97 protein-coding genes and 1 riboswitch (1 of these 98 cut by a window edge) are annotated in these 114,661 nt (G+C 71.0%); of the genes, 33 read left to right on the forward strand and 64 right to left on the reverse strand.

The features are described from left to right. Nucleotides 1-1,247, reverse strand: a 1,247-nt coding sequence (locus KVT44_RS42335) for a DUF6350 family protein (RefSeq protein ID WP_254650659.1), incomplete at its 3' end; no start/stop codon positions are given. 108 nt (nucleotides 1,248-1,355) lie between these two features. Here KVT44_RS42335 and KVT44_RS42340 point away from each other — a divergent pair. Further along, nucleotides 1,356-2,588 carry a helix-turn-helix domain-containing protein gene (locus KVT44_RS42340; RefSeq protein ID WP_217573245.1) on the forward strand — a complete coding sequence of 411 codons (1,233 nt, stop codon included), beginning with the start codon at nucleotides 1,356-1,358 and terminating at the stop codon, nucleotides 2,586-2,588. Between the two features lie 78 nt (nucleotides 2,589-2,666). Here KVT44_RS42340 and sucD read toward each other — a convergent pair whose 3' ends face one another. From sucD to KVT44_RS42370, 6 genes are all read right to left on the reverse strand, one after another. Beyond that, complete coding sequence (gene sucD, locus KVT44_RS42345; RefSeq protein ID WP_075028438.1) at nucleotides 2,667-3,551, reverse strand: succinate--CoA ligase subunit alpha; 885 nt, start codon at nucleotides 3,549-3,551, stop codon at nucleotides 2,667-2,669. 21 nt (nucleotides 3,552-3,572) lie between these two features. Further along, nucleotides 3,573-4,751 (reverse strand): ADP-forming succinate--CoA ligase subunit beta, encoded by a 1,179-nt coding sequence (sucC, locus tag KVT44_RS42350; RefSeq protein WP_099921057.1) that lies wholly within the window; start codon nucleotides 4,749-4,751, stop codon nucleotides 3,573-3,575. Nucleotides 4,752-5,409: 658 nt separating this feature from the next. Beyond that, entirely contained in the window at nucleotides 5,410-6,345 is a 936-nt protein-coding gene (locus KVT44_RS42355; RefSeq protein WP_217573247.1) for a hypothetical protein, read from the reverse strand. Between the two features lie 162 nt (nucleotides 6,346-6,507). Continuing rightward, a complete protein-coding gene (locus tag KVT44_RS42360; protein WP_217573249.1) occupies nucleotides 6,508-7,707 on the reverse strand; it encodes a VWA domain-containing protein in 1,200 nt (399 codons plus the stop codon). Then, on the reverse strand, nucleotides 7,704-10,085 hold the full coding sequence (locus KVT44_RS42365; protein WP_217573250.1) for a DUF5682 family protein: 2,382 nt from the start codon (nucleotides 10,083-10,085) through the stop codon (nucleotides 7,704-7,706). Before KVT44_RS42365 ends, KVT44_RS42360 begins: the two co-directional genes overlap by 4 nt. Next, nucleotides 10,082-11,248, reverse strand: coding sequence for an AAA family ATPase (locus KVT44_RS42370; RefSeq protein WP_099921060.1), 1,167 nt, complete (start codon nucleotides 11,246-11,248; stop codon nucleotides 10,082-10,084). The genes KVT44_RS42365 and KVT44_RS42370 overlap by 4 nt, the downstream gene beginning before the upstream one ends. A gap of 133 nt (nucleotides 11,249-11,381) precedes the next feature. On the opposite strand from KVT44_RS42370, the gene KVT44_RS42375 reads away from it, so the two are divergent. Continuing rightward, nucleotides 11,382-12,737 carry an SWIM zinc finger family protein gene (locus KVT44_RS42375; protein WP_217573252.1) on the forward strand — a complete coding sequence of 452 codons (1,356 nt, stop codon included), beginning with the start codon at nucleotides 11,382-11,384 and terminating at the stop codon, nucleotides 12,735-12,737. Nucleotides 12,738-12,846: 109 nt separating this feature from the next. Next, nucleotides 12,847-14,478, forward strand: a complete 1,632-nt coding sequence (locus KVT44_RS42380) for a DUF5691 domain-containing protein (protein WP_217573254.1) — start codon at nucleotides 12,847-12,849, stop codon at nucleotides 14,476-14,478. 101 nt (nucleotides 14,479-14,579) lie between these two features. On the opposite strand, the gene KVT44_RS42385 is transcribed toward KVT44_RS42380, so the two are convergent. Next, complete coding sequence (locus tag KVT44_RS42385) at nucleotides 14,580-14,996, reverse strand: cobalamin B12-binding domain-containing protein (RefSeq protein WP_067366859.1); 417 nt, start codon at nucleotides 14,994-14,996, stop codon at nucleotides 14,580-14,582. Between the two features lie 455 nt (nucleotides 14,997-15,451). Between KVT44_RS42385 and KVT44_RS42390 the strand changes: the two genes are divergently transcribed. Both KVT44_RS42390 and KVT44_RS42395 read left to right on the forward strand, forming a co-directional pair. Beyond that, nucleotides 15,452-16,324 (forward strand): triacylglycerol lipase, encoded by an 873-nt coding sequence (locus tag KVT44_RS42390; protein ID WP_217573256.1) that lies wholly within the window; start codon nucleotides 15,452-15,454, stop codon nucleotides 16,322-16,324. A gap of 198 nt (nucleotides 16,325-16,522) precedes the next feature. Continuing rightward, the gene (locus KVT44_RS42395; RefSeq protein WP_308314260.1) at nucleotides 16,523-18,088 is read left to right on the forward strand and encodes a peptidoglycan DD-metalloendopeptidase family protein; all 1,566 of its coding nucleotides are present in this window, start codon (nucleotides 16,523-16,525) and stop codon (nucleotides 18,086-18,088) included. 95 nt (nucleotides 18,089-18,183) lie between these two features. Here the strand turns inward: KVT44_RS42395 and pcrA are convergent, their stop codons facing one another. Then, nucleotides 18,184-20,730, reverse strand: coding sequence for a DNA helicase PcrA (pcrA, locus tag KVT44_RS42400; protein ID WP_217573260.1), 2,547 nt, complete (start codon nucleotides 20,728-20,730; stop codon nucleotides 18,184-18,186). Between the two features lie 315 nt (nucleotides 20,731-21,045). Further along, a riboswitch (cyclic di-AMP (ydaO/yuaA leader) is annotated at nucleotides 21,046-21,218 on the forward strand. Nucleotides 21,219-21,225: 7 nt separating this feature from the next. Between pcrA and KVT44_RS42405 the strand changes: the two genes are divergently transcribed. Together KVT44_RS42405 and KVT44_RS42410 are read left to right on the forward strand one after the other, a co-directional pair. Further along, the gene (locus KVT44_RS42405; protein WP_190170001.1) at nucleotides 21,226-22,395 is read left to right on the forward strand and encodes a C40 family peptidase; all 1,170 of its coding nucleotides are present in this window, start codon (nucleotides 21,226-21,228) and stop codon (nucleotides 22,393-22,395) included. Nucleotides 22,396-22,490: 95 nt separating this feature from the next. Then, complete coding sequence (locus KVT44_RS42410; RefSeq protein ID WP_217573262.1) at nucleotides 22,491-23,465, forward strand: tellurite resistance/C4-dicarboxylate transporter family protein; 975 nt, start codon at nucleotides 22,491-22,493, stop codon at nucleotides 23,463-23,465. 80 nt (nucleotides 23,466-23,545) lie between these two features. On the opposite strand, the gene KVT44_RS42415 is transcribed toward KVT44_RS42410, so the two are convergent. Then, nucleotides 23,546-23,899 (reverse strand): hypothetical protein, encoded by a 354-nt coding sequence (locus tag KVT44_RS42415; RefSeq protein ID WP_060901458.1) that lies wholly within the window; start codon nucleotides 23,897-23,899, stop codon nucleotides 23,546-23,548. A 411-nt stretch (nucleotides 23,900-24,310) separates the two neighbouring features. Here KVT44_RS42415 and KVT44_RS42420 point away from each other — a divergent pair, with 411 nt between their 5' ends. After that, on the forward strand, nucleotides 24,311-25,402 hold the full coding sequence (locus tag KVT44_RS42420) for a C40 family peptidase (protein WP_217573264.1): 1,092 nt from the start codon (nucleotides 24,311-24,313) through the stop codon (nucleotides 25,400-25,402). Nucleotides 25,403-25,539: 137 nt separating this feature from the next. Beyond that, nucleotides 25,540-26,172, forward strand: coding sequence for a hypothetical protein (locus KVT44_RS42425; RefSeq protein WP_217573266.1), 633 nt, complete (start codon nucleotides 25,540-25,542; stop codon nucleotides 26,170-26,172). Nucleotides 26,173-26,194: 22 nt separating this feature from the next. Here KVT44_RS42425 and KVT44_RS42430 read toward each other — a convergent pair whose 3' ends face one another. Together KVT44_RS42430 and KVT44_RS42435 are read right to left on the reverse strand one after the other, a co-directional pair. Then, a complete protein-coding gene (locus KVT44_RS42430) occupies nucleotides 26,195-27,082 on the reverse strand; it encodes a response regulator transcription factor (protein ID WP_302832178.1) in 888 nt (295 codons plus the stop codon). Continuing rightward, complete coding sequence (locus KVT44_RS42435; protein ID WP_075028453.1) at nucleotides 27,079-28,404, reverse strand: ATP-binding protein; 1,326 nt, start codon at nucleotides 28,402-28,404, stop codon at nucleotides 27,079-27,081. Before KVT44_RS42435 ends, KVT44_RS42430 begins: the two co-directional genes overlap by 4 nt. Before the next feature lie 142 nt (nucleotides 28,405-28,546). Between KVT44_RS42435 and KVT44_RS42440 the strand changes: the two genes are divergently transcribed. Then, nucleotides 28,547-30,013, forward strand: a complete 1,467-nt coding sequence (locus KVT44_RS42440) for a PspC domain-containing protein (RefSeq protein ID WP_217573268.1) — start codon at nucleotides 28,547-28,549, stop codon at nucleotides 30,011-30,013. Then, nucleotides 30,000-30,224, forward strand: coding sequence for a hypothetical protein (locus KVT44_RS42445; RefSeq protein ID WP_075028455.1), 225 nt, complete (start codon nucleotides 30,000-30,002; stop codon nucleotides 30,222-30,224). Before KVT44_RS42440 ends, KVT44_RS42445 begins: the two co-directional genes overlap by 14 nt. 152 nt (nucleotides 30,225-30,376) lie before the next feature. Here the strand turns inward: KVT44_RS42445 and KVT44_RS42450 are convergent, their stop codons facing one another. Beyond that, complete coding sequence (locus KVT44_RS42450) at nucleotides 30,377-30,913, reverse strand: DoxX family protein (protein ID WP_217573270.1); 537 nt, start codon at nucleotides 30,911-30,913, stop codon at nucleotides 30,377-30,379. A gap of 235 nt (nucleotides 30,914-31,148) precedes the next feature. After that, complete coding sequence (locus tag KVT44_RS42455; RefSeq protein WP_217573339.1) at nucleotides 31,149-32,447, reverse strand: hypothetical protein; 1,299 nt, start codon at nucleotides 32,445-32,447, stop codon at nucleotides 31,149-31,151. Between the two features lie 171 nt (nucleotides 32,448-32,618). On the opposite strand from KVT44_RS42455, the gene KVT44_RS42460 reads away from it, so the two are divergent. Continuing rightward, the gene (locus KVT44_RS42460) at nucleotides 32,619-33,536 is read left to right on the forward strand and encodes a DUF4429 domain-containing protein (RefSeq protein ID WP_217573273.1); all 918 of its coding nucleotides are present in this window, start codon (nucleotides 32,619-32,621) and stop codon (nucleotides 33,534-33,536) included. Between the two features lie 17 nt (nucleotides 33,537-33,553). Here KVT44_RS42460 and KVT44_RS42465 read toward each other — a convergent pair whose 3' ends face one another. Continuing rightward, complete coding sequence (locus KVT44_RS42465) at nucleotides 33,554-34,348, reverse strand: class II aldolase/adducin family protein (RefSeq protein ID WP_217573275.1); 795 nt, start codon at nucleotides 34,346-34,348, stop codon at nucleotides 33,554-33,556. A 189-nt stretch (nucleotides 34,349-34,537) separates the two neighbouring features. On the opposite strand from KVT44_RS42465, the gene KVT44_RS42470 reads away from it, so the two are divergent. Further along, nucleotides 34,538-35,056, forward strand: coding sequence for a pyridoxamine 5'-phosphate oxidase family protein (locus tag KVT44_RS42470; RefSeq protein WP_217573277.1), 519 nt, complete (start codon nucleotides 34,538-34,540; stop codon nucleotides 35,054-35,056). Between the two features lie 9 nt (nucleotides 35,057-35,065). Here KVT44_RS42470 and guaA read toward each other — a convergent pair whose 3' ends face one another. Further along, complete coding sequence (guaA, locus tag KVT44_RS42475) at nucleotides 35,066-36,646, reverse strand: glutamine-hydrolyzing GMP synthase (RefSeq protein ID WP_099921075.1); 1,581 nt, start codon at nucleotides 36,644-36,646, stop codon at nucleotides 35,066-35,068. Nucleotides 36,647-37,415: 769 nt separating this feature from the next. Here guaA and KVT44_RS42480 point away from each other — a divergent pair. Further along, nucleotides 37,416-37,733: a chorismate mutase gene (locus KVT44_RS42480; RefSeq protein WP_225900882.1), complete on the forward strand. Its 318-nt coding sequence runs from the start codon at nucleotides 37,416-37,418 to the stop codon at nucleotides 37,731-37,733. A gap of 528 nt (nucleotides 37,734-38,261) precedes the next feature. On the opposite strand, the gene KVT44_RS42485 is transcribed toward KVT44_RS42480, so the two are convergent. Continuing rightward, nucleotides 38,262-39,491, reverse strand: a complete 1,230-nt coding sequence (locus KVT44_RS42485) for a hypothetical protein (RefSeq protein ID WP_217573279.1) — start codon at nucleotides 39,489-39,491, stop codon at nucleotides 38,262-38,264. A 223-nt stretch (nucleotides 39,492-39,714) separates the two neighbouring features. On the opposite strand from KVT44_RS42485, the gene KVT44_RS42490 reads away from it, so the two are divergent. Next, nucleotides 39,715-40,695, forward strand: a complete 981-nt coding sequence (locus KVT44_RS42490; protein WP_217573281.1) for an LAETG motif-containing sortase-dependent surface protein — start codon at nucleotides 39,715-39,717, stop codon at nucleotides 40,693-40,695. Nucleotides 40,696-40,803: 108 nt separating this feature from the next. Here KVT44_RS42490 and KVT44_RS42495 read toward each other — a convergent pair whose 3' ends face one another. After that, a complete protein-coding gene (locus KVT44_RS42495; protein ID WP_190169991.1) occupies nucleotides 40,804-42,609 on the reverse strand; it encodes a GMC oxidoreductase in 1,806 nt (601 codons plus the stop codon). Between the two features lie 64 nt (nucleotides 42,610-42,673). After that, nucleotides 42,674-44,311, reverse strand: coding sequence for a succinic semialdehyde dehydrogenase (locus KVT44_RS42500; protein ID WP_097285899.1), 1,638 nt, complete (start codon nucleotides 44,309-44,311; stop codon nucleotides 42,674-42,676). Nucleotides 44,312-44,857: 546 nt separating this feature from the next. On the opposite strand from KVT44_RS42500, the gene KVT44_RS42505 reads away from it, so the two are divergent. Both KVT44_RS42505 and KVT44_RS42510 read left to right on the forward strand, forming a co-directional pair. Continuing rightward, nucleotides 44,858-46,852, forward strand: coding sequence for a glycosyltransferase family 2 protein (locus KVT44_RS42505; protein WP_217573284.1), 1,995 nt, complete (start codon nucleotides 44,858-44,860; stop codon nucleotides 46,850-46,852). A 146-nt stretch (nucleotides 46,853-46,998) separates the two neighbouring features. Continuing rightward, nucleotides 46,999-47,847: a hypothetical protein gene (locus KVT44_RS42510; protein ID WP_217573286.1), complete on the forward strand. Its 849-nt coding sequence runs from the start codon at nucleotides 46,999-47,001 to the stop codon at nucleotides 47,845-47,847. 15 nt (nucleotides 47,848-47,862) lie between these two features. On the opposite strand, the gene KVT44_RS42515 is transcribed toward KVT44_RS42510, so the two are convergent. From KVT44_RS42515 to KVT44_RS42535, 5 genes are all read right to left on the reverse strand, one after another. Next, nucleotides 47,863-49,572 (reverse strand): serine/threonine-protein kinase, encoded by a 1,710-nt coding sequence (locus KVT44_RS42515; protein WP_217573288.1) that lies wholly within the window; start codon nucleotides 49,570-49,572, stop codon nucleotides 47,863-47,865. 103 nt (nucleotides 49,573-49,675) lie between these two features. Further along, a complete protein-coding gene (locus KVT44_RS42520; protein ID WP_217573290.1) occupies nucleotides 49,676-51,364 on the reverse strand; it encodes a serine/threonine-protein kinase in 1,689 nt (562 codons plus the stop codon). Between the two features lie 110 nt (nucleotides 51,365-51,474). Then, complete coding sequence (locus KVT44_RS42525) at nucleotides 51,475-53,217, reverse strand: serine/threonine-protein kinase (protein ID WP_217573342.1); 1,743 nt, start codon at nucleotides 53,215-53,217, stop codon at nucleotides 51,475-51,477. Between the two features lie 164 nt (nucleotides 53,218-53,381). After that, complete coding sequence (locus KVT44_RS42530; protein ID WP_217573292.1) at nucleotides 53,382-56,264, reverse strand: protein kinase; 2,883 nt, start codon at nucleotides 56,262-56,264, stop codon at nucleotides 53,382-53,384. A 225-nt stretch (nucleotides 56,265-56,489) separates the two neighbouring features. Continuing rightward, complete coding sequence (locus KVT44_RS42535) at nucleotides 56,490-58,769, reverse strand: serine/threonine-protein kinase (protein WP_217573344.1); 2,280 nt, start codon at nucleotides 58,767-58,769, stop codon at nucleotides 56,490-56,492. Nucleotides 58,770-58,953: 184 nt separating this feature from the next. On the opposite strand from KVT44_RS42535, the gene KVT44_RS42540 reads away from it, so the two are divergent. Then, complete coding sequence (locus tag KVT44_RS42540) at nucleotides 58,954-60,114, forward strand: serine hydrolase (RefSeq protein ID WP_254650663.1); 1,161 nt, start codon at nucleotides 58,954-58,956, stop codon at nucleotides 60,112-60,114. Nucleotides 60,115-60,233: 119 nt separating this feature from the next. On the opposite strand, the gene KVT44_RS42545 is transcribed toward KVT44_RS42540, so the two are convergent. Then, on the reverse strand, nucleotides 60,234-61,940 hold the full coding sequence (locus tag KVT44_RS42545) for a glycerol-3-phosphate dehydrogenase/oxidase (RefSeq protein ID WP_099921085.1): 1,707 nt from the start codon (nucleotides 61,938-61,940) through the stop codon (nucleotides 60,234-60,236). 261 nt (nucleotides 61,941-62,201) lie between these two features. On the opposite strand from KVT44_RS42545, the gene KVT44_RS42550 reads away from it, so the two are divergent. After that, entirely contained in the window at nucleotides 62,202-63,410 is a 1,209-nt protein-coding gene (locus KVT44_RS42550) for a nucleotide sugar dehydrogenase (RefSeq protein ID WP_099921086.1), read from the forward strand. A 122-nt stretch (nucleotides 63,411-63,532) separates the two neighbouring features. After that, nucleotides 63,533-64,135 (forward strand): hypothetical protein, encoded by a 603-nt coding sequence (locus KVT44_RS42555; protein WP_217573294.1) that lies wholly within the window; start codon nucleotides 63,533-63,535, stop codon nucleotides 64,133-64,135. An 82-nt stretch (nucleotides 64,136-64,217) separates the two neighbouring features. On the opposite strand, the gene KVT44_RS42560 is transcribed toward KVT44_RS42555, so the two are convergent. From KVT44_RS42560 to KVT44_RS42575, 4 genes are all read right to left on the reverse strand, one after another. Beyond that, a complete protein-coding gene (locus tag KVT44_RS42560; RefSeq protein WP_060901469.1) occupies nucleotides 64,218-65,342 on the reverse strand; it encodes a GuaB3 family IMP dehydrogenase-related protein in 1,125 nt (374 codons plus the stop codon). Between the two features lie 127 nt (nucleotides 65,343-65,469). Then, nucleotides 65,470-66,975: an IMP dehydrogenase gene (gene guaB / locus KVT44_RS42565; protein WP_060901470.1), complete on the reverse strand. Its 1,506-nt coding sequence runs from the start codon at nucleotides 66,973-66,975 to the stop codon at nucleotides 65,470-65,472. Between the two features lie 274 nt (nucleotides 66,976-67,249). Continuing rightward, on the reverse strand, nucleotides 67,250-67,825 hold the full coding sequence (locus KVT44_RS42570; RefSeq protein WP_060901477.1) for a sigma-70 family RNA polymerase sigma factor: 576 nt from the start codon (nucleotides 67,823-67,825) through the stop codon (nucleotides 67,250-67,252). A 256-nt stretch (nucleotides 67,826-68,081) separates the two neighbouring features. Then, nucleotides 68,082-68,693, reverse strand: coding sequence for a response regulator transcription factor (locus KVT44_RS42575; protein WP_003948568.1), 612 nt, complete (start codon nucleotides 68,691-68,693; stop codon nucleotides 68,082-68,084). Nucleotides 68,694-69,083: 390 nt separating this feature from the next. On the opposite strand from KVT44_RS42575, the gene KVT44_RS42580 reads away from it, so the two are divergent. After that, the gene (locus KVT44_RS42580) at nucleotides 69,084-69,416 is read left to right on the forward strand and encodes a WhiB family transcriptional regulator (RefSeq protein WP_060901471.1); all 333 of its coding nucleotides are present in this window, start codon (nucleotides 69,084-69,086) and stop codon (nucleotides 69,414-69,416) included. An 86-nt stretch (nucleotides 69,417-69,502) separates the two neighbouring features. On the opposite strand, the gene KVT44_RS42585 is transcribed toward KVT44_RS42580, so the two are convergent. Continuing rightward, the gene (locus tag KVT44_RS42585) at nucleotides 69,503-70,399 is read right to left on the reverse strand and encodes a LysR family transcriptional regulator (protein ID WP_060901472.1); all 897 of its coding nucleotides are present in this window, start codon (nucleotides 70,397-70,399) and stop codon (nucleotides 69,503-69,505) included. Nucleotides 70,400-70,694: 295 nt separating this feature from the next. On the opposite strand from KVT44_RS42585, the gene KVT44_RS42590 reads away from it, so the two are divergent. From KVT44_RS42590 to KVT44_RS42600, 3 genes are all read left to right on the forward strand, one after another. After that, a complete protein-coding gene (locus KVT44_RS42590; protein ID WP_190169981.1) occupies nucleotides 70,695-71,363 on the forward strand; it encodes an MOSC domain-containing protein in 669 nt (222 codons plus the stop codon). Between the two features lie 129 nt (nucleotides 71,364-71,492). Continuing rightward, the gene (locus tag KVT44_RS42595; RefSeq protein ID WP_099921090.1) at nucleotides 71,493-72,266 is read left to right on the forward strand and encodes an SDR family oxidoreductase; all 774 of its coding nucleotides are present in this window, start codon (nucleotides 71,493-71,495) and stop codon (nucleotides 72,264-72,266) included. 84 nt (nucleotides 72,267-72,350) lie between these two features. Further along, nucleotides 72,351-73,058, forward strand: a complete 708-nt coding sequence (locus tag KVT44_RS42600; protein ID WP_217573296.1) for an ester cyclase — start codon at nucleotides 72,351-72,353, stop codon at nucleotides 73,056-73,058. Nucleotides 73,059-73,159: 101 nt separating this feature from the next. On the opposite strand, the gene groL is transcribed toward KVT44_RS42600, so the two are convergent. From groL to KVT44_RS42620, 4 genes are all read right to left on the reverse strand, one after another. Further along, nucleotides 73,160-74,788 carry a chaperonin GroEL gene (gene groL, locus KVT44_RS42605; protein ID WP_217573298.1) on the reverse strand — a complete coding sequence of 543 codons (1,629 nt, stop codon included), beginning with the start codon at nucleotides 74,786-74,788 and terminating at the stop codon, nucleotides 73,160-73,162. A 129-nt stretch (nucleotides 74,789-74,917) separates the two neighbouring features. Beyond that, nucleotides 74,918-75,226, reverse strand: a complete 309-nt coding sequence (groES, locus tag KVT44_RS42610; RefSeq protein ID WP_060901476.1) for a co-chaperone GroES — start codon at nucleotides 75,224-75,226, stop codon at nucleotides 74,918-74,920. A 239-nt stretch (nucleotides 75,227-75,465) separates the two neighbouring features. Next, a complete protein-coding gene (locus tag KVT44_RS42615; RefSeq protein WP_099921091.1) occupies nucleotides 75,466-76,245 on the reverse strand; it encodes a polysaccharide deacetylase family protein in 780 nt (259 codons plus the stop codon). Further along, nucleotides 76,242-77,171, reverse strand: coding sequence for a polysaccharide deacetylase family protein (locus KVT44_RS42620; protein WP_217573300.1), 930 nt, complete (start codon nucleotides 77,169-77,171; stop codon nucleotides 76,242-76,244). The genes KVT44_RS42615 and KVT44_RS42620 overlap by 4 nt, the downstream gene beginning before the upstream one ends. Before the next feature lie 110 nt (nucleotides 77,172-77,281). Here KVT44_RS42620 and KVT44_RS42625 point away from each other — a divergent pair, with 110 nt between their 5' ends. Next, nucleotides 77,282-78,469 carry a methyltransferase domain-containing protein gene (locus tag KVT44_RS42625; RefSeq protein ID WP_217573302.1) on the forward strand — a complete coding sequence of 396 codons (1,188 nt, stop codon included), beginning with the start codon at nucleotides 77,282-77,284 and terminating at the stop codon, nucleotides 78,467-78,469. On the opposite strand, the gene KVT44_RS42630 is transcribed toward KVT44_RS42625, so the two are convergent. Then, complete coding sequence (locus tag KVT44_RS42630) at nucleotides 78,466-79,773, reverse strand: RNA polymerase sigma factor (RefSeq protein ID WP_308314262.1); 1,308 nt, start codon at nucleotides 79,771-79,773, stop codon at nucleotides 78,466-78,468. The genes KVT44_RS42625 and KVT44_RS42630 overlap by 4 nt on opposite strands. Before the next feature lie 44 nt (nucleotides 79,774-79,817). Further along, the gene (locus tag KVT44_RS42635) at nucleotides 79,818-80,174 is read right to left on the reverse strand and encodes a YciI family protein (RefSeq protein ID WP_099921093.1); all 357 of its coding nucleotides are present in this window, start codon (nucleotides 80,172-80,174) and stop codon (nucleotides 79,818-79,820) included. 157 nt (nucleotides 80,175-80,331) lie between these two features. On the opposite strand from KVT44_RS42635, the gene KVT44_RS42640 reads away from it, so the two are divergent. Beyond that, nucleotides 80,332-80,937, forward strand: coding sequence for a bifunctional 2-polyprenyl-6-hydroxyphenol methylase/3-demethylubiquinol 3-O-methyltransferase UbiG (locus KVT44_RS42640; protein ID WP_217573304.1), 606 nt, complete (start codon nucleotides 80,332-80,334; stop codon nucleotides 80,935-80,937). Here the strand turns inward: KVT44_RS42640 and KVT44_RS42645 are convergent. The 12 genes from KVT44_RS42645 to tsaB form a co-directional block, all read right to left on the reverse strand. Continuing rightward, nucleotides 80,930-81,928, reverse strand: coding sequence for an LCP family protein (locus KVT44_RS42645; protein ID WP_217573350.1), 999 nt, complete (start codon nucleotides 81,926-81,928; stop codon nucleotides 80,930-80,932). The two genes, KVT44_RS42640 and KVT44_RS42645, sit on opposite strands and share 8 nt — an antisense overlap. A 202-nt stretch (nucleotides 81,929-82,130) precedes the next feature. Then, nucleotides 82,131-83,486, reverse strand: coding sequence for an endo-1,4-beta-xylanase (locus tag KVT44_RS42650; protein WP_217573306.1), 1,356 nt, complete (start codon nucleotides 83,484-83,486; stop codon nucleotides 82,131-82,133). Between the two features lie 87 nt (nucleotides 83,487-83,573). Next, nucleotides 83,574-84,635 carry a LacI family DNA-binding transcriptional regulator gene (locus KVT44_RS42655; RefSeq protein WP_217573307.1) on the reverse strand — a complete coding sequence of 354 codons (1,062 nt, stop codon included), beginning with the start codon at nucleotides 84,633-84,635 and terminating at the stop codon, nucleotides 83,574-83,576. 112 nt (nucleotides 84,636-84,747) lie between these two features. Then, nucleotides 84,748-86,976: a glycoside hydrolase family 3 N-terminal domain-containing protein gene (locus tag KVT44_RS42660; protein ID WP_217573308.1), complete on the reverse strand. Its 2,229-nt coding sequence runs from the start codon at nucleotides 86,974-86,976 to the stop codon at nucleotides 84,748-84,750. A gap of 42 nt (nucleotides 86,977-87,018) precedes the next feature. Then, nucleotides 87,019-87,783, reverse strand: a complete 765-nt coding sequence (locus tag KVT44_RS42665; protein ID WP_254650676.1) for a carbohydrate ABC transporter permease — start codon at nucleotides 87,781-87,783, stop codon at nucleotides 87,019-87,021. Nucleotides 87,784-87,896: 113 nt separating this feature from the next. Then, nucleotides 87,897-88,739, reverse strand: a complete 843-nt coding sequence (locus KVT44_RS42670; RefSeq protein ID WP_254650677.1) for a carbohydrate ABC transporter permease — start codon at nucleotides 88,737-88,739, stop codon at nucleotides 87,897-87,899. Between the two features lie 183 nt (nucleotides 88,740-88,922). Next, on the reverse strand, nucleotides 88,923-90,224 hold the full coding sequence (locus KVT44_RS42675) for an extracellular solute-binding protein (RefSeq protein ID WP_217573352.1): 1,302 nt from the start codon (nucleotides 90,222-90,224) through the stop codon (nucleotides 88,923-88,925). Nucleotides 90,225-90,495: 271 nt separating this feature from the next. After that, nucleotides 90,496-91,515, reverse strand: coding sequence for a LacI family DNA-binding transcriptional regulator (locus tag KVT44_RS42680; RefSeq protein ID WP_060895778.1), 1,020 nt, complete (start codon nucleotides 91,513-91,515; stop codon nucleotides 90,496-90,498). Between the two features lie 121 nt (nucleotides 91,516-91,636). Further along, the gene (locus KVT44_RS42685; protein ID WP_190169972.1) at nucleotides 91,637-91,888 is read right to left on the reverse strand and encodes a hypothetical protein; all 252 of its coding nucleotides are present in this window, start codon (nucleotides 91,886-91,888) and stop codon (nucleotides 91,637-91,639) included. Beyond that, nucleotides 91,885-93,012 carry a tRNA (adenosine(37)-N6)-threonylcarbamoyltransferase complex transferase subunit TsaD gene (gene tsaD, locus KVT44_RS42690; RefSeq protein ID WP_217573312.1) on the reverse strand — a complete coding sequence of 376 codons (1,128 nt, stop codon included), beginning with the start codon at nucleotides 93,010-93,012 and terminating at the stop codon, nucleotides 91,885-91,887. Before tsaD ends, KVT44_RS42685 begins: the two co-directional genes overlap by 4 nt. Next, nucleotides 93,005-93,511: a ribosomal protein S18-alanine N-acetyltransferase gene (gene rimI, locus KVT44_RS42695; RefSeq protein WP_099925452.1), complete on the reverse strand. Its 507-nt coding sequence runs from the start codon at nucleotides 93,509-93,511 to the stop codon at nucleotides 93,005-93,007. The genes tsaD and rimI overlap by 8 nt, the downstream gene beginning before the upstream one ends. 17 nt (nucleotides 93,512-93,528) lie before the next feature. After that, complete coding sequence (tsaB, locus tag KVT44_RS42700) at nucleotides 93,529-94,191, reverse strand: tRNA (adenosine(37)-N6)-threonylcarbamoyltransferase complex dimerization subunit type 1 TsaB (protein WP_099921102.1); 663 nt, start codon at nucleotides 94,189-94,191, stop codon at nucleotides 93,529-93,531. 122 nt (nucleotides 94,192-94,313) lie between these two features. Between tsaB and KVT44_RS42705 the strand changes: the two genes are divergently transcribed. Then, nucleotides 94,314-94,865, forward strand: coding sequence for a hypothetical protein (locus KVT44_RS42705; RefSeq protein WP_099921103.1), 552 nt, complete (start codon nucleotides 94,314-94,316; stop codon nucleotides 94,863-94,865). A gap of 434 nt (nucleotides 94,866-95,299) precedes the next feature. On the opposite strand, the gene tsaE is transcribed toward KVT44_RS42705, so the two are convergent. From tsaE to KVT44_RS42755, 11 genes are all read right to left on the reverse strand, one after another. Continuing rightward, the gene (gene tsaE / locus KVT44_RS42710; RefSeq protein ID WP_095853078.1) at nucleotides 95,300-95,833 is read right to left on the reverse strand and encodes a tRNA (adenosine(37)-N6)-threonylcarbamoyltransferase complex ATPase subunit type 1 TsaE; all 534 of its coding nucleotides are present in this window, start codon (nucleotides 95,831-95,833) and stop codon (nucleotides 95,300-95,302) included. Next, nucleotides 95,799-97,037, reverse strand: a complete 1,239-nt coding sequence (locus KVT44_RS42715) for an alpha/beta fold hydrolase (RefSeq protein ID WP_067367025.1) — start codon at nucleotides 97,035-97,037, stop codon at nucleotides 95,799-95,801. The genes tsaE and KVT44_RS42715 overlap by 35 nt, the downstream gene beginning before the upstream one ends. Nucleotides 97,038-97,195: 158 nt before the next feature. After that, a complete protein-coding gene (gene alr / locus KVT44_RS42720) occupies nucleotides 97,196-98,350 on the reverse strand; it encodes an alanine racemase (RefSeq protein ID WP_190169970.1) in 1,155 nt (384 codons plus the stop codon). Between the two features lie 46 nt (nucleotides 98,351-98,396). Beyond that, nucleotides 98,397-99,275: a L,D-transpeptidase family protein gene (locus KVT44_RS42725; RefSeq protein ID WP_217573314.1), complete on the reverse strand. Its 879-nt coding sequence runs from the start codon at nucleotides 99,273-99,275 to the stop codon at nucleotides 98,397-98,399. A gap of 248 nt (nucleotides 99,276-99,523) precedes the next feature. Further along, nucleotides 99,524-100,963 carry an NAD(P)H-hydrate dehydratase gene (locus KVT44_RS42730; protein ID WP_217573316.1) on the reverse strand — a complete coding sequence of 480 codons (1,440 nt, stop codon included), beginning with the start codon at nucleotides 100,961-100,963 and terminating at the stop codon, nucleotides 99,524-99,526. Nucleotides 100,964-101,025: 62 nt separating this feature from the next. Next, a complete protein-coding gene (locus tag KVT44_RS42735) occupies nucleotides 101,026-101,397 on the reverse strand; it encodes a holo-ACP synthase (RefSeq protein WP_060895278.1) in 372 nt (123 codons plus the stop codon). A 64-nt stretch (nucleotides 101,398-101,461) separates the two neighbouring features. Next, on the reverse strand, nucleotides 101,462-102,715 hold the full coding sequence (locus tag KVT44_RS42740; RefSeq protein WP_217573318.1) for a CU044_5270 family protein: 1,254 nt from the start codon (nucleotides 102,713-102,715) through the stop codon (nucleotides 101,462-101,464). Next, complete coding sequence (locus tag KVT44_RS42745) at nucleotides 102,712-103,386, reverse strand: RNA polymerase sigma factor (protein ID WP_217573320.1); 675 nt, start codon at nucleotides 103,384-103,386, stop codon at nucleotides 102,712-102,714. Before KVT44_RS42745 ends, KVT44_RS42740 begins: the two co-directional genes overlap by 4 nt. 204 nt (nucleotides 103,387-103,590) lie before the next feature. Further along, nucleotides 103,591-104,082, reverse strand: coding sequence for a peptidylprolyl isomerase (locus KVT44_RS42750; RefSeq protein WP_099921110.1), 492 nt, complete (start codon nucleotides 104,080-104,082; stop codon nucleotides 103,591-103,593). A gap of 132 nt (nucleotides 104,083-104,214) precedes the next feature. Next, nucleotides 104,215-104,412: a hypothetical protein gene (locus KVT44_RS58880; RefSeq protein ID WP_099925453.1), complete on the reverse strand. Its 198-nt coding sequence runs from the start codon at nucleotides 104,410-104,412 to the stop codon at nucleotides 104,215-104,217. A gap of 82 nt (nucleotides 104,413-104,494) precedes the next feature. Beyond that, nucleotides 104,495-104,908 (reverse strand): ATP-binding protein, encoded by a 414-nt coding sequence (locus tag KVT44_RS42755; protein ID WP_190169965.1) that lies wholly within the window; start codon nucleotides 104,906-104,908, stop codon nucleotides 104,495-104,497. 232 nt (nucleotides 104,909-105,140) lie between these two features. Here KVT44_RS42755 and KVT44_RS42760 point away from each other — a divergent pair, with 232 nt between their 5' ends. The 3 genes from KVT44_RS42760 to KVT44_RS42770 are packed head-to-tail and all read left to right on the forward strand — an operon-like array spanning nucleotide 105,141 to nucleotide 106,422. Further along, a complete protein-coding gene (locus KVT44_RS42760) occupies nucleotides 105,141-105,983 on the forward strand; it encodes a helix-turn-helix transcriptional regulator (RefSeq protein WP_217573322.1) in 843 nt (280 codons plus the stop codon). Between the two features lie 8 nt (nucleotides 105,984-105,991). Continuing rightward, nucleotides 105,992-106,204, forward strand: coding sequence for a DUF397 domain-containing protein (locus KVT44_RS42765; protein ID WP_217573324.1), 213 nt, complete (start codon nucleotides 105,992-105,994; stop codon nucleotides 106,202-106,204). Next, nucleotides 106,201-106,422, forward strand: coding sequence for a DUF397 domain-containing protein (locus tag KVT44_RS42770; protein WP_217573326.1), 222 nt, complete (start codon nucleotides 106,201-106,203; stop codon nucleotides 106,420-106,422). Before KVT44_RS42765 ends, KVT44_RS42770 begins: the two co-directional genes overlap by 4 nt. On the opposite strand, the gene glmS is transcribed toward KVT44_RS42770, so the two are convergent. Beyond that, nucleotides 106,383-108,230 (reverse strand): glutamine--fructose-6-phosphate transaminase (isomerizing), encoded by a 1,848-nt coding sequence (gene glmS, locus KVT44_RS42775; RefSeq protein ID WP_075028502.1) that lies wholly within the window; start codon nucleotides 108,228-108,230, stop codon nucleotides 106,383-106,385. The genes KVT44_RS42770 and glmS overlap by 40 nt on opposite strands. Nucleotides 108,231-108,430: 200 nt before the next feature. Here glmS and coaA point away from each other — a divergent pair, with 200 nt between their 5' ends. Together coaA and KVT44_RS42785 are read left to right on the forward strand one after the other, a co-directional pair. After that, nucleotides 108,431-109,399, forward strand: coding sequence for a type I pantothenate kinase (gene coaA / locus KVT44_RS42780; protein ID WP_060895269.1), 969 nt, complete (start codon nucleotides 108,431-108,433; stop codon nucleotides 109,397-109,399). 99 nt (nucleotides 109,400-109,498) lie between these two features. Next, nucleotides 109,499-110,446 (forward strand): DUF389 domain-containing protein, encoded by a 948-nt coding sequence (locus KVT44_RS42785; RefSeq protein WP_217573328.1) that lies wholly within the window; start codon nucleotides 109,499-109,501, stop codon nucleotides 110,444-110,446. On the opposite strand, the gene glmM is transcribed toward KVT44_RS42785, so the two are convergent. The 3 genes from glmM to rplM form a co-directional block, all read right to left on the reverse strand. Beyond that, nucleotides 110,443-111,801 carry a phosphoglucosamine mutase gene (glmM, locus tag KVT44_RS42790; protein WP_099921116.1) on the reverse strand — a complete coding sequence of 453 codons (1,359 nt, stop codon included), beginning with the start codon at nucleotides 111,799-111,801 and terminating at the stop codon, nucleotides 110,443-110,445. The two genes, KVT44_RS42785 and glmM, sit on opposite strands and share 4 nt — an antisense overlap. A gap of 163 nt (nucleotides 111,802-111,964) precedes the next feature. Continuing rightward, nucleotides 111,965-112,486 carry a 30S ribosomal protein S9 gene (gene rpsI / locus KVT44_RS42795; protein ID WP_060895271.1) on the reverse strand — a complete coding sequence of 174 codons (522 nt, stop codon included), beginning with the start codon at nucleotides 112,484-112,486 and terminating at the stop codon, nucleotides 111,965-111,967. Between the two features lie 45 nt (nucleotides 112,487-112,531). After that, on the reverse strand, nucleotides 112,532-112,975 hold the full coding sequence (gene rplM / locus KVT44_RS42800; protein ID WP_060895272.1) for a 50S ribosomal protein L13: 444 nt from the start codon (nucleotides 112,973-112,975) through the stop codon (nucleotides 112,532-112,534). A gap of 472 nt (nucleotides 112,976-113,447) precedes the next feature. On the opposite strand from rplM, the gene KVT44_RS42805 reads away from it, so the two are divergent. After that, nucleotides 113,448-114,329 (forward strand): hypothetical protein, encoded by an 882-nt coding sequence (locus KVT44_RS42805; RefSeq protein ID WP_099921117.1) that lies wholly within the window; start codon nucleotides 113,448-113,450, stop codon nucleotides 114,327-114,329. A 33-nt stretch (nucleotides 114,330-114,362) separates the two neighbouring features. On the opposite strand, the gene KVT44_RS42810 is transcribed toward KVT44_RS42805, so the two are convergent. After that, nucleotides 114,363-114,661: the 3' portion of a polyprenol monophosphomannose synthase gene (locus KVT44_RS42810; protein ID WP_217573329.1), read on the reverse strand. The gene runs 454 nt beyond the window's last position; the window shows 299 of its 753 coding nt (coding positions 455-753); the start codon falls outside the window, past its right edge — the gene reads right to left on this strand; the stop codon is at nucleotides 114,363-114,365.

Below are 114,661 nucleotides of genomic sequence, written 5' to 3' on the forward strand. Positions count from 1 at the left end.
ACAGGCCCCCCCCCCCCCCCCGTCCAACCCCCCCCCGCCCCCCCCACCTGCCACCACACCGGCCCGAAGTGAGCCAACGCCGCCACCCCCAACGGCCCCCCCGCCACCCCGGCCAGCACCGCCATCACCAGCCCGCACAACACGGCCGCGACCCCCACCCCCACCACGACCCGCCCGCACGACCAGGCCTCACGCCCCTCCCCCGGCGCCCCCGCGGTCACCAGGAACCACGCCACCGTCACCCCCGCCACCACCGGCACTCCCATCCCCACCTCACTCCACACCGCCCCGGGCACCGGCACCGGCACCGCCGCCAGCAGCGGAAACGCCGGCAGCAACGGCCCCGGCCCCGCCGCGGACAACGGCCCCGCGACATGCCCGGCCCCCAGCACGATCCCGGGCCCGAGCCCGTACGCGGCCCCCCACACCGCCGCGTTCGGCACGAGCGCCAGACAGAGCAGCAGTACCGCGAACCGCCCCGACCACACCTCGGTGAGCTGCCCGAACGAGTCCCGGACGGCATCGCCGTGCCACACCAGCGACGCCGCCACCAACAGCGAGCCACCCCCGACGAGCACCGCCGCCCCGGCCCCGGCCGCCCGCGCGGAGGCCCCGAGGAATTCGGGCGAGCAACGGCGTACGCCGGCGGGCAACACGGCGAGCGACCGCCGGACCCGCGCGGGCACAGGGAAGCCGGCGCGTCCGTACGCCGCCCACACCCCCACCCCCGCCGCACTCCCGGCGAGCAACGGCAGGCATCCGGCGGTCCACACCCACGAAGGCCGCAACTCCCCACCCGAGCAGTACAGCGCGGCCGCCAGTCCGACCGTCAGATAGCCCCCGACGACCCCCGTCCACACCGTGCCCGGCTCCGCCTCGGCCTCGGCGTCCGCCACGCCACGCACCGCCCGGTACAGCAGCCACACGGGCAGGACGACCAGCAGCAGCGGTGTCACACCCATCGGCATGGGCAGCCCCGACAGGGTCTCGGTGCGGATCAGCTCCACGCCGTGCGCGAGCAGCCACAACGCGGCGGCCACGTGCAGCGATCCACTCGGTCCGCTGTCCGGATAGGGCGAGCTGATCCACAGCATCATGACGAGGACGGCGAACGAGCCGAGTCCGAGCCCCGCCGCGAGGGCGCCACCCAGGAGGCTGGCGCCCAGTCCGGATGAACGGTGGCGCATCCGGGTGAGCAGGGGCGACAACGACAGCCTGCGGTCGGTCATTTGGGTCACGCCCGCCATGCTCCCAACGACACGCGCTTTCTCGTCGTAACAGGCGAACCTCGGATGTGTCGCTCAATATGCAGCTATGTACTTTTTCGTACTAAGGGGCACCCTATGGGGTCCGACATGACACGCACCCCTGAGACCCCGCTGCCCTCCCCCAAGGAGTGCCGCCGCCTGCGCGAGGCCCAGTCGCTGAGCCAGGCCGACGTCGCGGCCGCGTTGGGCGTCACCCGTGCGACGGTGCGCTCGTGGGAGAACGGCCGTACGACGCCACGCGGCACCAATCGGGATGCGTACGTACGACTGCTGACGGGCGCCGAGGAGGTGACCCCCCATCAGGAGAACCCGGCTCCCGCCCTGGTCGGCGCCGCCACCGGCCCCGTACAGACATCCCCCGACCGCGCCGAACCCGCCCCCGAGCCGCCCTCCGGAACCCCACCCGCCTCCGAACGCGCCCCCAAACCCGATCCCGAACTCGGCCCTGATCCCGTGCGCGGCCCCAAACCCGCGCTCGACCCCGAACTCAGCCCCGAAGCCGAACTCGAACCCCTTTCACCCTCCCTGACGCCCGATCAGGCCTTCGACGCCCTCTACGCGTTCTGCGCCCCCGCCCTCGTACGGCAGACCTACCTGCTCACCGGGCGGCGCGAACTGGCGCGCGAGTCGGTGGAGCGCGCCTTCCAGCTGGCCTGGCACCGCTGGCCCGAGGTGGCCATGGACCGCGATCCGGCGGGGTGGGTGCGGGCGACGGCGTACGAGTTCGCGCTCTCGCCCTGGCACAGGCTGCGCCCCCGGCACCGCAACCCGGAGCCGCCGCCCGCCGCCCCCGCGGACCGCGCGCTGCTCGACGTACTCCTGCAACTGCCGCCCGTGTACCGGCGGACCCTGCTGCTCTACGACGGGGTCGGGCTCGATCTGCCGGAGACCGCGGCCGAGACGGAGGCGAGCACGCCCGCGGCGGCCAACCGGCTGCTGCACGCGCGCGAGGCCGTGGCCACGCGGCTGCCGGAGCTGGCGGAGCCGAAGGAGTTGCACCGGCGACTCGCCGAGGTCGCCTCCGCCGAGCGGCTGCGCGCCGCGAAGCCCACCACGGTCCGCTGGGGCGGAGAGCAGCGCGCCCGGCAGTGGACCCGTGCCGCCATCGCCTTCACGGTCGTCCTCATCGGCGCCACGACACTGACGCTCCGTACGGCCCCGGACCACTACGAGCCGCCACTGGCGCCCGGCGCCACGGTGCACGGGGTGCCGCCCCGGGTCGCGCCCGGACCGCTGTCCGCGGAGGAGCTGGCCCTGCGCGCCAAGCTCAAGGGGGAGACGGTCAGCGGGCCGGAGCGGCTGGTTCCGGAGGCCGGCTGAGCCGGGTACGACGACGGGCTCGCACCCCGGTGGGGATGCGAGCCCGTTCAGTCCGGAGAAGGTCCAGCCTGGAGAAGGTCAGCCGGCGAGGATCTCGCGGGCCAGCTTCGCCGTCTCGGTCGGCGTCTTGCCGACCTTGACGCCGGCGGCCTCGAGGGCCTCCTTCTTCGCGGCGGCCGTGCCGGAGGAGCCGGAGACGATGGCGCCGGCGTGGCCCATGGTCTTGCCCTCGGGCGCGGTGAAGCCGGCGACGTAGCCGACGACCGGCTTCGTCACGTTCTTGGCGATGAAGTCCGCCGCACGCTCCTCGGCGTCGCCGCCGATCTCACCGATCATGACGATCAGGTCGGTGTCGGGGTCGGCCTCGAACGCGGCGAGCGCGTCGATGTGCGTCGTACCGATGATCGGGTCGCCACCGATGCCGACGGCGGACGAGAAGCCGATGTCACGGAGCTCGTACATCATCTGGTACGTCAGCGTGCCGGACTTCGAGACCAGGCCGATGCGGCCCGGCTTCGTGATGTCGCCCGGGATGATGCCGGCGTTCGACTGGCCCGGGGTGATGAGACCGGGGCAGTTCGGGCCGATGATGCGGGTCTTGTTGCCCTTCGACTTCGCGTACGCCCAGAAGGCGGCGGAGTCGTGGACGGCGATGCCCTCGGTGATGACGACCGCGAGGGGGATCTCCGCGTCGATCGCCTCGACGACGGCGGCCTTGGCGAAGGCCGGCGGCACGAAGAGGACGGACACGTTGGCGCCCGTCTTCTCCATGGCCTCGGCGACCGTGCCGAAGACCGGGATCTCGGTGCCGTCGATGTCGACGGACGTGCCCGCCTTGCGCGGGTTCACGCCACCGACGATGTTCGTGCCGTCGGCCAGCATGAGCTTGGTGTGCTTCATGCCCGTGGCACCGGTCATGCCCTGGACGATGACCTTGCTGTCCTTGTTGAGGAAGATAGCCATGGCGGTTGTTTCCCTCGTCCCTTACTTCGCAGCCGCGAGCTCGGCGGCCTTGTCGGCCGCGCCGTCCATGGTGTCCACGCGCTGGACCAGCGGGTGGTTGGCGTCCGACAGGATCTTGCGGCCCAGCTCGGCGTTGTTGCCGTCCAGACGCACGACCAGCGGCTTGGTGACTTCCTCGCCCTTGTCGGCGAGCAGCTGGAGCGCCTGGACGATGCCGTTGGCGACCTCGTCACAGGCGGTGATGCCGCCGAAGACGTTGACGAAGACGGACTTGACGTCCGGGTCGCCGAGGATGATCTCCAGGCCGTTCGCCATGACCGCGGCGGAGGCGCCGCCACCGATGTCGAGGAAGTTGGCGGGCTTGACGCCGCCGTGGTTCTCACCGGCGTACGCGACGACGTCGAGGGTGCTCATGACGAGACCCGCGCCGTTGCCGATGATGCCGACCTCGCCGTCGAGCTTGACGTAGTTGAGGTTCTTGGCCTTGGCCGCCGCCTCGAGCGGGTTGGCGGCGGCGTGGTCGACCAGCGCCTCGTGCTCCGGCTGGCGGAACTCGGCGTTCTCGTCCAGCGACACCTTGCCGTCGAGCGCGATGACGCGGCCGTCGGCGACCTTGGCGAGCGGGTTGACCTCGACGAGGAGGGCGTCCTCCTTGATGAAGGTGTCCCACAGCGTCACCAGGATCTCGGCGACCTGCTCCGCGACCTCGGCCGGGAACTTCGCCTGGGCGACGATCTCGCGGGCCTTCTCGATCGAGACGCCCTCATTGGCGTCGACCGGGACCTTCGCGAGGGCCTCGGGGTTCTCCTCCGCGACGACCTCGATCTCCACGCCGCCCTGGACGGACGCCATGGCGAGGAAGGTGCGGTTGGTGCGGTCGAGGAGGTACGAGACGTAGTACTCCTCGGCGATCTCGGGCGCGGTCTCGGCGATCATCACCTTGTGGACCGTGTGGCCCTTGATGTCCATGCCGAGGATGTCCGTCGCCCGGGCGACGGCCTCGTCCGGGGTGGCGGCGAGCTTGACGCCGCCGGCCTTGCCGCGGCCACCGACCTTCACCTGGGCCTTGACGACGGACTTGCCGCCAAGACGCTCGGTCGCCTCGCGGGCTGCCTCAGGCGTGTCAATGACTTCACCGGCCAGCACCGGTACACCGTGCTTGGCGAAGAGGTCCCTCGCCTGGTACTCGAACAGGTCCACGCGCGTCCGTCCCTATCAGTGATCTCGCGGTTCGTTGGATGCGTGGGCGTGCCGCGAAGGGCAACGTGACGTCCGCTGTCACAAGGGTGGCGCACACGGTGTCCGAGCGCGCGGCATGTCCGTCCCGCAGGTTATCGCCGCAGGACGTGGGTCCCTAAATCGCAGGTCACACCTGAGCGGTGATACCTGTCACAGATCTGGCCGGGACGGGGCCTCACCAGGCTGGGGTTTGCCTGGTGAGGCCCCTCGGACAGCCCCTGAGGGGCCCAGGGAGGGTGGTCCCCACCCCAATGGGGAGCACCCTCCCCATCCGCGGGGTTTCGGTCGGACACAGCCGACGGCTTTCGGCCGTCCGGGGCCGTGGCCCCACGGAGTCGGTCGGTGGGTACAGCGAGCGGTACGGCGGGAGGGGCGGTCAGACGCTGTACGTGCCGTACGGGGCGTGGTGCGGACAACTCGGCGTGACGGACTCGGCCGCACGTCGTCCGCGACGCCCGCCGCGAAGCCGCCGACATTCCTCTCGCCGCCGTAGGCCAGACCGGTGGCGCCGGCGGATGTTCTTGTTCATGCGTACGTCGGATCCTTCGGGTTTCCGAGAGGCCTGGGCTTCCGTCCGGGGACCGGAGAGAGTCAGGCCGACAGCGGTGAAAGGACCGCCCTAGCCAGGGAAGACCGGAATGTCCCGGCACCTGTCCCGGGTCTCGGCCGCGGTCACCGCCGCGGGAACGCCGGGCACGAGCCGCAGCGGCGCCCGGTGACTCGGAGTGACGATGGCATGAGGATCGCCGTGGCGCGGCGTGCCGCTGTCGACGGCAGACTGACCGCCCAGCGCGCCCGTGGGGTCGCCGGGGGGTGCCTGCCGGTCGGGCCCCGGTCCCGGCGCCACACCCCGGTGCTCGCCGCGCACGGCGACACCGTCCGTGTCCGTACCGAGGCGGGCAGGGCCGTAGTACGTCGGACTGACGGTCCCGGCGTCCCCGTGCCGCACCACCGCATGCGGCGACGAGTGCACGGCACCCGCACCCGAGTGCTGGGGCGCCGAACCGGCGGACGGAACCTGACCCCCCGCGCCCGGGAGCGAGGGCGGACCGGGCAGCTCGGGCAGCTCGGGCAGGGAGGGCAACGAAGGTAGGGGCGGCAGGGTCTTCGGCGGAGCCTGGCCCAACTCGCCGGTCACGGTCTCCACGAGATCACCGACCGGCCGTACGACGCTGTCGGCAGCCGGCCGTACGACGTGCCGGACGGTGTCGGTCACACGGGTGACGGTGTCGCCGACCTGAGCGACGGTGTCCGTGACGTGAGTGTGGGTGACGGTGTCCGTGACGTAAGTGATGGTGTGGGCCGGCGAGCGCGCCACCGGGAGCGGGGCACCCGGCTTCACCAGCCGTACCGACGAACTTGTCGGAACCGTCGAAACCGTCGGCACCAACCCGTCCGCCGCATGCGCCTGCTCCCCGCAGAGGAGCCCGAGCGCGAACAACCCGGCCACCAGCAGCGCCAGTCGCAGCGCACGCCGCCCGGCCGCCGTGCGCGTCATGCGTGTGATGCGCAGAGCGGCACCGGCGAGGGGCAGTTCGGCGGCGGGCGGGGTCAAGACGGGGTGATCCTCCGTGCGGCGGGAAGAGGCGTCGATCCTCGCACGGGTCTCCTGAGGTCGCGCAAGCCCTCTGTCGCCCTCATCACCGATGGGTAGTCATGTCCGCTTTCCCACGCTCGTCACGTCTCCTCACGCCTCCTCGCCTCTCCTCACGTCTCCTCAGGCGGTGTCCGGTATCGGGAGCGGCCGCTTCTCGATCGCCGCCGCCATCACCTCGGGAAACAGGTCGGGCGTACAGGCGAACGCCGGTGCGCCCAGCGCCGCGAGCGCCGCCGCGTGCTCACGGTCGTACGCGGGCGCCCCCTCGTCGGACAACGCCAGCAGCGTCACGAACTGCACCCCCGACGCCTTCATCGCCGCGACCCGCTTGAGCATCTCGTCGCGTATACCCCCTTCGTAGAGGTCGCTGATGAGCACGACCACCGTGTCGGCGGGCCGGGTGATCTGCGACTGGCAGTACGCCAGCGCCCTGTTGATGTCCGTACCGCCGCCCAACTGGGTGCCGAAGAGGACGTCGACCGGGTCGTCGAGCTGGTCGGTCAGATCGACGACGGCCGTGTCGAAGACGACGAGCCGGGTGGCGATGGACCGCATCGACGCGAGGACGGCACCGAACACGGAGGCGTAGACGACGGACGCCGCCATGGATCCCGACTGGTCGATACAGAGGACGACCTCCTTCTTCACGGACTGCGAGGCGCGCCCGTAGCCGATCAGCCGCTCGGGCACGATCGTGCGGTACTCGGGCAGGTAGTGCTTCAGGTTCGCCGCGATCGTGCGGTTCCAGTCGATGTCGTGGTGACGGGGTCTGCTGATGCGCGTACTGCGGTCGAGGGCGCCGGTGAGAGTCGCCCGCGTGCGGCTCGCGAGCCGCTTCTCGAGATCCTCGACGACCTTGCGCACGACCGCCCGCGCCGTTTCCTTCGTCGTCTCCGGCATGGCCTTGTTGAGGGAGAGCAGCGTGCCGACCAGGTGCACATCGGCCTCGACCGCTTCCAGCATCTCGGGCTCCAGCAGGAGGGTGGACAGCCCGAGCCGGTCGATGGCGTCCCGCTGCATGACCTGCACGACGGACGAGGGGAAGTAAGTCCGAATGTCCCCGAGCCAGCGCGCGACCGACGGCGCCGACGCCCCCAGCCCCGCCGAACGGTCCCGCCCTGACCGCCCCTTGCCGTCCTTCCCGTACAACGCGGTGAGCGCCCCGTCCATCGCCGCGTCCTGCCCCGCGAGCACGCATCCGGTGCCGTCCGCCTCCTCACCCCCCAGCACGAGCCGCCACCGCCGCAACCGCTCGCCGGCGGCGTCGGTGGGTCCGGTCGGACCGTTCGATCCGGTCGCTTCCACAGGTGCCGCTGTCATCGGGCCACCCCCGCAAAGTCGTCGTCGTAGGCCTCGCCCAGCCCCAGCAGCAGGCTCAGCACCGGCAGGACCGCGTCGGCGCGCCCGGGGTCGAGGTCGGGCGCGAACCCGGGTATGCCGGAGGCGGCGGCCTCGGCGCTCCCCCGCGCCCCCGGGCCGCGCCGGACCAGCTCGCCCAGCGTTCTGCGCACCCCTGCCTCGTACGCCGAGAAGGTGCGCCGCAGCAGTGGCAGCACATCGGTGAACGCCTCCGTCGGCACCCCGGTCAGCCACGCGTCCACCAGACCGAGCAGCCGCTCGTCGTGCACGAGCAGCATCCCGCCCCCGGAGCCACCGCCGACGAACCCCTCGATCCACGCGGCCGCGTCCCCCGGTTCCGTACCCGGCGACAGCACGAGACCCATGAGCCGCGCGGCCTCGTCCTGCCCCAACTCCCCGTCGTCCAGCAGTAGTCGTACCGTCCGCCCACGGATCACGCCCGGCACGGTGTCCCGCCCGGCCAGCACCCGGAGTACGGAGTGCCAGCGCTCGCGTATGCCGCCGGGGGCCGCCGTGCCCTGCTCTCCCAACAGCCCCACCGCGCCGTGGACCGCGTCCACATGGCGTCGCATGTGCTCGGCGGCCTCGGCGTCGATGGCCGCACAGGCAGGTGGGAGCCCGACGAAGATCCGCTCGGCGAGGCCCACGGCGACGTCCGTGAGGGCGTGTGTGTCCGTGCCGCGCACATCGCCGTACCGCAGGGAGCGGACCAGCGCGGGCAGGGCCTGGGCGAGGTGGCCGACATCCGCGTCCAGCGCCGCCCGGTCGGCGAGGACTCGCATCACCACGGGCAGCGCGTCCGGGAGTTCGGCGAGCAGACAGCGTTCGGCCAGTGCCGTGACGTCGGCCAGGGCGTGCGCGGCGATGGCGTCCGCCTCGGCCTTGCCGGTCGCCGCCGACAGCACCGTCGTGCCCCAGACCCCGGCCTCGGCGACCCGCACGGACAGCTCCGGCTCCCAGCGCAGCCGCCAGGTCTCCCGGAAGGTGCCGGTGCTGCCGCGCGAGGCGGTGGGCTCGCCCCACGCGACACCGAGCAGCCGCAGCCGGTGCAGGAGTCTGCTCCGCCCGGCGTCGGTCTCCCCCCGCAGGTCCAGCTCCAACTCCCGCTCCATCGGCTCGGGTTTCAGTCGCAACCGCTTCTGCGCACGCGCCAGGTCGCGCTGCAACGGCACCGCGGGAGCGGACTGAGGCACCTCGCCCAGCACATCGCCGACCACGAGCCGGTCGTGCACGAGCCCCAGTGGCACGTCCGAGCCCTCGCACATCACGGCTCGTACGGCGTCGGTGGTCTCGGTCAGCCCAGGCAGTGGGCGACCGCGCATCGCGGCGAGGGTGTCGGCCAGCCGTACCGCCTCGATGACGTGCGCCGACGACACCATTCGGTCCTCGTCGCGCAGCAGCCTCGCCACCTTCGTCATCCAGCGCTCGACGGGACGGTCCGGGGCGGCGAACAGATGCCCGTACCAACCCGGCGAGTCGATGCCCGCGCCGTACCCGCTGACCCGCGACAGCCTCCGGTGCGTCCACGGCACCCACGTCATGTCGGCCTTGGCCTTGGGGAGCCCCTTGAGCAGCGCCCGATCGGCGGCCACGGTCGTCTTCTGCCGCAGCGCAGGCACGTGCCAGGCCCCGCACACCACCGCCACCTCGTCCCCGAACTCCCGCTGCGCCGCCCGCACCTGGAGCCGCATGTACGCCTCGCGCACCAGGTCCCGGTCGTGTCCCCCGACCCCGTAGGTCTCCCGCAGTGCCCCCATCGCCTCCTCCAGCGCGGTGAACGGCGCGAACGGGTCGGCCCCGATCCCGGCCCCGCCCCGGTGCTCGACCACGTCCTCCCACCAGCGCTCGGGATCGTCGTAACCGGCCGTCTCCGCGAGTACGGCGAGGGGGTCGATCCGCACGTCCGCGTCGACGGAACGGTCGGACGCACCGGCCTCCTTCTCCCCCTTCTCCCCTTCGTCCCCCTCTTGCCCCTTCTCCGACGTCCCCTTCTCCTCTTCGTTCCCCCACGCCAGCGTGTGCGTCGCCGGGAGGTCGATGAAGCGGGCCGGGACTCCGTGCTCCAGGGCCCACCGGATCGCCACCCACTCGGGGGAGAACTCGGCGAGCGGCCAGAAGGCGGAGCGGCCGGGCTCGTCCACGACATGGGCGAGGAGTGCGACGGGAGGACGCATGTCCTTCTCGGCGGCGAGCGGGATGAGCGCGTCCGCCTCCGGGGGTCCCTCGATCAGTACGACCTCGGGCGTCGCCGCCTCCAGCGCGGCCCGCACGGCACGGGCCGACCCCGGTCCGTGATGCCGCACCCCCAGCAGCAACGGCCCCGCCGTGAAGGCCGTCATGCGCTCACCTCCCGGCAGGCCCGGTAGAAGTCCTTCCAGCCGTCCCGCTCGCGGACGACCGCCTCCAGGTACTCCTGCCAGATGACCCGGTCGGCGGCGGGATCGCGGACGACGGCGCCGAGGATGCCGGCCGCCACGTCGGACGCACGCAGGACGCCGTCGCCGAAGTGGGCGGCGAGGGCCAGGCCGCCCGTGACGACCGAGATCGCCTCGGCGGTGGATAGCGTGCCGCTGGGCGACTTCAGCTTTGTCCGCCCGTCGGCCGTGACCCCGTCGCGCAGCTCGCGGAAGACGGTGACGACACGGCGGATCTCGTCGATGCCCTCGGGCACGGCGGGCAGGTCGAGGGACCGGCCGATCTGGTCGACACGCCGCGAGACGATGTCGACCTCCGCGTCCGCGCTCTCCGGCAGGGGCAGCACCACCGTGTTGAAGCGGCGGCGCAGGGCGCTGGACAGCTCGTTCACCCCGCGGTCGCGGTCGTTGGCGGTGGCGATCACGTTGAAGCCGCGGACGGCCTGCACCTCCTGGCCCAATTCCGGTATGGGCAGGACCTTTTCCGACAGGATCGTGATCAGCGTGTCCTGCACGTCCGCCGGGATGCGGGTCAGCTCCTCGACCCGGGCCGTCATGCCCTCGGCCATGGCCCGCATGACGGGGCTCGGCACGAGGGCGTCCCGGCTGGGGCCGTGGGCCAGCAGCTCCGCGTAGTTCCAGCCGTACCGGATCGCCTCCTCCGGTGTGCCGGCCGTGCCCTGCACCAGCAGGGTCGAGTCGCCGCTGACCGCCGCGGCCAGGTGCTCGGACACCCACGTCTTCGCGGTGCCGGGCACGCCGAGCAGGAGCAGGGCGCGGTCGGTGGCGAGCGTGGTGACGGCGACCTCGACGATGCGGCGCGGTCCCACGTACTTCGGTGTGATCACCGTGCCGTCCGGCAGCGTGCCACCCAGCAGATAGGTCGCCACCGCCCATGGCGACAGCCGCCAGCGGGCGGGCCGCGGCCGGTCGTCCTGCGCGGCCAGCGCGGCGAGTTCGGCGGCGAAGGCGTGCTCGGCATGTGGTCGCAGCGCCTCGCCCGCGCTCTCGCTCACGCCTTCGCCCAGGCCCTCGCTCACGGGCGGACGGACGGTCGTCGGTTCAACGGACGCAACGGGCACGGACATGGCTCGCTCCCCCTCCAGCTCGGCCGGTTCGGATCTGGTTCCACCGTGCACCACGCCACTGACAATGCGCTCTGACCTGCACAAATACACTCGCGAAGGTCGATTGTCAGTGGCGGGACCTACCTTCGATGACATGACTCAGCAGGGGGTGCGCTGGACGGCGGATCAGGTGCTGGCACTGGCGCCTGATGCCGCGTCACGTACGGCCGGCAGCAAGCTCGGCGCGGCCGGGCCGTGGTCGGAGGCAGGCAGTTCTGACGAGGGGACGGTATGGGGACTGTGCAGGGGAAGCGGCAGCAGGCCTTATCAGACGGTCATCGACATCGCGGACTCCACCGGGCCCGCGTATACGTGCAGTTGCCCGAGCCGGAAGTTCCCGTGCAAGCACGCGCTGGGACTGCTGCTGCTCTGGGCGGGCGCGGACGGTTCGGTGCCGCGGGGGCCGGCGCCGGACTGGGCGGAGCAGTGGATAGAGGGGAGACGAGAGCGAGCGGCGGAGAAGGGGACGACGGGCGGGGCATCTGGGACGGCGTCACCGGGCGATCCGGAGGCGGCCCGGCGCAGGGCGCAGCGGCGGGCCGAGCGGATCACCGCGGGGGCGGCGGAGCTGGAGCAGCGGTTGGCGGATCTGCTGCGGGGCGGCCTCGCGTCGGCCGAGCAGGCGGGGTACGGGATGTGGGAGGAGACGGCGGCCCGCATGGTCGACGCGCAGGCGCCCGGACTGGCCGCGCGGGTCAGGGAATTGGGGGCGATTCCCTCCTCCGGACCCGGCTGGCCGGTGCGGCTGCTGGAGGAGTGCGCGTTGCTCCATCTCCTCGACCAGGGCTGGCTGCGCCGTGAGCGGCTGCCGGACGACCTGGCCGCGACGGTTCGCTCGCGGGTGGGGCTGCCCGGTTCGGCGGACGGGCCACCGGTGCGGGACCGCTGGCTGGTCCTCGCCCAGTACGACACGGCGGACACCCGGCTCACGACCCGCAGGATCTGGCTCTACGGCGCGGAGAGCGACCGCACCGCGCTGCTCCTCTCCTATGGGGCCGCCGGCCGTGCGCCGGAGCTGACGCTGCCGGTGGGGCTGGCCTTCGAGGCGGAGGTGTCCGCGTATCCGGGCGCCGGACAGCTCCGAGCGGCCCTGGGCGAGCGGTTCACGCCGCCCGCCCCCGCGCGGACACGTCCACCGGGGCTGACCGCCTCCCAGGCGGCGGCCCGCTTCGGCGAAGCCCTGCGGGCCGACCCCTGGCTCGACTCCCACCCGGTCACGCTGGCCCGGGTGATACCCACCCCCGACGGGGACACCTGGCAACTGGCAGACGCTGAGGGCGACTTCGCCCTCCCGATCACTCCTTCCCTTCTCTCCCGACCTGGACTGTGGCGCCTCGCCGCCCTCTCCGGCGGCGCCCCCGTCACGGTCTTCGGAGAGTGCGGCCACCGCGGCTTCACTCCCCTGACGGCCTGGCCGGAGGGCGTCGGGGAGCCGGTGTCCCTGTGCTGACCACCGGCGCCGCCCACACCACTGGCACCAGCACCAGCACCAGCACCAGCACCAGCACCACTGTCACCGGTCGAGCCATCAGCACCGCCTCCCCACGGAAAGGACGCTCATGAACACGACCTCCGCCTCCGCGGGCGCGCCCGTCGGAGGTTCCTGGGAGGAGCTCGTCACGATGGCCCTGCTCGGGACCGAGCGGCGCCCGCCTCCGGCCTGGGCCGCCGGGCGCGAGGCGCCGGTGGCCCTGCTGGACGCGGCCGCGGTGGAAACCCTGCGGCGGCGGGCCGGGGTGCGGGCCGCACGGGCGGCCGCCCGTCCCGAGCCCGCCGCGCCCGACCCACGACCGGCCCTCCCGCCCGCCGCGGCCCACCGACTCACGACGCTGCTGGCGGACCGTCCCGGCACGGGAGGCGGCGGCCGCCGGGGCACGGCGCCCGACCTCATGGAGCTGCTGCCGCAGTGGCTCGCGCTGGCGAACGCGCGGGGTTTCGCGCCGCCCCCGGAAGCACTGCCCGCGCTCCTCGACGCCGCCCGGGGCCGTACGGACCTGCGGCCTGCGGCTCTGGCCTTCGCCGGGCCGCGCGCCCTGTGGCTCGCCCGGCTGAACCCGGACTGGCGCTTCGCCCTGCGGTCGCTGCCTGGCGGCGGCACCGCGCTGCCCGGCCCAGAGGACCCCGGGCGCGCGCAACAGCTCTGGCAGGAGGGTCTCTTCGCCGAGCGGGTCGCACTGCTCACATCGATACGGGCCCAGGACCCCGGGGCCGCGCGCGAGCTGCTCGCCACCACCTGGGCGACCGAACGGGCCGAGGACCGGCTGATGTTCCTCGACTCCTTGCGCTCCGGACTGTGCGCGGCGGACGAACCGTTCCTGGAGCGGGCGCTCGCCGACCGGAGCCGCAACGTCCGAGCCACGGCGGCGGAACTGCTGTCCGCGCTGCCCGGTTCGGCGCTCGCCGCGCGGATGGCGGCGCGGGCCGGCTCCTGCGTGGCCGTCGACCGGACGCGGGGCACACCCTCGATCGTCGTCGAGGCGCCGCACGAGTGCGACGCGAGCATGGAGCGCGACGGTGTTGTACCGAAAGCTCCGGCGGGACGAGGGGAACGGTCGTGGTGGCTGGGCCAGTTGGTCGAAGCAGCGCCGCTCGGGACATGGTCGCGACGGCTCGGCGGACGCACGCCGGAGGAGATCGTGACGCTTCCGGTGGCGGACGACTGGCAGAGCGAGCTGCATGCCGCGTGGTGCCGGGCGGCGGTACGGCAGCGGGACCCGGGCTGGTCCCGGGCGCTCCTCGGCGCGCCGTCGGCTCCGGAGGCCGGCGGGCCGGGGGCGGTGTCGCTGGCGGAGCGGTCGAAACTGCTCGCCACGTTGGGCTCCGCCGAGCGGGCCGAGTGGGTCGCGGGGTTCATCGCCACGCACGGTTTGTCCGAGGCGTTCCAGCTGCTCGGGGTCTGCGCGGTGCCGTGGGCGGGGCCCCTGGGACGGGCGGTGGTCGACGCGCTCAATATCGCGCGGGACGCGGGGAGTTATCCATGGAGCTTCAGTGGGGTGATGGGGCTGGCCGAGCGGTGCCTGGATCCGGCGGAGGCGGGGCGGCTGGAGGGACTCACGGCGGTCGCCGACGAGCCGGAGAACGCGGCGCCCGGTGCCGGTGGCTACTGGGCGGAGGCCTTCCAGCGCCTCGTCACCACCCTGCGTCTGCGGGCGGTGATGTCCTCGGAGCTGGATGGTGCGGAACCACGCTGACAGGAGCGCCCCTTGAGGGGCGCGGGCAACTGCGCGACCAGCCCCCACCCACCCGCGGCCGCCCCACGAGCGATGGGGACCGCACCCCCGCCGGAGCGGTGCTACGCGCCGGCCGGCTGGCGCACGTTCGCCCGGACCCACTCCACGATCGACGCGGTCGTCGCGCCCGGCGTGAAGATCTCGGCGACGCCCTTCTCCTTGAGCGGCGCGATGTCCGCCTCGGGAATGATCCCGCCGCCGAAGACCTTGATGTCCTCCGCGTCGCGCTCCTTGAGGAGATCGATGACCGCGGCGAACAGTGTGTTGTGGGCGCCGGAGAGGATCGAGAGGCCGATCGCGTCGGCGTCCTCCTGGATCGCGGTGTCGACGATCTGCTCCGGGGTCTGGTGGAGCCCGGTGTAGATGACCTCCATACCGGCGTCGCGCAGCGCCCGCGCGATCACCTTGGCCCCGCGGTCGTGGCCGTCGAGCCCCGGCTTGGCCACCACCACGCGGATCGGACCGGCTGCCACACCCATCACTGCCTCCATGAACGGACTTCATCGACCGCCCCGCACCGCACCGGCAGGGGAAGTGAACGAACGTTATCGTCAGATCCGTGCAAACCGCAGTTTCCCGCTGAAGACCGAGGGGGAAATCACACGGTGGGACACATTCGCCGCGCATCGCTCCGCGTCACTGCGGCACACGCGCCGCAGGGATCTGCGACGCGCGGGCCGTGGCCGGAGCCTGCGCAAGGAGAGCCGCCAGCGGGTGGCAGCACCACCGTCGCATCACGGAGGAGCGACGGCGGTGCGGCGCACCGGCGGGAGCACGACGGCAGGGAATCCCGTCGCGTCACTGGCGCACCACACGCCACGGACGCACCGTCGGCAACCGCCCACGCCATCGCCACCGGCACCACCACCGCGGCTTTCCACGAGGGCACACGGGGGACAGAGCGGTCCCGCTGCGTGCCGACTGGAGGTCGGCCATGAAGGTCACCGGGGCCGAGTTGCCCTTTCTCCCTCTCCGTCAGCGCCTGCTGCCCAGCCGACTGACCGGGCTCTCGGTGGCCCTATTGAAGGCGACGGCCCTGGAGATCGCCATCCTCGCCGGGCACCTCCTCCTCTATCCGTCAGGCATCACCCAGGAGCGCCGCGGCGCCCCCGCGCTCCCCCCGCCCGACGCGCCCCGGCTGCCCACCGGGACCAAGCCGCCGGTCGTGCTGCTGCACGGCTTCATCGACAACCGTTCGGTCTTCGTGCTGTTGCGCCGCAATCTCGCCCAGCACGGCAGGCAGCACATCGAGTCGCTCAACTACTCGCCGCTGACGAACGACATCCGCGCCGCCGCGGAGCTCCTCGGGCGGCACATAGAGGACATCTGCGAGCGCACCGGGCGCGATCAGGTGGACATAGTGGGGCACAGCCTCGGCGGACTGATAGCGCGCTACTACGTCCAGCGCCTCGGCGGGGACCTCCGCGTCCGCACCCTGGTCACGCTCGGCACGCCGCACGCGGGCACGAAGGTCATTCCGCTGATGAACGCGCACCCGATCGTCCGTCAGATGCGCCCGGGTTCGGAGGTGATCGAGGAGCTGCGCAAGCCCGCGCCCGACTGCCGTACACAGTTCGTGAGCTTCTGGAGCGACCTCGACCATCTGATGGACCCGCTGGAGACCGCCTACATCGACCACCCGGACCTGCTCGCACAGAGCGTCCAAGTGAGCGGAATCGGACATCTCGCCCTGCCCGTCCACCCCGCGGTCGCCGCCGGGATACGGCAGGCACTCGACTTCGAGGAGACACGGGCCCGCCCCGCCGCCGCGCCCGCCGCCGAAACGGGGGGTCTGACAGTGGCGTAACGCCTCCACAGAACACCCTCAACATCGAACGGCAATCGAACGCCAGGCCAAAGCCGTGCCCGCCCTCCCCCGAAACACGGCCGAATGCCCGTTTCCCGAGCGGAGGAAACCTGCGGAAGATTGTCGCGCCCGCGTACCGCCGGGTACAGTCGCCGCACTGCTCTGCCAGCCCCTGTTGTCGAGGCGAAAGAGAAGTTGGTGAACGACCGTCACCCGTCGGGGACCGTAACGCCCCCGGCTCCGGCCTCCGATGCCGCCGCGGCGCCCTATGCGTCGTACGGTGGCCAGGAAGCCCAGTACGGCGACTTCACCTCGTACGACGGCTACGCCACCACCGGTACCTACGCGACCGGAAGCTTCGAGACCACGGGTTTCGAGACCTCGACCTTCGCGGCCGACCCTCTCTTCGGCGACATGTCGGGCGGCGACGGCACGGGTTCATACGACGCCACGCAGTGGAGCACCGGCAGCCACCAGATGCCGCACTACGACCCGTACGCCGCACAGCACCAGGCCGCGTACGACACGGGCGCCTACGACACCACCGCCTGGGCGAGCGGATACCAGCAACTCGCCGACATCCCCGCGCAGCACCCGGGCCCCGAAGGCACCGGCCAGTGGGACGCGGCCGCCTGGCTCCAGGCCGAACAGACCGGCCAGACCCAGCAGTGGACCGCGCACACCCAGGAGACGGGCGCGTACGACGCCACGCAGTGGAACACCGCGGGCGAACACGACCCGTACGACGGGTACGAGCAGCACCAGCAGGCCGAGTCGTACGAGCAGCAACTCGCCGCCGAGGCCTACGAGCATCAGCCAGCGCCCGAGTCCGACGTGGACGACCAGACCTTCGACCGGCCCTTCGACCAGCAGGCGACCGCGACCTTCGAGCAGGTGTCGTACGAGGAATCCGGCACCGCGGAGGACGAGTTCGAGGACGCCGGTGACGCGCAGGACGCGCCGCTGCTGGAGGACATGGAAGAGGTCACTCCGGCCCCCCGTGCCGCCAACCGGTCCGCGTCCCGTTCCCGGCGGCGCACCCCGGCGAAGCGTTCCGCCCTGCTGACCGTCGCGGTGCCCTCGGCCTGTGTGATGGGGGTCGCGGGGATCGCCGCCGCCTCCGTGGGCACCATCGGCGGGAACGACAGCAAGGACAACACAACCCTCAGCGCGGCCGACGGGACCGCGGTGAAGCCGTCGGCCGCCAACAACAAACTGGACACCCAGCTCCAGAGCCTCTCCGCGGGCGCGGACGACTTCGCCGACCGGGCCAGCCGGACGCAGGAACGTATCGACCTCAAGGCTCAGCAGGCCGCCGAGAAGCAGAAGGCGGCGGCGGAAGCGGCTCGCAAGGAGCGGCTGCGGCCGAAATTCGTGCTCCCGGTCACGCAGAGGGGCCTCAGCGCCTACTTCGGCCAGGCCGGCATCAACTGGATGTCCGTGCACACGGGCATCGACTTCCCGGTGTCGTACGGCACGCCGGTGATGGCCGCGACCGACGGCACCGTGCGGACGCAGTGGAACAGCGCGTACGGGAACATGGCGATCGTCACCGCGATGGACGGCACGGAGACCTGGTACTGCCACCTCTCCAGCTACAAGGTTCCGTCGGGGACGGTCGTGAAGGCCGGTGACCAGATCGCGTTCTCCGGGAACTCCGGCAACTCGACCGGTCCGCACCTGCACTTCGAGGTCCGCCCCGCGGGCGGCTCCGCGATCGACCCGCTGCCGTGGCTGCGCAGCCACGGCCTGGACCCGACGTAACCCACGAGGCCTCGGGCCCGACGTAACCCACCGGCCCCTCACCCGACGACGTGACCGAACGCCGTCGCCGGGCGCCAAGCTGCCGCCCCGTAGAACTACAGCTTCTCCACCGGCGCGTACCGCAGCAGCAACCGCTTCGGCTTCGCCTCGCCGAAGTCGACCGTCGCCTCCGCGTTCGCACCCGTTCCCTTCACGCCGACCACGGTGCCCAGGCCGAACTGGTCATGGGTGACCCGGTCGCCGACCGCGAGCGAGACCACCGGCTTCTCGGAGATCCCGCGGCGTGTCGCGAAGCCGGAGGCGCCGGACGCCGCGGACCGCGAACGCGAGGACGACAGCGAGGCAGCCACACCGGAGACGGGCCCCGAGGGCATGGGAGCGGTCGCGCCGGTGCGCTTCCACTCCAGGTGCGTCTCCGGGATCTCCTCCAGGAAACGGGACGGCGGGTTGTACGAGGGCTGGCCCCAGGCGCTGCGCATGGACGAACGGGTGAGGTACAGCCGCTCCCGCGCGCGCGTGATGCCTACATACGCGAGGCGCCGCTCCTCCTCCAGCTCCTTGACCTGTCCCAGCGCGCGCATGTGCGGGAAGACGCCGTCCTCCATGCCGGTGAGGAAGACGACCGGGAACTCCAGGCCCTTGGCGGTGTGGAGGGTCATCAGCGTGATGACGCCGTTGCCGTCCTCCTCGTCCGGGATCTGGTCGGAGTCGGCGACGAGCGCGACACGCTCCAGGAACGCGGAGAGCCCACCGGACGCCGCACCAGCACCAGCAGCCGCCGCACCCGCAGCAGCGCCCGCCCCCGTGCCTTCGCCCTCGCCCTCGCCGGTCTCCTGCTCGAACTCCAGGGCCACGGCGGCGAGCTCCTGAAGGTTCTCGATCCGGGTCTCGTCCTGCGGGTCGGTCGAGGCCTGCAGCTCGGCGAGGTAGCCGGTGCGCTCGAGGACCGCCTCCAGGACGGTCGCCGGGCCCGCGCCGGACTCGACGATCGTGCGGAGGTCCTCCATGAGCGTGTTGAACCGCTTCACGGCGTTCGTCGACCGCGCCGCCATCCCGTACGCCTCGTCGACGCGGCGCAGCGCCTGCGGGAAGCTGATCTTCTCGCGCTGCGAGAGCGCGTCGATCATGGCCTCGGCGCGCTCGCCGATGCCGCGCTTGGGAACGTTCAGAATGCGGCGCAGCGGGACCGAGTCCTCGGGGTTGGCCAGGACCCTGAGGTACGCGAGGACGTCCCGGACCTCCTTGCGCTCGTAGAAGCGGACGCCGCCGACGACCTTGTAGGGCAGGCCGACGCGGATGAAGACCTCTTCGAAGACACGGGACTGGGCGTTCGTCCGGTAGAAGACGGCGACGTCGCCCGCCCTGGCCTCGCCCGCGTCGGTGAGACGGTCTATCTCGTCGGCGACGAACTGGGCCTCGTCGTGCTCGGTGTCGGCGACATAGCCGGTGATGTTCGAACCGGCGCCCGCGTTGGTCCACAGGTTCTTGGGGCGGCGGGACTCGTTGCGCTCGATGACCGCGTTCGCGGCGGTCAGGATCGTCTGGGTGGAGCGGTAGTTCTGCTCCAGCAGGATCGTCGTCGCGTCCGGGTAGTCCTCCTCGAACTGGAGGATGTTGCGGATGGTCGCCCCGCGGAAGGCGTAGATCGACTGGTCGGCGTCGCCCACGACGCACAGCTCGGCGGGCTCGAGCTCGCCCTCGGCGGGCGGCACGTCCTCGGGCCGGTCACCGGCGACCGGGCCGACGAGCTCCCTGACCAGGGCGTACTGCGCGTGGTTCGTGTCCTGGTACTCGTCGACCAGGACGTGGCGGAAGCGGCGCCGGTAGTGCTCGGCGACGTCCGGGAAGGCGCGCAGCAGGTTGACCGTGGTCATGATCAGGTCGTCGAAGTCGAGCGCGTTGGCCTCGCGCAGCCGCGACTGGTACATCGCGTAGGCCTGGGCGAGGGTCTTCTCGAAGCCGTCGGCGGCCTGGGCGGCGAAGTCCTCCTCGTCGATCAGCTCGTTCTTCAGGTTCGAGATCTTGGCGCTGAAGGACTTGGGCGGGAAGCGCTTGGGATCGAGATCCAGATCACGGCAGACGAGCGCCATCAGCCGCTTGCTGTCGGCGGCGTCGTAGATCGAGAACGAGGAGGTGAAGCCGAACTTCTTGCTCTCGCGGCGCAGGATTCGCACACACGCGCTGTGGAAGGTCATCACCCACATCGCGTTCGCGCGCGGGCCGACGAGCTGCTCGACGCGCTCCTTCATCTCGCCCGCGGCCTTGTTCGTGAAGGTGATCGCGAGGATCTGGCCGGGGTGGACATGGCGCTCGCCCAGCAGATGGGCGATGCGGTGGGTGAGCACCCGGGTCTTGCCGGAGCCCGCGCCGGCCACGATGAGCAGCGGGGAGCCGGAGTGCACCACGGCCGCGCGCTGGTTCTCGTTCAACCCGTCCAGCAGGGCCGCCGGGTCCACGGCGGGGCGGTGCGCGCCGTCGCGGTAGTAGGCGTCCCGGCTCGCGGGCACGTCGAAGCGGCCGCCGAACAGGTCGTCCGGAAGCGGCTCCGGCGCCCCGTCCTCGGGCGGCGGCGGGGGCTCTTCCTCGTGGGCCCCGGAAGGCTGGAGGTCCGCCAGAAAGCTGTCATCAAAGAGGCTGCTCATCGCTCTCCGAGTCTAGGCGGCCCCACTGACAACCCGCGGCCACCCTGGAAACCCGACCGGTTTTTCCGCGACCGCGCATGATCGCTTTCCGTGACCGCGCATGATCTCTTTCCGTCGCCCTTTCCGCCGCGGACGCCGTCACCGTTCAGGATCGTTTCATTACGGTCAGCCACAGTCAGTCCCGATCAATGGCCCTCAGGATCAAGGTCACAAAAATGTATCGGGCATATCGCACATCAAACTTCACAGAACACTTATGAGTTGGCTAGCGTGCCGGGCAGGCCGCTCGACCCAACCGGCGAACATCGCCGGGCCGTGCGGCCTCCGCCGAGTCCGGTGCGCCGTACGGCAGCCGGAGCCGGGGACCCAACCGACCTTGGGGTGAATCGGTCCAACTGTCCGCTGGGACAAGGACCGTAGGGCAAACCTTCCGGAATCACCCGCCCGAACCCGACAGCTAACTCGGTAGGCGGAAGACGGAAGGAGTCGCCTCTCTTGGCGTCGCATCGCAAGTGGAGTCCTACGGGTACGCGCATAGCGGGTATACGGACCCCCGCCCTCGCCACGGCGGCCCTCACCTCCGTGGCCCTGCTCTCCCAGACGGCGAACGCCGCGCCCTCGGCCGACTCCAAGCCGAGCATCGAAGAGGTCGAGAAGAAGGTAGACGACCTCTACCACCAGGCCGAGGCGGCGACCGAGAAGTACAACGCGACCAGGGAGAAGACCGCGCAGCAGCGCAAGCGCGTCGACTCCCTCCTCGACGACGTGGCCCAGCGCACCGAGAAGCTCAACACCGCGCGCGAGGAGCTGGGTTCGTTCGCCGCGGCGCAGTACCGCACCGGTGCCTCCGCCCCCGACACCGCGACCCTCCTGCTGGCCGACAATCCGCAGGACTACTTCGACCAGACCCAGCTGATGGACCGGCTGACCAGCCGCCAGAAGGTGGCCGTCGACGACTACATCACCGAGCAGGCCGCCACCACCAAGAAGCGCGCGGAGGCCTCCCAGAGCCTGCAGACGCTCACCACGACGCAGAGCGCGCTGAAGACGTCCAAGGCCGACGTGCAGCGCAAGCTCGCCGAGGCGCGCGACCTGCTCTCGAAGCTGACCGCCGAGGAGAAGGCGCGGCTCGCGGCGATCGAGAAGAAGAAGCAGGAAGCGGCCGACCGCAAGGCGGCTGAGCTGGCGCAGCAGCAGGCCGCGGCGGAGAAGAAGGCCCAGGAGGCGGCCGCCCAGCAGCAGACGACCTCCGCGACCACCGGCACCACCGGGACCACCGGGAGTTCGGCCACCGACTCCTCGTACACCGCCAAGGCCGACAAGGCCCTCGCCTTCGCCCGCACCCAGATCGGCAAGCCGTACGTCTGGGGCGCGACCGGGCCCGGCTCCTACGACTGCTCCGGCCTCACCCAGGCCGCCTGGAAGGCCGCGGGCGTCGATCTCCCGCGTACCACCTGGGACCAGGTCAACGCGGGCACGACGGTGCCGCTCTCCGACATCAAGCCCGGTGACCTCGTCTTCTTCTACGACGACATCAGCCACGTCGGCCTCTACATCGGCAACGGCATGATGATCCACGCCCCCAAGCCGGGCGCGTACGTCCGCGAGGAGTCGATCTTCTACGGCGGCGAGTCGATCATCCACAGCGTGGTGCGTCCGGCCTAACGCCTCGACGCCCGCCGCGCGCGCGTGGGGCTCATCGAGCTCCACGCGCGCGTGGCCCGCCGCCAACCCGCTCGAAGGTCCTTAGCATCGGGCCCATGTCAGCCATCTCCCCGCCCGGCACCCGGTGGACCGGCCTGCGCACCTGGTGGGCGCAGAGTCCGCCGGGCGCCGGAGCCGCGATCCTGGCCACCGGCATCATCTCGATCGGGCTGGAGCAGACCGGCTACGAGATCCTGTCCCGGATCGTGCTGGCCCTCGCGGCCGTCGGCTGGCTCGGGCTCGCCGCGGCCTTCGTCGTACGGCTGCTGCGGGAGCGGGAGCGATGGCTGACGGAGGCCGGTACACCGAGCGCGCTCACCGCGGTCGCGGCGACCACCGTGCTCGGCACGCGGCTGGTCACGCTGGGGTGGGAGGTGTCGGCCGAGGCCCTGCTCGCCCTGTCGGCGGCGCTCTGGCCGGGGCTGCTCCTCCTGGTCGTACGGCAATGGCGGCCCCGCATGCCCGGAGCGGTGTTCCTCGGCTGTGTGGCCACGCAGGGGCTCGCGGTGCTGGGCGCGACGCTCGCCGCCGCGACGCACACGGACTGGCTCGCGCACACCGCGCTGGTGCTGTTCTGGCTGGGGCTCGTGCTCTACGCGGCGGCGCTGTTCTACTTCGACTACCGCGAGGTCGCCACGGGCGCCGGGGACCAGTGGGTCGCGGGCGGCGCGCTCGCCATCTCGGCGCTGGCGGGGTCGAAGCTGATCCTCGCGTACCAGGCGAACATCTACCTGTGGAACAACGACGACAACGGCGTGCTGCGCTGGGTGACCGAGGCGCTGCTCGTGCTCGTCCTCGGCTCGTACTGCGTGCTGGCCGTGGCGGAGGCCCTGTGGCCCCGACCGCGCTACGACGTGCTGCGCTGGGCGACCGTGTTCCCGCTGGGGATGACGGCGGTGGCGGCGCTGTCGGTCGCGGCCGCCATCGGCGTCGGTTGGCTCAGGGGGCTCGGGCAGGTGCTGCTGTGGATCTCGGTCGCGGCGTGGCTGGCGGTGGCGGCCGTAGCGGTCAGGCGTCCGCGGGAGCCGTAGCGGTCAGGCGTCTGGAAGCCGCCGTGACCGTCGGGTGTCCGGAAGCGCCGTAGCCGTCCGTGGGGGCCTTCGGGGGGCCGTCAGGTCCAGAGCACCGCGATGAAGATGTTCGCGGTCGTGAGGAGCCCTACGAGCCCGAACAGGCCCTTGTCCACCTTCTCGTCGTCCCGCTTCACATAGACGAGTCCGAGGATCACGATCAGCAGGGCGAGCTTCACGCCGATCTTGATGGTGTTGACCGAGTGGTCGTCGGCCTGGTTGAGGCCGACGAGGGCGACGCCCGTGACCAGCATGGTCAGCGCGCCGTGCAGCATGGCGGGGACGAACCGGGCGGTGCCCTGGCCCATCGCCTTCATCTGGGTGAGGAAACCGCCGAGGAGCGAGGCGATGCCGATGATGTGCAGGCCGACGAAGAGATGGATGAGTACGTCCATGGAGCCGGAGCCTAATCGGCGGCCCTGACCCCTCTTGTCACCGGCCCACCCCCTGTAGACCCGTACCACCTGGGAACCACCGATTGTCCCGGAACCGCCCCATCGGTCATCACACCGCGTGAAGTCGACCGCGCCGGGCCGGGATCACGGTCACATACGGTCGCCCCGCGATCCAGTGGCGCCACTTCCGTACATGACGTTACCGGGACATCACTCTCAGGTTTAGCGTCCTCCACCAGGTGACCGGCTCCCCACCGCCGCCCGGGCCAGGGGCGGCAGCCGGACACCACCGCCGAGAAAGGTCCGGCGGCGGCCCGCTCCCCCTGTGTGGGCCGCCGCCGGACGTGTCCCCATTGACCGCGCTCGTACCCGGCGGTCGTAGGCAAGTCCCCGGGAAGGATGTGGGCCCTCGTGGCAGCGCACCGAAAGCCCAGACAGCGCTCGCTCGGTGGAAACACGGCCCGCACCGCCGCGACCATCGCCCTCGCGGGCGCGGCCACGGCGACGGGCTTCGACGGGACGGGGCACGCGGACCCGCAGCTGTCGCCGGCACAGGTGAAGGCCAAGGTGGACAAGTTGTACGAGGAGGCGGAGGTCGCCACCCAGAAGTACGACGGCGCGAAGGACAAGGCCGACAAGGCCGAGCAGCGGCTGAACGCGCTGCGCGACGAGGCGGCGCGCAAGGAGGACCGGCTCAACACGGCTCGGGACGCGCTGGGTTCGATCGCCGCCGCGCAGTACCGCAGCGGAGGCCTGGACCCCGCGCTGCAACTCGCGCTCTCCGACGACCCCGACCAGTACCTGGAAGGGGCCGCGTTCGCCGAGCGGGCCGGCAGCCGGCAGGCGGAGGCCGTGGCCCGGGTGCGCAAGCAGCTGCGGGAGATCGAGCAGCTGCGCGGGGCCGCGCATGTCGAGCTGGCCTCGCTCAAGTCGCGTCAGGCGGAGCTGAAGCGGGCCAAGAAGACGATCACCGGGAAGCTGGACACGGCGCGGCAGCTGCTGTCACGGCTCACCGACGAGCAGCGCGCGCAGCTCGGGGACCTGGGAGCGGCCGGGGGCGCCGGGGGTACGGGAAGCGCCGGGCAGCGCGCCTCGCGCTCCGCCGTGCGGGACCTCGGCCCGGTGTCGTCGCCCGGCTCCGTCGCGGCACCCAACTCGCGTGCGGCGGAGGCCGTCGCGTACGCCTACGGGAAGCTCGGCAGCCCCTACGTCTGGGGCGCCACCGGGCCCGACGCCTTCGACTGCTCGGGCCTGGCACAGGCCGCGTACCGCGCCGCGGGCATCTCGCTGCCGCGCACGACGTACGCGCAGATCAACGCCGGACACCGGGTCTCGCGGTCCGAACTCCGCCCCGGTGACCTGGTGTTCTTCTACTCGGGAATCAGCCATGTGGGCATCTACGTCGGAAACGGCCAGATGATCCATGCCCCGAACCCGTCGGCGCCCGTGCGGCTGGCGCCGGTCGACGAGATGCCGTTCGCCGGGGCCACCCGAGTGGCGTGAAAGACGCGTGGGCGACCGCGGTGTGGTGCGGACGGAGAAGTGGATCACGGTAGCGTCGGCGCGGACTCTGTTTCCGTCGTCATCGCTCCGTCGTCCCGTCGTCGCTCCGTCGTCGCTCCGTCGTCCGAGAGGTTCTGATGCCCGGCTCTCTGCTGCCGCCTCCGCCGCCGCCCGCGCACATCAGGACCTGGCCGGACCGCGCCGCGCTGCTGGCCGACCGGGGGCAGGCGCTGGAGGAGCTGCGCAGGCGGAGCCTCGGGGTGCACCGGGTCCTGCTGCTCTGGCTGCTGGCGCTCGCGGCGATCGTCGGCTGGGCGCTGCTGGTGCTGCCGCTGCGACAACTCGAGCAGCGCGACCCCACCGGTTTCGTCCTGGGCCCGCTCTTCGCCCTGCTGGGCCTGGCCGCGCTCGCCCCGACCGTCGTCGCCGTCGCCCTCTCCGTCCGCCGGGACCATCACATACACCGACTGCTGGACGCCTGGTCCGAGTTGGACCGGCACCCCGCGACCGACTCCCGGCTCCGCTCCCCCGGCCTCAGCCTCTTCTGGCTGCTCTCCTCGCTCGGCGTCTGCGCGATCGGTGCCTGGACGTCCTTCACGGCGGCCGCGCGGGCCGAGCCCGGCCACCCCCTGTACAGCGATGTCGTCCAGGGCATGGGCATCGGTCTGATCCTGTGGCTGACCGGCCTCATCGGCATCGTGAAGGCCGTACGTCACTACCGCTGGGCGCTACGGATACTGGGCCGGGCGCCCGACGCGGAACACCGGTAGGCAACCCTCTCGACGCGATCGGCTAGACCAGCCGGCGCGCGGTGGCCCATCGGGTCAGCTCGTGCCGGTTCGACAGCTGGAGCTTCCTGAGAACCGCCGAGACGTGCGACTCGACCGTCTTCACCGAGATGAACAACTGCTTGGCGATCTCCTTGTAGGCGTAGCCGCGGGCGATGAGACGCAGGACCTCGCGCTCGCGCTGGGTGAGACGGTCGAGGTCCTCGTCGACGGGCGGGGCGTCGGTGGAGGCGAACGCGTCCAGGACGAATCCGGCCAGGCGGGGCGAGAAGACCGCGTCGCCGTCCTGGACGCGGAAGATGGAGTCCACCAGGTCCGTGCCGGTGATGGTCTTGGTGACGTACCCACGGGCGCCGCCGCGGATCACACCGATGACGTCCTCCGCGGCGTCCGACACGGAGAGCGCGAGGAAACGGACCGGCTGCCGGGCGTCGGCCATCAACGGGGCGCAGCGGCGCAGTACTTCGACACCGCCGCCGCCGGGCAGATGGACGTCGAGCAGGACGACCTCGGGCCGGGTGGCCGTGATGACCGTGACCGCCTGGTCGACGTCCGCGGCCTCGCCGACCACCTCGACGCCGGTCCGCTCGGTCTCTCCGATCTCGGCCTGTACTCCCGTACGGAACATGCGGTGGTCGTCGACGAGCACGACCCGCACACGGCGTCCGCCCGCGGCAGCAGTCGCGTGGGGGCCGACGGCGGTCGCACTCGTGGGCGCGCCCACACCGGCGACGGACTCGGCGGCCGACCCGGTGGTCGACCCGGTGGCCGACCCGGTGGTCGACCCGGTCGCGGCCTCAGCCCCGGCGCCCGCCCCGGCCGCACCCACGGCGGCATCCTCCAGCCCGTTCGATGCCGGGGTCTGCCCGGTCGGTCCGTTCACGTCGCTCATGACGTCTTCTCCGCCCTTTCCATCTCCAGCTCGACCTCCGTGCCGCCGTCCGGCACCGCGCGCAGTCGCGCCGTGCCGCCGTTGCGCTCCATGCGGCCGATGATCGATTCTCTGACGCCCATGCGGTCGGCGGGTATCCCGTCGAGGTCGAAGCCGGGACCACGGTCGCGGACGGACACGAAGACCGTCCTGCCCTCGACTTCGGCGTAGACCTGTACGGCGCCGCCCTCGCCACCGTACTTGGCGGCGTTCACCATCGCTTCCCGCGCGGCCTGCATCTGTGCGGTCAGGCCCTCGTCGAGCGGGCAGTCGCCCACGACGACGACCTCGATGGGGACGCCGTGCTTGTCCTCGACCTCGGCCGCGTTGCGACGGACCGCCTCGGCCAGCGTCGCCGGCTCGTCCGCCTCGTCCTTGCCGGTGCCCTCCGGTTTGTAGAGCCAGGCGCGCAGGTCGCGCTCCTGTGCGCGGGCGAGCCGGCGCACCTCGTTCGCGTTCTCCGCGTTGCGCTGGATCAAGGTCAGGGTGTGCAGCACTGAGTCGTGGACGTGGGCGGCGACCTCGGCCCGCTCCTGGGCGCGGATGCGCATCAGGCGCTCCTCGGAGAGGTCCTGGGTCATGCGCACGAGATAGGGGCCGGCGAGGAGCGCTGTGCCGACCAGGACCGCGAGCGCCGCTTGCAGGACCGACCCGAGGTGGGCCGCCGAGCCCTGGAGCACGAATATTCCGGAGACGCCCGCGGTGACGAGCAGGACACCGGCCGCGGAGCGCAGCAGCGTGAGCGTACGACGACGACGGCCGACCTCGACCCAGCGGGCCCGCCGCGCGTTGTCCGCCTGGCGCCAGACCAGGGCGACGCCCGCGCCGACGAGAACGGTCGGCCAGAGATAGGCCCTTGCCCCACCGCCGAGATTCACATTGCCGACGAAGACCATGGCCACGACGACCATGAGGAGCAGGGCGACCATCTGGCCCCGGTCCGGCTTGCGGGCCACGAGTCTGCGGCGGCCGTCGGGGGCGGTCTCGGTGGTGAAGGCCGGGGTGCGCCCGGAGTCGACGCCGCCGACGCCGAGGGGCACGAAGAACCAGAACGCGGCATAGAGCAGCGCCCCGAGGCCGTCGGCCATGAACAGGCCGACGAACACCAGCCGCACCCAGATCACGGGCAGCCCGAGATGCCCGGCGAGCCCTCGCGCCACGCCCCCGAGCCAGCGTCCGTCGCTGCTGCGGTAGAGCTTGCGCGGGGGCCGCGGGTCGTCGAGGGGCACTGCTGCGGCTTCCGGCATGCCATCGATGTTCACACGGGCGGAGGGCAGGAGCATCAGGGTCGACCCCCGAGACTCCCCTGATCTTCGAGAGACCGGTGCTCGAACGGTTCCCTCCGCCCCCGTCAGGGCCGATATCAGGGTTCGGCCAGGGTCGTCCCGACTGCCGCCGGGCCTTCCCGCCCGTCACCATGGACACATGACAGATCAGCAGCACGCGGCAGCGGAGCCGGATCCCGGCCCCGGCCCGGGCGCCCCACCATCGGGCGCCGGGCCGCGGGACGCCGTGCCGCCCTCCGCGGGCACCGCCACGGGCGCCGTGGGAGCCGCGGAGGGTGCGGGAGCGCCGGGCGCGACAGGTGAGGAACCGCGCGCGCACGGGGAGCCGCCCGCGCCCGAGGGCCCGCGCAGGTTCCGGCGCGACCGGCGGCAGAAGATGCTGGGCGGTGTGTGCGCCGGGCTGGGGCGGCAGTGCGACATGGACCCGGTGATCTTCCGGATCGTGCTCGCCGTGCTCTCCGCCACGGGCGGCATCGGCCTCATCTTCTACGGCTTCGTCTGGCTGTTCGTTCCCTACGACGACGAGGAGGAGAACGAGGTCCGCAAGCTCCTCACCGGCCGCGTCGACGGCCACGCGCTGGCGGCCGTGCTCTTCGCACTGGTCGGCTGCGGGGTGTTCCTGTCGATGTTGAGCAACGGCAGCGTGCTGACGTTCGCCGTCGTCCTCTCCCTGCTTCTCGCGGGCGCGGGGTACTGGTCGCAGCAGCGCGGCGCCCCCGACCCCGACCCGCTCGCCGCCCAGGCGGTGGCGGACGCCCCGCCGGAGGCGCAGGCCCCGCCCGTCCCCGTCTCCTACCCCTCCTGGTGGCGCGACCCGATCGTCAAGGACGGCTCGCACGTGGGCGGCACCGGCTATCTGTGGGGCCCGCCGGACGCCCGGGACCGGGATGTCGCGGCGGCGCTCAACATCGCCCGCGGCACGCCCCGCCCGGACATACGGGACCTCCGCGCGGCCCGTGAGCCGCAGCCGCGCGGCCCGCGCTGGATCGGTGGCTGGGTCTTCCTGCTCGCGCTGGTCGCGGGCGGCCTCGGCACGGGCCTGACGTGGAACGACCATCCGCTCGCCACCAGCCTGCAGACCGGTCTGTCCTGCGCGCTCGTCGTGTTCGGCCTGGGCATCGCACTCAGCGCGTTCGTGGGGCGTACGGGCGCGGGGTCGATCTTCCTCGCAGTGATCACGGCGGCGCTGCTGGCCGGCTCCGTGGCCCTGCCGAAGGACATCAGCACCCACTGGATGCGGGTCGAGTGGACTCCCAGGACCGCTGCCGCCGTGCCGGAGCGTTTCGACCTCGGCACGGGTGTGGGCACCCTCGATCTCACCCATCTCGGCCTCACCAAGGGCCAGACCGTGACGACGACCGCGGAGGTGGGCGCGGGCCAGTTGAAGGTGATCGTCCCCAAGGACGCGACCGTGAAGCTGAACATCGACGTGGGCGTCGGGGACATCCAGCTGCCGGGCGACGGCAAGAAGGACGTGGACGTGGAACCGGGCAAGCACAAGCAGGTGACCCTGCCGGCCCCGACCGGCGGCAAGAACGGCGGCACGCTCGACCTGAACCTCCAGGTCGGCGTGGGACAGGCGGAGGTGATCCGTGCCACGTCATGAGTTCCAGCCGGGAAAGCTGGTCGCCGGCCTCTTCCTCACCGCCGCGGGCGTCACCTACGCGGGCGACGCGGGCGGTTGGTGGGACACACCGTGGTTCGCGATCATCCCCGTCGTCACGGGTGGGCTCTGCCTGGCGGGCGCGGTGGCGTTCCTGACCCATGGCATACGTCGTCGGCGGTTGCGGCGACGGGGAGCCGGGGTGTCCGGGTAGCGGGGGCGTGAACGGAGCGCTGGTAGGTACAGGGCGATCCACTCCCTGCACCTACCAGCCTGCAATGCCGTGCGATCCACCTTGCGATGCCGCACGATCCACCCTGCGATGTCGTGCGACGCTCCGCGCTGAACTGTCCTGACCCGCGTTGCTCAGTAGCGGAGGTTTCCGGACCGTTGGCTGCGCCTCGCGCGCAAGGCCGCGTCGACGGAGAAGTACGAGGCGCCCGCGAGGACCAGGGGCAGCCAGGCCATCAGGTAGGCGAGGTCGTTGCCGTAGTAGTACGGGTCGGAGGCCCAGCTCACCGTCATCCACAGGCTGAGGGAGATGAGCGCGCCGCCGAGAGCCGCGAGGCGGGCCAGCAGGCCGATGAGGGTGCCGATGCCGACGGCCAGTTCGCCGAAGGCGATGGCGTAGCCGAAGCCGACGGGGCTCTTCAGGGCGAGGTCGACGAGGGCCGGGATCGCAGCGGAGTCGTGCACGTTGCGCATCAGTTCGCCGATCGAGCCGGAGCCGGAGTCGGAGAGGAAGGCGCTGTTGGTGAGTTTGTCGATGCCGGCGTAGATGAAGGTGACGCCGAGGAAGACGCGCAGGGGCAACAGGGCGTAGCGGGTGGCGGTGTCCCGCCAGTCTCGTCCGCCGCCGTCGCGATAGGGGGTTTGGGTGTCCGACCGCATACCGTGAGTCATCGCTCTCCGCCGCCTCTCGCCACGTGCCGTTGACCCCTCAACAGACCATACGTACGAGAGCGGGCTCCCGCTCAACGCTCGGGGCCAGTTTTTTTCGATGGCGCGGGCGCGCCCCCAAAAGGCGCGGAGAACTGCGCGAACGGTCCCCACCGGCCCGCAGTCGAACGACTCCGGTGAGCCCACCCGCCCGCATTCGAACTTACTCCGGTGAGGCCCCCACCCGCAGCCGCGGAGTTCAGTCCGTCACCTCGATCAGGCAACGGTTCGTTTCCACTCCGGCTGCCGTTACGACCTGGACCTCCACCCGGCCGGGTTCCACGTCGACCGGGACCGGCACGGTCAGGACCGCGTCCGTGGGGTTGCTGAAGCCGCCGGGGACCGGCACCAGGGGGACATGGACGTGCACCGCGCCGATGCGGACGACCATGCGGGACAGACGGTCCGCGCTCTGGGCGCCGGGTGGGACGAAACCGGCGCCCCGGATCTCGATGTCGTCGCCGGTGCGGATCGGCGCGTCGAGGTCGCCGGCCTCACGGGAGCGGACGACGGAGAGGATGACGGGGCGGCCGCCCTCGGCGTACTTCCCGGCGACGTAGGTGGCCGCCGAGACGAGAACCAGGAGCGCCAGACCCCAGGGGAGGTCGGGCAGTTGCTCCGGACGCCTGGCGAGCCGTACCGCAGCGAAGACCAGGGCGACGGCGCCGATGACGACGTACTGGATGTCGGCGAAGCTGCCCCGGCCGGAGTCGTCCGTGAGGAGGTCGGCGGCGCGCGGCCGGTCCGCGCGTACCTTCTGCAGGCGTTGCCCGAGGATCCGCAGGCCCACGACCCGGCGTACCAGCACCGCGATCGCGCAGACGACGGCGACGACGGTCACCACACCTGCGCCGCGGGCGAGTTCGAGGCCGGCGATCAGGTCGTCGCGTTTGCCGTGGGCGGAGGCCGCCGCCAGTTGGCCCACGAGGACGAGTATGGCGTAGACGACGAACAGGACCCAGCCGGCGGCCATCGCCCGTGAGGTGGAGAGGCGGTTGTCCTCGCCGACGACCGGGGCGAGGGCCCCGCCCCGCGCCCGGTGCAGATAGCCCGCGCCCGTCAGCCCGGCGGCCACCACCAGAGCGGCCAGCAGGCCCGCCGTGCGCGCCGCCGTCCAGCCCGCGCCGATCGCCGTGAGCGACTGGACGATGAGCAGGGTCAGGACGGCCCCCCACACCGCGTACGCCGTGCGTCGCCACAGGCGTCCCAGCCATGCCTCGCCGTCGACTCGTCCGCGCTCGGCGACCAGGTCGGCGGACTGGGTGAGTTCGTCGGAGACCCACTGCCGGGACGCGGACGCCGAATGCGCGACGGCGGCGGGCAGTCCCTGTCCGGACGCCAACTCGTCGCGCCTGGCGAGGAACGCGGCGACGGCGCGCCGGTGCCCCTCGCGCGCCCCGTGCGGACAGTCCCCGCAGGTGCAGCCGCCCGTGTGCGCCGCCCCCTGTCCCGCACCGAGCCCGCCACCGCGCTCCGCGCCGTGTCTCGCCTCCTGCACCGCCACGCCCGCTGCCGCCTTCCCCGCTCCGAGAGCTGCCTCGCAAGCCTTGCAACTGCCTTGCGATGACAGGGCATTGTGCCGCACGAAACAGTGCCCGCGTCGGGCAGGTCTGGTCAGCGCGGGTGAAGCGCGGTTACCCCGTGTTGACCCGGCTGCGAGAATTTCCCCATGGCCGAGATCATCCAGCGCGACGGGACCTGGGCCTTCGACGGCAGCACGGTCAGGATCACGCCGGGACTCCATCGCTCCGTGCCGTTGTTCCGGCAGACGTACGGAGAGATCGCCGTTCCCCTGGAGGCGGTTTCAGGCATCGTCTACGAACCCGAACGCAAGCGCGGCAGACTGCGCCTCAGGCTCCGTGAGGGCGCCGATCCGCTGCTCCAGGCGACCGGCGGGCGGCTGCCCGACGCGGCGGACCCGTACCGGCTGACGGTCGACATCGACCGTACGGGGGTCGCCGAGTACGTCGCCGAGGAGATCCGGCACGCCCTGCTCCTGGACCAGATCCCCAAGGAGCCGGCGAAGGCCTTCCTCCTCGCGGGGCCGCCCGTGCCCGTGTCCGTCCGGTCCAGCGACGGCACGGTCTCCTTCGACGGCGCGCAGGTGCGGATCGACTGGGCGGACACCTCGGACCGGGTCAAGCGGGCGACGGGGCCGCGGATCATCGCCGTCGGGGACCTGGTGCAGGTGGAGTGGCTGCCCAATTCCGGGTACGAGGACGGGTTTCTGCGGTTCGTGACGCGCGAGACCGTGTTCTCCAAACTGCCGCCGGAGAAGGATCCGTTCGCCCTCGACCTGTGGGGCAGCGCCCGCCGCGACCTGCTCACGGCGCTCGTCGCCGCCGCGGTGACCGCCCGGCTGCCGCATCCCTCCCTCCGGGCGGGCGAGCACGTCGACCGGCCGCCGCAGCTCACCGCCGCGGCGGGACCAGGAGCGGCACCGGTAGCAGCATCGGTACCCGCCCAGGCCGACCATCACGACGTACTGCTGCGGCGGCTGCGGGAGCTGGGCGAGCTGCATCGCGACGGGGTGCTCACGGACGAGGAGTTCGCGGCGACCAAAGCGGCCGTACTGCGGGGTTTCTAGCGGTTGCGCACCGGAATTCAGCTGAGGAGGTCCGGTTCGCTGCGGCTGATGTCCTGCCACAGCGGCTGGTAGTTGATCCACGCCACCAGGTCGCCGCCGAGCTGTTCCCGGGTCGCGACCGCCTGCTTGTGGTCGATGAGGATCGGGCGGCCCGCGGCCCGTGCGGTCAGCTGGACCTGGCTGGAGCGCTCCATCGACAGGAACCACCAGGCCGCCGCGTCCACCGAGTCGCCCACGGTCAGCAGCCCGTGGTTGCGCAGCACGAGCGCCTTGCGGGTGCCGAGCGCGGAGGCGATCCGGCGGCCCTCCTCGGTGTCCACGGCGACACCGGTGTACGAGTCGTACAGCGCGTGGTCCTCGTAGAAGGCGCAGCTCTCCTGGCTGATCGGGTCGAGCAGGTCACCGAGGGCGGACAGGGCGCGGCCGTGCACGGAGTGGCAGTGCGCGACGGCGACGACGTCGGGGCGGGCGGCGTGGACCTGGGCATGCACGGTGAACGCCGCCTGGTTGACGTGGTAGCGGCCCTCGATCACCTGCCCGTCCTGGTTGGCCATGACCAGGTCGCTCACGGTGACGTGCTTGAAGGGCATCCCGAAGGGGTTCACCCAGAAGCAGTCGCTGTACTCCGGGTCACGCGCGGTGATGTGACCGGAGACCCCGTCCTCGAAGCCGAGCCGCCCGAAGATCCGCAGCGCCCCGGCCAACCGCTCCTTGCGATGGCGTCGCTCGTCGTCCGACGAGTCGTACATCGGCGGCATGGCGAACTGCAGCTGGTCGGTGGGCAGGGGCACGGGCGGCGTGGGCCCTTGCATAGGTCCTCCAGCACTGGCGTGTCCGATACGGAGCGGAAGTTACCTCTGGTCGGCGCAGGAGAACAGAGCCGTTCGGTGAAGAGAGTGCGCAACCGTTACGAGAGGGCCGGGGCCGGGGCCCGAGGTCGCCGACCGAGCGCCCGCCCATACCCGACAGTACGTGTCGGGTATGGGCGCCACACTCACCGTATGAGCGCTACCAACGGCCTTACCGAGCGCCCCGCCGAACATGCGAACCCCGCGCGCTGGGGCACCTTCGCCGCCGCCGAACCCTCACTCGCCCAGTCGGTCGAAGACCGCTTCGGGGCCTTCACGCACCACGTCCTCGCGACCCTCCGCAAGGACGGTTCGCCCCGGACCACCGGCCTGGAGGTGCGTTTCCTGCGCGGCGAGCTGTGGCTCGGCATGATGCCGGACTCGCTCAAGGCACTCGACCTGCGCCGCGACCCGCGCTTCGCGCTCCAGGCGAACCCGGGGCCGGGCACGGCGATGGGGGGCGGGGACGTCCGCATCAGTGGACGGGCCGTCGAAGTCGGCGACGGGGCGGTCAAGGCCGCGTACGTGAAAGAGGTGGAACCGCCGGAGCCGTTCCACCTCTTCCGCACCGAGCTGACGGAGGTCGTACGGACCTACGTCGAGGACGACACGTATCTGGTCGTCCAGGTCTGGACGCCCGGAGAGCCGGTGCGGACTCTCAGGCGGACCTGACGGGTGGGACTACTCCCACTCGATCGTGCCCGGGGGCTTGCTCGTGACGTCGAGGACGACTCGGTTGACGTCCGCGACCTCGTTGGTGATGCGGGTCGAGATCTTGGCGAGGACCTCGTACGGGAGGCGGGACCAGTCGGCGGTCATCGCGTCCTCGGAGGAGACGGGGCGCAGCACGATCGGGTGGCCGTACGTGCGGCCGTCGCCCTGGACGCCCACGCTGCGGACGTCCGCGAGCAGGACCACCGGGCACTGCCAGATGTCACGGTCCAGGCCGGCCGCCGTGAGCTCCTCGCGGGCGATGGCGTCGGCCTCGCGGAGCAGGTCGAGCCGCTCCTTCGTCACCTCGCCGACGATCCGGATGCCGAGGCCCGGGCCCGGGAAGGGCTGGCGCTGGACGATCTCGTCGGGGAGACCGAGCTCCTGCCCGACCATCCGGACCTCGTCCTTGAACAGCTTGCGCAGCGGCTCGACGAGCTCGAACTCGAGGTCCTCGGGGAGGCCGCCCACGTTGTGGTGGGACTTGATGTTGGCCGTGCCGGTGCCGCCACCGGACTCGACCACGTCCGGGTAGAGCGTGCCCTGGACCAGGAAGGCGACGTCCTCGCCCTCCGCGGCCTCGGCGATGATCTCCGCCTGGGCCTGCTCGAAGACCCGGATGAACTCCCGGCCGATGATCTTCCGCTTCTCCTCGGGGTCCGAGACGCCCTTGAGCGCGGTGAGGAACCGCTCCTCCGCGTCCACGACCTTCAGCTGTACGCCGGTCGCGGCCACGAAGTCCTTCTCGACCTGCTCGGTCTCGCCCTTGCGCATCAGGCCGTGGTCGACGTACACGCAGGTCAGCTGGGAGCCGATGGCCTTCTGTACGAGGGCGGCGGCTACGGCGGAGTCCACGCCGCCGGAGAGGCCGCAGATGGCGCGCTTGTCGCCGACCTGCTCGCGGATGAGGGCGACCTGCTCGTCGATGACGTTGCCGGTCGTCCAGTTCGGCGTGAGGCCCGCGCCGCGGTACAGGAAGTGCTCGAGCACCTGCTGGCCGTGCGTGGAGTGCATGACCTCCGGGTGGTACTGGACGCCGTACAGCTTCTTCTCGTCGTTCTCGAAGGCCGCGACCGGGACGACGTCCGTGGACGCCGTGACCGTGAAGCCCTCGGGGGCGGCGCTGCACGCGTCGCCGTGCGACATCCACACCGACTGCTCGTCCGGGGTGCCTTCGAAGAGGGTGGATCCGGACTTGGAGACGTGCAGGGGCGTACGGCCGTACTCGCGGGCGCCGGTGTTGTCGACCGTGCCGCCGAGGGTCGTCGCCATCAGCTGGAAGCCGTAGCACATGCCGAAGACGGGGACGCCGGACTCGAAGATCGCTCGGTCGAGGCGGGGGGCGGCCTCGGCGTACACCGACGAGGGGCCTCCGGAGAGGATGATCGCCGCCGGGTTCTTGGCGAGCATCTCCTGGACCGGCATGGTGCTCGGCACGATCTCGCTGTAGACCCGGGCCTCGCGGACGCGGCGGGCGATGAGCTGGGCGTACTGCGCACCGAAGTCGACGACCAGGACGGTGTCGGGGGCGGCGGGGGACGCTTCTGGCACGGTTTGCCTTCCGGCGGTGAGCAGGGGGTGTGGGGTATCGAGTCTACCGGGGGTCCACGCGAGCATGCCTGCACCGGGTTCTCCGCCCCCGCCGCCCCTACCCGACCCATCCCCAGGGGCTCCGCCCCTTCGACCCCGAAATCCGGGCCCGCGGCACCCCGAACCCCGCGGGGCTCCGCCCCTGCACCCGACCGGGGGCTCCGCCCCCTGGACCCCCGATCGCCCGAAGGGCTCGTCCTCAAACGCCGGACGGGCTGAAGATGCGCGCAGCGCCCCTTAGGGGCGCGAGGAACTGCGCGGCCGACCCCCACCGGCCGTCGGCCAAAGAACTTCGGGCGGACGGGGGACGCGGGGCGGAGCCCCCGCCCCAGGGGCGCGAGGAACTGCGCGACCAACCCCCACCGGACCCGCAGCCAAACGAACCAGGCGGACGGGGGACGCGGGGCGAAGCCCCCGCCTCAGGGGCGCGGGGAACTGCGCGGCCGGCCCCCACCGGACCCGCAGCCGAACGAATCGGGCGAGTGGGGGACGTGGGGCGAAGCCTCACCCGCCCGCGGCCGGGTCCGGATCTCAGTATCCGAACCCGCTTGGACGTGGCACGGCCCTGTGGGCATACTGCTTGCATGCTCACGCAGGCGACCTTCGTGTTTACCTATGGCAACCGGCCCACCGGCTGCCATGGTCGTGCTGCTTGAGCAACTGACAAGCGACTTCCCAGGCGCCCCGGGCCGACAAGGCCCGGGGCGTCTGTCGTTTCCGGGTCCTGCCGATCCGGGGCACCTCATCCCAAGAGGAGCCCACCATGGCCGACGTACTCGACAAGACCGGCGCCCGTACCGACGAGGCCGCAGACGTGATCACCGGCGCCCGTGAACGCATCGACGCCCTCGACGACCGGATCATCGGCCTCGTCCAGGAACGGATGGCCGTGTCGAAGGTGATCCAGGAGGCCCGGATCGAGTCCGGTGGCCGCCGGGTGAACCTCTCGCGCGAGATGGAGATCCTCGCCCACTTCAGGGACGCGCTCGGCAAGCCCGGCACCTCGCTCGCCATGACGCTGCTGGAGCTGTGCCGCGGCCGCGTCTGACCCCGTACGCGACGTACGCACGTACGCACGTACGCATGCCCTCTCACCCGTACGGCGCGTGACCGGGGCGCCGCGGACTTCGTTGGTCCCGGTGTCCGTGCCAGCCAGGGGCGGGCCCGAAAGAACCACGCGTGGCTCCACTGGGGCGATGAGACGTACGGATCGTGCCGTACGTCGTGGGACCTCGTCCCAGGGGTGTGACCGGACGGCAGGGGACAGCAGCCCGGTCACTCAAGAGAACGGTCGGCTCCGGGGACGCCCGGGGCCGTCCGGCGGAACCTGTTCCACGGGCCGAGCACACCCCCAGGCTTTGGCTTCCGCTCCACTCCGCTCCACGGTCCCAAGTCCCGCCCCCCCCGTAGCCATACCCCGTGTCCGTACCAAGACCCGTGGCGCAACCCCCGGCGCCGCTCCCCAGGCACCGGCGCTGCCCTGACGTCGGTGCTGGCGAAGAAGGGCCCCGCGGTCTCCGTCCCGCGGGGCCCTTCGCACGCCCGTCGGATCCCATCAAGGGCCCGTCGGATCCCGTCAGGTGCGGGACACCGTGCCGCACGTCTCCGTGCCGGAGTGCTTGATGTCCCGGCTGCGGTCGTACGGGTCGGTCGTGGGCCCCGTCGGAGGCGCGCCGGTGGGGGCGGCCGAGTCGAACTGGGGGTGCAGGAAACCGTCGTAGACGTCGCAGGCGGTGTTGCCGAGGTCCTGGTCGTACCGGGTGATCGACAGCTTGCCGGGAGTGGCCTGGTACTTCCGCGGGTCGAGGAGTTCGAGGTCGAGGACGCGGCGCACGATGGTGCGGGCCACCTCGGTCGAGCCCCCGCCGGAACCCTCGGTCGGCGCCCCCGACGTCTCCGTCGTCCCCGGCGCCTTCGATGCCTGGTCCGCCTGGATCAGGGGGTAGACGAAGGTGTAGTCCATGTGGATGGCGACGGACGCGTGTGCGCCCGCCTTGAACGTCGTCCGGCCACGGACCTTGACCACATCCCCGGCCGGCCGCACCTCGGCCGGATCGAACCGGCTGAAGAGCACCAGCGGATCGTGCTTCTTGCCCGGCGCGCGCAGCCAGCTGTTCACGTCGTCGAGCATGCGGGGCTGCTTCGGGTCGAGGACGGCGAGCGCGCTCCCGGGGCGCTCGCCCCGCAGGGTCCCCGGGGCCAGGTTCGCGCCGACGAGCAGGGTCTTCGCCTGCTTCAGGGCCGCGGCCACCTGCGCGCTCGTGAACGTACCGACCGGCGTCGCCTTCGGTACGACGATGGCGGCGGCGCCGTCGGCCCAGCGCTCGGCGGGCGAGCCGGCGAACGGCCTGTCGAGGGTGGGCGTGTCGGGCGCGGCGCTGGAGGGAGCGGCGGTCGGAGACGCGGTCTCGGCGGGCAGCGCGGCGGCGGACGTGCCCCCGGACGGCGTACCGGACGACGTGCCGAAGGGGTCGCCGGGCAGCAGCGACGGCTTGACCGCCACCAGCGCCACGGCGATCGCGACGGGCACGCCGAGGATCGCCCACAGCCGGCGCCGACGGGCCGCGCGCCCGTCCATCTCCCGCCAGGCCGGACCCGTTCGCCACCCCTCCGGCTGGGCGCCCTTGGCGTCCTTCTGCCGGAGCCGTTCGGTCACCATGCGCGCCCGGGCGGACGGCTCCTTCGGCGCCGAACTGCGGATGTCACGTTCGGTGTCGCGGGCGAACCGCTCCCACACGTCGTCGGGGACGGAGGGTTGCTCGAACTCCCCGGACTCCCCCGCCCCTTCGGGCTGCTTGTCAGACACGAGGATCAGTTCTAAGTGGATCGAAAGCCTGTACACAAGGCAGATCCATGCAGATCCGTGTGTGACACAGCCCACATAAGAATTCTGTGAGTGAAGGCACAACCGTTCACGGGTTTCGCGGGTCACACCTGCTGAACCAACGGCCACACCCGCGCCCCACACGCGGAGGCCTCATCCCATACGAGTACCGTGACGACGCGGTACCGGACTTTCCGAGGTCTTCATGAAGCTTCGCCGTGCCATGGCCCTTGCGGCCGCAACGGCAGCAATAGCCCCTCTGGCGCTGCTTTCGGCGCCGGCCGCGTTCGCGGAAGAGACCCCCTCCCCCACCGCGACGGTGTCCGAGACCGCGAGCGAGCCCGCGTCGGCGACCCCGACCGAGACCACTCCCGCGCCCTCCGAGACCCCGTCCGCGTCGGCGACCGAGACCACTCCGACGCCGAGCGCCTCCGCCACCGCCACCACCTCGACCTCCGCGACCCCCGCGCCGAGCACCACGTCGCCGGAGCCGTCCGACACGCCGGAGCCCGAGCCGTCCGAGTGCCAGGACTCCAAGGTCGACGTCTCCATCTCCGGCCTGCCCGGCAAGATCGCGGCGGGCAGTGGTTGGCACAAGTTCTCCCTGAACGTGCTCAACAACTCCAAGTCCACGCTGAACGAGCTCGGCTTCTTCGCCGGCGCGTCCTCCGACAAGGCGGGCGACAACCTCTTCCAGAGCAAGAAGGTCCAGCTCCAGGCGTACAACGAGGACACCAAGGCCTGGGAGGACGTCGACTCCGAGGGCTACGCGGTCGGTTACGTCGGTTACACCGACGAGCTGAAGCCCGAGTACGAGGTCGACATCCCGCTCCGTATCAACGTGAAGTCCAGCGCCCCGGTCGGCGCCGGCTTCTCGCTCGGCGCCAGCATCTACGGCGACACGGACGGCGAGTGCACGGGCTTCGGCGAGGTCGCGTACAAGTTCCAGATCGTCTCGTCGGGTACCGACACCGATGGCACCAAGCCGCAGGAAGGCGGCAAGGTTCCGGTCTCGGACAAGCCGGCCGACAAGGGCAACACCCCTGAGGTCAACGGCAGCCTCGCCGAGACCGGCTCCAGCTCCGCCCTGCCGATGATCGCGCTCGCCGGTGGCATCGCCGTCGTCGCCGGTGCGGGTGCGGTGTTCGTGGTGCGGCGTCGCAAGTCGGGTGACGCGACCGCGTAAGCGGCCGGCGACACACCCACGTAGGCAACACGCCTCGTAAGAGAAGAAGGACCTGGGCTCGGAGGGGGGCACAGGTCCTTCTTCGCGTTCATATGTACTGCTTACTGCTTACGGCTTCGGGGGCACCGTCGGCATCCCCAGGAACGGCAGCCGCAGCGCGCCGAAGGCGTCCGCGGGCACCGCCGGGTCCCGGGGCTCGACCGGCTTCAGACGCTCGTACGCCGCTCCCGGCGCCGGACGCGGGTCCGCCTCGCCCTTGTTGGGCCAGTACGACATCGCGCGTTCGGCCTGGGCGGTGATGGTGAGCGACGGGTTCACCCCGAGGTTCGCGGAGACCGCGGCGCCGTCGACGACGGAGATGCCCGGGTGGCCGTACAGCCGGTGGTACGGGTCGATCACGCCGGTCTCCCGGGAGTCGCCGATCGGGCAGCCGCCCAGGAAGTGCGCGGTCAGCGGCGTTCCCATCAGCTCGCCCACGTTGCTGCCCGCGAAGCCGTTGATCTCCGCGGCGACTGCGGACGCGGCCTCGGACGCGGCCCTGATCTGCTTGGGGTTGGGCGCTCCGTGACCCTGCCGGGCCGTCAGCAGGCCCTTCCCCGCGCCCTTCGGTTTCAGGTAGGTCGTCAGGGAGTTGTCCAGCGACTGCATCACCAGACCGATGATGGTCCTCTCGGACCAGCGGCGGTTGGAGAGCGAGCGGAGCACGAGGAGCGGGTGCTTCGCCGCGTTCGCCAGCCATCCCGCCACCCTCGACGAGCCCTCCGCGTACGGGACCTGGAGGATGGACAGACCGCCCATGGCGTTCGAGCCCTTGCCGTAGCGGACGGGCTCGATGTGGGTGTTCTCGTCCGGGTGGATCGAGGAGGTGATGGCGACACCCTGGGTGAAGTCGGCCTTGGGCGTGCCGTGCGCCTTGCGGTAGCGGCGGTTGTCGGTCTGCGCGCCCACCAGCGCCTCCGAGTTGGTGCGGGTCAGCTCGCCCAGCCTCGGGGAGAGGTACGGCAGTTGGCCGCCCGCCTTCATCCGGTGCAGCAGGGTCTGCGTGCCGTAGGTACCCGCGGCGATGACGACCCTGCGCGCCTTGAGCGTCCGCCCCTCGCCCTTGCGCTTCTCGTCCGTGGGCAGGGTGGCGACGGCGTATCCGCCCTGCGAGTCGTCGGTGACGGACACGACGGTGGTCATCGGGTGCACGACCGCGCCCGCCTTCTCCGCCAGGTACAGGTAGTTCTCGTTGAGGGTGTTCTTCGCGCCGTGCCGGCAGCCGGTCATGCACTCGCCGCACTCGGTGCACGCCTTGCGGGCGGGTCCGGCGCCCCCGAAGTAGGGGTCCTCCACCTCACCGCCGGGCCCGGCCTTCGCCGTACCGTCCGCGTCCTGCCCGTCGCCGAAGAAGACGCCGACCGGCGCCATGTGGAAGCTGTCGCCGACGCCCATCCGCTGGGCGGCCGCCTTGAGATGGACGTCGGAGGGGGTCATCGTCGGGTTGAGCCGCACGCCGAGCATGCGGCGGGCCTGGTCGTAGTACGGATTCAGCTCCGCCTGCCAGTCGGTGATGTCCTTCCACTGCGGGTCGTCGAAGAAGGCCTTCGGCGGTACGTAGAGGGTGTTGGCGTAGTTCAGGGAGCCGCCGCCGACTCCGGCGCCCGCCAGCACCATGACGTTGCCCAGCAGATGGATGCGCTGAATGCCGTACATGCCGAGCGCCGGCGCCCACAGGTAGTTCTTGATGTCCCAGGAGTTCTTGGGCAGCGCGTCACGAGTGAAGCGACGGCCCGCTTCCAACACGCCTACGCGGTAGCCCTTTTCGGTGAGCCTGAGGGCCGTGACCGAGCCACCGAAGCCGGAGCCGACGACGATGACGTCGTAGTCGTACGGGTCGCCTACCGGCGGTTGGACAGACTTCTCCTGTGGCACGTGTTCTCCTCGCTGCGGGTCGTCCGTGGTTGCTCGCGCAGTTCCCCGCGCCCCTTACGGGGCGCTAGCGCAGCCGGAGCGCCTTCATCACCCTCAGGCTGCGACTCATGAACTGCGCGTACTTCTCGTCGTCCATGCCGAGCGAGGGCGCCATCGGCAGCAGCCGCTGCTGGGCGACGGTCTGTGCCTCGGTGTACTTGAGGATGCCCTCGGAGCCGTGCCGGCGGCCGAGGCCGGAGTCCTTCATGCCGCCCATCGGCGACTGGACACTGCCGTACGCGGGCGCGTATCCCTCGTTGACGTTGACCGTGCCGGTGCGCAGCCGCGCCGCGACCGCGCGTCCGCGCCGCCCGTCCTTCGTCCAGACGGAGGAGTTGAGGCCGTACGACGTGGAGTTGGCGAGTTCGACGACCTCGTCGTCCGTCTTGAAGCGGTAGAGGGAGACGACCGGCCCGAAGGTCTCCTCGTTGCAGACGGCCATGGGGGCTTCCACACCGTCGAGAATGGTGGGCTCGTAGAAGTAGGGGCCGATGTCGGGGCGGGCGACGCCACCGGCGACGACCTTCGCGCCCTTCGCGACCGCCTCCTCCACATGCCGGGTCACGGTCTCCAACTGCCGCTCCCCCACCAGCGAGCCCATGTCGGCGCCGTAGGCGAGGGAGGTGCCGAGCCGCATGGCCTTGGTCCGGGCGGCGAAGCGCTCCGCGAACGCGTCGGCGACGGACTCGTGGACGTACAACCGCTCGATCGAGATGCAGAGCTGGCCGGCGGAGGAGAAGCAGGCGCGGACGGCGCCCGCGGCGGCCTTGTCGATGTCGGCGTCCTCCAGGACCACCATCGCGTTCTTGCCGCCGAGCTCGAGGGAGACGCCGACGAGCCGGGCGGCGGCGCCCTGGGCGACCTCGCGGCCGGTCCGGGTGGACCCGGTGAAGGAGACGTAGTCGGCGTGCTTGACGACCTCCGGCCCGACGACCGGACCGTCCCCGATGACGACCTGGAAGACCTCGGCGGGCAGCCCGGCCTCGACGAGCAGGTCGCGCGCCCACAGGGCGGTGAGGCAGGTCTCGGTGTCCGGCTTCATGACGACCGCGTTGCCCGCGACGAAGGCCGGGAGCGCGTCGCCGACGGAGAGTTCGAGGGGGTAGTTCCAGGGCGCGATCTGACCCACGACACCGCGCGGGTGGCGCAGTTCGGTGACCTTGGTGAGGGTGGGCATGGCCCCGGCGTGCCGCTTGGGGCGGAGGTAGGCGGGAGCCTTCCTGCCGTAGTGGCGGGCGGCCACGACGACGGCCTGCACCTCTTCGTGCGCGTGCAGCCGGGCCTTGCCGGTCTCCAGCTGGATGAGGTCGAGCACCTCGGCCTGACGGGCGAGCACCAGGTCGTGGAAGCGGAGCAGGACGGCGGCGCGCTGCCGTACGGGCGTGGCGCCCCAGGCGACCTGCGCCTTACGGGCCCGCTCGAAGGCCTCCTGTACGTCCTCGGGGGTGGACTCGGGCAGGTCGGCCAGCTTCTCGCCGGTGAACGGGGTGTGGTTGGCGGTCCGCCCGGAGCCGACGACACCCTTGGTGAGCTGCGCGACCAGCTCGGGCGTGACCACGTCGGCGGCGGTGCGGGCGCCCACGGGAGCGGGGGCGAGGGGGTTGGTGCCGGTCTTTTCCGACTTGACCGTGCCGGTGATTTCCGAGGCCTGCGAGTCCGTCATGAGGCGCAGCGTATGACGGAGCGAGGGCTTTGGGTACCCGTTGGTAACCCGCTTTCACCGACTGCACACACCGCGCCAGTGGGCACTGGCAGGGAACGCCCTGATCAGGGCGTTGTTCGGGAGTTCGGCGCCGCCTCGCCGACGCCGAGGCGTGCGCGGGCGCTCTTGAACAGCGAGGTGCCCCGACGGCGTGCGCGGCGTCCGAAACACCCTTTATGCCCCACTTATATTCCACCCGCGTTCCACGATTACCGCAAGGGAAATCTCCCAGGAAAACCCTCTTTTTCCGTCCCGCCTTTTCCCGCGTCAATTATCCAGAGTGCTTTTTTCGGGAGAAAGCGTGAGCGAATCGGTCATTCGAGAAGTGAGCTGAACCACACTCCAGGCCCTCACTTCACTGAGCATTCATGTTGAACGCACTCACGACTCACGGTATGTTCACATCCCTGTCGGCACCTTCTCCCACATATATGGATCTTGCTTACGCGGTTTCCCAAGTGGCCAGCAAACGAGGGGCGTGCCCCGTCTTGCCAGGAGAACGTGACGATGGCTGTGCCCACTGTTTCGGTGATTGTCGCTGCTTATAACGCGATGCCCTACCTGACACGGTGCATTACGTCCGTCGCCGATCAGAGCATCGGGCAGGACAAGCTGGAGATCATCGTCGTCAACGACGGCTCCACGGACGGCACGGCCGCCGAACTCGAGCGGCTGTCCGACACGTATCCGGCCCTGATGCGGGTGATCCATCAGGAGAACTCCGGTGGCCCCTCCGCCCCGCGCAACCGCGGACTCGACCACGCGCGAGGACAGTTCGTGTTCTTCCTCGACGCCGATGACTACCTGGGGCCGGAGGCCCTGGAGCGCATGGTGGCGATGGCCGAGGAGAACGGCACGGATGTCGTCCTCGGCAAGATGGTCGGTGTGGGCGGACGCGGCGCGCCCACGTCCATGTTCCGGCGCGACCAGCCGAAGACCGACGTCTTCTCCTCGCGGGTCTACTGGACCCTGAACCCGATGAAGCTGTTCCGCCGCGAGCTCCTGGAACGGCACCACCTCCGCTTCCCGACCGATCTCAAGATCGGCGAGGACCAGATGTTCGTCGGCCCGGCGTATCTGCACGCCTCGGGGATCTCCGTGCTGGCCTCGTACGACTGCCTGTACTGGGTGCAGCGGGACGACGACGGCAACATCACCCTGCAGACCGGGGGCTCCGAGCCCCGGCTGCGGTTCCTGCCGCGCATCGTCGACGTGATCCTGGAGAACGTGCCGGCCGGCCCGGGCCGCGACCACCTCGCGCACCGGCATCTGACCGTCGAGGTGCAGCAGCTCCTCGGTCATGTGGCGCGCGAACCCCGCGAGCTGCAGCAGAAGCAGCTGGACCGGCTCGCCGACGCCATCGCACCGCTGTGGCACGAGGGGCTGAACGACCAGCTCTCGGCGATGGCCCGGCTCCGGCTCCACCTCGTGCGGCACCGGATGCTCGACGAGGTGCTCGAACTGACCAGGTTCGAGAAGCAGCTGGCCAAGAGCAAGGTCGCCACTCCCGTACTGGTCGACGGCGGCCGGGCCTACGCCCGCTACCCCTTCCTCCGCGACCCCGCCCGCTCCGTCCCGGACAGCTGCTACGACGTCACCGACCAGATCGGCCTGCGTCACCAGGTCACCCGCGCCGAGCTGCACGGCACCACTCTCCGCCTGGCCGGGTACGGGTACCTCCACCGCGTCGCGACCGAGGACGTCACCACCGACCTCGTCCTGCGCGAGCGCGACAGCGGGACGGAGTACCGGCTCCCCGTCCGGCACACCGCCACTCCGGGGCTCGGCGCGCACGAGGACGAGGGCGCGTACACCTACGAAGAGGCCGGATTCGAGACGACCGTCGACATCGACACCGCCGCGGGCGGCGCGCCGCTCGGCGACGGGCTGTGGGACATCTCCCTGGCCATCGGCGCCCAGGGGCTGTCCCGTGAGGTGCGGATCGGCAGCAAGCGAGCCCTGGACGTCTCCGGCACGGCGGACACCCGTGTCGTGGACACCACCCTCGGCATTCGCGCCGTCACCCTCTACACCACCAAGCCGCACGGCAACTTCACGCTCGACCTGGGCGAGAAGAAGAACCGGGTCCTGCCGCACCTCAAGTTCGGGGAGTCCCGCTGGAACGCCAGCAACCCCACCGAACTGCTGATCACCGGCCGCTGGACCCTCGGCGCCTACCCGGACGGCCCGCTGACCCTGGCCCTCAGCAACGACAGCGGCGCCACCGCCGCCTTCCCCGTCGCACGCACCGCCCACGCCGACACCTTCACCGCCCGCGTACCGGTCCTCGACCTCCCCGCCGGCACCTGGACCGGCGAACTGCGACTCTCCGGCTGGTCCTTCGCCCTGCCGAAGATCCCGAAGGACCTGGAAGCGAGCAAGTGGCGCCGCCGGGGTCTGCCCTGGTACGCGAAGTCGGCTTCCGGCTCCGGCGGGCGCTTCGCCCTGCTGGTCGCGAAGACCGACCTGGTCAAGGCGGTCGCGGGCAAGCTGAAGGCGTGACCGCCACCACCTCGGACAGCGCTTTACCAACTTGACGTTTCCTTGACCTCTACCACATAGTCCTTTCACCTCATGTACACGGCAGGTACCCGGCCGCGCCTCCAGGCGCGGCCGGTCGCGTCCGCACACCGAAGGACTTCCCCAGAATGAAGAGATCCGCGCTGTCGCGCCCCGGCGTCGCAGTGGTCGCGTCGGCGCTCTCGCTCGCCCTGGCCACAGGCTGTTCCGACTCCGGTTCGGATTCCGGCTCCGGCTCCGGCTCCGGTGACAAGGCGACGGGCGGCAAGGGGGCGACGGCCACGGTCAAGGCCCTGAGCGACGCCGAGTTGAAGAAGCTGCTCGTCGGCAAGGACGACCTCGGCGGGTACCGCTTCGCGGCGGCCGACCAGTCCGAGCGGTTCGCCTCCTCCAAGGAGGAGATCACCGTCGTCGACGACAAGTGCGCGCCGCTCGCCTATGTCCTCACCGGCTTCGCGCCGGGCGACTCGACCGCGTACGTCAACACCATGGCCACGCCGGTGGAGGCCAAGCCCAGCGCGTCCTCCACCAAGAGCATGGAGGACATGACGGATAAGGAGCTCGACGACGCGCTGAACTCGATCACCGACACCCTCGGTGGGACAGTCACCATCGTCTCGCTCTCCTCGTACGAGGGTGACGGCGCCCAGAAGGCCATGTCCTCGGTCTCCGACGCGGTCAAGGGCTGCACGGGCGGGTTCACGGCCACGGCGAAGGGCGCGAAGGACGACGCCCAGAAGTTCACCAAGGTCGAGGCGGAGAAGGCCTCGGGCAGCGGCGACGAGTCGGTCGCCTTCGCCGTGACCGGCGACGCGGACGGCGACAAGATCGTCGTGCACGGCGAGGCGGTGCGTCACGGCAGCACGGTGGCCACGTACTACTCGATGAACCTGGCCGTGTTCCTCGCCGACGGGAAGCCCAAGGAGTACGGCATCCCCGCCGAGCTCATCAAGGCCCAGGCCGGCAAGCTCGCCTGACCCCTCGTCGCCCCTCTACAACGGGTCGATGTCCAGGTTCGCGATCGCCGTCCTGGCGACTTCACGGCCGCGTGTCGTGAAGTCGCCCTTGCCCGGATAGCTGATCGTGAGCTTGTACATGTCGCCCTTGGACGTCTTGTAGTAGAAGATCTTCACCTCGCGCGGACGCGGGTTCTGGCTGTCGGTGGTCGTGTAGATGGCGGTGTTCTCTGCGGACTTCCTGCCGTGGTACTTCGTTTCCTCCGGGAGCGTCCGCGGGGACTCGGGCATGCTCAGCTCGTACGCGCCGCTGCCCTTGAAGTCGTCGTTGTCGGCGTACATCTCGGCGGCCGAGGAGTCCTTGATCCGATGGCTCGTGTCCTCGGACTTCTTGATCAGGGTCAGGCCGATCCAGATGCTGCCGCTCCAGTCGGTGTACGTGACCCAGTGCCCCTTGTCCGACGTCCGGTCCGGCGTCGATCTCTGGTAGCCCGCGGGCGCCGCCAGTGTCGCGGCGACGTCCGTCTCGTGGTGCTTCTTCCAGCCGTCGGGCAGCGGACCCGCGAACGGGTTCGCGAACACCAGGTACGCCGCCACCGCCGCCGCGACGACGACCGCGCCGAGGCCGATGAACAGGGGCTTGCGGCGCACGCGCAGACCTTTGCCGCCCGGACCCGCGATCTGCACCACCTGCGTCGGCTCCGGGGCAGGTGGCTCGGCGGCCTCCTCCAGCATCCGTCGGACCCGGTCCGCGCCGGGGCGGCGGGAGGGGTCCTTGTCCAGGAGCCCGTTGATGGCCTCCGCCAGCGGCCCCCGCGCCGAAGCGGGCGGCGCCGGGGTGGAGTTGAGGACCGACTGGAGCGTCGCGGGCGTGTTGCTGCGGCGGAAGGGCGACACGCCCTCCGTGGCCGCGTACAGGACGACTCCGAGCGACCAGAGGTCGGAGGCCGGGCCCGGACGCTGGCCGAGCACCCGTTCCGGCGCGATGTACTCGGGCGACCCGACGAAGCCACCCGTGGCCGTCAGATTCGTCTCGCCCTCGATCTGCGCGATGCCGAAGTCGGTGAGGACGACCCGGCCGTGCGGGCCGAGCAGCACGTTGTCGGGCTTGACGTCCCGGTGCAGGATGCCCGCCGCGTGCGCCGCCTCCAGCGCGCCGAGCACCTCCAGACCGATACGCGCCGCCTCACGCACCCCGAGCGTGCCCTCCTGGAGGGCTGCGCCCAGCGAACGGCCCCGCACCAGCTCCATGACGATCCAGGGCTGTCCGTCCACGACCGCGACGTCGTGGACGTTCACCACCGCCGGGTGGTCGAGCCGGGCCGCGGCGCGCGCCTCGCGGCGCATCCGCTCGAAGACATTGGCGCGTTCACGCTCGGGAAGGTGGTCCGGGACGCGCGGCTCCTTGACGGCGACCTCACGGTCCACCGTCTCGTCCTTGGCCCGCCAGACCGTCCCCATCCCACCGTGACCGAGCTTGCCGAGCAGCCGGTAGCGGCCCGCCATGAGCCGCCCGGTGCCGGGATCGGGGTCGAGATCGGGGTCGGGGTCGGGAACGGTCGCGGTCACGGGATTGGGCGCGGGCACTGGACCGGGCGCGGGCGCGGGTGCTGGATCGGGCGCGGGCGCGGGTGCTGGATCGGGCGCCGACCCGACCGTCGGCTCCGGGGCGACCCGGGTCGGCGGTTGCAGAACGAAACTCGTCGGCTCGTCGGACCCGTAAGGGACTCCCCCGTTGTTCCTCATGGGTCCATCCCTATCGCGGCACGCTCTCCGGCATCCAGACCCGTCGGCCACCGGTCACAGACCCGTGACGCGGGTCGTCCCTTATCTCCCGTTTACCTCCCGCCTACGGGGCCACGAAGGTGTCCAACGCGACATCGAAGTACTCCTTCGCCTGCGTCACCTTGCCGACCGGCGCCGACACCCACACGTCGTACAGCCGGCCGCCTTCCTCCCAGCAGAGGTCGTACGTGTGCCGCGCGCCCTCCGCCTTGGTGAAGCCGTTCCAGGTGAACTCCCAGAGCGCGGCGGGCTGTCCGTCGTGCGTGGTCGAGGTGACGGTGCCGTCGTGGTAGCCCGGGTTCGTGGACGGCCCGTCGGCGTCGGCGCGCCGCATCACCGCGAGCGGGCCGCCCGCCTCGGGGTCGGTCGCCTTGATGCCGAGGCGGAAGGTCTGGCCCGGCGACAAGTAGAAGATCCGTTCGCCCTCCGGATCGCGGGTGAAGCCGTCCGGCACGGCGAGCGAGAACCCGTCCGGGTCATGGACCGTCCGGTAGCCCGAGGGCGCCGGGCCGGAGGCGGCGGTCGGCTTCTGCTGCCGGGTGACGGTGACCGTGGGGGCGGGGCTCGGTGAGGCCGAAGACCCCGGCGCCGCGGGCGCGCTCGGGGAGTGCGACGCGCTCACGGACGTGCCCGGCGCCGAACTGGCGGACGGCGTCGACGTACCGCCCCCGCCGTTGCCCCCGCCGCCCCCACCATGGTTCACCAGCAGCACCGCCGACACGCCCGCCCCGGCCACGGCGGCGACCAGCGCCGCGACGACGAGCATGGTCCGCGCCGACCGCTTCGGGGCACGGTCGGACCCGGCGGCAGGCGGAGGACCCGGTGGAGGGGAGGGGTGCGCGGCCTGCTGGACGGGTGACTTCCGCTTCGGTACGTCCCGTTGCGTGGGCGTGTAGCCGGCCGACGCGGCCCGCGGCGTACGGCCCGTCTCCAGGAACGCCCTGAGCAGCCGCTCCGCCTCCACCGCGTCGAGCCGCCGCTCCGGATCGCGCTCCAGCAGCCCCCGTACGACGGGCAGCAGGGGCGCGGCCTGCGCGGGCGGGCGGATCTCGTCCATGACGACGGCGTGCAGGATGCCGCCCAACGAGTCACGGCGGAAGGGCGATTCACCGCTCAGGACCGTGCAGAGCAGCGCCCCGAGCGACCACAGATCGGACTCGGGGCCGGTCCTGACCCCGGACATCCGCTCGGGCGCGGTGTACTCGGGCGAGCCGACGAACGACCCGCTCTCGGTGAGCGTCGTGGCGCCCGCGACCTGCGCGATGCCGAAGTCGGTGAGCACGACACGGTCGGTGTCCGCCTCCATCAGGACGTTGGCGGGCTTGAGGTCACGGTGCAGGACACCCGCCTCGTGCGCGCGGCGCAGCGCGCCGAGGAGGGCGAGGCCGATCCGGGCGGCCTCGCGCGCGTCGACCGGACCGTCGGCGGAGATCCGCTCGGCGAGCGAGCCCCCGTCGATCAGCTCCATGACGATGTACGGCCGTTCGTCCTCCTCGACCACGTCGTGCACGACGATGATGTGCGGGTGGTGCAGCTGGGCGACCGCGCGGGCCTCGCGCAGGGTGCGGTCGCGCTGCGTCCGGGACTCGTCGTCGGAGAGCGAGTCGTCGAGGGCGAGCTCCTTCACCGCGACCTGCCGGGCGAGCAGCTGGTCGGTGGCGCGCCAGACGACGCCCATGCCGCCCCGGCCGATCCTGGCCTCCAGCCGGTAACGGCCGCCGATCACACGGACGTTCTCCCCCTCGGTCCCCATACGCCCCATCATGCCGCACCGGACGGACGCGCTCCGGGCCCCGGACCGCGCCATGGTTGTTATCCGGCCTCGTCAGACCGGTTGCGACCGGTTCGTGTCCGTCCGGCCCGTCAGGTCTTGGGGAGCCAGCTGCGGAGAATCACGTCGAACTGCCGGCGCGCCGTGTCCCAGTCCGCCGCGGGCGAGGACATGTAGATCGCGTACTCGACACCCTCGCGGCTGAGGTACGTCTGCTCGATCGCCCGCCGCTTGCCGGGGAACGGCGTCTGCTTCGGCAGCGCGGTCCAGGTGAAGTCCCACAGGGAGCCCGGGCAGTCGCGGAACGTGTTGGACTGCAGTTGCACCCGGTTGTAGTCGACCAGCTTGGTCAACTGCTGTTCCAGGTCCTGCTGGTGTGCGTACGGGGTGGGGAAGTCCGGCGAGTCGTCGATGGCGATGCGGACGAAGTGCTTGCCGCCGTCGGGTGTGTAGTCGACCTGGTTGCCGTTGGCCTGCCGCTGCCAGGTCTTGTCGGGCAGGGAGATGGTGAAACCCTCGACGTCGTCCCGCTGCACCCAGGTGTCGGGCCCGGACGGCTCCTGGGTGCCCGAAGTCGCGGTCGGGGTGCTCCCGGGCTTGGTGGCGGCGGGATTCGCGGTGCCGGTCGAGGCACTGTTGTGGGTGTCGTCGGTCCGTGTGCCGTTCACATAGTGCATGGCCACGGCGCCGCCACCGCCGATCAGGGCGGCGAGTACGACGACGAGGGCGATCGTACGACCGCGGCGCCGTCTCCCGGACGCGCCCCCGGAGCCGGTGCCGTCGCCCAGGGGCCCGGGCACCGGCGCATGAAGCGTCGGCGTCGCCCCGTGCGCGCCGGATCCGTGCGCCACGGACCCGTGCGACGCCGTCTCGTGCGCCCCCGGTCCGTGGGGCGCGGCGCCGTGCGATCCCGTCCCCTGGGGCGCCATCCCGTAGGGCGCCATCCGCTGCGCGCCCATCCCCATGGTGCCCGTGTCCACGTGCTGCTGCGTCGGCACATACGCCTGCGCCGCACTCGGCCGGCGCCCCTCCGCGGCCTCGGCGAGCATCTGCTCGGCCTCCTCCGCACCGGGCCGCACGGCCGGGTCCTTGTTCAGCAGCGCGGTGATGACGGGCCCGAGCGCACCGGCGTGCTGCGGCGGCGCGGGCTCCTCGTCGACCACGGCCTGCATGGTGGTCAGCGGCGAGGTCCGCCGGAACGGCGACCGCCCCTCCACCGCCGTGTACAGCGTCGCGCCGAGCGCCCACAGGTCGGCGGACGGCCCGGGGTCGTGCCCGCGCACCCGCTCGGGCGCCAGATAGTCGACCGAGCCGACGATCTCGCCGGTACGCGTGATGGTCGTGTCGCCCTCGACCTGAGCGATCCCGAAGTCGGTGAGCAGCACCCGTCGGTCGGAGGACAGCAGTACGTTCCCGGGCTTCACGTCACGGTGCAGCACGCCGGCGGAGTGCGCGGCGCGCAGGGCGCGCAGCACCCACACCCCGATCCGCGCCGCCTCGGTCGGTTCGACGCGCCCCTTCTCCTTGACCTCGTCGGCCAGTGAGTTGCCCTCGACCAGCTCCATGACGATCCAGGGCCGGTTGTCGTGATCCAGGACGTCGTGCACGGTGACGACGGCCGAGTGGTTGATCCGGGCGGCGGCCCGCGCCTCGGCGTGGGTGCGCGCCAACAGCACGGCCCGGTCGCTCTCCGTCACGTACAGCGCGGCCGTCAGCTCCTTGACCGCGACGGCACGGTGCAGCACCTCGTCGTGCGCACGCCACACGCGGCCCATGCCACCGCTGCCGATGGATTCGACAAGTCGGTAGCGGCCCGCGAGGAGCAGGCCCTGCATCTGATTCACGTTTCCCCGCAATGGTATTGACAGGGTCAGACTAAAGAGCGGTCCCCTCGCAGGGAACCGGCGGGGTCGTACGGAGACCGCACTGTGACGGTTCTCCCTTCCGTGTACGGGAGGGAACCGTTCGGCGTTCAGCGGTTCATGACTACGGGAATTGCTCAGCCGGTGACTTGGTAGGTCGCCGACGCCTGCTCGTACAGCCTCGTGACCTCGTCCCGTTCGGCCTCCGGGCCACGCACCTGCACCACGTGGTAGCGGCCGCCGACGATGATCGCGAGATTGCGGACGTACAGCGACTGCCCTGCGGAGTTCTGCCAGGTGAACTGCCCCTCGGCCATGGTCCGTCCGCCCACGTCGATCCGCCGCATCCCGCTGGACGTGGCCCATGTCGAGTCGCGGAACGGCTGCAACTCGCTCTCGGTCTCCCGCTGGTACGTCAGCGGATCGCCGCCGTACTTGCTGGTGCTGTCCCGTCCGGGTACGACGATGAGCTCGAAGTCGCCCTGGGAGTAGACCACCTGGCCGCGCCCGTTCTTGGGTGTGCGGTTCCAGCCGTTGGCCACGGCGACCTGGAAGCCCTCGGAGTCCTTGCGCAGGGTGAAGCCCTGGCCGACCGCCGGGTCGTTGGACTGCGAGGTCGTCGAACTGGCGCCGCCCGAAGGGTTCGTGTCCGTGCCCGGAGAGGTCTGGTCGGGGCGCGGCCGACTGCTGGCGCTGCCGTCGGCGCCCGTGCCCGCGGTGTTCCCGGGTGCCGGGCTCACCTGGCCCGCGGAGCCGGTCCGTTCGCCGTTCGCGTCGCTGTTCGGGTCGGTCTTCTTCGGCATGAAGACCATCGCGTACGCGACCGCCGCGACCAGCAGGAGCAGGACCAGCAGGAGCAGGTTCCGGCCCAGCTTGCGCGGCTTGGCCGTCTCCGTCGACCTGGCCGGCCTCGCCTGCCGGTCGGGCTTCGCGCGCTTGTGGCGGGCGTGCGCGCTGGTCGCGGGCAGTCCGGCCCGGCGCCTGCGGACGAGCTCGCCCCTGCGCCGTACGATCGGCAGCCGGCTGGGGTCGACGGGCGGGGCCGCGACGACGTGCGCGCCCGCCTCGGGCTCCGGCGCGGACCGCACCAGCGAGCGCAGCCAGCCGCTCAGCTCCTCGAAGTCCAGCCGCTCGGTGGGGTCCTGCCGCAGCAGCGACTCCACGACGGGCCGCAGTGGCCCGCACTCCTCGGCGAACGCGGGCGGCTCCGCGCACACCAGCTGCACCAGCTCCGCGGTGTTGTCCTCCGGGTAGGGCGCGTGTCCCTGCACGGCCCGGAAGAGCAGGGCGCCCAGCGCCCACAGATCGGTCTGGGGGCCGATCGGCGCCGCCAACTGCCAGTTCTCGTGCACCGGCCCGGCCTGCTCCGGCGCCCATCGTTCGGTCACCGGACCGACGACGGCCATCCGCGCCTGCCGGGCCCGCTCCGCGGCGAGCGCGGTGGCGGGACCGCGCCGCGGGGGCGCACCGGCGACCAGCTCGTCCCAACGGCCGTTGGGCGTCGGGGCGGGGGCGGACTGCTGTCCGGGCACGAGGGCGGGGGTGCCGTGGTTCTGGGCGCCGTGGTTCTGAGCCCCGTGGTTCTGGCCGCCATGGGGGCCCTGGATTCCTGGGGGAACCGGGGTGCCGCCGTGGCCACTTCCCTGACCGGCCGCGGGGCCGGGGAGCGCCGGGCGCCCGTGACCTCCATTGCCGCCGGGGCCGGAACCGGGACCGGGGTCACCGAATCCGGGGCCGTTGACGCCAGGGACGGTACCGGTGCCGGGGCCGCTTGCGGGGCGGGGCTGCGCGCCGGGCCACGCGCCCGCGCGTCCGACACCGACGCCGTACGGGTCGGCGATCTGACCGGGGGGCGGGGTCTCCGGCCGCTGCTCCACACCCTGCCCGGAGCCCTGGGTCCCCGGCACGGAGCCGTCCTCCGGCGGGGCGGGACGGGGCGCGGGCAGTGCCGCCGGACCGCCCCGCTGCTGCTCGTGCACACGGGCCGCGGCCCGGGCTCCGGCCCGGTACGCGGCGATGGCTCCGGCCCGGGCCGCCCGGGCGTCGCCTCCGGCCTCCAGCGCCCTGCGCGCCAGGGCCGCCCCGCCGTCGACGGGCGGCTCTCCCACGGGAGTGGTGTTCTCGGCCCGCGCCTCGATCGCGGCCCGCCGCGCGGCCTCGGCATCGGCCCCCTGCGCGCTGGCGACCACCGCGCCGAACGAGGCTCCGGGACCCCCGCCGGAGGCACCACCGGCTCCCCCGCCGTGCACTCCTCCGGTCACTCCACCAGGCGCGGCACCGCGCGTACGGGCCGCGCCACGCGGGACACCGGCGCCCGTGCCCGTACCCGCTCGTGAATCCGCACCGGGACCCGCGTGGGGCGAACCGGCGCCGACGCCTCCCTCACCCCGGGGACCCTCGAAGTCCTGTACCGGCACCGGGTCGTACCCGCACAGTGCCTCCTCCGCGGCGCCGGCGGCCAGGCCGGTCAGCATCACCCGGCCGTCGTCGCAGACGAGCACCGTGCGCACGGTGATGTTGCGGTGGACCCATCCGTGCGCGTGCAGTACCCGCAGCGCGGTGACGACGTCGGCGGCGACCTCGGCCGCCCGATAGGGGCTCAGCGGCTTCTCGGCGAGCAGCGCGGCCAGCGACCGCGCGGGCACCAGCTCACTCACTATCCACAACGACCCGCCTTCGGCGAACACGTCGAAGACCTGGTCCAGCCGGGGATGGTCGGGAATCTGCGCGGCGGCCTGCGCCGCCTCGATCGCCCGTCGTACGGCGGGTTCGGTGGGCCTGCGCGTGGTCCGTGCGGAGGGGCGCCGCACCCCGCCGTCCCGCGCCACAAACCCCTCGGGCAGCCCGTCCGCGTCGAGCATCTCCGCCTCGACTACCTCCGGCAACGGCACCTGCCGGACGAGGACTTCCTGACCGCTGTAGGTGTCGAAGGCCCGGCTCTCGGCGAGTTCGTACTCGTCGGAGGGCGGCAGCGGCAGGCGGTAACGGTCGGCGAGTACCCGACCCGCATAGTCGTCCACGACGCCTCCCCCGGCCGCCCGGTGGTCAATTCCGTTCGCCTCGCGTCCCGTTACGGCTTCGTACGGTCCGCAACCACTCACGATACGTGCCGGAGGCAACCCGCAATGTCGGGATGCGAGATGTCACCGCCCCGTGACCGACCCCTACAACAGACACCCCGGGCGAACCGGCCCGAACCTCACGACAGGGGCACGCGGCTCACGACGTGGGGTCGGGCCCATGCCTCACGACTTCGGCTGGAACGTCGTCGTCAGTGTCTTCCAGGTGTCCTTGCGCAGCTGGCTGTCCCAGTCGGATGCCTTCGCCGTGTACATCAGCCCGTACCCGAGATGATCGTTCACGACGAACCCGCGGTCGATCGACCGGTACTTCGTGCCACCGTCCTGGTAGGTGAACTCCCAGTCGGCCGTGTTCCAATCGCGGTAGTCCACCTGCTCTATGCGCACCCGCTTGTACTGCGAGCGCACCATGTACCCCTCTTGGTTCTTCCAGTCCGCCACGGGGTCGCTCTTGGGCGTGGTCGTCCAGCCGACGAGGAGCTTCTGCCCGTCGGGACCGGTGAAGCGGGCTCCCGCGTCGTCCGTCGACTGGTACTTCCACCCCTTGGGCAGCCCGATCTTGAACCCCTGGCCGGCCGTGTACGTCGACACGGCGGTGGAGCCCGAGGAGCCCGACTCCTTGCCGTCGCCGCTCGTCCCGCTCGTTCCGTTCGTGGCGGCGGCGCTGCCCGACGCGTCGGTGTTCGGCGTGCTGCCCGAACTCCCGTCCCCGGCCGACCCGGTGGCACCGTCCGTCTTGTCGCCGCTGTCGGTGTGAGAGCCGCTGGTCGCGCCCTTGCCGCCGCTGCCCGCGGTCACCCCGTTGGACGCGGCCGCCTTGGTGTCACCGCTCTTGCCGTTCTTCGCCCCGCTGTCATCACCGCCACCGAGGGTCAGGGCCAGCACGGTGCCGATCACGGCGAGCGCCACGACCACCGCGATGATCACCAGGGTCCGCCGCGGCACCACATCGGTGAGCGGTGCCCGCGGCACGGGCCGCGGCGGCCGCTCGGGCGCCACGGGCCACCCGGAGGCCGGCCTGGTCTCGCTGGTGGAACCGGAACCCCCCGAACCCGCCGAGCCGAGAGTCCCCTTCGGGCCGACGGGACCGGAGGCCGAGCCCACGGGCGCGCCGTCACGCACGCCCGGCTTCGGGGAGCCCTCCACCGCCTTGCCACCCTGGCCGGACGTGACCGTCCCGGACTTCCCCGCAGCCGCGGCGGGCTTCGACACGTCCACGCGCGGCGGAGCCGGGGGAGCCTTCGGAGCGACCGGAGCCGCCCCCTCCACGCCCACCGAACCGGAAGCCGCGGTACCGCCGGCACCACCCGCACTGCCCGCGGTGCCCGCGCTGCCCGTCCCGCCCGCGGCGCCGGACTTCGCACGGGCCGTCGCCGCAGCGGTGGCAGCCGCCGTGGCCGCACCGGCGACCGAGGCGGCCTTCCGCACGGAACGCAGCGCTCCACGCAGCCGCTCCCCGGCCTCTTCGCCCCGCTTGGTCCCGGAACCGCCCGAGCCGCCCGAACTCTTCTTGCCCCGGCCCTCGTCCGGCACCGGCGGCAGCGCCACGACCTTCGTCGCGTCCGCCGGCTCCGGCACGGTCTCCTTGGGCTCGGGGGCGTAGATCACCTCGCTGAGCATCGCCCGGGCGCGCTCGTTGTCGAGCCGCTGCGCGGGGTCCTTCACGAGCAGCCCGTAAATCACGTTCTCCAGCGGGCCCGCGTTCTTCGGCTGCTCCACCGGCTCGGTCATCACCGCGGTGAGCGTCGCGATCGCGGAACCCTTGTCGTACGGCGGCACACCTTCGACCGACGCGTACAACAGCCCGCCCAGCGACCACAGGTCGGCCGCGGGGCCGGGCTTGTGCCCGCGCGCCCGCTCCGGCGAGATGTACGAGGGCGCGCCCACCAGCATGCCGGTCGAGGTGATGGACGGGTCGCCCTCGACCTGCGCGATGCCGAAGTCGGTCAGCACGACCCGGCCGTCGTCGGAGATCAGCACGTTCGACGGCTTCACGTCGCGGTGCAGAATGCCCTCGCGGTGCGCGGAACGCAGCACGTCGAGTATCGCGAGCCCCACCTCGGCGGCGCGCTTCGGCGTGAGCAGGCCGTCCTCGCGGATGACCTCGGCGAGCGACTTGCCCTCGACGAGCTCCATCACGATCCATGGCCGGTTGTCCTCGTCGACCACGTCGAAGACCGTCACCGCGCCGTTGTTGCGAATCCGCGCGATCGCCTTGGCCTCACGCAGGGTGCGCGTGATCAGCCGCCGCTTCTCGTCGTCATCGATGCTCGACGGGAACCGCAGCTCCTTGACGGCGACCGTGCGGCCCAGCGTTTCGTCCTGGGCCCGCCACACCGTGCCCATGCCGCCGCGGCCGAGAACATCTCCCAGCCGGTAGCGCCCGGCGAGGAGACGTTCGCTCTTGTCCTGACGGGATGCTCCCGCCCGCTCCGCCTCCGACATGCGTCCCCTCATGCAACCCGCCCTGACAGAGCCTTCATTGTCCCTCACCCGACAAGCGCTCAGCGCCCAGGGGGCCCTTCGGCCGACAAGTCCCCGGCGACCGGCACGCCCCTCACCTGCGGACCACCCGCTCGTGCGCACAGGTCCGTCCCCCATGATGTGCCGCAACAAGGAAGGAACGCCGATGCCTGCGCCCCGGACACCTCGGACACTCCTGGTCATACCCGTGTCTCTGGCCGCCCTGTTGCTGGCTCCGATCGGCCTGCCGCGCCTGATGCCGACCGCCGGTCCTTCCCACTCCACCACACCCTCGGCCGCCCGTCACACCCCCAGGTCCGCGGCCCCGACGGGCTCACACTCCCCCGCCGCCCCGGCGACGGGCGCCACCCGTGCCCTCCGCCGTCTGCTCCCCCTTCTCGTCACCCGCGGCAAGGCTCCCGCCGCCGCGCTGCTGGCCGGCGACGCCTCCGGCGTACGCTTCGCCCGCGCCGGCGAGGGCATCGCGCGCGGCGACCACTTCCGCGCGGGCAGCATCACCAAGACGTTCATCGCGACCGTGGTGCTGCAACTCGCCGCCGAGCACCGGCTGTCTCTGTCCGACGCCGTGGACACTCATCTTCCGGGTCTGGTGCGCGGCGCGGGCAACGACGGTCGGCGTCTGACGCTGCGCTCCCTGCTCACCCACACCAGTGGCCTGTACAACTTCACCGACGACACCAAGGGCGCCGTTCCCCTCACCCCGCTCCGGGCCGTCCGCATCGCACTCACCCACCCCCCGGCCGCCCGTGGCCGCTTCGCCTACTCGAACACCAACTACGTCCTGCTCGGCATGGTCATCCGCCAGGTCACCGGCCACTCGTACGCCACCGAGGCCGAGCGCCGCATCATCAACCCCCTTCGTCTGACAGGCACCTCCTTCCCGGGCGCCCGCACCTCGCTGCCCTCCCCGCACGGCCGCGCCTACTCCGCCGACGGCACCGACGTGACCGCCCTCGACCCGCGCGTCGCCGGCGCGGCGGGTGAACTGGTCACCACGCTCGCCGACCTGAACCGCTTCTACGCGGCCCTGCTCGCGGGCGACCTGCTCCCGCCCCGCCAACTGCGCGAGATGCTCGACACCCGCACCGCACAAGGCCTGTACGGCATGGGTCTGTATCCGGTGAAGCTGTCGTGCGGCACCACGGTGTGGGGGCACGACGGCCATATATCCGGCAGCTACGTGCGCACCGCGGCCACCGTCGACGGCCGTCGTGTCCTCACCTTCCGGGTGAACACGGACGGAATCGAGGACCCGGACCTCGAACCCGACCTGCTCGCCGCCGAGTTCTGCCCCCGCACCCAGTAGAACGGCCGGGTTTCGAGCAAAGATCCCAGCTCACGACACCCGTTCGAGTGACATTCCCGGGAACTCCCGGGAACTCCCGGGAACTCCCGGGCAGGACCTCGCAGGCAGCGGAAACCCGATCAGCGCGGCACGATGTCCGGCGCCCCCAGCCGCGCCGCGTCCGCCGTCTGGTCGTCCGGCTGGCGCTGGGACTCCCGCTCGGCCTCGACCCGCTTCTCGTAGTGCTCCACCTCGCGCTCGATCTGGTCCTTGTCCCAGCCGAGGACCGGCGCCATCAGATCGGCGGCCTCGCGGGCGCTGCGCGTACCGCGGTCGAAGGTCTCGATGGAGATACGGGTGCGCCGGGTCAGCACGTCGTCCAGGTGCCGCGCGCCCTCGTGCGAGGCGGCGTAGACGATCTCGGCCTTGAGGTAGTCCTCGGCGGCCGGGAGGGGTTCGCCCAGCGCGGGGTTGGCGGCGATGAGCTCGAAGATCTCCTCGGCCAGCACACCGAACCGGTTCAGCAGATGCTCCACGCGGACCACATGGAGTCCGGTGCGCTGCGCGATGCGCGCCCGCGCGTTCCACAGCGCCCGGTACCCCTCGGCCCCGAGCAGGGGGATGTCCTCGGTGACGCATTCGGCGACCCGCTGGTCGAGGCCGTGCACCGCCTCGTCGACCGCGTCCTTGGCCATCACCCGATAGGTCGTGTACTTGCCGCCCGCCACGACCACCAGTCCCGGCACCGGATGGGCCACGGTGTGCTCGCGCGAGAGCTTGCTGGTGGCGTCCGACTCGCCCGCGAGCAGCGGCCGCAGTCCCGCGTACACGCCCTCCACGTCGTCGCGGGTCAGGGGCACCGAGAGCACCGAGTTCACATGCTCCAGCAGATAGTCGATGTCGGCGCTGGAGGCCGCGGGGTGGGCCTTGTCGAGGTTCCAGTCGGTGTCCGTGGTGCCGATGATCCAGTGCCGCCCCCAGGGGATCACGAAGAGGACGGACTTCTCCGTGCGCAGGATCAGACCCGTCGCGGCGTTGATCCGGTCCTTCGGCACGACCAGGTGGATGCCCTTGGAGGCCCGTACGTGGAACTGGCCCCTCTCGCCCACCATGGCCTGGGTGTCGTCGGTCCACACCCCCGTGGCGTTGACGATCTGCTTGGCGTGGATCTCGTACTCCCCGCCGCCCTCGACGTCCTGCACCCTGGCGCCGACCACGCGCTCGCCCTCGCGCAGGAATCCGGTCACGCGGGCACGGTTGGCGACCTTCGCGCCGTACGCCGCCGCCGTGCGCACCAACGTGGCCACATAGCGGGCGTCGTCCACCTGCGCGTCGTAGTACTGCAACGCGCCGACCAGCGCGTCCTTCTTCAAGGCGGGTGCTATGCGCAGGGCGTGGCTGCGCGTCAGGTGGCGGTGGGCGGGCAGTCCGCGTCCGTGTCCGCTCGTCATCGACATGGCGTCGTAGAGCGCGACGCCCGATCCCGCGTACAGCCGCTCCCAGCCCTTGTGCTGGAGCGGGTAGAGGAAGGGCACCGGCTTCACCAGGTGCGGTGCCAGGCGCTCCAGAAGGAGTCCGCGCTCCTTCAGGGCCTCGCGCACGAGGGCGAAGTCGAGCATCTCGAGATAGCGCAGGCCTCCGTGGATCAGCTTGCTGGACCTGCTGGAGGTGCCCGACGCCCAGTCGCGCGCCTCGACCAGGCCCGTGGACAGGCCGCGCGTCACGGCGTCGAGCGCCGTCCCCGCGCCGACCACGCCCGCGCCCACCACCAGCACATCCAGCTCACGCTCGGCCATTCCCGCCAGGGACTCGGCACGCTCCGCCGGCCCCAGTTTCGCTGTCCTCACCGCTGCCTCCCGCTGTCTGTCGCGCTGGCCGCACCTGTCCGGCGACGCCCGGCTCACGTCCCCCTGCCCCAAAGTCTGACCGCGATGTCCGTCATCGGCCACCACGCGCCCCCAGCCTGTGGACAACACTCCCGGAAACTCGCCCGCCCAATACCGTAAATCGGTCATATTTACTCCTAGTCTGACATTGCGCTCGTCCGTTCTGTCCACAGGGCTTGCGCACCTGTCCCGCTTCGGTTATTGGGAAGGACGGCCCACGCCATGCCCGCAGATCTCGCCGTCATCGGACTCGGACATCTCGGCCTGCCCCTGGCCCAGGCCGCCGTCGCCGCCGGCATCCCCACGCTCGGCTACAAGACCGGGCCGGAGGGCGGCTCACTCACCCCGGCCGAACTGCGCCGGATGCTCTCGGGGGGCTTCCGGCCGACCACCAACCCCGCCGAACTCGGCCGTGTCCGCACCGCCGTCATCTGCGCCCCGACCCCACCCGGGCCGGACGGCACACCCGACCTGGGCCAAGTGGCCGCGGCCGCCCGCACCCTGGCCGAACGGCTGCGCCCGCACACGACCGTCATCCTGGAGTCGCCGGTCCACCCCGGCACCACCGAGGACTTCCTGCGCCCGCTCCTCGAAGAGGGCTCGGGTCTGCGCGCGGGGCGCGACTTCCACCTCGCGTACTCGCCCAGCCGCGTCGATCCCGGCAACCGCGACTTCACCCCCGCCAACACCCCCAAGGTCATCGGCGGCCTCACCCCCGCCTGCACCGAGTCATCCGCCGCCTTCTACGGGCGCCTCACCGACAAGGTCGTACGCGCGCGTGGCCCCCGCGAGGCGGAGACCGTGCAGCTCCTGGAGAACAACTACCGGCACGTCAACATCGCCCTGGTCAACGAGATGGCCGTGCTCTGCCACGACCTGGGCGTCGACGTGTGGGACGTCATCCGCTGCGCCGAGACCAAGCCGTTCGGATTCCAGGCGTTCCGGCCGGGGCCGGGCGTCGGCGGCCACGGCATCGCCCAGGACCTGGCGGGCCACTCGGGCCGCACCCTCCGGATGGTCGAACTGGCCCAGCAGGTCAACAGCCACATGCCGCGGTACGTCATCCAGCGCGCCGCCACGCTCCTCAACGAGCACGGGAAATCGGCCCGCGCCGCGCGCGTGCTCCTCCTCGGCGTCACCTACAAGCCCGACCTCGCCGACCAACAGGGCACACCCGCCCACGAGATCGCCCTGCGTCTGATGGAGCTCGGCGCGACCGTCAGCTACCACGACCCGCACGTCCCGGCCTGGAACGTCCTCGGCCGCCCCGTCCCGCGCGCCGACTCCCTCTACGAGGCCGCGGCCGACGCCGACCTCACGATCCTGCTCCAACAGCACCGCACGTACGACCTCCAGGGGCTCTCCGTGAAGGCCCAACTCCTGTTGGACACCAGGGGAGCGACCCCGACCGGAGCCGCGCACCGACTCTGACCCGGCGAAACCCCTGGACGGGATGTCACTGCCGACTGCTACTGTGCGTCAGCTCTCGCACACCAGTGCGCCCGCGTCCCGGGCGCTCCCAGGTGTGCGCTCACATCCCTGGGGGGAACCACATGAGTCAGTCGTCTCCGCCGCCGTCCGGTCCACCGGTCGACAACCCGTACGCGGGGCAGAACCCGTACGCCGACCAGCCGGGCCAGCCGCCCGCGCCGCCGCAGGACGCCGCCCAGGCAGGGTTCCCGCAGCAGGGTGCCCCGCAGGGCGCACCCCAGCCGGGCTTCCCGATGGCCCCCGTCGCCCCGGCCGCTCCGCTGCGCGACAAGCTCGGGCTCGGCCTCGCGGCCGCCGTCGGAGCCGCCCTGGTCGCGGCGGGCGTCTACGGAGTCGTCATCGGCCTCACCAAGCACGAGATCGGCTGGGCGGCCGTCGGCGTCGGCTTCCTGATCGGTCTCGCCGCGGGCCGCGTCGGCGGACGCAACCCGATCCTGCCGATCGCCAGCGTGATCCTTTCGGTGGCCTCGGTCTACCTCGGCCAGCTGGTCGGCGAGGCCATGATCGGCGCCAAGGAGGTCGGCGTCGGCTTCAACGAGGTCTTCTTCCACCACTTCGGCGTGGTCCAGGAAGCCTGGAAGGCCGAGGCCGACCCGCTGACCTTCCTCTTCTTCGCCATCGCCGCCTACGCGGCCTTCTCCGGCGCCAAGAAGGCCGGTCAGTAACCCCGCCCGGTATGCGCGAGGGCCCGCCCACCTCATGGTGGACGGGCCCTTCGGCGTCGTACGAGCCGCCGTACCGCTCCCGCTAGCGCTTGTGCTGCGAGTCCGCGACCGTCACCTCGACGCGCTGGAACTCCTTGAGCTCGCTGTAGCCGGTGGTGGCCATGGCGCGGCGGAGGGCGCCGAAGATGTTCATGGAGCCGTCGGGGATGTGCGAGGGCCCGGTGAGGATCTCCTCGATGGTCCCGACGGTGCCGAGGTCGACCTTCTTGCCGCGCGGCAGCTCCTCGTTGACCGCTTCCATGCCCCAGTGGTGGCCCCTGCCGGGGGCGTCCGTGGCGCGGGCCAGCGGGGAGCCCATCATCACCGAGTCGGCGCCGCAGGCGATCGCCTTGGGGAGGTCGCCGGACCAGCCGACACCGCCGTCCGCGATCACGTGCACATAGCGGCCGCCGGACTCGTCCATGTAGTCGCGGCGGGCCGCGGCCACATCGGCGACGGCGGTCGCCATCGGGACCTGGATGCCCAGCACGTTGCGCGTGGTGTGCGCGGCGCCGCCGCCGAAGCCGACCAGGACACCGGCCGCGCCCGTGCGCATCAGGTGCAGCGCCGCCGTGTACGTGGCGCAGCCGCCGACGATCACGGGGACGTCGAGCTCGTAGATGAACTGCTTCAGGTTCAGCGGTTCGGCGGCACCGGAGACGTGCTCCGCGGAGACCGTCGTACCGCGGATGACGAAGATGTCCACGCCCGCGTCGACGACGGCCTTGGAGAACTGGGCCGTGCGCTGCGGCGACAGGGCGGCCGCGGTGACGACGCCCGAGTCGCGCACCTCCTTGATGCGCTGCCCGATCAGCTCCTCCTTGATGGGAGCGGAGTAGATCTCCTGCAGGCGGCGGGTCGCGGTGTCCGCGTCCAGCTCGGCGATCTCGTCGAGCAGCGGCTGCGGGTCCTCGTACCGCGTCCACAGGCCTTCGAGGTTCAGTACGCCCAGGCCGCCCAGCTCGCCGATGCGGATCGCGGTGGCCGGGGAGACGACCGAGTCCATCGGGGCCGCCAGGAACGGCAGCTCGAAGCGGTAGGCGTCGATCTGCCAGGCGATCGAGACCTCCTTCGGGTCTCGCGTACGGCGGCTCGGGACGACGGCGATGTCGTCGAAGGCGTACGCCCGGCGGCCGCGCTTGCCGCGCCCGATCTCGATCTCAGTCACGTGTGTGGCCTTTCCCTCTTCGGTTCTGCGCCTCCCAGTATCCCCGACACCTACGACAAGGGCGGCCCCGGAACCTCCGGAACCGCCCTCACGTACACGTACGGCCAGTCGTCAGTACAGGTAACGGCTAGTCGTTACGGCTGTAGTTCGGCGCCTCGACCGTCATCTGGATGTCGTGCGGGTGGCTCTCCTTGAGACCCGCCGAGGTGATCCGGACGAACCGGCCCTTGGACTCCATCTCGTCGATGGTGGCGGCGCCCACGTACCCCATGGTCTGGCGCAGACCGCCGACGAGCTGGTGCAGCACGTTGGCCAGCGGGCCGCGGTAGGGCACCTGGCCCTCGATGCCCTCGGGCACGAGCTTGTCGTCGGAGGCCACGTCCGCCTGGAAGTAGCGGTCCTTCGAGTACGACCTGCCCTGGCCCCGGGACTGCATGGCGCCGAGGGAGCCCATGCCGCGGTACGACTTGAACTGCTTGCCGTTGATGAAGAGCAGCTCGCCGGGCGACTCCTCACAGCCCGCCAGGAGGCTGCCGAGCATCACCGTGTCGGCGCCGGCGGCCAGCGCCTTGCCGATGTCGCCGGAGTACTGCAGACCGCCGTCGCCGATCACCGGAACACCCGCGGCACGGGCCGCGAGGGCCGCTTCGTAGATGGCGGTGACCTGCGGGACGCCGATGCCGGCGACCACACGGGTGGTACAGATCGAGCCGGGGCCCACGCCCACCTTGACGCCGTCGACACCGGCGTCGATCAGGGCCTGAGCACCGTCACGGGTGGCGACGTTGCCGCCGATCACGTCGACGTGCACGCTCGACTTGATCTTCGCCATCCAGTTGAGCGCGTTGCTGTTGTGCCCGTGCGAGGTGTCGACGATCAGGAAGTCCACCCCGGCCTCGGCCAGCGCCTGAGCGCGCTCCAGCGCCTCGGGGCTGGCGCCGACGGCGGCACCCACCAGCAGTCGGCCCTCGGCGTCCTTCGCGGCGTTCGGGTACTTCTCGGCCTTCACGAAGTCCTTGACCGTGATGAGGCCCTTGAGAACACCCGCGTCGTCGACCAGCGGAAGCTTCTCGATCTTGTGGCGGCGCAGCAGTTCCATGGCGTCGGTGCCGGAGATGCCGACCTTGCCGGTGACCAGGGGCATCGGCGTCATGACCTCGCGCACCTGGCGCGAACGGTCGGTCTCGAAGGCCATGTCACGGTTGGTGACGATGCCGAGCAGCTTGCCGCCGCCGTCGGTGACGGGGACACCGCTGATGCGGAACTTGGCACACAGGGCGTCGGCCTCGGCCAGCGTCGCGTCCGGGTGCACCGTGATCGGGTCGGTGACCATGCCGGACTCGGAGCGCTTCACCAGGTCGACCTGGTTGACCTGGTCCTCGATGGAGAGGTTGCGGTGCAGTACACCGACGCCTCCCTGCCGGGCCATGGCGATCGCCATGCGCGACTCGGTCACCTTGTCCATCGCCGCGGAGAGCAGCGGGATGTTCACACGTACGTTGCGGGAGATACGCGACGAGGTGTCGACCGCGTTGGGCAGCACCTCGGAGGCGCCCGGCAGCAGCAGCACGTCGTCGTAGGTCAGCCCGAGTGTCGCGAATTTGGCGGGCACTCCGTCGACGTTGGCAGTCATGACACCTTCCCCAAATGGCCTTGATCGGTGCGGATGTCCATGCTAACGGGAAGCAGGGGTCTCCCATTCCACGGTTCGGATCGCCCTCGGGCTTCGTAGGTTCGTACGGGCGGGGTGGCGATGCCGTTCAGTTGTGGGCCTGGGCCCGGTCCCCGCGGAAAACGACGCGAACCCCACGCCCGGGGAAAACCGGTCCGCCCCTTGGGAGGGCGGACCCGTCGCGCCGGCCGAAGCGTCCCCGGAGGTCCCGGTGTCGGAGACCCCTGAGACCCGCCTACTGCTCCGCCAGCGCCCGCAACCGGCTCAGTGCGCGGTGCTGGGCCACCCGAACGGCGCCCGGTGACATTCCCAACATCTGACCCGTCTCCTCGGCCGTGAGGCCCACCGCGATGCGCAGCAGAAGCAGCTCGCGCTGGTTCTCGGGGAGGTTGGCCAGGAGTTTCTTGGCCCACTCGGCGTCGCTGCTGAGGAGAGCGCGCTCCTCCGGGCCGAGGGAGTCGTCGGGGCGCTCGGGCATCTCGTCCGAGGGAACCGCCGTCGAACCGGGGTGGCGCATCGCGGCGCGCTGCAGGTCGGCGACCTTGTGCGCGGCGATGGCGAAGACGAACGCCTCGAAGGGGCGCCCGGTGTCCTTGTAGCGCGGCAGTGCGAGGAGCACCGCTACGCAGACCTCCTGGGCCAGGTCCTCGACGAAGTGCCGCGCGTCGCCCGGAAGCCGGGAGAGGCGGGTGCGGCAGTAGCGCAACGCCAAGGGATGTACATGCGCGAGCAGGTCGTGCGTGGCCTGCTCGTCGCCGTCGACCGCGCGATGGACGAGCGCACCGATCACCGTCGTCTCGTCGTCGCGCATCGGTCCATGGTGCCTTGGCGTCGTCTTGTCCGTGGCACCGCGTCCGTAGTTGTGCACCGAAGCGTTATGAGCAGGTGCGCCGGAACTCATCTCCTGCGCCCTCCCCTTCCGCTCGACCGACTCGTCCCCGAGGAACTCCACACCTCAAGCATGCGGCATCCGCGGCGAAACGAGCAGCGGGCACTCGGCGGACTCTGTTGTCGGCCCCGCCCACCATGAGGTAGGCGGGGTGCGTCGTACCCCCGCGACGGCTCACCTAACGAACCAGACCCCACCGGAAACCGAGCGCCACGGCGTGCGCGCGGTCCGAGGCGCCGAGCTTCTTGAAGAGCCGCCGGGCGTGCGTCTTCACGGTGTCCTCGGAGAGGAACAGCTCGCGGCCGATCTCGGCGTTGGAGCGGCCGTGACTCATGCCTTCCAGCACCTGGATCTCACGCGCCGTGAGCGTCGGCGCCGCGCCCATCTCGGCCGACCGCAGTCTGCGCGGGGCGAGCCGCCAGGTGGGGTCGGCGAGCGCCTGGGTCACGGTCGCGCGCAGCTCGGCGCGGGAGGCGTCCTTGTGCAGATAGCCGCGGGCCCCGGCGGCGACGGCGAGTGCCACACCGTCCAGGTCCTCGGCCACGGTGAGCATGATGATGCGCGCACCGGGGTCGGCGGACAGCAGCCGCCGGACGGTCTCGACGCCACCCAGTCCGGGCATGCGTACGTCCATCAGAATCAGGTCCGAGCGGTCGGCACCCCAGCGGCGGAGGACTTCCTCGCCGTTGGCTGCCGTCGTCACGCGCTCGACGCCGGGCACGGTCGCCACCGCTCGGCGGAGCGCCTCTCGGGCAAGCGGGGAGTCGTCGCAGACGAGGACGGATGTCATGGCCGCCCTCCGCAGCTGATGCGCGTCACCTTGAGCCTCCAGGCTGGTACGAATCGTCATCTGTGCGGTCGACACTCGCCGACGGAACTGCCGTCTGCCCGAGCGCTTGTTCCTTCAACCGCCTCCGCACTCTCAACGATGGTCACTCGAAAGAGTTACGGGGCAGTCGGTCGCCTTCGGCACTCTACGTGAGGGCGTGGACACGAGGCAGACATGCGCAACGGACCCTCAACGTTTCATCACAACCTATGCCCCATTCAGCCTGTTTTCTTCCCCTTTGCTGGTGTCTGCGGCTAGATTCGCAATGAGTCATATTTTCATCTCCTTAGATCGTAGATGTACGGTCGGTGGGCACAGAGCGGCCCAGAACGGCAACAAGGGGACAAAGCAATGGCAGATTTCTCCCGCCTTCCCGGTCCGAACGCGGACCTCTGGGACTGGCAGCTCCTCGCGGCCTGCCGCGGGGTCGACAGCTCGCTCTTCTTCCACCCGGAGGGCGAGCGCGGTGCGGCACGGAGCGCTCGCGAGAACTCGGCCAAAGAGGTCTGCATGCGATGCCCGGTACGCGCCCAGTGCGCTGCGCACGCCTTGGCGGTGCGCGAACCGTACGGCGTATGGGGCGGCCTGACCGAGGACGAGCGCGAGGAACTCATGGGGCGGGCGCGCAACCGGCTGGTGGCGGCGTCGACCACCGGGAGCGGCGATCCCGCTTCGAACAACTGAAGGAACGTTTCTGCTTTTCGGTCCACCGTCGGGCACGCGCACGCGTGCCCATGCTTTTTGGCGGCGTCAGCCGCTTTTGGGCGACGTCAGCGGCTCGCGGCCCGCGCCAGTTGGTCGAGCGTCGCCGCCACCGCCGGCACCTGTGCCAGGTCCGGCAGGGTGAGTGCGACGATCTCGCGCCGCACCGGCGGCTCCACCGTCACGGTGCGTGCACCCTTGGGGCGCACGGACTCGATCGCGAGCTCCGGCAGGACCGCGACCCCGAGGCCCGCGCCGACCAGCCCGACCACGGCCGGGTAGTCGTCGGTGGCGAAGTCGATGCGGGGCACGAAGCCCGCGGCGCGGCAGACCTCCACGAGTTGTCCGCGGCAGCGGGGGCAGCCCGCGATCCACGGCTCCCCGGCGAGTTCGGCGATCGCGACCGATCCGGCCCGCGCGAGCCGGTGCTTCTCGGGGACCAGCCCGACGAGCCGGTCCCGCAGCAGGGGCCGTACGACCAGGTCGTCCCACTCCTCGGCACCCGCGGCTCCCTCGTAGCGGAACGCGAGGGCGATGTCGCAGTCCCCGGCCCGGAGCTTCTCGACGGACTCCGGCGGCTCGGCCTCCTCCAGGGAGACCCGGGTGCCGGGATGCGCGGCCCGCAGCGCGGCGAGGGCCGTGGGGACGAGCGTGGAACTGCCGCTGGGGAAGGAGACGAGCCGGACCCGGCCCGCGCGCAGGCCCGCGATGGCGGCGACCTCCTCTTCGGCCGCGGTCAGGCCCGCGATGATGCCCGCCGCGTGCCGGACCAGTGCCTCGCCCGCCTGGGTGAGGCGCATCTCGCGGCCGGTGCGGACGAGCAGCGGGGTGCCTACGGACGATTCGAGCGCCTTCATCTGCTGGCTGACGGCGGGCTGGGTGCAGCCCAGTTCACGTCCCGCCGCCGAGAAGGAGCCGGTGGCGGCGACGGCGCGCAGGACACGGAGATGACGGGCCTCGATCACCTTTCGAGCATAAGTGAGTCTTGGGTACGGCGGCGAATATTGCGTCGCCGCTTTGGTTCTCATCGCCTAGGTCCTGTCGTCAAATTCCCGTCGTCCGCCCGGAGGGCGGGCCCTGCGGCGTCAGGTGCGTGCTCTCGGCGCGCCGGGCACAGGCCCTCGTACTGGATGTACTTGGGTCTTTGCCCGGTGCGGCGAAGGGGGTCCCTCCCTGTTCGAGCGAAGCCGAGAACTTGGGGGCGCGTGCATGGCGTCGCGGGGCAGACGGGAATTTGACGACAGGGCCTAGCGTGCTGTCATGAAGCTTCTGTCCTTGAACATCGGCCGCCCTCGGGCCGTCCCGTACACGGACCAGCCCGAGGGCGTGACCGGCATCGACAAACGACCGGTGGACGGGCCGGTGCGGGTGGCGGCACCCGGGCCCAAGGGGGTCGGCGCGAGCGGCCTCGCCGGGGACGCGGTGTGCGACCTGCGCCATCACGGCGGGAACGACCAGGCGGTGTACGCGGTCGCCCGCGAGGACCTCGACGACTGGGGGCGCGAGCTCGGCCGGCCGCTGGCGAGCGGCGCGTTCGGCGAGAACCTGACGACCCAGGGGCTCGACGTGTCCGGCGCGCGGATCGGCGAGCGCTGGCGCGTCGGCTCCGAGGTGGTCCTCGAAGTCACCTGCGGGCGCATCCCCTGCCGTACGTTCCAGGAGCACGTCGGTGAGCAGCGCTGGGTGAAGCGGTTCACCCAGAAGGGCGCGCCCGGCGCCTATCTGCGGGTGATCGAGCCGGGCGAGATCCGGGCGGGCGACCCGATCGAGGTCGTGCACCGGCCCGACCACGAGGTGACGGTCGCCTTCGCCTTCCGCGCCGAGACGACCGAACGGGCGCTGCTGACAAGGGTGTTGGCCGCGGGCGACGCGCTGCACCCGGAGTTGCTGGAGATGGCGGAGAAGTACGTGGCACGGCACAGCGGCTAGCCGCTCGAAGCGGGGGCGCGGGGCGGGGGCGCGAGGCGGGGCGTCCGGGTGTGCGGGGAACTCGTGGAGCAAGGTGGGCGTTGGGTGGCGGGGGCGCGGCGGGCCTGGTCAGGTCACTAGCCTTGGGTCATGACAACGGCTCTGATTACGGGATCGACCGCGGGCATCGGCGCCGCCTTCGCGCGGCGGCTGGCGGCTGACGGGCACAACCTCGTGCTGGTGGCACGCGACACCAAGCGGCTGGGCGAGCAGGCGACCGAACTGCACGACCGGCACGGCATCGAGGCGGAGGTGCTGACCGCCGACCTGGCGACGGACGAGGGCATCGAGGCGGTGGCCGCCCGCCTCTCCGACCGCAAGAACCCGGTCGACCTGCTGATCAACAACGCGGGCTTCGGCAACAAGGGCCACTATCTCGAGGTGTCGATGGCCGACGAGCTGACGATGCTCAAGGTGCACTGCGAGGCGGTGCTGCGGTTGACGTCGGCCGCGACCGAGGCCATGCGGGAGCGCGGCCGGGGCGGGGTCGTCAACGTCGCGTCGGTGGCCGCGTTCGTGCCGCGGGGTACGTACGGGGCGTCCAAGGCCTGGGTCGTGCAGTTCACGCAGGGCGCGGCGCGGGATCTGGCGGGCAGCGGCGTACGGCTGATGGCGCTGGCCCCCGGCTTCGTCCGCACCGAGTTCCACCAGCGGGCCGGGATGGGCACGGACAACATCCCGAACTGGATGTGGCTGGATGCGGACAAGCTGGTCGCGGCGGCGCTCGCGGACCTGGCCCGCGGCAAGTCGCTGTCCATCCCCGACCCCCGCTACAAGGCGCTGATGGGCCTGGTGAAGGTGGCGCCGCGAGGACTGCTGGGCGGGATCACGTCGAAGACGGGCCGGAAGTACGGCCCCCAGTAAGGGCCACCGCGCAGTGGGTGGTGTCGTCCCTCCGGTGGGAAACTGAGGGTGTTCAACCGGACCCAGGGGGCCGGAGGCGACGCCATGACATTCGTACAGCTCATCGATTGCAGGACCAGCCGGTTCGACGAGATGAACCAGCTGATGGACACATGGGTCGAGAAGACCAGGGGCAAGCGGACCGCGACGCACAGCGTGATCGGCAAGGACCGCTCCGACGCGACCCACTTCATAGAGATCGTGGAGTTCCCCTCGTTCGAGGAGGCGATGCGGAACTCGAACCTCCCCGAGACCGAAAGGATCTTCCGGGAGATGGTGGCGCTCTGCGACGGGCTGCCGACGTTCACCGACCTGGACGTGGTGCGGGACGAGCAGTTGTTCGCGGCCAACATCCGCAGGTTCTTCGAGACGTTGGCCGGCCCGGGTGAACTGCCGCCGCTCAACGGTCTGATGGTGGAGAGCTACCACGACCACGATCCCGCCAACGAGCAGGACACCATCGGCCTCGACGCGATGCGGCGCGAGATCGAGATGTGGCGCGGCGGTTTCGACTTCACGTTCACCGTCGAGGACCAGCTCACCCAGGGCGAACGGGTCTGCACCCGGTGGGCCTGGAACGGCACCCACAAAGGCGACTTCATGGGGATTCCGGCGACCGGGAAGCAGGTCACCATGACCGGCACGACCGTCTTCCGCTGCCAGGAGGACGGGAAGATCGCCGAGGGCTGGTGGCAGTACGACCGGCTGGGGCTGTTGGCGCAGCTGGGGGCGCTGGACGCGCTGGAGCAGTAGTGCGGTGGGTCGGGTGGCGCTGTAGGCGGTAGGCGGTAGTACCGCGTACGGGAGAAGCCCCCGTTCCGTGCGGAACGGGGGCTTCTTCGGGAGTACGAGACTCAGTGGGAGTGCCCGTGGCCGTGGCCGTGACCGGCGTCGGCCTCCTCCTCGGCCGGCTTCTCGACGACCAGGGTCTCGGTCGTGAGGAGCAGGGAGGCGATGGAGGCGGCGTTCTCCAGGGCGGAGCGGGTGACCTTGACCGGGTCGATGACGCCGGCCTTGACCAGGTCGCCGTACTCGCCGGTGGCCGCGTTGAAGCCCTGGCCCTTGTCGAGCTCGGCGACCTTGGAGGTGATGACGTAACCCTCGAGGCCGGAGTTCTCGGCGATCCAGCGCAGCGGCTCGACGGCGGCCTTGCGGACGACCGCGACACCCGTGGCCTCGTCGCCGGTCTTGCCGAGGTTGCCCTCGAGGACCTTCACGGCGTGGACGAGCGCGGAGCCACCACCGGAGACGATGCCCTCCTCGACCGCGGCGCGGGTCGCGGAGATGGCGTCCTCCAGACGGTGCTTCTTCTCCTTGAGCTCGACCTCGGTGGCGGCGCCGACCTTGATCACGCACACGCCGCCGGCCAGCTTCGCGAGGCGCTCCTGGAGCTTCTCGCGGTCCCAGTCGGAGTCGGTGTTCTCGATCTCGGCCTTGATCTGGTTGACCCGGCCGAGGACCTCCTCGGAGTTGCCGCCACCGTCGACGATGGTGGTGTCGTCCTTGGTGACGGTCACGCGGCGGGCGCTGCCGAGCACGTCCAGGCCGACCTGGTCGAGCTTGAGGCCGACCTCCTCGGCGATGACCTGACCACCGGTGAGGGTGGCGATGTCGCCGAGCATGGCCTTGCGGCGGTCACCGAAGCCGGGGGCCTTCACGGCGACGGCGTTGAACGTGCCGCGGATCTTGTTCACGACCAGGGTCGACAGGGCCTCGCCCTCGACGTCCTCGGCGATGATCAGCAGCGGCCGGGAGGCGTTGGACTGGATGACCTTCTCCAGCAGCGGCAGCAGGTCCTGGATGGAGCTGATCTTGCCCTGGTGGATGAGGATGTACGGGTCGTCGAGGACGGCCTCCATACGCTCCTGGTCGGACACCATGTACGGCGACAGGTAGCCCTTGTCGAAGGCCATGCCCTCGGTGAAGTCCAGCTCCAGGCCGAAGGTGTTGGACTCCTCGACGGTGATGACACCGTCCTTGCCGACCTTGTCCATCGCCTCGGCGATGAGCTCGCCGACCTGCGGGTCCTGGGCGGACAGCGCGGCGACGGCCGCGATGTCCGACTTCTCCTCGATCGGGCGCGCGGTGGCGAGGAGCTCGTCCGAGACCGCCTTGACGGCCGCGTCGATGCCCTTCTTGAGCAGCGCCGGGGAGGCACCCGCGGCGACGTTCTTCAGGCCCTCGCGGACGAGCGCCTGGGCCAGCACGGTGGCGGTGGTCGTACCGTCACCCGCGATGTCGTTGGTCTTGGTCGCCACCTCCTTCACCAGCTGGGCGCCGAGGTTCTCGTACGGGTCGTCGAGCTCGACCTCGCGGGCGATGGTGACACCGTCGTTGGTGATGGTGGGTGCGCCGAACTTCTTGTCGATGACGACGTTGCGGCCCTTGGGGCCGATCGTCACCTTGACCGTGTCGGCAAGCTTGTTGACGCCGCGCTCGAGGGCGCGACGGGCGTCCTCGTCGAACTTCAGGATCTTCGCCATGGGAGCGATTCAGCCCTCTCGGAAAACTGGGGTGAACGAACCGCGCCCCCGACGCCCGGCTGGTTATGGTCGCGGGGGCCAGGGGCGCAGTTCACTGCAAAACTGGGTGAAACGGTGAAGCTCGGCGAACTACTTCTCGATGATCGCGAGCACGTCGCGAGCCGAGAGGACGAGGTACTCCTCGCCGTTGTACTTCACCTCGGTGCCGCCGTACTTGCTGTACAGCACGATGTCGCCGGTGCTGACGTCGAGCGGCAGGCGCTCGCCGTTCTCGAAGCGGCCCGGGCCCACGGCGAGGACGACGCCCTCCTGGGGCTTCTCCTTCGCGGTGTCCGGGATGACCAGGCCAGAAGCCGTGGTCTGCTCGGCGTCCAGCGGCTGGACCACAACACGGTCCTCGAGCGGCTTGATGGCAACCTTGGAGCTGGTGGTCGTCACGATCCGACCTCCCCCTTCGGAGATCTCACGGGGTTAACTGTCTGAGGTGGCGACCAGGTGGATCCGTCGTCGCGGGTGCCGGACCTGCCCGTCGCTATTGGCACTCTCCAGGGGGGAGTGCCAGGGCCGAGACTATGACCGCGATTAGCACTCGGTCAAGCGGAGTGCCAAAGCGTCCGGCGTGGCGTGGGGTTTTTGGGCACCCGGCGCCCGTGTCGGCGTACCCCCGAGCCGAATGGTCAGAGGTAGTTCTCCAGGCGCGCAGGCGTGAAGCCCTCCGCCTGGATGCGTCGCAGGAGTCTGATCGTCGCCTCGGTGAGGTTGGGTTCCTCGAAGCCGGAGAGGATGTCACCCGGTCGCAGGCGGCGGGCGTCGGGCTCCCGGCCGAGGACGACGGCCGCGACCCCGCAGTCGGCGGCGGCGTGCAGCGTGGTGGTGTCGTAGGTGCCGTAGGGGGGACGGAAGAGCCGGGGGCGGACGCCGAAGCGGGCCTTGAGCTTCTCCTGCTGGCCGCAGATCTCGGCCCGCTGGCCCGCGTACGGCAGTCCGCGCAGCGAGGCGTGGTGGAGGGTGTGGTTCTGCACGCTCGCGCCGACCGTCCGCAGCTGGGCGAAGTGCCCGTACCCCGGCCCGACGACACTGTCCGTGAGGAACATGCTGACCGGCAGCCGCAGTTCACGGACCATGTCGACGAACCGCGGATCGCGCTCGGCACCGTCGTCGTACGTCAGGAAGACCACCTTGTCGCGGGTGTGTACGCGGTCCACGACGGGGGCCAGCCCCGGCGCCGCGCCACGGAGGGCGGGCCGGGCGGGTTGCCGCGGCGCGGCGGCGAGCGGGGTGGGCAGCCCCCAGTGCCGGTACGTCGCCGGGGTCGGCCCGTTCGGCCTGGACCTGCGCACCTCCTGCGCGGCCTTCTTGCCCAGCCGTTCGATCGGGTCGACGGACTGGGCACAGCCGGTGCAGCCGGTCAGGAGCGCCGCGGTGAGCGCCCCCGCGACCAGCGCCCGCGTTCTCACAGGTAGTCCTCCAGCCGTGCCACCGCGTACCCCTTGTCGGTGACCAGCTTCAGGAAGCGGCGGATCATGTCGGGCATGGTGCCGTCCCAGTCCTCCCTGCCGCGGAAGTGGGTGAGGACGATGTCGCCGGGGTGCAGGTCGCGGTCCCAGTCGCGGTACTCCCAGTGGTCGACGAAGACCTCCTCGTCCCAGATCGGCGCGTACTTGATGCCGCAGGACTTGGCGGCACGCAGGGTGTCCCGGTTGTAGTTGCCGTAGGGCGGCCTGAAGACCTTCGGACGCTTGCCGAACTGCTTCTCCATGATGTCCTGCATGCCGCAGATCTCGTGCCGCTGCTCCTCGTACGACAGCCCCGGCAGGTAGGGGTGGGTGAGGGTGTGGTTGTTGAGGGTGACACCCCGGTCGCGCATCTTCCGGAAGTACCCGTAGTCGTCCTTGATCAGGTAGTTGCTCAGGAAGGCGGTGTACGGGATCTTCAGGTCGCTCATCATCCTGAGGAACGCCGGGTCCTTCTCGGAGCCGTCGTCGATGGTGAGGAAGACGACCTTGTCCTTGGTGGGGACGGTCGTGAAGACCGGCGGCAGGCCGAGCTCTTCCTGATCGGTGACCTCGAAGCCGTCGCGGGGTCCGATGACCGGCTTCCTCGCCGGAGCCGGCGGCGCGGCCAACGGGACCTTCACGAGCCCCCAGTGCTTGGCCGCGACGGCCCGGGCGGCCTGCTGCGCGCGGAGTCTGGCGGCGTAGGAGTCGAGGGCGCGGGCCGGGGGCGCGTGCAGCGCCTGCTGGGGTCCCTCGACGGGACGGGCGCCGTTGGTGTCGTCGTCGGCGCAACCGGACGCGAGGGCGGCGACGGCGAGGACGGCCACCCCGCCCCACGCGCGCGCCCTCTTTGCGTTGTTTTTGTACTTTTGTCGTACTGGTCGCATGGTGTCGGATCCTCGCAGGCCACCGCCCGTCCGGGTCTCCGACACCGCGACCGGGGGCGCACCGTCCACCGACTGGCCCACACCCACCCGCACTGACCGACAATGGGCCGGTGAACGACGTCTCCTTCGCCTCTCTCCTCACCCCCGAGGGCCGCGCCCTGCTCGACGAGGTGCGCGGCACCGAACCCGCCCAGGAGCTCGCCGTCGCCACCCGGCTGCGCCGCGACCACCCGGCCGAACTGGTCTCGGCCGCACTCGGGCAGGCGCGGCTGCGGCAGCGGGCGGCGGCGAAGTTCGGCGCCGAGGACGCGGAGCGGATGTACTTCACCCCGAACGGGGTCGAGCAGTCGACGCGCACCACGGTCGCCACCCATCGCGCGCGGCGGCTGCGGTCCCTGGGTGTGCGCTCGGTCGCCGACCTGTGTTCCGGCATCGGCGGCGACGCGATCGCGCTGGCCCGTGCCGGGGTCCGCGTCCTCGCCGTCGACCGCGACCCGCTGACGGTGGCGGTGGCGCACGCGAACGCCGAGGCGCTCGGGCTCGCCGATCTGATCGAGGTGCGCGAGGCCGATGTCACCGAGGTCGACACCCAGGCGTACGACGCGGTCTTCGTGGACCCGGCGCGGCGCGGCGGACGCGGCCGCATCTTCGATCCGGAGGCGTACTCGCCCCCGCTCTCCTGGGCGATCGCGACGGCCCTGAAGGCCCCGCTCGCCGCCCTGAAGATCGCCCCTGGCATCCCCCACGAGGCGGTCCCCGCCGAGGCCGAGGCCGAGTGGATCTCGGACGCCGGTGACGTGAAGGAGGCGGTGCTGTGGTTCGGCACCGAGCCGGGGCTGGTGCGGGCCACCCTGCTGCCCGGCCCGCGCGAGCTGCGCGGCCGCGGCCTGCCGGACCCCGCGGTGCGAGCGGTCGGGCGCTACCTGTACGAGCCCGACGGCGCCGTCATCCGCGCCCATCTGGTCGCCGAGGTCGCCGAGGAGGTCGACGGTGGGCTCGTCGACGAGACGATCGCGTACATCACGGCGGACGAACTGCGCCCGACGTCGTACGCCGCCGCCTACGAGATCACCGACCGGCTTCCCTTCAACGTGAAGAAGTTGAAGGCGCTGCTGCGGGAGCGGGGGGTCGGGGTACTGACGGTGAAGAAGCGGGGGTCGGCGGTCGAGCCGGAGGAACTCCGCAAGAAGGCCCTGCCCAAGCAGCACGGCCCGCACTCGGCCACCGTCTTCCTGACCAGGGTCGCGGGGGCACCGACGATGCTGCTCGGCCACCCGGCCCAGCGGCACGCCTCCTAACGGCAGTCCCGCGCCCTCGTCTCGAGCAGCTCGCGTTCCCGTTCGTTGCGGGCCAGGCCCGCGGCTCGTTCGAACTCCGCGCGGGCCTCCTTCGTGCGGCCGAGGCGGGCCAGCAGATCGCCTCGGACGCTGGGCAGCAGGTGGTAGTCGCGCAGGGCCGGTTCGCCGGCCAGCCGGTCGACGATCTCCAGCGCCGGGGCAGGGCCCTCGGCCATGGAGACGGCCACGGCGCGGTTCAACTCGACCACGGGAGACGGGGAACGGGTCGCCAGCAGCCCGTACAGGGTGGCGATCTGCCCCCAGTCCGTGTCCTCGTACGCGTACGCCTGGGCGTGGCAGGCGGCGATGGCGGCCTGGAGGGCGTACGGGCCAGGGGGTCCGGTGGTGACGGCGCTCGCCCGGCCGAGGGCGGCGAAGCCGCGGCGGATCAGCAGGCGGTTCCAGCGGCGCCGGTTCTGGTCCTTGAGGAGGACGGGCTCGCCCGAGGGGCCGGTGCGGGCGGCGGCGCGGGACTCCTGGAGTTCCAACAGGGACACCAGCCCGTGCACTTCGGGCTCCTTGGGCATCAACTCGGCGAGCACGCGGGCCAGTCGCAGCGCGTCCTCGCACAGGGCGGGGCGCAGCAGGTCGTCGCCCGCCGTGGCCGCGTACCCCTCGTTGAAGACCAGGTAGATGACCTCGAGCACGGACCCGAGGCGGGCCTCGCGGTCCGGGCCGTAGGGGACCTCGAAGGGGACGCCCTTCGTCGCCAGGGTCCGTTTGGCGCGCACGATGCGCTGGGCGACGGTCGCCTCCGGGGCGAGGAAGGCGCGGGCGATCTCGGGGGTGGTCAGACCGCCGACCAGGCGCAGGGTGAGGGCGATGCGGGCCTCGGCGGAGAGGACGGGGTGGCAGGCGGTGAAGACGAGCCGCAGCAGGTCGTCGTCGATGTCGTCCGGGTCGGAGGGTTCGTCGAGGTGGTGCGGGGCGGTCATCGAGAGGTCCCGCCCCACCTCCGCCAGCTTGCGCGCGTACTGCTCCCTGCGGCGTACGAGATCGATCGCGCGGCGCCTGGCCGTGGTCGTCAGCCACGCGCCCGGGTTGTCCGGGACCCCGTCCCGCGGCCACTGCTCCAGCGCCGCGACCAGGGCGTCCTGCGCGAGCTCCTCGGCGATGCCGACGTCGCGGACGATGCGGGAGACGCCCGCGATGATGCGGGGCGACTCGATCCGGAAGATCGTCTCGACGGCTTCGACGGCACCTCTGGTGGCCCCGGACGGGTCCGGCGGTGTGACGGGCGTGACGGCGGGCTGCTGCTCTTCCACAGCCCACCATCAGACACCCGCGACGGCCGCAGGCCAAGGAATGCTCAGCCCTCGGCGATCTCCCGCACCTCGCAGGTCACCGTCCAGTGCTCCTCGTGCACCTTCAGGAACCGCTTGGTCCACTCCAGGGCCTCGGCCATGTCCTTGCACTGCATGAGCGCGTAGCCGCCGACGACCTCCTTGGACTCGGTGAAGGGCCCGTCGGTGACGGACAGCTGCCCGCCCGCCCAGTGCACCCGCTTGCCCTGGGCGGACGGCGTCAGCCCGGCGGTGTCGAGCATGACCCCCGCCTTGGTGATCTCCTCGATCAGCTCGCCCATCCGCTGCATCAGCTCCGGGCTCGGGCCCTCGGCGGGCGCGGTGCTCTCGTCGATCTGGACCAGCGACAGGTAACGCGGCATGGTGACTCCTCGTATCCGTGGTGCCTCGGAGGCGGGGCTTCTCCCTGCCTCTCACCCGTGCGTCGAACGGGAGACACCGGTTTCGACACCGTCCCCGAAATTCTTTGAACTTTCTCGCCGGGCGCTGCCGCGGGGTTCGTGTGGGCAGGGTCCTCGTATGCCCTTCGACCACAACGATCACTACCACCGGATGCTGCTGCGGAAGTTGCCGAAGCACGGGCGTACCGCTCTCGACGTCGGCTGTGGCACCGGGGGTTTCGCGCGGCGGATGGCGGCGCGGGGTTATGAGGTCGACGCCGTCGATCCGTCGGCCGAGGTGATCGCCGTGGCGCGGCGGATCGGAGGCGGCCCCCGGTTCCGGCGGACGGACGCGGCCTCCGCCGGGCTGCCGAAGGGGCACTACGACGTCATCACCTGTCTGGCGAGCCTGCACCACATGCCGTTCGGCACGGTGACCAGGTTCCGGGAGGCGCTCGCGCCCGGCGGGGTGCTGCTGGTGCTGGGCTGCTACGCGGGGATCACCTGGTGGGACCTCGCCGCCGTGCCCGCCAATGCCGTGGCACGGGCGGGGGTGGCGGTGGGTGAGCGGCTGCGGGGAAGCGAAGTCGTGTCCCTGCGGGCGCCGGTGCGCGAGCCGCGGATGTCGCTGGCGGACGTCCGGAGCGAGGCGGACCGGCTGCTGCCCGGCTCCCGCGTCCGCCAACTCCTCTACTGGCGTTATCTGTTGACGTATCGGGTCGGCGGGGTCGACCGGGTCACTTGAGCGAGGCCCACAGGTCGCTCGCCTCCGGCTCGTCGGCCACCACCCGGTTGGGGTTCGACGGAGCCGTCACCACCGGCATGGTGATCGTCTTGACCTTGTCGGAGGAGAGGGACTTCAGACTCTGGCCGAGCTTCATCAGTTCGCCCAGCGAGTCGAGCCCCGTGTCCGTCGTCAGACTGCCGGTGACGGCGTCGGCGACCTTGTAGAGCTTGGTGGGGTCGGTCAGCAGGGACGTCGACGCCATCTGTTCCAGCAGTGCCTTCACCAGCTTCTGCTGGAGGCCTATGCGCCCGAGGTCGCTGCCGTCGCCTATGCCGTGCCGGGTACGGGCCAGCGCCAGGGCCTGGGTGCCGCCCAGGTGGTGGGTGCCCGCCTTCAGGTGCAGATGGCTCTTGTCGTCGTCGATGTTCTGGTCCGTCGTGACCGTGACGCCGCCGAGCGCGTCCACCAGCTTCGCGAAGCCGGAGAAGTCGATCTCGATGTAGTGGTCCATGCGGACGTCGGTGAGGGACTCGACGGTCTTCACCGCGCAGACCGGACCGCCCACCGAGTAGGCGCTGTTGAACATCGCGTTGTACGCCACCGAGGTCGCCCCGCCTGACGAGGTCGGGCACGACGGGCGGGTCACCAGGGTGTCCCGGGGAATGCTCACCACCGTCGCCTTGGTCCGGCCCTCGTCGATGTGGACGACCATCGCCGTGTCGGAACGGGCGCCCGAGCTGTCACCGCCCCCGAGCGCGGCGTTCGCCTTCCCGCTGCGCGAGTCGGAGCCGAGGACCAGGATGTTCAGGGCGCCGCTCGGCAGCGGGGCGGCCGAGGCGGACGCGGACGCCGACGGGGTCGACACCGCCTTCGCCGGACGGTCGTCGCCCAGCGCGCTGTTGATGTCCACGCTCTTGATGTTCTGGTTCAGATGCCAGTAGACCCAGCCCGCCCCCGCCACGGAGAGCACGAGGACGCCGGCGAGCGTGATGCCGGCGGCTTTCAGCAGACCTCTCCGCCGTCCGGCACGTCTCGCGGCGCCCTCGTTCCCGTCCCCGCTCTCGACCCCGTTCCCGTCCCCGCGCCCGGCCCCATGTCCGCCCCCGCGCTCCTCTTCTGCAGTCACGCGGAGGAACGTAAGTCCGAATTATTACGAGCAGGAACCTCTTCTGGGGTTTCCTTCGGAAAATCTAAGACTTCTCACGCCGCCCTCAGCCCAGCGTCACCGTGGGCAACGGATTGCTCCCGCTCCATGACGCGTTGAACCCGAACGTCACTGATCCGCCGTTCGGTACCGTTCCGTTGTAGGAGGCGTTCGCGCACGTCACCGCCGCACCGGACTGGGTGCAGTCGGCGTTCCAGGCCTGGGTGATCCGCTGGCCCGCGCCGTACGTCCAGCTCACCTTCCACGACGACAGCGCGGCCCCGGAACAGGCGATCCTCACCTGCCCCGTGAACCCCGTGTTCCACTGGCTCTGGACGCTGTACGTCGCCGTGCAGGCACCCGTGGGCGGTGGTGTCGTGGTCCCGCCCAGTGAGCCCGCGATCGCGTAGTACGCCGGTTTCGGCACGTAGTTCTCGTCGTACGGGGTCGCCGCGCCGTAGCCGGAGAAGACGTCCGGGATCCAGGAGTCGGAGTCGGTGAAGCCCCAGACGGTGACGCCGTAGCACCGGGACACCGCCACGCACGCGTCGAACACGGCCTTGTAGTCGGCGGCCTGCTGCGTCAGCTTCGCGCTGTCGGAGGGGAGTTGCATACGGATGTCCAGCTCCGTGACCGCCACATCGACGCCGAGGTCGGCGAAGCGCTGGATGTTCTGCTGGAGCGTGGACGGCACCTGGCCGAGGATGAGGTGGGCCTGGAGGCCGACCCCGTCGATCGGGACGCCGCGCTCCTTCAGCGACTTGACCAGGTTGTAGAGGGCGGTGCTCTTGGCGTTGACGCCCTCGACGTTGTAGTCGTTGATGTAGAGCTTGGCGCTCGGGTCGGCCGCGTGCGCCCAGGTCAGGGCCTGGGCGATGTAGTCGGAGCCGAGGCCGTTGTACCAGAGGGTCGAGCGGTAGGTGCCGTCCTCGTTGAAGGGCTCGTTCACCACGTCCCAGGCGGCCAGCTTGCCCTTGTAGCGGGTGACCTCGGTGCTGATGTGGTCCTGAAGCAGCGCGCTGAGCTGGGCGGACGTCCAGGTGCCGTTCGTCAGCCAGCTCGGGTTCTGGCTGTGCCAGACCAGTGTGTGGCCGCGCACCTGCTGGTTGTGGGCCTGCGCGAAGGCCACGATCTGGTCGGCCTCGGCCCAGTTGTAGGTGCCGCGGGTGGGCTCGACGGTCTCCCACTTCATGGCGTTGCCAGGAGTGAGCGAGTTGAACTGGGCCCCGGCGATGTCGCCGTACGTCCCCGTCAGCTTGGACCCGGTGACGGCGGTGCCGATGGCCTTGCCCTTGGCGGCGGCGAGGTCGCGCAGCGGGGTGTCGGCCGCGTGGGCGGCGGGGGCCGCGACCAGCAGGGCGCCGAGGGCGGCGATGCCGGTGAGGACGGACCCCAGGGATAAGCCTGTTCTCAGAGATCTCATGCGGGTGCCTCCGAAAGTTTCGGTCTTGCAACCGATTGGCTTCGGAGGAGTGTGGAGCGGGATGCCCCACGCGTCAATACGTCCACTTCACGCCAGGCCGACCGCCGGAGGCGCCCCCGTACTGCTGCGCACCACCAGACTCGTCGCCAGCTCCACCCTGGTTCCCGCCGCCGGCCGCTCCTCGCGCCCCAGCTCCAGCACCAGTTTGGCCGCCGCCTCCGCCATCTCCGTCAGCGGCTGTCGTACGGTCGTCAGCGGCGGCCCGACCCAGCGTGCCACCGGCAGATCGTCGAACCCCACGACGCTCAGGTCCTCCGGGATGCGCAGGCCCAGCTCGCGGGCGGCCTCGTACAGGCCGAGCGCCTGGAGGTCGTTGCCGGTGAAGACGGCCGTCGGGCGGTCGGGGCGGCGCAGCAGGTCGAGGCCCAGCCGGTAGCCGTCCTCGTGGTGGAAGTTCCCGACTCTGATCAGCTCCGGGTCCACCGGCAGTCCCGCCGTCTCCAGCGCCGCCCGGTATCCGTCGACGCGCGCGCGGCTGCACATCATCCGCGAGGGCCCGCTGATCGCGCCGATGCGCCGGTGCCCCAGGTCGACGAGATGGCGGGTCGCGGCCAGCCCGCCGTGCCAGTTGGTGGCGCCGATGGACGGCACGTCGTCGCCCGGGTCGCCCGCCGGGTCCATCACCACGAACGGGATGGACCTGCTGGTCAGCAGCGCGCGCTGGGACTCGTCCAGCCGGGACAGGACGAGGATCACGCCGTGCGGGCGGCGGGCGGCGACCTGGTCGGCCCAGGTCCGCCCGGGGGTCAGCCGCCCCGCGCTCTCCGAGAGGACGACGCTCAGCCCCTCGTCCCGCGCCACGTTCTCGACGCCCCGGATCACCTCCATCGCCCAGGCGCTCTCCAGCTCGTGGAAGACCAGGTCGATGAGGGGTGAGCGGGTCGCCTCGGCCCGGCGGCGCCGGTAGCCGTACGCGCGCAGCAGCTCCTCGACCCGGGTGCGGGTGGCCGGGGCGACATCGGCCCGGCCGTTGAGCACCTTCGAAACAGTCGGCGCGGAGACGCCGGCCTCGCGGGCGATCTCGGCGAGGGTCGCGGTCCCCGAGGAACGGTCCGCCATCCGCTTCTCCACGGGCTTCGCGGGATTCATGGGCGCGATCGTATCCCCGGGTGCACGCCGGGCGACCCCTCTCCGACCTCAGTAAGGTCCGTAACATTCGGAGACTGGCGGGAAACATTCGGTCGCCGCGGGAACCGACGGCTCACTTCACGCGCACCTCGCACCGCATCCGCCGCTCCCGGCCCACCACCCGCTCGGGCCCGGTCAGCGTCACCAGCACCGCATACCGCACCCCGCCCTCGGCGCTGGACGCCCCCAACCGCAGCTCCAGCTCCCCCGGTTCGACGATCCGGTCGCCGTCCGGGCCGGTGTACGCGGCCAGGTCCGCCGGGACCGTGAAGTGGACCTCCGCCGACGCGCCCGCCTCCAGCGGCACCCGCGCGTAGCCCACCAGCCGGGCCACCGGACGCGCCACCTTGCCGACCGGGTCGTGGAGATAGAGCTGCACGACCTCGGTACCGGCCCGCTCCCCCGTGTTGCGGACGGTCAGCCGCAGGGTCGTCTCGCCGTCCGTCGGGAACGCGATGTCGTCGACCGACGGCGCCTGCCAGTCGTACGTCGTGTAGGACAACCCATGTCCGAAGGGGAACAGCGGCGTCGGGTCGAGGTTGCTGGCCCCGCTGCGCTGTCCGAGCGGCGGCGCGAGATACGTCCACGGCTGTCCGGCCCGCTCGCGCGGCACGCTCACCGGGAGCCGCCCCGACGGGTTCACCCGCCCGGACAGCACCCCGGCCACCGCGGGACCTCCCTCCTGTCCCGCGAAGAACGCCTGCACCACCGCCGCGCACCGGTCCGCCCAGCGCCCGAGCGCGTACGGCCGCCCCGACAGCAGCACCAGCACGACCGGTGTCCCGGAGGCCAGCGTCTTGTCGACCAGCTCTCCCTGCCCCTCGGGCAGTTCGAGATCGGCCGCGTCGCACCCCTCGCCCGAGGTGCCCCGCCCGAACAGCCCCGAGCGGTCGCCGACCGCGACCACACACACGTCGGCGGCCACCGGATCGTCGGTGAACTCCACATCCGGCAGTTCGGCGCGCAGCGCCTCCAGCAGCGTCGGCACGCCCACCCCCATCTCGACCTCGGGGTGGTCGAGGAGGACATGGCGGGGAAAGGTGTAGCAGCCGAGCATGGCCGCGGGATCGTCGGCCAGCGGACCGAGCACGGCGATCCGCCGCACCCCGGACGCCAGCGGCAACGTACCCCCGTTGGCGAGCAGGACGACCGACTCCTCCGCCAACTGCCGGGCCAGGGCCCGCATGTGCGGCGGATCGAGGTCGACGGATCCTGAGTCCGCGGGCTCCGCCGCCCAGTCCGGATCCAGCAGCCCCAGTTCGCACTTCTGCGTCAGCACCCGCAGCGCGGCCCGGTCCACGAACTCCTCGTCGAGGGGCCCGGAGCCGTAGCAGCGCACGGCGGGCAGCTCGACGTCCACGCCCGCCGCGAGCGCGAGCGCGGCCGCCCCCGAAGGGGAGTCGGTGAGCCCGTGCGCGGACTCCAGGAGGGACACCCCGAAGTAGTCGGCCACGACCGTGCCGGTGAACTGCCACTCCTCCCGAAGGAGTTCGGTGAGCAGCGGGCGGTGCGCGTGGGCGGGCAGTCCGTCGAGGTCGTTGTACGAGGCCATCACCGAGCGCGCCCCGCCCTCCCGTACGGCCATTTCGAACGGCGGCAGGATGACGTCCGCGAGTTCGCGCGGGCCGAGCGACGCGGGCGCGTGGTTGCGGGCGCCGCGGGAGGCCGAGTAGCCGGCGAAGTGCTTGAGGGTGGCGACGACGCCCGCCGACTCCAGTCCCTGGACGTAGGCGGTGCCGACGGTCGCCACGAGGTAGGGGTCCTCGCCGATCGACTCCTCCGTACGGCCCCAGCGGGGATCGCGTACGACATCGAGGACCGGGGCGAGGCCCTGGTGGACGCCGACCGAGCGCATCGAGGCGCCGATCGCCGCCGCCATCTCCTTCACCAGGGCCGGATCGAAGCTCGCGCCCCAGGCGAGCGGGGTCGGGAAGACCGTCGCCTGCCAGGCCGTGAACCCGGTGAGGCACTCCTCGTGGGCGAGCGCCGGCAGCCTGAAGCGGTTCGCGGATCGGATGCGCTCTTGGAGGGCGGCAAGACGGGCGGCGCCCTCGGCCGGGTCGACCGGTGCGGTGCCGAAGGGGCGGGTCAGCTGGCCGAGCCCGTGCGGGAGCAGCCTCGTCAGGTCGACGTCCTCGGACAGGGCGTGCTGCATCGGCGCCATGTCCCCGCCCGGGGTCTGGTTCGAGCCGGGCCAGACGCTGTAGAGCTGGGCGACTTTCTCTTCCGTGGTCATACGAGCGAGCAGATCGGCGGCGCGGACGCCTGCGGGCAGAGCGGGGTCCTGCCAGGGGTCGGTCATGTAACTCCTCACATCCACAGGGGCATCTGGAGGGGCTGGCGTTCAGCCCTTGGTCGCGCCGAGCGTGATGCCGCCGATCAGCTGTCGTTCGGCGACCGCGTAGAAGGCCAGGGCGGGCGCCATGGCGAGGACCAGATAGGCGAAGATGCGGGCCACGTCGGAGGCGTACTGGCCCTGGAACTGCTGGATGCCGACGGGGACGGTCCACCAGGTGGGTTCGCTGAAGACGAGCAGGGGGAGCAGGAAGTTGTTCCAGCTGCCCACGATGGCGAGGACGGAGACGGTGCCGAGCGCCGGGCGGGCCAGCGGCAGCAGGATGCGCCAGAAGAAGCCGAACGAGGAGCAGCCGTCGAGGGTGGCCGCCTCCTCCAGCTCTCCGGGGATCTCCCGGAAGAAGCCGCGCAGGATGACGATCGTCATGGGCAGGCCGAACGCGGCCTGGGGCAGGATCACGCCCCAGGGGTTGTCCAGCAGCCCGAAGGTGCGCAGCAGGATGAACAGCGGCAGGATCGCCACCGCGAAGGGGAACATCAGCCCCATGGTGAAGACGGTGAAGAGCACTTCCCTGCCCCGGAAGGCGAACCGGGCGAGCGCGTAGGCGGCGAGCGCCGACGCCCCCACGGTCAGCAGGGCGGTGGCGACCGCGATGAGGGTGCTGCTGCCGACGGAGCGCCAGAACGGTCCCGAGCCGAGCAGCGAGGTGTAGTTCGAGGTCACCCAGGGGTGGGGAAGGCCGAAGGTGTTGCTGGAGAGCTGGTCGGTGGACTTGAAGCCGGAGATGAGGGCGTACAGCAGTGGGGTCACCATGACCGCGCCGACCAGCCACAGGATCACGTACACGGGCAGCGTGCGCAGCCTGCGACGGCGTACGACACTCTTCGGGACCGTGTTCTTCCGGACGGTGCTCTTCACGAGCGCGCTCATCGGGTGGCTCGCATGGTGGTGATGGCTCCTTCGGTGTCGCGGCGCAGCACGAAACGCTGGTAGGCGAGGGCGAAGACGAGGCTGATCAGGAACATCGCCACGCTGATCGCGCTGGCATAGCCCATCTGGTAGCGCTTGAAGCCGTACTGGAACATGCTGATGACCATGGTTTCGGAGTGGTGGTCGGGACCGCCCGCGGAGATCACCCACACCAGGTCGAAGAGCTGGATGGCGCCGATCACGGACAGGAACACGCTGATCCGCAGGGTCGGCGCGAGCAGCGGGAGCGTGACGTGGCGGAAGCGCTGCCAGCTGCCGGCGCCGTCGATGCGTGCCGCCTCGTGCAGCTCCGCCGGGATGCCCTGGAGGCCTGCCAGGTAGAGCATCATGTGGAAGCCGAAGTACTTCCAGGTCATGACCAGGAAGAGGGTGGGCAGGACGGTGTTCTGGCCCGCGAACCAGAGCCCGCCCAGGCCGTCGAGACCGACCGCGCCGAGGACCTTGTCGGCGAGTCCACCGCCCGGCGCGAAGATCATGCCGAACAGCACGCCGGTGATGACCTCGGACAGGATGTACGGCGCGAAGAACAGCATCCGGTAGACGGCCCGGCCGCGCAGTCTCTGGTTGAGCAGCACGGCCATGGCGAGCGCGAACGGCAGCTGGAGGACGAGGGAGAAGGCGACGAGCAGGACGCCGCGCCACAGGTCCCCGAGGAACACCGGGTCCTGGAAGAGCCGGGTGTAGTTGTCGAACCCCACGGAGTCGGTGGGCGAGCCGAATCCGCCCCAGTTGAAGAAGCTGACGTAGAAGGCGTAGCCCATCGGCAGGAGGACGAGCATCCCGAACAGGGCGAGCGCCGGGACCGTGAAGACGAAGGCCGCGAACCAGTCGCGTACGCGCCGCAGGGCGGGACGGCGGGGCCCCCCGCCCGGTGAAACGGCCGTCACGCCGGTCGACTTGCCGAGATCGGGCACATACGTCGACGCGGTCGAGGTCGAGGTCGAGTGCGTCATCGCCGGCCGCTAGCTCTTCTCGCTCTTGGCGACCTGGGTCACCGAACGCGTGACCTGCTCGGGCGACTTGGAGCCGGCGATGAGCGCGGCGACGCTGTCGTTGATCTCCTGGCCGACGGCGGGGGCGTAGGCCTGGTCGAGGTAGAGCTGGAAGCCGGTGGCGTTGTTCAGGGCGTTCGACACGGCGGTGAGGTTGGGGTCGGTCAGCGCGGGGCGCGCGTCCTTGGACACCGGTATCAGGCCGGTCTCCTTGACGAGCGTCTCGGCGAACTGCTTCTCCGCGAAGAACTTCAGGAACTCCACCGCCGCGTCCGGCGCCCCCTTGCGCACCGCGTGGCCGCCTCCTCCGCCGAACACCTCGGTGAGCGCGCCCTTTCCGCCCTCCACGGAGGGGAAGGAGAAGAAGCCCAGGTCGTCGCCGATGCCCTTGCCCGAGTCCTTCTCGACGGTCGGCGCCCACTGGCCCATCAGTTCCATGGCCGCCTTGCCGTTGCCCATCAGGGCAGCCTCACCGTTGGGGTCGGAGTAGGCCCCGCCGAGGAAACCCTTCTGGAAGGGTTCGAGCGCGACGAGGTCCTTGAGGTGCTGGCCGGCCGTGACGAACCCCTCGCCGGTGAAGTCGGCGTCGGTGGCCGCCTTCTGCATCGCCTCCAGCCCGGCGACGCGCATCGACAGATACGCCCAGTAGTACATGCCGGGCCACTTCTCCTTGCCGGCCAGCGCGATGGGCGTGATCCCGGCGCTCTTGAGGGCCCTGACGGTGTCGAGATAGCCGGACCAGGTGGTGGGCGGGGTGTCGATCTTGGCCTTCTTGAAGAGCGCCTTGTTGTACCAGAAGCCGACCATGCCGATGTCGAACGGGACCGCGTACGTCTTCTTGTCGAACTGGTAGGCCGCCAGTGAGGCGGGCACATAGTCCTTCGTCCAGGAGGCGGTCTCGTCGGTCAGGTCCTCGACCAGACCCGCGTCGATCTGCTGCTTGAGGACTCCGCCGCCCCAGGTGTGGAAGACGTCCGGCAGTTTCCCGGAGGTGGTCAGCGCGGTCATCTTCGACTTGTACGCCTCGTTCTCCAGCGTGACGATCTTGACCTTCACGTCCGGGTGCGCGGCCTCGAAGTCCTTGGCGCGCTGGGCCCACAGCTTCTTCGCGGGCTGGGTGGTGGTGATGTTCCACCACTCGATCGTGGTCTTGCCCGAACTGTTCCCGCTGTCGGAGGAACCGCACGCACTCAGGGCGGCCGCCCCCAGTCCGGTCGCCGCGGACGCCGCCAGGAACCTCCGGCGGGAGAAAGAGGTGTAGGTGTTGCCCAACGCTCGCATCGCACACCTTCCGGAAGAGGGCCGATAATTATCGGCCGAGTGCGCCGGAAGTTACGGGGGTACGACAGACGTGTCAACGCCCCTGACAAATATCGACAGTTCTCGATGTGCAGGCCGGTGGGAGCTGGTCGCGCTGACCCTGGCGCCCCTTCAGGCGCGCCAGGGTCAGCGCCCCTTCAGGGGCGCGGGGAACTGCGCGACCGGCCACGAATCACCCGCAGCCGCCGAACCGCCCTCGAACACCCCGCCCCTGAGGCGCCCCTCAGCCCCGTCGCGCCGTACTCGCCCTAACGACCAGCTCGGTAGCCAGTTCAACCCTCGGAGAGACCGGGTCCTCGCCCAGCGCCAGCCGGAGCACCGTGCGCGTGGCCAACTTCCCCATGTCCGCCAGCGGCTGCCGCACCGTCGTGAGCGGCGGCGCCGACCACCGGACCTCCGGCAGGTCGTCGAACCCGACGACACTCATGTCCTCGGGCACCCGCAACCCCCGCCGCCGCAACGCCTCGATCGCCCCGAGCGCCATCTGGTCACTCGCCGCGAACACGGCGGTCGGCGGTTCCTCCAGGTCGAGCAGCGTGTTGCAGCCGTCGAAGCCGGCCTGATGGTAGAAGTCCCCCGGCACGATCAGCGCGTCGTCGACCGCGACCCCCGCGCCGTCCAGCGCCGCCCGGTACCCGTCGAGCCGCGCCCGCGAGCACAGCAACCGCACGGGCCCGGCGACAAAGCCGATCCGCCGGTGCCCGAGACCGAGCAGATGCTCCGTCGCCGCCATCCCGCCCGCCCAGTTGGCGGCGCCGACGGTCGGCACGTCGAGGGTCGGGGACCCCGCCGGATCGATCACGACCAGCGGCACCCCGAGCCGCCGCAACTCCTCGTGCAGCCGGGGTTCGAGGACCGAGGTCACGAGGATCACGCCGTCCGAGGCGCGGGCGCGCAGATTGGTCATCCACTGCCGGGCCGAGCCCGACGCACCGTGGATGGCGGAGACGACCGTGCCCACCCCGGAGGCGTGCGCGACCTCCTCGACCCCCCGGATGATCTCCACGGCCCAGGGGCTGTCGAGGTCGTTGAAGACCAGGTCGATCAGGGCCGCCCGGTCACCGGGCGCGGACGACCTGCGCTGGTAGCCGTGGCGCCGCAGCAGGTCCTCGATGCGGGCCCGGGTCTCCGGCGACACGTCGGAGCGGCCGTTGACGACACGCGACACGGTGGGCACCGAGACGCCGGCCTGCCGGGCGATCTCGGTGATCGTCACCTTGTTCTTGATGCTCTCCCGGGCCACTGCGCCCACCTCCGTCGACACGTCGAACCGCCCCTCTACCGTTCCACACCCACACACGAAACTTTGCAGGAGTCTTCCGGAAAAGCGAGGTCGGCGTGAAGCCCGGCTGGAGACGAAGGCGTCAGGAGACCGACTCGAACCGCCACCGATGGACCGCGCGGGTCACCAACTCCCCGTCCGGATCAGGGAGTTCGGGCAACTCGGCGTCGTAGGGAGCATCCCACCAGGTGATGACGAGCACCCGGTCCTGCGGCGCGCGCAGGACCTCCTGCCGCAGCGGCTCGCTCGCCAGCTCCAGCCCCCGCACCCAGGCGAGCAGTTCCTCGCCCCGCCCGGGGACGGCCCGCGCCTCCCACATCAGCGCGACGCTCACGAGTACAGGTTCTCCTTGGAGACCTCGTGCACGTGATCATGATCGTGGCCAGGGCCGTGGTCGTGGCCGTGATCATGTGAACGGCCGGGCACATGCGGGTCCGTCACCGGCAGTGAGGAATCGGCCGACAGGTCCCAGTCGGAGGCGGCCCGGTTGCGGGAGACCATCTCCGCGCCCAGCGCGGCCACCATCGCCCCGTTGTCCGTGCACAGCTTCGGCCGCGGCACCCGCAGCCGGATCCCCGCGGCCTCGCAGCGCTCCTGCGCGAGCGCCCGCAGCCGGGAGTTCGCGGCCACGCCACCGCCGATCATCAGGTGGTCGACGCCCTCGTCCTTGCAGGCCCGTACGGCCTTGCGGGTCAGCACGTCGACGACCGCCTCCTGGAAGGAGGCCGACACGTCACGCACCGGCACCTCCTCGCCCGCCGCCCGCTTGGCCTCGATCCAGCGGGCCACGGACGTCTTCAGACCGGAGAAGGAGAAGTCGTACGCCGGGTCGCGCGGCCCGGTGAGCCCGCGCGGGAAGGCGATCGCGGAGGGGTCGCCCTCCTTCGCGTACCGGTCGATGACCGGACCGCCGGGGAAGCCGAGGTTGAGCACGCGCGCGATCTTGTCGAAGGCCTCGCCCGCGGCGTCGTCGATGGTCGCGCCCATGGGCCGTACGTCGGAGGTGATGTCGGTCGAGAGCAGCAGGGACGAGTGGCCGCCCGACACGAGCAGGGCCATCGTCGGCTCCGGCAGCGGGCCGTGCTCCAGCTGGTCCACGCAGATGTGGGAGGCGAGGTGGTTGACGCCGTACAGGGGCTTGCCCAGCGCGTAGGCGTACGCCTTCGCCGCCGAGACCCCGACGAGCAGCGCGCCGGCCAGCCCGGGCCCCGCGGTGACGGCGATGCCGTCCAGGTCCCTGGCGCTCACCCCCGCGTCCTTGAGCGCCCGGTCGATGGTCGGCACCATCGCCTCCAGGTGGGCGCGGGAGGCGACCTCGGGCACGACGCCGCCGAAGCGGGCGTGCTCGTCGACGCTGGACGCGACGGCGTCCGCGAGCAGCGTGTTGCCGCGGACGATGCCGACGCCGGTCTCGTCGCAGGAGGTCTCGATACCCAGGACCAGCGGTTCGTCAGCCATTGCTCTCTGTTCCTTGTACGCCGTTTACTGAGGGTGAACCCGGGCCGGAGCCGCTGTCGGACGCGGTGCGCATCCGCATGACCAGGGCGTCGACGTTGCCCGGCTGGTAGTAGCCGCGACGGAAGCCGATGGGCTCGAAGCCGAAGCGCTCGTACAGCTTCTGCGCGCGGACGTTGTCCACGCGGCACTCGAGCATGACCTCGGCGCACTCGAACGCGGTCGCGGCCCGCAGCAGCTCGGTCAGCAGCCGGGCGCCGAGGCCGGTGCCCCACTGATCACGTCGTACGGCGATGGTCTGTACGTCGCCCAGGTCGCCGGAGGCGGCCAGCCCGGCGTATCCGACGAGTCGGCCGCTCTCGGTCGCCACCACGTACCGGCGCGTCGCCCCGGGCCCGCGGGCGTGGGCCAGCTCGGACCAGAACATCCCCCGCGACCAGGCGTCCTCGGGGAAGAGGTCCTTCTCCAGCTCCAGTACGGGATCGATGTCCCACCAGCGCATCTCGCGCAGCTCGGCGGTCACTTCGGGGTGACCACCTTGTAGTTCTTGGGCACCTGGGCGTCCGGGCGGCGCAGGTAGAGCGGCCGGGGCGCCTCGAGCTCCTCGCCCGCGGCGAGTTTCTCCGCCGCCAGGGACGCGAGCGCGCCCGCCGAGACGTGCTCGGGGGCACGGGCGTCCGGGAAGGTGTCGGGATAGAGCAGCGCACCCGCACCCACGGCGGGCATACCGGCGACCGTCCCGGCGATGTCGGCGGGCCGGTCGACGGCGGGCTCGGAGGCACGCGTACGGGGGTCGTCGTACAGCGCCCAGTACACCTCCTTGCGCCGGGCGTCCGTCGCGACGACGAACGGGCCCTCGACGCCGGTGCCGTCGGCGGCGTACGCGAGCCCGTCGAGGGTGCACAGGCCGTGCACGGGCACGCCGAGCACGAGGCCGAAGGTGTCGGCGGTCATGAGGCCGACGCGCAGCCCCGTGTACGGGCCGGGGCCTACGCCCACGACGATGCCGGTGACGGCGTCCAGCTTGAGGCCTGCCTCGGCGAGCACCCGGTCGACGGCCGGCAGCAGCAGCTCTCCGTGCCGGCGCGCGTCCACCTGGCTCGACGAGGCGATGACGGACGTGCCGTCGTGCAGGGCGACGGTCACGGCGGGGGTGGCGGTATCCAGAGCGAGCAAGAGCACGCAAACAGCCTACGGCGCCCGAGCGGGACGCACGGCCGCCCCGGTCTGCGGGGCGGCGGCTGCTACCGTCACCACAAAGGACGTAATGGACACGAACGCGGTACGAGAGGCGGGTACACAAGGTGGCTAGGAGCAGCTCGGGATTCGTGGCCGGGCTCACCGCGGCGGCTGTCGCGGTGGTCGGCTTCCTCGCCTACCAGGCGTCCGCGAACGTGCCCGACACCCTGGGCAAGCCCCTCGCGGGCGCGTCCAAGGTCCCCACCACGAAGGCACCCCGGGACAAGAAGAACCCGGTGGCGCTGCCGACCGCCTCGGGCAGGGGTGAGCGGGTCGTCTACTCGGTCGACGACGACCGCGTGTGGCTGGTCGCCGCGAACAACAGGACCGAGCGCACCTTCAAGGTCACCCCCGGCACGGTGGACCCGGCGGTCGGCACCTACGCCGTCACCTCCCGGTCCAAGGCCGTCACCGGATCGGACGGCGCCCAGATCGAGCACGTCGTCCGGTTCGCCCTCGTCGACGGCGTGGCGATCGGCTTCAGCTCCGCCATAGACGGCTCCACGGGTTCCCCCGACTCCACCAAGAAACTCGGCGGTATCCGGGAGACCCGCAAGAACGGCACCGCGATGTGGAACTTCGCGACGATCGGCGTGAAGGTAGTCGTCATCCGGTAGTCGGCGGACCTGTACTCATCAGCGGACCTGCGCAGGAGCGCCCCGAAAGGGGCGCGGGGAACTGCGCGACCAGCCCCCACCGGACCCGCACCCGAAAACCCGCCCTCCAGCGGAGCGCTCACGCAGCTTTGCGGGGCGTCTCCGCCGCACGCGGAGCCTCCGGCATGGGCGCCCGAGGCGGCGTGGACACCGCGTCGGCCGCCGCACACGACGCCAAAAGGTCCCGCATCGACACCCCACCGCACGGCTGCTGCACCGGCGCGTCACGTTCCGAAGCCGACATGGACGCCTCCTGGGGATTCGGGGGCAAGCGTGGTTAGGTAGACCTAACTACGGACTGAGGTCCATGTGACCACGGCCGGGACGCCGAACGCAACATCTTGCCGACGACTTGTCGGAACCTTCACGTCACCCGGAACCCTCACCCAGGGTGATCAAGCCGCGAGCACGCTCAGATCGGTCGTCGCCCAGCGCTCCCCGAGCCCGGTGAGCGTGACGTGCCGTACCTCGTCCGTGGTGTCACCGACGGCCCGGTGGATGACGACGTCGAGCCGGTCGTCGGTGAGCTCCTCGACCTTGCCCTCGCCCCACTCCACGACGATCACCGAGTCGGAGAGCGACACGTCGAGGTCGAGGTCCTCCATCTCGTCGAGACCGCCGCCCAGCCGGTACGCGTCCACGTGCACGAGCGGCGGACCGTCACCGAGGGAGGGGTGCACACGGGCGATGACGAACGTCGGCGAGGTGACCGCGCCCCGTACGCCGAGCCCCTCACCGAGGCCGCGGGTCAGCGTCGTCTTGCCCGCGCCGAGCTCCCCGTTCAGCATCACGAGATCGCCCGCGCGCAGCAGCTTGGCCAGGTGAAGGCCCAACTCCCGCATCTGTTCTGGCGAGTTGACGGTGATCCGGACGTTCACGCCCTCGGCGGCGGGCTCAGCCGGGTTGTGCGCTGCTGCTGGTGCTTCCATAGCCACCCACGGTAGCCCCTGCCGGGACGGCGCCCGCGCGCATCAGAAGGTCGGCGAGACGGTCTATGACCACCTCGGGGTGCTCCAGCATGACCAGGTGCCCGGCGTCCGGGACGAGCACCAGTTCGGCGTCCGGCAGCAGGTCCGCGATCGCCTCGCTGTGCTCACTCGGTGTCACCATGTCGCCGACCCCGGCCAGCACCAGCACCGGCAGTTCGGCGAAGTACGCGAGGGCCTCGGTCTTGTCGTGCTCGGTGAACGCCGGGTAGAACTCCGCGACGACGTCGATCGGAGTGCCCTCGATCATCCGTTCGGCGAAGCGCACGATGGCCGGGTCGACGTCCCGGGACGCGAACGAGTACCGCTTGATGATCCCCGCGAACAGGTCGGCCGTGGCCCGCCGCCCCCGCTCCACCAGGGCGGCCTGCTGACCGAGCGCCTTCAGCACACCGGGAAGCACCCGGCGCACCGCGTTGACGCCCGCGACGGGCAGCCCGAAGTTGACCTCGCCGAGCCGCCCCGACGACGTACCGACGAGCGCGACGGCGACGACCCGCTCGCGAACGAGGTCCGGATACCGGTCGGCCAGCGCCATGACGGTCATCCCGCCCATGGAGTGCCCCACCAGCACGATCGGCCCCTCCGGCACGGCCGCGTCGATGACGGCCTTCAGGTCCTGGCCGAGCTGGTCGATGGAGACGGGCGTGCCGTCCTTCGTCTGCGCGACCCCGCGCCCGGAGCGGCCGTGACTGCGCTGGTCCCAGTGCACCGTGCGCACCACCCCGCGCAGCGCGGCCCGCTGGAAGTGCCAGGAGTCCTGGTTGAGGCAGTACCCGTGGCTGAAGACGACGGTGACGGGGGCCGGGGCCTTGCGCCCGAAGAGCCGGCGCCGGCGTGGGGTGAACGTCACATCCTGCTCGATGTCGTCCACCTCGTAGTACAGCTCGGTGCCGTCGTCGGCGTACGCCTTGCCCGGCGTGCCGCGCAGCGAGCCGTACGGGCCCGTCGAGTCGAGCGCGAGGCGGGCCTTGTTGCGCATGCCGCGGCCCACCGTCAGCCGCTCTATGGCGACTCCGGCGGCGGCGCCCGCGGCGACCACGCCTATGGCGACGCCGGCGATACCGGCCTTACGCCAGTTCCCGGCGGCGGAGGCGACGGCCGCCGCGGCGACGTCCGTGACGGCCTCCGCGCTGCTCTCGCTCACGTACCGCTCCTCTTCGCCGGGGTGTCGTTCACTTCAGAAGGTCGTGCTGGGGGTGGTGCCGGTCGTGCTGAGGGTGGTGCCGGAGGTACCGCCGATGGTGCAACTATGTCCTGTTGCCCTGTTGTCCTGCGCGGGGCACCCCCTGTACTCCTTGCGGGTTACCCGCCTTGTTCCTTATTCACGTATACGCGCGGCACTCGGGTTCCGATCCGGGTGACGATTTCGTACGCGATCGTCCCCGCCGCCCGCGCCCAGTCCTCGGCGGTCGGCTCGCCCCGGTCGCCCGGACCGAACAGGATCGCCTCCGAACCGGGCACCGGCTCGTCCCCGCCCAGGTCGACCACGAACTGGTCCATCGCGACCCGCCCCGCCACCGTCCGCCACTTGCCGCCCACCAGCACCGGTCCGGTGCCGGAGGCGTGGCGCGGCACGCCGTCCGCGTAGCCGACGGGAACGAGGCCGAGGGTGGTGGCACCCGCGGTGACGTAGTGATGCCCGTAACTGACCCCGTGGCCCCCCGGTACGTGCTTCACCAGCGCGAGGGACGCGCTCAGCGTCATCACCGGGCGCAGCCCGAAGTCGGCCGGGGTGCCGATCTCGGGGCTGGGCGAGATGCCGTAGACCGCGATCCCCGTCCGTACGAGGTCGAAGTGGCTCTCGGGGAGGGTCAGCGTGGCCGGCGAGTTGGCGATGTGCCGCACCTCGGGGCGCACGCCCCGCTCCTCGGCGTACGTCACCATCTCGCGGAAACGGTCCAGTTGGGCACGGATGGAGGGATGCCCGGGTTCGTCGGCGCAGGCGAAGTGCGACCACAGACCGGTGATGTCGATCAGCCCGCGTTCCTCGGCGCCCAGTGCCTCGCGCACGAGTTCGGGCCAGTCGGCGGGCTGGCAGCCGCCGCGCCCGAGCCCGGTGTCGGCCTTGAGCTGGACCCGGGCGGCCGTCCCGACCGCCTCGGCCGCGGCGGTGACCTCCCGCAGGGCCCACATCCCGCTCACCGACACGTCGAGGTCGGCCTCGATGGCCTCCCGCCACGGCCCGCCCGGCGTCCACAGCCAGCACATGATCCGGCTGTCGGTCAGTCCGGCCGCGCGCAGGGCGAGGGCCTCCTCGGGGGTGGCGGTGCCGAGCCAGGTGGCGCCCGCCTCCAGCGCGGCGCGGGCGCACGGGACCGCCCCGTGGCCGTACGCGTCGGACTTGACCACGGCCATCAAGGCCGCGGAGGGCGCGTGGGCACGCAGGGTCCGCACGTTGGCCCGCAGGGCGGACAGGTCGATCTCTGCGCGGGCGCGCAGGGGTGCTGTGTCGTTCATCGCGCCCCCAGTGTCTCAGAGGGGCCCGAGGGCCCCCGGAGGACGGTCAGGTGCCGGCCCTGCGGCCCCACACGTACACGTGGTCGCCCGTCTTGGTGACGTTCCACAGGGAGCGGGCGTCGGCGAGGCGCAGATTGACACAGCCGTACGAGCCGTTCGGGTCGTAGATGCTGCCGTAGATGGCGTGGAAGGCCTCTCCGCCGCTGAAGAACTGGCTGTACGGCATCGGGGTGTTGTACAGCGTCGACCAGTGGCTCTTGTGCTTCCAGTAGACCTTGAACCAGCCGGTCCTGGTCCGGTACCCGGCCCGCCCGCTGCGCATCGGCACCGGTCCCCACAGCACCTTCTTCCCCTTCTGGACCCAGGTGAGCTGCCGGGTCAGATCCACACACGCGACCCGATACGACCGCACGGGACACTTCCTGGCCGCGTTCGGGTTCTTCTTCGCGGACATCAGCTGCATCCGGGCCCAGGTGACGGGGCCGGCGAAGCCGGTGTTCGGCTTGATCCCCTCCTTCGTCTGGAACGCCCGGATGGCGGCGCAGTCCCTCGCCGACTGCTTCCCGTCGACCTTCAGCTTCAGCCAGCGCTCGACCTGCCGCTGGTACGGCCCGGTCAGCTTGCTGCACGTCACGGACTTGCCCGCGACGGCCTCACTGAGGGGGACGTACTCGATGAGCGCGTCCGTCTCCGTGGGGGCGTCCCTCGGCTCGACGGCGTCCTCCTGCGCGCTCGGTGTGTACACCCTCGGCGGCAGCATCTGGTCCGGCGTGTCCACCTGCCACGACTGATGGGGCCCCGGCGGCACGCCGGGCACCAGCTCGCTTCCCGGCCCGGGCGCCGGGGGCCCGGCCACCGCCACCGCGCTCTCCGCCGGCATCACCACCAGCAGCGCGAGGAGCACCCCCACGCTCCCGCGTCTCATTCGTCTGCTCATCATCATGCGACCAGCGATACGCAACCCCGGGGCGAGCGGGGGTGAGCCGCGCGGACGGGGTCCCCCGTAATGGGCAACGCAGCGCCCCCTTAAGGGGCGCGAGGAACTCCGCGCCCAGCCCCTACAGCCCGCGGCCAAAGAACCCACCCGGAGGGAGCTGGGGCGAAGCCCCGCCCCAGGGGCGCGGGGAACTGCGCGCCCAGCCCCCACCCACCCGCGGACAAAGAACGGCGCAGTCAGCGGAGCGCGTCGCGGACGTCCCGCCAGGCCTCCGGAATCGCCGCCGCGACATCATGCGCCCCCAAGGGCGCCCCGTCCGCCGCCAGCCTCCCCGCGAGCCCATGCAGATACGCGCCCACACTCCCCGCGTCCAACGCCGACAACCCGGCCGCGAGCAACGACCCCGCAAGCCCCGACAGCACGTCCCCGCTCCCGGCCGTGGCCAGCCACGCCGTCCCCGTCGGATTCACCCGCACCGCACCGCCCCCCGGATCGGCGACCAGAGTCGTCGACCCCTTCAGCAGCACGGTCGCCCCGTACCGAAGCGCCAACTCCCGCGCCGAAGCCAGCCGAGCCGCCTCCACCGACTCCCGCGAGACCCCGAGCAACGCCGCCGCCTCCCCGGCATGCGGAGTCATCAGCGTGGGCGCGGTACGGGCCCGTACCGCGGACCGGTCCGCGAGCCGCAGCCCGTCCGCGTCCACCAGCACCGGCACATCCGCCCCGAGCACCTGCGCCACCGCCGACGCGTCGTCCCCGACCCCGGGCCCCACCACCCACGCCTGGACCCGCCCGGCCCGTGCGGGCCCCTGGTCCGACACCAGCGTCTCGGGAAAGCGGGAGATCACGGCGTCCGCCGCGGGCCCGACGTACCGCACCGCCCCCGCCCCACCCCGCAACGCCCCGGACACGGCGAGTACGGCGGCCCCGGGATACCGCGCGGACCCGGCCGCGATCCCGACGACCCCTCGCCGGTACTTGTCGCTCTCGGCCCCCGGCACCGGCAGCCGCGCCGCCACGTCCGCGTGCTGAAGGGCCTCCAGTCCGGCCTCCTCGGGCAGTTCGAGCCCGATGTCGACGAGGCGTACCGAACCGGCGTACTCGCGCCCCGGGTCGATGAGCAGCCCGGGCTTGTGCGTCCCGAAGGTCACCGTCAGATCGGCGCGGACGGCGGTGCCCAGGACCTCTCCGGTGTCGGCCTCGATCCCGCTCGGCAGGTCCACGGCGACCACGGCCGCCCGGGAGTCCGCCGCGTACGCGGCCAGCGGCACCGCCTCGGGCCGCAGCCCGCCCTTGCCCCCGATGCCGACGATCCCGTCCACGACGAGGTCGGCCCGCAGGATCAACTCCTCGGCGGCGCCGGACCCGGCCACCGTGCCCCCGGCCCGCCGCAGCGCGGCCAGGCCCGCGCCATGCGTCCGTTCGGGCACGAGCAGCACCGCGGTGACCCCCGCCCCCCGCCGCGCCAGCCGGGCCCCGGCGTACAGGGCATCGCCCCCGTTGTCCCCACTGCCTACGAGCAGCACGATCCGGCTGCCGTACACCCGTCCCAGCAAGTCCGCGCAGGCAGCGGCCAGTCCGGCCGCGGCGCGCTGCATCAGCGCACCCTCCGGAAGCCGCGCCATCAGCTCACGCTCCGCCGCCCTGACCGTCTCCACGCTGTACGCAGTACGCATGGGTCGAGTCTCCCGTACGCGGGCTCACCGCGCCGCCCCGGCCGCCGGACAACCGCCCTCCCCTACCCCTCCGCCACCACCACGGCCGAGGCCACCCCCGCGTCATGGCTCAGCGACACATGCCACGAGCGGACGCCCAGTTCGGCCGCGCGCGCCGCCACCGTCCCCGTCACCCGCAGCCGCGGCCGGCCGCTGTCCTCGACGTAGACCTCCGCGTCCGTCCAGTGCATGCCCGCCGGAGCGCCCAGCGCCTTGGCGACCGCCTCCTTCGCGGCGAAGCGCGCGGCCAGGGACGCGATGCCGCGGCGCTCCCCGTTCGGCAGGTGCAACTCCTGATCCAGGAAGAGCCGATGGGCCAGCCCCGGCGTACGCTCCAGCGCCGCCAGGAACCGGTCGATCTCGGCCACGTCGATACCGACCCCGATGATGCTCATGCCCAGCACCCTATGGGCCGGACGGCCGCCGACGTGCCGACCTCTCGGCGTTGATTGCGCGAGCTCAGTGCTCGGCGTTCTTCGGCACGGTGATCTGGTGCTCACCCCAGCTCATCCGCGTCGTCGCCTCGTAGTTCACCGTCGTACCCGCGTCGAGACCCGCCTCCCGGGCCCTGGCCGACGGTTCGACCAGCACGCTCTGCTCGCAGAGCATCGCGCCGGTGGACGGGTCCACGACCAGCCGCTGCTGCACGCTCCCCAGCGGGGTCCGCGCCGTGCCGGGGAACGCGACACCGACGCCCTCACGCCCCAGTGGATCGGTGACACGCCCGAGCCCCCGGACGCCGGGCAGGTCCGCGATCACCCGATACGCGGCCGCCCGTACGGCGGGCTTCACCGGCATCGTGATGAGGTCGGCCGCCTGGCGCAGCACATAGGCCGTGCGGCCGCCGCCGGTCTCGGCACCGCTGCTGTCCTCCCCGTACAGCTTCTCCAGCTGACGGCGCAACTCCCCACTGCTGGAGGGCAGTTCGCGCAGATCCTGGTACGAGACGTTCCGCGGGCCGAGGGCGTAGATCTTGTCGTCGGCGTCCGTCCGCATGACCATCGGCCGCCCGGTTCCGATCCTGTACCCCAGCGTGCCCTGTCCGGCCGCTGTCGAGGCCTCGGCCTGCACGGTGACGGGCGAGCCCGCGGCCCGCCAGCGCGCCTTGTCCGCCTCGGTGCGGGGCGCGGTCACGTCGTCCAGACCGGAGACCATCAGGCTCTGGGTTCCCGGACGCACACCCACCGACCACTCCCCCCTCGACGTGGTGCGCACGGCGAAGAGCTGTCCCTTCGCACCGACGACGTTCACGTCCTGCGAGCGCGTGGTGGTCTGCCAGTACGTTCCCTCGGCGGCCGGTGTCTCCGCCTTCTTCGCCACGCTGAGCAGTTCGAGGCGGCCGTCGACCTGGACGTCGGCACGGCCCTCCGACGCCGCCGATGCCGACCCCGCCGTGGCGGCCGAGGACTGCGGGTGGGCGCTCGCGCGCACGCCTGAAGGATCCTGCCCGTCGAGCGTGCTCACGACCACCACGGACGCCGCGACGGCCGCGACAGCCACGACGGTCCCGAGCGGCCGGATCCCGACCCACAGGCGCCGCGGTTCCTGGGAGCGTGCCGCGCCACTGTCCGTCGCTCCGGCCAGGATGCGTGCCAGGTCGTCGTGCTGCCGCGGGGAGTCGGCCAGCCGGGCCGGGTCGAGTTCGTCGGGCCGGGCGTCCGCGAGCACCCTCATGACGTCGGGCCGCCCGGACCGTGCGTGGGTGTTCTTCATGTGAGTGCTCCTTTGCGATCGGTGCTGCGGTGCGGGGCCCGAGCCGGCGGCACTTGTGCGGCCGGCGCGTGTGCGGGTGACGCTTGTGCGGGCGGCACCCGTGCAGGGGGCGCTTGCGTGGCCGGCACCCGTGCGGGCGGCGCTTGTGCGGGGGCTACGGACGCCGTCTCCGCCGGGGACACCGCCTCCAGCGCTTTCTCCAGACGGCGGCGGGCCCGGTGCAGCCGGACGGTCAGCGTCGCGATGGTGCAGCCCAGGACCCGTGCCGCCTGCTTGGGGCTCAGCCCGTGCCAGGCGATCAGAGTCAGCAGCTCCCGGTCGGCGTCGGACAGACTCGCCAGGGCCTGCAACGCGGCTTCCCGGTCGGTCACGTCCGCCGCGACGTCACCGACGTCGCTCCGGGCCCCGCTGCTGATGCGCTGCGCCTCCTCGGCGGCGAGGGCGTACTGGTGGCTGTCCCGGCGGCGCAGTTCGCGCACCAGGTTGCGGGCCACTCCCAGCAGCCAGGGCAGCGCGGGTTGCGGAATGTCCCGCACGCGCCGCCAGGCGACGGTGAACGTCTCGCTCGTGATGTCCTCGCCTACCTGTCGACCCACCAGACTCGTGGCATAGGCGAGGACGCGCGGATAGCACTCCTCGTAGACATCCCTGAAGCGTTGGGCATGTGTCACACGCCATCCCCTCATATCGGCTCTCTCACCAAGCAATGCGCGTGAGCGCCCACTTCTTACAGGGCGAGCCGAGATTCATGCGGTGTGGTCCGCGTCACGCCGGGGAGGGGTGAGGGTGCCCGATACCGAACGAGCGGGAACGGCCGCAGCCGTTCCCGCTCGATCTCTGTGCTGTACGGCCGGACGAGTCCTGGCCCGGATCTCTCAGACGGTGCCGGAGTCCGCGATGACGATCTTCTTGGACGTGGTGCCGGAACGGCTGCCGAGCTTCTCGACGGCCCTGACGACGTCCATGCCCTCGACGACCTCACCGAAGACGACGTGCTTGCCGTCGAGCCAGTCGGTGACGATCGTGGTGATGAAGAACTGTGAGCCGTTGGTGTTCGGGCCGGCGTTGGCCATGCTCAGCAGACCCGGCTTGGTGTGCTTGAGCTTGAAGTTCTCGTCCGGGAACTTCGTACCGTAGATGCTCTTGCCGCCGGTGCCGTTCTCGTTGGTGAAGTCACCACCCTGGAGCATGAAGTCCGGGATGACACGGTGGAACGGCGAGCCCTTGTAGCCGAACCCGTTCTGGCCGGTGGCCAGCTCACGGAAGTTGCGGGCTGTCTCCGGGACCACGTCGTCGTACAGCTTGAACTCGATCCGGCCGAGCGGCTCCCCGTCCGCGGACACCTCGAAGAAGACGTTCTGTCCCATGGCACTGCTCCTCTTGTATTCGAAAGGTCGTGTCCGAGAATAAGAGGGCACCGGCCCACAGGTCGCAGCGGGAACCCCCACAGCGGGACAAACGGCCTAACGCCACCATCGGAACGAGCCTCCTGGCCGGCCCTAGTCACCATCGCTGCTGGACTGATTCGCACTCCGTCGCCCGTTGCTCTTCGCGGCGGCGCGCACCAGCTCCCCCACGACGAGCGTCACCGCCGCCACGCCCCGGACCCAGCGGGGCCCGCCTCGCGACGCCCACACCACACACACGCACCCACCGATGACAAGCACCAGAAGACCGGCCAGCACCAGAACGCCCATGTTCCCCACCCTGCATTCGCATATCCGTACGGTGCGGGTGATCCTCTCAGGGGGGAGGGCCCCGCGGGACGCCCGCCCGAAACTAGGCCGCCGCCAGCTCGCACCACACGTACTTGCCGCGCTGCCCGTTCCTGGCCAGCGGCTGCCAGCCCCACAGATCGGCGCAGGCCCGCACGAGGGCGAGGCCGCGCCCCTCCTCCGCGTCGGCGACCCGTTCCCACGGCAGGGACGGCTCCGGCGGCTGCGGGTCCGCGTCCCAGGCGCCGATGCGCAGGACCCCGGCCCGCCACTGCACCCGTAGCGCCGCCTGACCCTTCGTATGCCGTACGGCGTTGGAGACCAGCTCGGCCGCGACCAGCTCGGCGACGTCGGCGAGGCGGATCAGTCCGTGCAGGGTGAGGATCAGGCGGACGGTACGGCGACTGACGGTGACGGCACGGAGGTCGTGGGGGATGTACATCATGTACTCCCAGGGTTCGGCGACGGTTTCGGGCATGGGTGAACTCCGTTCGGGTGGTGGGGGGTTGCAGATACGCGGCGGTGGCGGGCGGTGGCATTGACGCAACCGTCCTGGCAGGACGGAGCGGTGCGCTTCCGGTGCCCCGGGGTTTCGCAGCGTGTGCGTCGCGTCACCGACGGTAGACCTAGTTTTTTAAGTTTCGCAAGCCGGTCGCGTAACCTGACCCCCGAACGAGTCGCGCTTACAGGCGCGTTGGGAGGAGCACGCGATGGCGTTGAGGCGCGAGCCAACGGCACGTCAGATGCGCCTGGCCGTCGAGCTGCGCAGGCTCCGCGACGCGGCAGGCCTCACGGCTCGTGAGGCGGCAGCACTGCTCGGCGTAAGCTCCGCGCAGATCAGCCAGATCGAGTCGGGCCTCACAGGCGTGAGCGAGAAGCGGCTGCGCCGTCTTGCGGCCCACTACGTGTGCACCGACGAGGTGTTCATCGACGCCCTGGTTGCCGTGGCGACCGACCGGACACGCGGCTGGTGGGAGGAATACCGAGGGGCGCTACCCACGCCGTTCCTCGACCTTGCCGAGCTGGAGCACCACGCCACATCCCTGCGGGAGGTGCAGTTCCTCTACATTCCCGGCCCACTTCAGACGGAGGACTACGCCCGCGCCGTTTTCTCCTTTCGGGTCCCTGAACTCCCCGATGAAGAGATTGAGTTGCGCGTCCGCCACCGGATGCAGCGCAAACTGATCCTCGAAGACACCCCATACGAGGCAGTCATCCACGAGGCGGCGTTGCGCATCAACGTCAGCGACCGCTCCGCCTCACGAGCCCAACTCTCCAGCCTCGTCGAACTTTCCGAAGCGGACCACATCACCGTACGCGTCATCCCGTTCGCCCTGGAGGGCTTCGCCGGTGCCGCAAGCGCCATGGTGTACGCCGGAGGAGCCGTACCCGAGCTGGACACCGTCGTACGCGATGCACCCCACAGCACGGCTTTCATCGACGCCGAAGCTCAACTCGGTGCCTTTCGAACGCTCTTCCGTAAGGTGGAGTCTGTATCGCTCGACGCCGAGCGGTCACGCGACTTCATCTACGAGCTGACAAAAGAGCTGTGAGGCACCGCATGGACACCCCCGACAACTGGCGCAAGTCGTCCTACTCGGGTCCGGGCGACGGCAACTCCTGCGTGGAAATCGCAAACGACCTCACCCGAGTAGCGATACGCGACTCCAAGACCCCGGCCCGAGCCACCCTCACTTTCCCGGCCGGAGCCTTCACCCCCTTCATCGATGCCCTGCGCACCGACTTCGCCAGGTTTCGCGAAGGCACAGCGTGACCGCCCCCTCCAACTGGCGGAAGTCTTCCTTCTCCGACGGCGGTGACGGCAACGACTGCGTGGAGATAGCCACCTCACACACCCACGTGGCTGTTCGCGACTCCAAGGCCCCGGCCGACCGCACCCTCACCTTCCCGACCGGCGCCTTCGCCACCTTCATCGGCGCCCTGAAAACAACTCACTCCACCGTCACCGACTTCGCCAGGTTCCGAGGCTGATCCACCTCGTTCCCCCGCGCCGTCGCCAGTTCACACGCGAACACCTGCAACGGCACCGTCGCGACAAGCGGCTGAAGCAGCGTCGGCGTGGCCGGAATCCGGATCAGGTGGTCGGCGTAAGGCACCACCGCCTCGTCACCCTCCTCCGCGATCACGATCGTGCGCGCACCCCTCGCCCGGATCTCCTGGATGTTGGACACGATCTTGTCGTACAGAACCGAGCGCCCGCGCGGGGACGGCACGACGACCACGACCGGCAGATCGTCCTCGATCAACGCGATGGGCCCGTGCTTCAGCTCACCCGCCGCGAAGCCCTCGGCGTGCATGTAGGCGAGTTCCTTGAGCTTGAGGGCGCCTTCCAGGGCGACCGGATAGCCGACGTGCCGCCCCAGGAACAGCACGGTCTTCTTGTCGGCGAGCGATCGTGCGAGCTCCCGTACCGGCTCCATGGTCTCCAGGACGCGTTCCACCTCGCCGGAGATCTGGGACAGGTCCCGGATGACGGCCTGGATCTCGTCGCCCCACTTGGTCCCACGCACCTGGCCCAGGTACAGCGCGACCAGATAACAGGCGACCAGCTGCGTCAGGAAGGCCTTGGTGGACGCGACGGCGACCTCAGGACCCGCGTGCGTGTAGAGCACCGCGTCCGACTCGCGCGGGATCGTCGAACCGTTCGTGTTGCAGATCGCCAGCACCTTGGAGCCCTGCTCGCGGGCGTGCCGCAGCGCCATCAGCGTGTCCATGGTCTCGCCGGACTGGGAGATGGCGATCACCAGCGACCGCGTACCGAGAATCGGATCCCGGTACCGGAACTCGCTCGCGAGCTCCACCTCGCACGGGATCCGCGTCCAGTGCTCGATGGCGTACTTGGCGATCAGCCCGGCGTGGAAGGCGGTCCCGCAGGCCACGATGACGACCTTGTCGACCTCGCGCAGCTCGTGAACCGGGATCCGCACCTCGTCGAGCGTCAGTGAACCTGCCGCGTCGATCCGGCCCAGGAGCGTATCGGCGACCGCCTTGGGCTGCTCGGCGATCTCCTTGAGCATGAAGTAGTCATACCCCCCCTTTTCCGCGGCCGAGGCGTCCCAGTCGATGTGGTACTTGCGCACGTCCGCCGGACGGCCGTCGAAACCGGTCACCGTCACGCCGTCCCGGCGCAGCTCCACCACCTGGTCCTGACCCAGCTCGATCGCCGACCGCGTGTGGGCGATGAACGCGGCGACATCCGAGGCGAGAAAGGCCTCGCCCTCTCCAACGCCCACCACGAGCGGCGAGTTCCGCCGCGCCCCCACCACCACGTCCGGAGCGTCCGCGTGCACCGCGACCAGCGTGAACGCGCCCTCCAGGCGGCGGCACACCAGCCGCATCGCCTCCGCCAGGTCGTCGCACGCCGAGAACTCCTCGGCGATCAGGTGTGCGACCACCTCGGTGTCGGTCTCGGAGGCCAGCTCGTGCCCGCGCTCGGCCAACTCGGCACGCAGCAGCGCGAAGTTCTCGATGATCCCGTTGTGCACGACGGCGACGCGCCCGGCGTTGTCGAGATGCGGATGGGCGTTCGCGTCCGTGGGCCCCCCGTGCGTGGCCCAGCGCGTGTGCCCGATCCCCGTCGACCCGGTCGGCAGCGGCCGGCCGACCAGCTCCTTCTCCAGGTTGACCAGCTTCCCGGCCTTCTTCGCGGCGGCGAGCCCCCCGTCCGCCAACACGGCGACGCCCGCCGAGTCGTACCCCCGGTACTCCAGCCGCTTCAGCCCGGCCATCACCACATCAAGCGCCGACTGCGACCCCACGTATCCCACGATTCCGCACATGCGCCGCAGCCTAAGCGCCAACAGCCTCCCGAACCCGGCACTCCGTGCCCGAATTCGGAAATTCCAGCCGCCTTTCGCAGGGTCCCCCGGCCCCCCGGGCGCCCCTGTGTAACCCGGCGTAACCGACTACGTGACCGACCCCACCCCCCACCCCGTCCACACTCCCGTAACAATGGACTGTGATCTCTCCGGTCTCCCCGATGCCCCGGAGCGCCCACCGGCACAGGCCGGAGGCGACTCCCTACGTCGACCTCACCCGAGCCGAGTGGAGCGTGCTGCGTGAAAAGACGCCGCTGCCACTGACCGCCGAGGAGGTCGAGAAGCTGCGCGGTCTGGGCGATGTCATCGACCTCGACGAGGTGCGGGACATCTATCTGCCGCTGTCCAGACTGCTCAATCTGTACGTCGGCGCCACGGACGGGCTCAGAGGGGCGCTGAACACCTTCCTCGGCGAGAAGGGCTCCCAGTCCGGCACCCCCTTCGTCATAGGGGTGGCGGGCTCGGTCGCCGTCGGCAAGTCCACCGTCGCGCGCCTGCTGCAGGCCCTGCTCTCCCGTTGGCCCGAACACCCACGCGTCGAACTGGTGACCACGGACGGTTTCCTGCTCCCCACCAAGGAGCTGGAAGCACGCGGTCTGATGTCGAGGAAAGGTTTCCCCGAGTCGTACGACCGTCGGGCCCTCACCCGGTTCGTCGCCGACATCAAGGCGGGGAAGGACGAGGTCACGGCCCCCGTCTACTCCCACCTGATCTACGACATCGTCCCCGACCGGCGGCTCACCGTCCGCCGTCCGGACATCCTCATCGTCGAGGGTCTGAACGTCCTGCAGCCCGCCCTCCCCGGCAAGGACGGCCGCACCCGCGTCGGCCTCGCCGACTACTTCGACTTCAGCGTGTACGTCGACGCCCGCGCCGAGGACATCGAGCGCTGGTACCTCAACCGGTTCAAGAAGCTCCGCCAGACCGCCTTCCAGAAACCCGACTCCTACTTCCGCAGGTACACCCAGGTCTCCGAGGAGGAGGCGCTCGACTACGCGCGCACGACCTGGCGCACCATCAACAAGCCCAACCTGCTGGAGAACGTGGCTCCCACCCGGGGCCGCGCCACCCTCGTCGTGCGCAAGGGCCCGGACCACAAGGTGCAACGCCTGAGCCTGCGCAAGCTGTAGCCGCGAGGCCCCCGTCGCCGGCTGTAGTCGCGAGTCCCTCGACGCCGGCTGTCATCGCATGCCCCAACGCCGTCATCCCGTGCATATAACCTGCGCCGCATGCTGCATCTGCGTCTGATCACCCCGGCCGACCGCACCGACGACGTCGTACGGCTGATCGAGAGGACCGTGGGCACGACCCATCTCGTCGTGCTCACGGGTGCCGCCCGCAACCCGGCGGGGGACGTGGTGACGTGCGACGTCGCACGTGAAGCGGGCGACGAACTGATCGCCGGGCTGCGGGAGATGGAGCTCGACCGGACCGGGTCGATCGCCGTCGAGAACATCGACCTGTCGCTCTCGAAGCGCGCCGACAAGGCGGAGGACGAGGCGCCGGGCGAGAGTGCGGACGCGGTGCTGTGGGAGCACCTGGCCGACGCGACGCACGAGGAGTCGACGCTCTCGGTGACCTACGTCGCCTTCCTCACGCTGGCCACGATGATCGCGGCCTGCGGTGTGGTCCTCGACAACGCGATCCTGATCGTGGGCGCGATGGCGGTGGGCCCGGAGTTCGGGCCGCTGGCCGGCATCTGCACGGCGCTGGTCCGACGCGTCCCACGGCTGGCCTGGCGCTCCCTGAACGCGCTGCTCGTGGGCTTCGCGGTGGCGTTGGTGGTGACGGTCGGCTTCACGTACTTCATGGACGCGGTGGGCCTGTTCAGCGCGGTCAAGCTGGACGCCGAGCGGCCCAACACCAACTTCATCTACCGTCCCGACGCGTTCTCGTTCGTCGTCGCGGTCCTGGCCGGCGTGGCCGGCACCCTCTCGCTGACCTCGGCGAAGTCGGGCGCGCTGGTCGGTGTCGCCATCTCGGTGACCACGGTGCCGGCGGCGGCGAACGCTGCCGTGGCCTTCGCCTACGGCGAGTACCGGCAGGCCTGGGGCTCCACCGAGCAGCTGCTGCTCAACCTGCTGGGCATCGTGCTGGCCGGTACGTTCACGCTGGTCGTCCAGAAGTGGCTCTGGGCCCAGCAGCGTGAACGTACCGCCAGGACAGGTCGGTTCTAGCCCAGCGCTGACTTCACCGCGTCGGCGAGCCGGCCCGCCACCGACCGCGCGTGGTCGATGTCGGCGGCCTCGACCATGACCCGGACGAGCGGCTCGGTGCCGGAGGGGCGCAGCAGCACCCGGCCGGTGGAGCCGAGTTCCCGCTCGGCCTCGGCGACCGCGGCCGCCAGTTCGGCGGAGCTGTTCACCCGAGAGCGGTCGACGTCGGGGACGTTGATGAGGACCTGCGGCAGCCGCTCCATGACGGACGCGAGGTCCTGGAGCGTACGGCCGGTCTGGGCGATCCGGGCCGCCAGCAGCAGGCCGGTCAGCGTGCCGTCGCCGGTGGTGGCGTGGTCGAGGATGATCACGTGCCCGGACTGTTCGCCGCCGAGCGCGTAGTTGTGCTCTTTCATCTCCTCCAGGACGTAGCGGTCGCCGACCGCGGTCTGGATGAGGGAGACACCTTCGCGCTCCATGGCGAGCTTGAAGCCCAGGTTGGACATGACCGTCGCGACAACAGTGTCGGAGCGCAGTGCGGAACGCTCCCGCATCGCCAGCGCGAGTACGGCCAGGATCTGGTCGCCGTCCACCTCGGCACCCGTGTGGTCCACGGCGAGGCAGCGGTCGGCGTCGCCGTCGTGCGCGATACCGAGGTCGGCCCCGTGCTCGACGACGGCGGCCTTCAGGAGGTCGAGGTGGGTGGAGCCGCAGCCGTCGTTGATGTTCAGGCCGTCGGGCGAGGCGCCGATCGTGATGATCTCGGCACCGGCCTGTGTGAAGGCCTCGGGAGACACTCGGGCGGCGGCGCCGTGCGCCTCGTCGAGGACGACCTTCAGGCCGTCGAGGCGGTTCGGGAGCACGCCGAGGAGGTGGGCGACGTACTGGTCGAGCCCCTCGTCGTACACGCGCACGCGCCCGACCCCGGCGCCCGTGGGCCGGTCCCAGGGCGCACCGGTGCGGTGCTCCTCGTAGACGCCCTCGATCCTGTCCTCCAGCTCGTCGGCGAGCTTGTGGCCGCCGCGGGCGAAGAACTTGATGCCGTTGTCGGGCATGGCGTTGTGGCTGGCCGAGAGCATCACGCCGAGGTCGGCGCCCAGCGCGCCGGTGAGGTACGCCACCGCGGGGGTGGGCAGCACACCGACGAGCAGGACGTCCACACCCGCGCTGGCCAGGCCCGCGACCACGGCGGCTTCCAGGAACTCCCCGGACGCACGTGGGTCCCGCCCGACCACTGCCACCGGCCGGTGGCCCTCGAACGTACCCGCCTCGGCCAGCACATGTGCCGCCGCCACGGAGAGACCGAGCGCCAGCTCGGCCGTCAGATCCGCGTTGGCGACACCGCGCACGCCGTCCGTGCCGAAGAGTCGTCCCACTGGTGTCCTCCTGATGAAGCTCAGTTTTCGGAAGTCATCCGATCATGCAAGCCTTTGAGCGCCTTGTGCCGTTATACGCCCTGGGCTGTGATAAACGAACGCCCCGGCGGCACACAGCGTGCCGCCGGGGCGAACGGTCGTACGAATACGCAGCAGCCAGTGATTAACGCTTGCTGTACTGCGGAGCCTTACGGGCCTTCTTGAGACCGGCCTTCTTGCGCTCGACCGCACGGTCGTCGCGCTTGAGGAAGCCGGCCTTCTTCAGGGCCGGGCGGTTGTTGTCCACGTCCGCCTCGTTCAGCGCGCGGGCGACACCGAGACGGAGCGCACCGGCCTGACCGGAGACGCCGCCACCCGAGATGCGGGCGATGACGTCGTAGCGGTTGTCGAGCTCGAGCACCTTGAAGGGCTCGTTGACTTCCTGCTGGTGCACCTTGTTGGGGAAGTAGTCCTCAAGGGTGCGACCGTTGATCTTCCACTTGCCGGTGCCCGGGACGATCCGGACGCGGGCGATGGCGTTCTTGCGACGGCCCAGGCCGGCGGCCGGCTGCGGGTCACCGAAGCGGCCCGCGAGCGACTCCGAGGTGTACTCGCCCTCGACGGGGACCTCGGACTCGGTGGTGTAGTTCTCGATGTCGACGAGCTCAGTCTCTTCGACCGGCTGCTCAACGGTGGTCTCGGCCACGATTCTCCTCAGATTCTTTTCTGTCTTAGGGGGTGGTGGCCGGAACTACTGCGCGACCTGGGTGATCTCGAACGGGACCGGCTGCTGAGCAGCGTGCGGGTGGTTCTCGCCCGCGTAGACCTTCAGCTTCGAGAGCACCTGACGGCCCAGGGTGTTCTTGGGGATCATGCCCTTGATGGCCTTCTCGATGGCCTTCTCGGGGTTCTTGGCCAGCAGCTCGTCGTAACGGACGGAGCGCAGACCACCCGGGTAGCCGGAGTGGCGGTACGCCAGCTTCTGGGTCTTCTTGTTGCCGGAGAGGTGCACCTTGTCGGCGTTGATGATGATGACGAAGTCACCAGCATCGACATGCGGCGCAAAGATCGGCTTGTGCTTGCCCCGCAGGATGTTCGCGGCAGTGGTGGCCAGACGGCCCAGGACGACATCCTGGGCGTCGATGACATACCACTGGCGAGTGATGTCGCCGGGCTTGGGGCTGAACGTACGCACTTCGCAGCCTTCTTCTTCAGTGGATGGGTGCTGACACATGGCATCACTGAAGCGATCGTGCAGCTGGGGACGACAGTGCCGGGAACGATGCCCGTATGCCGCCCACTGGTAACTGCTCCAGGGAACCTACGTAGGGGCCTCTCGCGTGAGAACGACCAAGCCGATACGCATAACGAACTGCAAGAGTACCCGCGGTTGCCCGGACGGGTCAAAACGCGGGTTCGCGACCCGAGCGCCTGGGCACTCAGGGCCACGCGAGCAGTCCCTGGAAACAGGGTAAGGCAGTCCTTTCCTCCGCGACGGTCCGACTACCCGGCGTCACCGGACGGCCGATGTCCAAAAGCCTGTCGGAGCGTGTCGCACCAACCACCCGGAGATGTCAGTTTTGCCCGTGCGCACTCAGGTCACGCTAGGGGCTCAAGTGCCCTCCGGTGCGGACCGCCACCCCTCGGACCCCGTCTAAGATGCGCGCATGAGTTATGGGCAGGGTGGGCAGGGGGAACCTCCGTGGGATCCCTGGAAGCCTGGTTCTCAGCAACCCGATTGGGGACGTCGGAACCAGACTCCGGACTGGGCGGCACTCGCCGATGCGTCCGAGGCACGCAACCGTCGGCGCAGACTGCTGGTGATCGTCGGCTCGGCGGTCGCCACGATCGCGGTCGGCGCTGCCGTCGCCGTGGCCGTCGTCTCCTCGAACGGGGACAACCAGGCCGGGAACGCGCCCAGCAAGCTGCCCGCCACCGCGAGCATCCCGAGCGACACCACGGCGCCGGTGCCGACGTTCGCGCCGACCTCGGCGCCGCCGCCGCTGGATCCGATGGACTTCATATCCAGCGTGCAGAAGGACACCGCGCCGCTCAGCCCGGACATCCTCTTCCCTGGTTCGCAGCTCACGATGGGTGACCGCGTCTACCGCAAGGGCCCCACCGCCTCGACGACGAACTGCGCGTCGGCCGTGCAGGGCACGCTGCCCGCGGTGCTCAACAAGAACGACTGCACCCGGATGATGCGCGTCACCTACAGCAAGGACGGCGTCTCGGTGACGGTCGGCGTCGCGGTCTTCAACACCGCGGCCCAGGCGGCCAAGGCGAAGTCCGAGGCGGACAGCAAGAGCATCATCACCTCACTGTCCGGCCAGGGCGTCGCCAACTTCTGCCGTACGTCGATCTGCCGCTCGACCACCAACTCCTACGGCCGTTACGCCTACTTCACGCTGGCCGGCTTCACCAACGGCAAGGACGTGACGACGAAGGACGCCAAGGTCTTCACGACCGGCGACGACCTGGCCGAGTTCGCCTTCCGCCAGATCCGCCGCCGCGGCGAGGCCCAGGCGTCGACGGCGGCCAACCAGTAAGCCGGCCGGCCGCCGCCGTACCCGGGCCCCGGGTCACTTGTTCTTCATGCGCAGCCGGATCGGCACCACCGCCGACTCCAGCTGCGTCTTCAGCGTCATCTTCGAGACCCCCTCGGTCCGCTCCTCGAAGCGGATCGGGATCTCGACGGCGCTGTGCCCCGCCCGTACGGCCTTGTACTTCAGCTCGACCTGGAAGCTGTAACCGGCGCTGTCCAGCGTGGCCAGGTCGATGTCGCGCAGGGCCTGGGCCGACCAGAGGTTGAACCCGGCCGTGATGTCCCGGATCCGGGTGCCGAGCACGGTACGGGCGTACCGGTTGGCGAAGCGGGAGA

This window comes from Streptomyces sp. GbtcB7, assembly GCF_019091445.1.
GTDB classification, from domain to species: domain Bacteria; phylum Actinomycetota; class Actinomycetes; order Streptomycetales; family Streptomycetaceae; genus Streptomyces; species Streptomyces mirabilis.

What these genes read in the sequence shown, in the direction of transcription:
- KVT44_RS42340 (WP_217573245.1), top strand. Translation starts at nt 1,356, where the DNA reads ATGACACGCACCCCTGAGACCCCGCTGCCCTCCCCCAAGGAGTGCCGC.
- sucD (WP_075028438.1), bottom strand. Translation starts at nt 3,551, where the DNA reads ATGGCTATCTTCCTCAACAAGGACAGCAAGGTCATCGTCCAGGGCATG.
- KVT44_RS42360 (WP_217573249.1), bottom strand. Translation starts at nt 7,707, where the DNA reads ATGACAGCGGCACCTGTGGAAGCGACCGGATCGAACGGTCCGACCGGA.
- KVT44_RS42365 (WP_217573250.1), bottom strand. Translation starts at nt 10,085, where the DNA reads ATGACGGCCTTCACGGCGGGGCCGTTGCTGCTGGGGGTGCGGCATCAC.
- KVT44_RS42370 (WP_099921060.1), bottom strand. Translation starts at nt 11,248, where the DNA reads ATGTCCGTGCCCGTTGCGTCCGTTGAACCGACGACCGTCCGTCCGCCC.
- KVT44_RS42375 (WP_217573252.1), top strand. Translation starts at nt 11,382, where the DNA reads ATGACTCAGCAGGGGGTGCGCTGGACGGCGGATCAGGTGCTGGCACTG.
- KVT44_RS42380 (WP_217573254.1), top strand. Translation starts at nt 12,847, where the DNA reads ATGAACACGACCTCCGCCTCCGCGGGCGCGCCCGTCGGAGGTTCCTGG.
- KVT44_RS42385 (WP_067366859.1), bottom strand. Translation starts at nt 14,996, where the DNA reads ATGGGTGTGGCAGCCGGTCCGATCCGCGTGGTGGTGGCCAAGCCGGGG.
- KVT44_RS42390 (WP_217573256.1), top strand. Translation starts at nt 15,452, where the DNA reads ATGAAGGTCACCGGGGCCGAGTTGCCCTTTCTCCCTCTCCGTCAGCGC.
- pcrA (WP_217573260.1), bottom strand. Translation starts at nt 20,730, where the DNA reads ATGAGCAGCCTCTTTGATGACAGCTTTCTGGCGGACCTCCAGCCTTCC.
- KVT44_RS42410 (WP_217573262.1), top strand. Translation starts at nt 22,491, where the DNA reads ATGTCAGCCATCTCCCCGCCCGGCACCCGGTGGACCGGCCTGCGCACC.
- KVT44_RS42415 (WP_060901458.1), bottom strand. Translation starts at nt 23,899, where the DNA reads ATGGACGTACTCATCCATCTCTTCGTCGGCCTGCACATCATCGGCATC.
- KVT44_RS42425 (WP_217573266.1), top strand. Translation starts at nt 25,540, where the DNA reads ATGCCCGGCTCTCTGCTGCCGCCTCCGCCGCCGCCCGCGCACATCAGG.
- KVT44_RS42430 (WP_302832178.1), bottom strand. Translation starts at nt 27,082, where the DNA reads ATGAGCGACGTGAACGGACCGACCGGGCAGACCCCGGCATCGAACGGG.
- KVT44_RS42435 (WP_075028453.1), bottom strand. Translation starts at nt 28,404, where the DNA reads ATGCTCCTGCCCTCCGCCCGTGTGAACATCGATGGCATGCCGGAAGCC.
- KVT44_RS42440 (WP_217573268.1), top strand. Translation starts at nt 28,547, where the DNA reads ATGACAGATCAGCAGCACGCGGCAGCGGAGCCGGATCCCGGCCCCGGC.
- KVT44_RS42450 (WP_217573270.1), bottom strand. Translation starts at nt 30,913, where the DNA reads ATGACTCACGGTATGCGGTCGGACACCCAAACCCCCTATCGCGACGGC.
- KVT44_RS42460 (WP_217573273.1), top strand. Translation starts at nt 32,619, where the DNA reads ATGGCCGAGATCATCCAGCGCGACGGGACCTGGGCCTTCGACGGCAGC.
- KVT44_RS42465 (WP_217573275.1), bottom strand. Translation starts at nt 34,348, where the DNA reads ATGCAAGGGCCCACGCCGCCCGTGCCCCTGCCCACCGACCAGCTGCAG.
- KVT44_RS42470 (WP_217573277.1), top strand. Translation starts at nt 34,538, where the DNA reads ATGAGCGCTACCAACGGCCTTACCGAGCGCCCCGCCGAACATGCGAAC.
- KVT44_RS42490 (WP_217573281.1), top strand. Translation starts at nt 39,715, where the DNA reads ATGAAGCTTCGCCGTGCCATGGCCCTTGCGGCCGCAACGGCAGCAATA.
- KVT44_RS42500 (WP_097285899.1), bottom strand. Translation starts at nt 44,311, where the DNA reads ATGACGGACTCGCAGGCCTCGGAAATCACCGGCACGGTCAAGTCGGAA.
- KVT44_RS42505 (WP_217573284.1), top strand. Translation starts at nt 44,858, where the DNA reads ATGGCTGTGCCCACTGTTTCGGTGATTGTCGCTGCTTATAACGCGATG.
- KVT44_RS42510 (WP_217573286.1), top strand. Translation starts at nt 46,999, where the DNA reads ATGAAGAGATCCGCGCTGTCGCGCCCCGGCGTCGCAGTGGTCGCGTCG.
- KVT44_RS42515 (WP_217573288.1), bottom strand. Translation starts at nt 49,572, where the DNA reads ATGAGGAACAACGGGGGAGTCCCTTACGGGTCCGACGAGCCGACGAGT.
- KVT44_RS42520 (WP_217573290.1), bottom strand. Translation starts at nt 51,364, where the DNA reads ATGGGGACCGAGGGGGAGAACGTCCGTGTGATCGGCGGCCGTTACCGG.
- KVT44_RS42525 (WP_217573342.1), bottom strand. Translation starts at nt 53,217, where the DNA reads ATGCAGGGCCTGCTCCTCGCGGGCCGCTACCGACTTGTCGAATCCATC.
- KVT44_RS42535 (WP_217573344.1), bottom strand. Translation starts at nt 58,769, where the DNA reads ATGTCGGAGGCGGAGCGGGCGGGAGCATCCCGTCAGGACAAGAGCGAA.
- KVT44_RS42540 (WP_254650663.1), top strand. Translation starts at nt 58,954, where the DNA reads ATGCCTGCGCCCCGGACACCTCGGACACTCCTGGTCATACCCGTGTCT.
- KVT44_RS42550 (WP_099921086.1), top strand. Translation starts at nt 62,202, where the DNA reads ATGCCCGCAGATCTCGCCGTCATCGGACTCGGACATCTCGGCCTGCCC.
- KVT44_RS42555 (WP_217573294.1), top strand. Translation starts at nt 63,533, where the DNA reads ATGAGTCAGTCGTCTCCGCCGCCGTCCGGTCCACCGGTCGACAACCCG.
- guaB (WP_060901470.1), bottom strand. Translation starts at nt 66,975, where the DNA reads ATGACTGCCAACGTCGACGGAGTGCCCGCCAAATTCGCGACACTCGGG.
- KVT44_RS42570 (WP_060901477.1), bottom strand. Translation starts at nt 67,825, where the DNA reads ATGCGCGACGACGAGACGACGGTGATCGGTGCGCTCGTCCATCGCGCG.
- KVT44_RS42575 (WP_003948568.1), bottom strand. Translation starts at nt 68,693, where the DNA reads ATGACATCCGTCCTCGTCTGCGACGACTCCCCGCTTGCCCGAGAGGCG.
- KVT44_RS42580 (WP_060901471.1), top strand. Translation starts at nt 69,084, where the DNA reads ATGGCAGATTTCTCCCGCCTTCCCGGTCCGAACGCGGACCTCTGGGAC.
- KVT44_RS42590 (WP_190169981.1), top strand. Translation starts at nt 70,695, where the DNA reads ATGAAGCTTCTGTCCTTGAACATCGGCCGCCCTCGGGCCGTCCCGTAC.
- KVT44_RS42595 (WP_099921090.1), top strand. Translation starts at nt 71,493, where the DNA reads ATGACAACGGCTCTGATTACGGGATCGACCGCGGGCATCGGCGCCGCC.
- KVT44_RS42600 (WP_217573296.1), top strand. Translation starts at nt 72,351, where the DNA reads ATGACATTCGTACAGCTCATCGATTGCAGGACCAGCCGGTTCGACGAG.
- groL (WP_217573298.1), bottom strand. Translation starts at nt 74,788, where the DNA reads ATGGCGAAGATCCTGAAGTTCGACGAGGACGCCCGTCGCGCCCTCGAG.
- KVT44_RS42620 (WP_217573300.1), bottom strand. Translation starts at nt 77,171, where the DNA reads ATGCGACCAGTACGACAAAAGTACAAAAACAACGCAAAGAGGGCGCGC.
- KVT44_RS42635 (WP_099921093.1), bottom strand. Translation starts at nt 80,174, where the DNA reads ATGCCGCGTTACCTGTCGCTGGTCCAGATCGACGAGAGCACCGCGCCC.
- KVT44_RS42640 (WP_217573304.1), top strand. Translation starts at nt 80,332, where the DNA reads ATGCCCTTCGACCACAACGATCACTACCACCGGATGCTGCTGCGGAAG.
- KVT44_RS42650 (WP_217573306.1), bottom strand. Translation starts at nt 83,486, where the DNA reads ATGAGATCTCTGAGAACAGGCTTATCCCTGGGGTCCGTCCTCACCGGC.
- KVT44_RS42655 (WP_217573307.1), bottom strand. Translation starts at nt 84,635, where the DNA reads ATGAATCCCGCGAAGCCCGTGGAGAAGCGGATGGCGGACCGTTCCTCG.
- KVT44_RS42660 (WP_217573308.1), bottom strand. Translation starts at nt 86,976, where the DNA reads ATGACCGACCCCTGGCAGGACCCCGCTCTGCCCGCAGGCGTCCGCGCC.
- KVT44_RS42665 (WP_254650676.1), bottom strand. Translation starts at nt 87,783, where the DNA reads ATGGTGACCCCACTGCTGTACGCCCTCATCTCCGGCTTCAAGTCCACC.
- KVT44_RS42670 (WP_254650677.1), bottom strand. Translation starts at nt 88,739, where the DNA reads ATGCTCGTCCTCCTGCCGATGGGCTACGCCTTCTACGTCAGCTTCTTC.
- tsaD (WP_217573312.1), bottom strand. Translation starts at nt 93,012, where the DNA reads ATGGCTGACGAACCGCTGGTCCTGGGTATCGAGACCTCCTGCGACGAG.
- rimI (WP_099925452.1), bottom strand. Translation starts at nt 93,511, where the DNA reads ATGCGCTGGTGGGACATCGATCCCGTACTGGAGCTGGAGAAGGACCTC.
- tsaE (WP_095853078.1), bottom strand. Translation starts at nt 95,833, where the DNA reads ATGGAAGCACCAGCAGCAGCGCACAACCCGGCTGAGCCCGCCGCCGAG.
- alr (WP_190169970.1), bottom strand. Translation starts at nt 98,350, where the DNA reads ATGAACGACACAGCACCCCTGCGCGCCCGCGCAGAGATCGACCTGTCC.
- KVT44_RS42725 (WP_217573314.1), bottom strand. Translation starts at nt 99,275, where the DNA reads ATGAGACGCGGGAGCGTGGGGGTGCTCCTCGCGCTGCTGGTGGTGATG.
- KVT44_RS42730 (WP_217573316.1), bottom strand. Translation starts at nt 100,963, where the DNA reads ATGCGTACTGCGTACAGCGTGGAGACGGTCAGGGCGGCGGAGCGTGAG.
- KVT44_RS42735 (WP_060895278.1), bottom strand. Translation starts at nt 101,397, where the DNA reads ATGAGCATCATCGGGGTCGGTATCGACGTGGCCGAGATCGACCGGTTC.
- KVT44_RS42740 (WP_217573318.1), bottom strand. Translation starts at nt 102,715, where the DNA reads ATGAAGAACACCCACGCACGGTCCGGGCGGCCCGACGTCATGAGGGTG.
- KVT44_RS42750 (WP_099921110.1), bottom strand. Translation starts at nt 104,082, where the DNA reads ATGGGACAGAACGTCTTCTTCGAGGTGTCCGCGGACGGGGAGCCGCTC.
- KVT44_RS58880 (WP_099925453.1), bottom strand. Translation starts at nt 104,412, where the DNA reads ATGGGCGTTCTGGTGCTGGCCGGTCTTCTGGTGCTTGTCATCGGTGGG.
- KVT44_RS42755 (WP_190169965.1), bottom strand. Translation starts at nt 104,908, where the DNA reads ATGCCCGAAACCGTCGCCGAACCCTGGGAGTACATGATGTACATCCCC.
- KVT44_RS42760 (WP_217573322.1), top strand. Translation starts at nt 105,141, where the DNA reads ATGGCGTTGAGGCGCGAGCCAACGGCACGTCAGATGCGCCTGGCCGTC.
- KVT44_RS42765 (WP_217573324.1), top strand. Translation starts at nt 105,992, where the DNA reads ATGGACACCCCCGACAACTGGCGCAAGTCGTCCTACTCGGGTCCGGGC.
- glmS (WP_075028502.1), bottom strand. Translation starts at nt 108,230, where the DNA reads ATGTGCGGAATCGTGGGATACGTGGGGTCGCAGTCGGCGCTTGATGTG.
- coaA (WP_060895269.1), top strand. Translation starts at nt 108,431, where the DNA reads ATGCCCCGGAGCGCCCACCGGCACAGGCCGGAGGCGACTCCCTACGTC.
- KVT44_RS42785 (WP_217573328.1), top strand. Translation starts at nt 109,499, where the DNA reads ATGCTGCATCTGCGTCTGATCACCCCGGCCGACCGCACCGACGACGTC.
- KVT44_RS42805 (WP_099921117.1), top strand. Translation starts at nt 113,448, where the DNA reads ATGAGTTATGGGCAGGGTGGGCAGGGGGAACCTCCGTGGGATCCCTGG.